Genomic DNA, 109530 nt, shown 5'->3' with positions numbered 1-109530 from the left:
TCCCCGCTCCCCCTCGGCGAGCGCCAGCAGCTGCTGGAGGCCACCGACCCGGCGGAGCGGCTGGTGCTCGTCACCGACCTGCTCCGCTCGGAGCTGCGGGCGATCAACGTGATCACCTCGCTGCCGGCGACCGAGGTCGCGCGGACCCGCTGGTCGCCGAACTAGGGCCGCTCGTCGTCGGTCACGAAACCGGTCCGACGGGTGCGCTCCGCCAGCGTCTCGAGCTCCTGGAAGAAGGTCACCTGCCACCCGGCCGGGCCCTGCACGCGGCCGTTGAGCGAGCGGAACGGCGTCTCGACGGCGGGCGCCAGCAGCGGCCGGCCGGCGTCGGTCGAGGCCGCCAGCGCCGCCGGGGTGTCGTCGACCTCCAGCGCGATGCGCAGGCTCGGCCCGGTCGCGGGCGGCGCTCCCTCGACCTCGTCGATCGCGCGGGCGTGTGCCCGGCTGGCGACCTCGATGGTGGCGAGGCCGGCGTGCAGGATCGCGACCCGGTCCTCACCGGTGGTCGCGAAGGCCGCCTGCTCGGGCATGCCGAGCACGTCGCGGAAGTAGGTCACCGCCTCGTCGAAGTCGTCGGCCTCGATGATCAGGCGGAGCTGGCGGGGCGGGGACATCTCACTCATGGCGCCATGATCCCCCCGCCCTGGTCAGCCCAGCGTCTCCGCGCAGACCCGGCCGACGTCGGCCAGCACCGCGTCGAGCGGCTGGTCCGTGCTCGCCAGCCCGTTGGTCAGGCAGCTGATCACGACCGGCGTGCCGTCCGGGGTCCGGGCGACACCGACGTCGTTGCGGGCCCCGAAGTCGCCCGAGCCGGTCTTCTCCACGATCGTCCAGCCCGGCAGCAGGCCCGCGCGCAGCGCCTTCGCGCCGGTCGTGCTGGCGGCCATCCAGTCGTGCAGGCGCCGGCGGTCCGAGGGCGCCAGCGCGCGGCCGAGGAGCAGCGCGGCGTAGTTGCCGCCCTGGGCCCGCGGCGTCGTGGTGTCCCGGGTGGCACCCGGCACCCACTGGTTGAGGTCGGGCTCCCAGCGGGTCAGCGCGGTCACCGGGTCGCCGAGGTCGCGGGCCAGCCGGATGATCGCGCCCGGCCCGCCGACCAGGCCGAGCAGCCAGTTGCCGGCCGCGTTGTCGCTGGCGACCAGGGCCGCCTCGCAGACCTCCGCGACCAGCGGTCGGTACGCCGCGTCCTGCCACTCCTGCATCCGCGCGGCGTAGCCCGCGCCCGCCACCAGCGAGGGCGGCCAGCTGGCGCGGCGCCGCAGCACCTGGGCGTCCGGGGTCACGAGCCGGCCGTCGAGCACGGCGGCCGCGGCGAGCACCTTGAACGTCGAGCACATCACGAACCGCTCGTCGGGACGATGGTTCAGCTCCCGCCCGGTGCGCAGGTTGCGGGCGTGCAGCCCGATCCGGCGCCCGTGCTCCGCCTCCAGGGCCGCGATCCGGCGGCTCATCGCAGAGCCTCCAGCGCCACCGTGAAGGCCTCCGCGACCGGGGCGTCGAGCCGCTCGGCCGCGGGGTCGTCGGCTCGGGTCAGACAGCTCACCAGCAGCGGTACGCCGGACGGTGACCACGCGATCCCCACGTCGTTGCGCGTGGCGTAGTCGCCCGACCCGGTCTTGTCGGCGATCGTCCAGCCCGCCGGCAGCACCGTCCGGAACGGCGGGTCGGTCCGGTTCTCCCGCAGCCAGCCGAGCAGCCGCTCGCGCTGACGGCAGGCCAGGGTCCGTCCGAGCAGCAGGCTCGCGAAGCTGGTGCCGAGCGAGCGCGGGGTGGCGGTGTCGAGCACCTGCCCGGGCGCGTAGCCGCTCATGTCCGGCTCCCACCGGTCCAGCCGGCTGGTCCGGTCGCCGAGGTCGCGGAACAGCCGGGTCACGACCTCCGGGCCACCGAGCTGCTGGACCACGAGGTTGGCGGCGCCGTTGTCGCTGTCGCGGATCGCCGCCTCGCACACCTCGGCGAACGTCGGCGCGTAGCCCTCGGCCAGCCAGCGCCGGGTCGCGGGCGCCCACAGGTCGCCCCGCACCAGGGAGGGCGGGTAGTACGCCCGGCGGTCGAGCACCTGCGGGTCCGGGGCGACGAGCCGGCCGTCGAGCAGGGCGCCGACGGCGAAGGTCTTGAACGTCGAGCACAGCGCGAACCGCTCGTCGGCGCGGTGCGCGAGCGCCCGGCCGGTGCGCAGGTTGCGGGCGTAGAGGCCGACCCGCCGGTCGTGGCGGGCCTCGATGGCGCGCAGGGCGTCGGTGGCGTCCTGGGCGAGCGCGGCATCGGGACGGCCGAGGACGGTCGCGCCGGTGAGCGCCGCCGCGCCGCCCAGCACCGAGCGGCGGGTGAGCCGGGAGGGAGGGGTCATGGGGCGACGATGACCCGCCCGGGCCGGGCCGGACCAAGACACCCGGACCCCGATTCATGCCGGATCTGTATGTTTCCCGCATGGATCTCGTGGCGTCCCTGCGCACCTTCAGCGCGGTCGCCCACGAGCGCAGCTTCACCCGCGGCGCCGAGCGCTGCGGACAGCCGCAGCCGGTCGCGAGCCGTCGGGTGGCCGCCCTGGAGCGGCACCTGGGCGTCAGCCTGCTGCGCCGCTCCTCGCGCAAGGTCGACCTGACCGCCGAGGGCGAGCGGCTGCTGCCGCTGGCCGACGACGTGCTGTCCGGCGTGGAGCGGATCGAGCGGGCGTTCGGGGACGCCGAGGGGCTCGTGGTCGCCGTACCGGAGGGGGTGGAGGCACGCGCCCGGGCCGCGATCCGGCGCGGGCTCCCGGGCCTGCGGGTCGGCTTCACCGTCGCCGACCCACCCGAGCGGGAGGTGGCGCTGGGCACCGGCACCGCCGCGCTCGCACTGCTCCCCACGGCCCCCGACGCGGGCGAGGTGCTCGTCCCGCTCGGGATCGCGCACGTCGACCGGCGCCCGCCGGCCACCTTCCACCTGGACCGGCTGCGCCGCCCGGTGCGCCAGCGCGACCTGCCCGCCCGGGCCGTGCACCTGCTCGCCGAGGACGACGTGCCGGCGGTCCGGGACCCGTTGCGCACCGCGGCCTTCGCCGCCGGCCTGCGCGCCGACCAGGTCGTCGTCGGCACGCCGCCCGCGGAGGCGTGGACCCGCGTCCACGAGTGGGACGACGTGGTGCTCGCAGGCGCCGCGGAGGCGCGGCGCGAGGGCGTCGCCTGGTCGCCGCTGGCCACTCCCCTGGTCCGCGGCTACCGCCTCGACGGCACCGGGCTCACCCCCGACCAGCACCGTGCGCTGGTCCGCCGGCTCGCCGAGGGCCTCGGTGGGGAGGTGGGCCGCGGTGCGGCCTGAGCACGCGGCGGTCGTCGCCGACGTCCAGCGGGAGTGGACCGCGACCGGGCTCACCGGCTCGTTGCTCGCCCGCCACCTCGGCACCGGCGAGGAGCTGGGCTTCGGCGCCGACGAGCCCTGGCCGCTCGCCTCGGTCGTCAAGCTGCCGGTCGCGCTCGTCGTGCTCGACGCCTTCGCCCGCGGTGAGCTCGACCCCGCCGAGCCCTTCGACCTCGACCCGCGGGCGACCACCAGCGGCCCCACCGGGGTCGCCGCCTTCCGGCATCCCGGCCGGGTCGCCGCCGAGGACCTGCTCCAGCTCGCGCTCGCGGTCAGCGACAACGCCGCGACCGACCTGCTGCTGGACCGGATCGGACGGGACGAGGTGGCCGCCCGGATCGCCGGGCTCGGCTTCCCCGAGATCGTGCTGCGGCACTCGATGCGGGCGATCTACGGCACCTCCGGGACGGTCACCGCGGCCGGGCTCGCGCTCACGGGCGGTGGCCGTACGCCGGGCGGTGGCCACGTCATCGACGAGCTCGACCCGACCCGGGCCAACGTCGGCACCGCCCGGTCGCTGGTCACCCTGCTGGCGCGGGTCTGGGCCGACGAGGTCGGCGCGCCCGGTGTCGCCGGGCGGCTGCGCGCGATGCTCGGGCACCAGCTGGTCCGGCACCGGCTGGCCGTCGAGCTGGTCAGCGACGAGGTGCGGGTGCGCTCCAAGACCGGCACCTTCCTCGACCTGCGCCACGAGGCCGGTGTCGTCGAGCTCGGCGACACCGAGCGGATCGCGGTCGCGGTGCTCACCCGCTCGGCGGTGCCGGCCGCCGTGCAGATGGAGGCGGAGCTCGCGATCGGGCACGCCGCCCGGCTCGCGGTGGAGGCGCTGCGCGGCTGAGCGCGGCGGACGACATGGCGAAGAAGAAGCAGTCCGGCGCGACGCCGGCCACGACCGCGCTGAGCGCCGCCGGGGTGGTGTTCACCGTCCATGCCTACGAGCACGACCCGCGCGCGGCGTCGTACGGCACCGAGGCGGCCGAGGCGCTGGGCATCGACCCGGACCGGGTGTTCAAGACCCTGCTCGCCGACGTGGACGGCACGCTCGTGGTCGGCGTCGTCCCGGTCACCGGACAGCTCGACCTCAAGGCGCTCGCCCGGGCCGTCGGCGGACGCAGGGCCGCCATGGCCGACCCGCGGGCGGCCGAGCGCGCCACCGGCTACGTCCTCGGCGGGATCTCCCCGCTCGGCCAGCGCACCGCGCACCCGACCGTCGTCGACGACTCCGCCCTGGACCGGCCGACGATCTACGTCTCCGCCGGACGACGCGGGCTGGAGGTCGAGCTCAGTCCTGCAGAGCTGGTGCGGCTGACGGCTGCTCGGGTCGCCGCGATTCGGCGGTGATGGAGAGCATCACGACCAGGTAGCCCAGCAGCGCGCCCACCGGCCACGCGAGGTACGGCGTGAAGCCGGCCACCTCCAGATGTCCCGGCAGGACCTTGCCGATCGTCGTCGCGCTGGCCTCGTCCTGCGGGTTGGCCGGGCTCTGCATGACGCCGACCACCACCATCACCGCGGCACCGACCAGGCTCGCGACCACCACGGCACCGAGGCCGACCAGCGCCGTGTGCCGGCACACCCAGCCGGCCACCAGGCCGAGCAGCAGCGCGATCGCGAAGCCCACCACGACATACGTCGCCGTCCCGCTGAAGTCACGGGTGATGCCCGGGTCGAAGGGGTCGGGATACCACTTCGGGCCGCGCGTGGTGTCGTAGATCTTGCCGGACGGCGCCGGCCCCCACCAGGTCCACCACACGAAGCCGCCGACCGCGCCGAGCACCGCCCCGAGGACGGCGCCGACAGCGACCGGGACGGCCGCCTGCCGGGCCGCTGCTGCCGGGCTCATCCGGCCAGGCACCCGGGGCCGAGGAGCTGCTTGAGGTCGGCGAAGAGCGCAGGACTGGGAGTCACCCGGAGATTGTCCCCCAGGCGCATGAGCCGGGTGGAGTCGCGGCTCAGCAGCTGCAGCCGCACCTCGGTCAACCCGGGATGGGTGATCAGCACGTCCCGCAGCTGCTGGACGACCGGGCCGGTGCACCGGGTGGAGGGCAGGCTGATCACGACCGGCCCGTCGCTGCCCTTGTCCAGGTCGGGGACGGTGACCTCCTGGCCGCGCAGCTGGGCGGTGTCCCGCTCGGTGTCGAGCTGGCCACGGACCCGGATGATGGCGTCCTCGACGAGGTAGGGCGCCGCGAGCCGGTAGCTGCTCGGGAACAGCAGCACGTCGATCGAGCCCTCGAGGTCCTCCAGCGTGACGGTGGCCCACGGGTCGCCGTTCTTGGTGATCTTGCGCTGGATCGAGGTGACCAGGCCGGCCACGGTGACGGTGGAGTTGTGCGGCCGGTTCTCGTCGGTGACCAGCTGGCCGATGGTGCAGTCGGTGCCGTTGGAGAGCACGTGCTCCAGGCCGAGCAGCGGGTGGTCGGAGACGTAGAGACCGAGCATCTCCCGCTCGTGGCCGAGCAGGGTCATCTTGTCCCACTCGTCGATGTCCGGGATCGGCACGCTGACCCCGAAGCCGCCCTCGCCGCCGTCGACGTCGTCGAGGCCGGCGAACAGCGAGTCCTGCCCGATCGCCTCGTTGCGCTTGATGTCGACGTACTGGTCGACGGCGGTCTCGTGGATCGCGACCAGGGAACGTCGCAGGTGCTTCATGTCGTCGAACGCGCCGGCCTTGATCAGCGAGTCGATGACCCGCTTGTTGCACACCGTCGCGGGCACCTTGGACAGGAAGTCGTTGAAGTCGGTGAACCGGCCCTGCTCGGTGCGCGCCGCCACGATGCCGTCCACCACGTTGGAGCCGACGTTGCGGATCGCGGTCAGGCCGAAGCGGATGTCGCGGCCGACCGCGGTGAAGTTGTGCGCCGACTCGTTGACATCGGGGGGCAGCACCTGGATCTTCATCCGGCGGCACTCGTTGAGGTAGATCGCCATCTTGTCCTTGTCGTCCTTGACGGACGTCAGGAGCGCGGCCATGTATTCAGTCGGGTAGTTGGCCTTGAGGTAGGCGGTCCAGTAGGTGATGACGCCGTAGGCCGCCGAGTGCGACTTGTTGAAGGCGTAGTCGGAGAACGGGAGCAGGATCTCCCACAGCGTGTCGATGGCCTTCTGCGGGTAGCCCCGCTCCAGCATCCCCGCCTGGAAGCCGGCGTACTGCTTGTCCAGCTCCTCCTTCTTCTTCTTGCCCATCGCGCGACGCAGGTTGTCGGCGGCGCCGAGGGTGAAGCCGGCCAGGACCTGGGCGATCGCCATCACCTGCTCCTGGTAGACGATGAGACCGTAGGTCTCCCCCAGGACCGGCTCCAGCGCCTCGGCGAGGGCGGGGTGGATCGGCTCGATCGGCTCGCGGCCGTTCTTGCGGCGGGCGTACTTGTTGTGCGAGTCGGCACCCATCGGGCCCGGCCGGTAGAGCGCGGAGACGGCCGTGATGTCGGCGAACTGGTCGGGGCGCATCGAGCGCAGCAGGGCGCGCATGCCGCCACCATCGAGCTGGAAGACGCCGAGGGTGTCGCCGCGGCCCATCAGCTCGTAGGTCGCCCGGTCGTCGAACGGGAGCTCCTCGAGCACCACGTCCTCGTCCTTGTTGGCCTTGATGTTGACCAGGGCGTCCTCGAGGATGCGCAGGTTGGACAGGCCGAGGAAGTCCATCTTGACCAGCCCGAGCGACTCGCACATCGGGTAGTCGAACTGGGTGATGACCGCGCCGTCCTGCGGGCGGGCCATGATCGGGACGATGTCGATGAGCGGCTCGCTCGACATGATCACGCCGGCCGCGTGCACGCCCCAGTTGCGGATCTGGCCCTCGAGGCCGAGCGCCGTCTGGTAGATCGTGCGGACGTCGCCGTCCTGCTCGTAGAGCGAGCGGAACTCGCCGCCGTCGTTGTAGCGCTTGTGCTCGGGGTTGAAGATCTCCTTGAGCGGGACGCCCTTGCCCATCACGTCGGGCGGCATCGCCTTGGTGATCTTGTCGCCGATCGCGAAGCCGTGGTCGAGCACGCGGGCGGCGTCCTTGATCGCGGCCTTGGACTTCAGCCGGCCGAAGGTCGCGATCTGCGCGACCCGCTCGGCGCCGTACTTGTCGCTGACGTAGGCGATGACCTCGCCGCGCCGGGCGTCGTCGAAGTCGATGTCGAAGTCGGGCATCGAGGGGCGCTCGGGGTTGAGGAAGCGCTCGAAGAACAGGCCGTGCTCCAGCGGGCACAGGTCGGTGATGCTCAGTGCGTACGCCGCGATCGAGCCCGCACCCGAGCCACGACCCGGGCCGACCCGGATCCCGTTGCGCTTGGACCACTGGATGAAGTCGGCGACCACGAGGTAGTAGCCGCAGTAGCCCTTCTGCGAGACGATCGCGAGCTCCATCTCGACCCGGTCCTTGACCTCCTGGGTCATCCGGTCGCCGGGGTAGCGCGCCTCGATGCCGCGCCAGACCTCCTTGCGGAACCAGGACTCCTCGGTCTCGCCCGCGGGGATGTCGGCACGGGCCATGTAACCGCCCGTGGACTCCTTGAACTCGACCTCGCAGCGCTCCGCGATCGCGACCGTGTTGTCGCACGCCTCGGGCATCCCGAACCGGTCGGCCCACAGCTCGCGCATCTCGGCCGCGGACTTGATGTAGTAGCCGCCGCCGTCGAACTTGAGCCGGTTGGTGTCGGAGAGCCGCTTGCCGGAGGCGACGCAGATGAGCGCGTCGTGGGCGTCGGCGTCCTCGGGGTTGTTGTAGTGGGAGTCGTTGGTCGCGATCGGCGCGATGTTCATCTCCCGGCCCAGCCGGAGCAGGTCGTCGCGGACCCGCTTCTCGATGCTGATGCCGTGGTCCATCAGCTCGAGGAAGACGTTGTCCTTGCCGAAGATGTCCTGCAGCTCGCCGGCCTCGCGCAGCGCCTCGTCCCACTGGCCCAGGCGCAGGCGGGTCTGGATCGCCCCGGAGGGGCAGCCGGTGGAGACGATGAGGCCCTTGCTGTGCTCGGCCAGGATCTCCTTGTCCATCCGCGGCTTGAAGTAGTAGCCCTCGAGGCTGGAGCGCGAGGAGAGCCGGAAGAGGTTGTGCATCCCCTCGGTGCTCTCGGCCCACATCGTCATGTGCGTGTAGGCGCCGCCGCCGGCGACGTCGTTGCCGCCCTCCTCGGCCGCGTCGGGGCCGTTGCTCTGCCCCCAGCGGACCCGGCGGCGCTCGCCGCGCGGGGTCCCCGGCGTCACGTAGGCCTCGATGCCGATGATCGGCTTGACGCCGTGCTTCTTGGCCTTGGAGTAGAAGTCGTAGGCGCCGTGCAGGTTGCCGTGGTCGGTCATCGCGATCGACGACATGCCGAGGTCGTTGACGCGCGTGAACAGCCCGTCGAGCAGCGACGCCCCGTCGAGCATCGAGTACTCGGTGTGGACGTGCAGGTGGACGAAGTCCCCGGCGTCGGCAGCCATGTGTGGTTCGGCACTCCTCAGGAGATCAGGGGTGGGCGCTCGGGGAAGAGCACCAGCGTACGGGACGTGATCGTGCCACCGGGGTCCGACACAGCTCTCAGGGCCAGGTCATCCGGATGTCGGGCGCGCGCTCCTCGTTGGCCGCGCCGTCGGTGCGCTCACGCTCGACCAGCCCCCGGGCGGCGTAGAAGGCCCGGGCGGGCTCGTTGGAGACGAAGACCCAGAGCCCGAAACCGTCGGGGTGGCGAGCCTTGACCAGGTCGAGCAACGCGCTGCCGACGCCCTGGCCGGCGGCGTCCGGGTCGACGTACAGGTCGTCGAGCCAGGTGCGGGTGAACCGGGCGTAGCCGACCACCCGGTCGGTCTCGGCCACCCAGACCTCGTCCCCGCTCGTCAGCCGGGCGGCGAGCCAGGCGCGGACCTCGGCGTCGGCGTGCACCGGTGGCGGCATCGGCGCCGCCGCCCGGGCGCGGAGGTGGACCGCAGCGACCGCGGCGGCGTCGGCCGGGGTGGCCGGGCGGAGCACGAGGTCAGTGGCTGTCACGGATGACGTCGAGGGCCCGGGCCAGGTCGTCGGGGTACGACGACTCGTAGGTGACGTAGCCCCCGTCGGGGTGCTCGAAGCCCAGCTTGACGGCGTGCAGCCACTGCCGCTCCAGGCCGACCCTGCGCGCCAGGACCGGGTCGGCGCCGTAGGTGAGGTCGCCGACGCACGGGTGCTTCAGCGCACTCATGTGCACCCGGATCTGGTGGGTGCGGCCGGTCTCCAGGTGGACCTCGAGCAGGCTGGCGAAGCGGTGGGCCTCCAGCGTCTCGTAGTGCGTGACGCTGTGCCGGCCGTCGTCCATGACCGCGAACTTGTAGTCGTGCTTGGGGTGGCGCCCGATCGGGGCGTCGATGGTGCCCTCCAGCGGGTCCGGGTGGCCCTGGACCAGCGCGTGGTAGGTCTTGTCGACGGTGCGGTGGCGGAAGGCGTTCTTGAGCACGGAGTAGGCGTGCTCGGACTTCGCGATCACCATCACGCCCGACGTGCCGACGTCGAGGCGCTGGACGATGCCCTCGCGCTCCTTGGCCCCGGAGGTCGAGATCCGGAACCCGGCGCCGGCCAGGTGGCCGACGACGGTCGGTCCGCGCCAGCCCGGCGAGGGGTGCACGGCGACGCCGACCGGCTTGTCGATCACCACGATCGCGTCGTCGTCGTGGATGATCTTGATCCCCTCGACGATCTCGGGGACGACCTCCAGCGGGTCGGCCTCGGCGGGGATCGCGACGTCGAGCACCGCACCCGCGAGCACCCGCTCGCTCTTGCCGCCGACCGTGCTGCCGTCGAGCCGGACGTGGCCCTCGGCCACCAGCTCCGCGGCCCGGGTCCGGGAGACGCCGAAGAGCTGGGCGAGGACGATGTCGATCCGCTCCCCCTCCAGGCTGTCCGGGACCGGCAGGGTGCGGTGGTCCACGGCGCTCACGCGTCGTCCTCCACGCTGTCGCCGGGCTCGGCCTTCTCGGCGTCGACCTTGGAGCCGTCGAGGGCGATGCCGCGCAGCACCTGGACCAGGATCATCGCGACCCCGACGTTGATGCACATGTCGGCGATGTTGAAGACCGGCCAGTTCGGCAGCATCAGGAAGTCGACGACGTGCCCGCGCAGCGGACCGGGGTCGCGGAAGAGCCGGTCGGCGAGGTTGCCGGTGATCCCGGCGAACATCAGGCCCAGCGCGACCGCCCACCACCGGCTCCGCACCCGGCGGCTCAGCCACAGCACCACGACGGTGGCGACCGAGGCGAGCACCGCCAGCGCGACGGTGAACCGGGTGCCGAGGCTGAACGCCGCGCCCGGGTTGTAGGTCAGGTGCAGCTGCAGCACCTCGCCCACCAGCTCGACGTCGGGCCGGTCCGTCAGGTGCCGTACGGCGAGCACCTTGGCCACCTGGTCGATGGCCAGCAGGCTCAGCCCGACGCCCGCGAACAGCAGCCAGGTGCGGGGAGCGGCGAGCAGCGAGCTCCGGGTCTCGTCGGGACCGTCGCCGCGGTCTACCGGCGTTCCTCGCGCTGCTTGCATGTCATGCACAGTGTGGCACGGGGGAAGGCCATCAGCCGCATCTTGCCGATGGGGTTGCCGCAGGACTCGCACACGCCGTACGTGCCGTCGTCGATGCGGGCCAGGGCCCGGTCGATCTGGGCGAGCTTCTCCCGCTCGTGGTTGAGCACGGTGAGCTCGTGGTCGCGCTCGAAGCTGGTCGCGCCGAGGTCGGCCTGGTCCTGTCCGGCGCCGTCGCCGGAGTCGCGCAGCAGGCCGGTCAGGTCGGCCTCCTGCTCCTCGAGGATCTCCGAGCTGTGCCGGCGCTGCTCGTGCAGCTCGGCCAGCACCTCGGCCAGCTCCGACTTCGACCAGGCCTCCTCGTGCTCGAGGACGACCAGGCTGCTGGGGGCCGCCTTCTTGGCCGGAGCGGCCTTCTTCGCGGGAGCCGGCGCCTTCTTGGCCGGAGCGGCCTTCTTCGCGGGAGCCGGCGCCTTCTTGGCCGGGGCCGCCTTCTTCGCGGGAGCCGGCGCCTTCTTGGCCGGGGCCGCCTTCTTCGCGGGAGCCGGCGCCTTCTTGGCCGGGGCCGTCTTCTTCGCGGGAGCCGGCGCCTTCTTGGCCGGGGCCGTCTTCTTCGCGGGAGCCGGCGCCTTCTTGGCCGGAGCGGCCTTCTTCGCCGGGGCGGCCTTCTTCGCGGGAGCCGGCGCCTTCTTCGCCGGAGCCGCCTTCTTCGCCGGAGCCGCCTTCTTGGCCGGAGCCGCCTTCTTCGCGGCGGTCTTCTTGGCCGGGGCAGCCTTCGCGACGGGCTCCGCCTTCGCGGCCGTGGCGGCCTTGCGGGGGCGGATCATCTTCCGGGCGGCGGACGTGGCCTTGCCTGCCAACGTCTTCTTCGTGGTGCGGGCCATGAGGACTCCTCAGGAAGGACGGCCTGCGACGGGAGTCGGACAGGCTGCTGCGGAGGGTATCGGCTCCCGGGAGAGCGTCCAAGGAGGCGCACCGTCGTACCGGGACGCGAACGGCCGGCCCGCCAGAGGCGGACCGGCCGTTCGAGGTGCTCAGGTCGGGCGGAGCGGGTGGCTCAGCCCTCTTCCTCACCGAGGATGGAGCGCAGCCGCTTGGGGGCCGGGGCCTCCTCGACCGGGGCGAGGGTGTCGCCCGGGGTCTGCAGCGACTCGAGCTGCTGGGTGAAGTAGCTCTTGAGACGCGAGCGGTACTCGCGCTCGAAGGAGCGCAGCGTCTCGACCTCGGCGGAGAGCTTGTCGCGCTCCTTCTCGAGGTCACCGAAGAGCTGGGTACGACGCTCGGCGGTCTCGCTGTCGAGCATCTCCGCACGGGTGCGGGCGTCGGACTCGAGGCGGTCGGCCTTGACCTTGGCCTCGGACTCCAGGCGCTCGGACTTGGTGCGCGCCTCGCCGACGATCTTGTCGGCCTCGTTCTTCGCGTCCTCGACGAGCTCGTCGGCGTTGCGGGTCGCGATCTCGAGCAGGCGAGCCGCCGCGTTGGAGGCCTCGGGGACCGTCTCGACGCGGATCGTCTCGACACCACCGGTGGCGGCCGGGGCGGGCGCGGCGACCGGAGCCGGAGCGGCGACCACGGGCTCGACCGGAGCCGGCGGCTCGACGGGGGCCGGCGGCTCGGGCGTGGCCTCGGGGACCGGCGCGAGCTGCGTCGGCGCGTCGTACGCCGAGTAGGAGCCGGAGCCGCCGTCGGCCTGCGCAGCGGCCAGCTTCGCGCGGAGGTCGTCGTTCTCCTGGGTCAGGCGGGCGAGCTCCGCCTCCACCTCGTCCAGGAACTGGTCGACCTCGCCCATGTCGTAGCCCTCGCGCAGCCGGACCGGCGTAAAGCGCTTGTTGCTCACGTCCTCAGGCGTCAGCGGCATGACCTCACCTATCTTCGGAAGTACTAAGGACAAACTGTCTCACCGAACCTTAGCGCCTGCTGTCGAGAAGCCCGCATCACCCGCCGTTGCGCCCGTACGGCCGGGGCGTGTCGCGGCCACGAAATGCACCCGAACAGCTCGGGCACCCCGGCTCAGACGAGCAGCACGCTGCGGTTGACCGCGAGCAGGACGTAGGCCAGGACCATCACCAGGAAGAAGCTCAGGTCGAGCGCGAAGTTCCCGATCCGGATCGGCTTGATGACCTTGCGCAGCGCGTTGATCGGCGGGTCGGTCGCGGAGTAGCACAGCTCCAGCACGACCAGCGCCACCCCACGCGGCTCCCAGCTCCGGGCGAACACCTGCACCCAGTCGGTGATGAACCGCACCCACAGGAACCCGAGAAAGGCGAAGAGGATGCCCTCGATGATCCAGCCGGCGACGCTCACGCGCACAACCTATCGGGTGCCCGGATGCCGGGGACGGCGGGACTCCGCCCGGCCCGCGCGCCCGGGCCGCACCTCCTTCTCCCGCGCTCGGCCCGCACCACGTGCGTGCCGAGCACTGAGAACACGCCCACACTCCCGCGCGCCGGCAGTCTTGCCGCCGAGCGGACGCAACCATCTACCGGAGCCGACCGCGAGCGCGGCAGCGCGGCGCGAGGAACGAGCGACGCGCTCGCGCAGATCAGGATTGGTTGAAGAAGTCCCGGTCCGCGATCAGCTGCTTGTCCTCCGCCGCCACCGTGACGTTCGGCGGCGACAGCAGGAAGACCTTGTTGGTGACCCGCTCGATGCTGCCACGGGTGGCGAAGATCAGGCCGGCGGCGAAGTCGACGAGCCGCTTGGCGTCGGCGTCGTCCATCTCGGTGAGGTTCATGATCACCGGGATGCCCTCGCGGTACTGCTCCCCCACGGCGCGCGCGTCGTTGTACGTCGTCGGGTGCAGCGTGGTGATCCGGGACAGCTCGGCCACCTCGGGCTGGGGCGCGACGGCCACGGGCTGCCGGCGGCGCTCGTCGAGGTCGGCGACGGAGCCGGACGGTACGGCGCGGACCGGGCGGGCCTGGCGCTCGCGCGGCTCGCGCGCGGGCTGCTCGACCTGCTCGTCGTCGTACTCGTCATAGCCGGTGTCCTCCAGCAGGCCGAGGTACTCACCGATCCTGCGCATCGCACCGCTCATGACTGTTGCCTCCGTGTTCCTCGGCCCCGAGTCTCGGGAGCCTGTGGTGGTGTTTCGGACATTACTGGACCGACGGCCTCGAACCGAGGACCGCGGACCCGACGCGCACGTGTGTCGCGCCGGCGGCGATGGCGGCCTCCAGGTCGCCGCTCATCCCCGCGGAGAGCCGGGTGGCGTCGGGGTGCTGGGCGAGCAGGTCGCCACGGATGGTGGCGAGCCGCGCGAAGGCGGCGGCCGGGTCCTCGCCGAGCGGGGCGACGGCCATCAGGCCGCGCAGGGACAGGTGCTCGGTGGCGGCGACGGCGTCGGCCAGCGCGAGCAGGTCGGCCGGGTCGGCGCCGGCCCGGTGCTCGTGGCCGGGCGGGTCGAGGCTGACCTGCAGCAGCACCTCGACGGTGCGCCCGCCCTCCCCCGCGCCGCGGTCGAGTCGGCCGACCAGGCTGGTGCGGTCGACGGACTCGACGACGTCGGCGTAGCGGGCGACGGCGGCGGCCTTGTTGGACTGCAGCCCACCGATGAAGTGCCAGCGCAGCCCGAGGTCGGCACACTCGGCGGCCTTGGCCTCCGCCTCCTGGTGGCGGTTCTCGCCGACGTCGGTGACGCCGAGGTCGGCGAGCAGGCGTACGTCGGTGGCGGGGAAGAACTTCGTGACCACGACGAGCGCGACGTCCTCGGGCGCTCGGCCCGCGGCGGTGGCGGCCCGGGCGATCCGTTCGTGGACGGCGGCGAGGCCGTCGCGCAGCTCCTCGGCCCGGCTCATGACAGCCACACCAGCCCGGCGAACCGCCCGGAGGCGGCTCCGTCGCGGCGGTAGGAGTGCAGCCGCGCGTCCTCGCGGGTGCAGCCGGGCACGGTGGTGACCGCGACACCGGCGGCGGAGAGCTGGGCGGCGACGCCGGCCCCGAGGTCGAGGGAGGGGGTGCCCCAGGTCGTCTCGGCGTAGGTCTCCGGCACCCGGGCGGCGACGTCCTCACGCATCACCTCGGGCACCTCGTAGCACCCGCCGCAGATGTGCGGACCGACCCAGGCGGTGACCTCGCGGGCACCGAGGGCGCGCATCCGCTCGACGGTGCGGGTGACCACGTCCAGCTCGACCCCGCGGCGGCCGGCGTGGGCGGCCCCGACCACGCCCCCGGCGGGGTCGGCGAGCAGCACCGGGACGCAGTCGGCGACCCGCACCACCAGCGCCGTACGACGGCGGGTGGTCACCAGCGCGTCCGCCTCCGGCACGGCGGAGCCGGCGTCGGTGACGGTGACGACGTCGTCGCCGTGCACCTGGCTGGCCCGCGCGAGGTCGACGTCGAGGGTCGCGCTCAACGACGCCAGCGTGGCGGCGAGCTCCGGGCCTTCGCGCAGGTCGATCGAGACGTCCGTGAACGCGACCTCGACCCGGGCCCCGTCGAGGGGGTCCGGGTCGAGGTCGGGACGCTCACGGAAGACGAACACGGCTCACTTCAGGAAGTCGGGCACGTCCAGGTCGTCGCCGTCGGCGAGCTGGATCGGCGCCGGGTTGTGCCGGACGCCGACCGGCTGCGGCGCGGCCGGGGCGGGCTGCTCGGCGCGGGCCGGGGCCTGCTGCTCGGAGCGCGCCGGGGTGGCCGGGGCCTGCTGCGCGGGACGGGAGGCGGGCGCCTGCTGCTGCGGGCGGCGTACGGCGGTGTCCTCACGACGCTTGGGCAGGCCGCCGTCGAAGCCGGCGGCGATGACGGTGACCCGCACCTCGTCGCCGAGGGCGTCGTCGATGATGGTGCCGAAGATGATGTTGGCGTCCTCGTGGACGGCGTCGGCCACCATCGCGGCGGCCTCGTTGATCTCGAAGATGCCGAGGTCGGAGCCACCGGCGATGGAGAGCAGCACGCCGTGCGCACCGTCGATGGAGGCCTCGAGCAGCGGGCTGCTGATCGCCATCTCGGCGGCCTGCAGGGCCCGGTCCTCCCCGCGCGCGGAGCCGATGCCCATGAGCGCGGAGCCGGCGTTGCTCATGACCGCCTTGACGTCGGCGAAGTCGACGTTGATCAGGCCGGGGGTGGTGATCAGGTCGGTGATCCCGGAGACGCCCTGGAGCAGCACCTGGTCGGCCTGCTTGAACGCGTCGAGCATCGACACGTTGCGGTCGGAGATCTGCAGCAGCCGGTCGTTCGGGATGACGATGAGGGTGTCGACCTCCTCGCGGAGACGCTCGATGCCCTCGTCGGCGGACTTCTTGCGGCGGGCGCCCTCGAAGGTGAACGGACGGGTCACCACACCGATGGTCAGCGCGCCGAGCGAGCGGGCGATCCGGGCGACGACGGGCGCGCCGCCGGTGCCGGTGCCACCGCCCTCGCCCGCGGTCACGAAGACCATGTCGGCGCCCTTGAGCACCTCCTCGATCTCCTCCGCGTGGTCCTCGGCGGCCTTGCCGCCGACGTCGGGGTTGGCGCCCGCGCCGAGGCCGCGGGTCAGCTCGCGGCCGATGTCGAGCTTGACATCGGCATCGCTCATCAGCAGCGCCTGGGCGTCGGTGTTGATGGCGATGAACTCGACGCCCTTGAGGCCGACCTCGATCATCCGGTTGACGGCGTTGACGCCGCCCCCGCCGATCCCGACGACCTTGATGATGGCCAGGTAGTTCTGTGCAGCTGCCACGGCGGCTCCACCTCTCCGGTATTGTCCGAAAGTCTGAATGTGTCCGTTCACCGACGTCGGCGGCCGGACCGCTTCCCCGTGGCCAGCCGGCGTGTCGACAACTCTTACCCTCAGGTTGAGGGTTATAGTTATGTCAACCTCGTCGTGTTGAAGACGGTAGGGAGATCGGAGACCCGTTCGGCGCAGACACGCCGCGCTCGCCGGCATTTGGTGAAAAGTCAGCGGGTGGTGGGTGCGCCCGGGACCGAGACGTCGTAGACCTGGGCCTTGCGCTTGAGCAGCTGCAGCAGGACGGCGGCCTTGTCGGTGGAGCGGTCCGCACTCCCCCACTCGACCTTCCGGCCGTCGCGCAGGACCAGCACGATCTCGTCGATGGTGCGCACCTCGACGTGGTCGACGAGCCGGGAGACCTCCGGCGCCAGCGCCGCCACCACGGCGGCACCCTCGCGCAGGGCGTCCTTGTCGGCCCCGCTGCCCACCCGGATCCGGGGCAGCCCCTCGCGGGCCCGGGCCGGGGCGGGGAAGGAGGTGCCCTCGGCGTCGAGGGCGACCATCCTCGAGCCGAGGTCGAGCACCGCGATCGGGGTGCGCTCGACGACCTCGATCCGTACGTCGTGCGGCCACTTGCGCGAGACGTCGACCTGCTTGACGGCCGAGAGCGACTTGACCCGCGTCTCGATCGCCGCCAGGTCCACCCTGACCAGCGGACCACCGGTCGGCACCTCGGCCGCGGCGAGCAGCTGCTTGTCGGTGATCATCTCGTTGCCGACGACCTCGACGCCGTCGGTGCGCAGCCAGGAGGAGAAGTAGAGGGCGTAGACGCTGAACCCGACCAGCGCCAGGGCCAGCACCACGGCGAGGACGTAGCGCCAGGTCAGCCAGCGCCGGGCCCGCTGACGCCGGGCGAAGGCCTTGCGGGCGCGGTCCTGCGAGCGGTCGCCACCCGCGGCCCGGCGCGGGAGCCGGAGCCTAGCCACGACCACCGTCCGCCAGCGCGGCCAGCAGCTGGGGCGCGAGCGCGGTGACGTCACCGGCCCCGAGGGTCAGCACGAGGTCGCCGGGACGGGCCACCTCCACCAGTGCCGGCACGACGTCCGCGCGCTCCGGCACGAACCGGACCCGCCCGGCCGGCAGCGGCACCGCGTCGGCCACCAGCGCACCGGTGACCGCGGGGTCGGGGTCCTCGCGGGCGACGTAGACGTCGAGCAGGAGGACCTCGTCGGCGGCGCCGAGCTCGTGGCCCATCGCCGTGCCGAAGATCCGGGTGCGCGAGACCAGGTGCGGCTGGAAGGCGACGATCAGCCGCTGCTCGCCGGTGACCAGGGAACGGGCGGCCTCGAGGTCGCCGCGGATCTCGCTGGGGTGGTGGGCGTAGGAGTCGTAGACCCGCACGCCACCGGCCTCCCCGAGCGGCTCCATCCGGCGCTTGGCGCCCTGGTGGCGGGCCAGCCCGCGCACCAGCGCGGCCGGCTCGGCGCCCAGCTCGAGGCCGACGGCGAGCGCGAGCAGGGCGTCCTGGGCGTAGTGGCGGCCGGGGACGGCCAGCTCGACCTCGCCCAGGTCGGTGCCGCGGGCCTCGACCCGGAACCGGGTGCGCCCGCCCTCGATGACCAGGTCCGTGCCGCGGATCGTGGCGCCGTCGGCGAAGGCGACGGTGACGTCGGCGAGACCAGCGTCCTCGGCGAGCGTCGTGCCGGCCCGCTCGGCGAACTCGGCGAACGCCGCGGCGTACGCCTCCTCGGTGCCCCAGTGGTCGAGGTGGTCGGGGTCGACGTTGGTGATGACCGCCAGCTCGGGGGTGTAGACGAGGAAGGCGCCGTCGGACTCGTCGGCCTCGACGACGGCCACCGGGCCGGTGCCGACCCGGGCGTTGGTGCCGAGCGAGCCGACCTCGGCACCGATCGCGAAGGTCGGGTCGAGACCGGCCTCCTGCAGCGCGACCGTCGTCATCGCGGTGGTGGTCGTCTTGCCGTGGGTGCCGGCGATCGCCACGACGCGACGGCCGAGCAGGACCGACTGCAGGCCGGCCGAGCGCGGCCACAGCCGCAGCCCGCGGGCCTGCGCGGCGACGATCTCGGGGTTGTCCTCGCGGGCCGCGGTCGTGGCGATGACGGTGTCGACGCCGTCGAGGTGGGCGGCGTCGTGGCCGACGTGGACGGTGATGCCCTCGGCGCGCAGCGCCTGCACGACCGCGGAGTCGTTGGCGTCGCTGCCGCTGACGGCCACCCCGGACTGGTGCATCAGCCGGGCGATGCCGGACAGGCCCGCGCCGCCGATGCCGACGAGGTGGACGTGGCCGAGCCGGTCGGCGGGGAGGATCTCGTCGGGGACGGGGATCTTCACCGGGCGACGTCCTGGATGATCCGGGCCAGCCGCTCGTCGGCGTCGCGCGGCACCAGGTGGGCCGCGGCGGCACCCATCGTCGCGAGCCGGCCCGGCTCGGCGAACAGGGTGGGGACGGTCTCGGCGACGTAGTCGGCCGTGAACGCGGCGTCCTCGACGAGCAGTGCTCCCCCGGCCTCGACCACCGGCTTGGCGTTGAGGGCCTGCTCGCCGTTGCCGATGGGCAGCGGCACGAAGACGGCAGGTACGCCGGAGGCGGAGGCCTCCACGACGCTGGACGCGCCGGAGCGGCACACCATCACGTCCGCCGCCGCCAGGGCGAGGTCCATCCGCTCGACGAAGGGCTCCACGACGTAAGGCACCCCGGTGGGCGCGGGCGTGGACCAGCTCGGGTCGCTCGCGCCGTTGGGCCCGACGACGTGCAGCACCTGGACACCGGCCGCGCCGAGCGCCGCGGCGGCACCGCTGACGGCCTGGTTGAGCCGGCGCGCACCCTGGGAGCCACCCGTGACGACCAGGGTCGGCAGGTCCGGGTCGAGACCGAAGAACGCGCGGGCCTCGTCCCGCAGGGCCGGCCGGTCGAGGGTGGAGATCATCCGGCGGATCGGCAGGCCGACGTACTCCGCCTTCTTGAGCGGGGTGTCGGGGAAGCTCACCGCGACCCGGGTCGCGCGCCGGGCGCCGAACTTGTTGGCGATGCCGGGCAGCGCGTTCTGCTCGTGCACGACCAGCGGCAGCTTGCGCCGCCGCGCGGCGACGTAGGCCGGCATGGAGACGTAGCCGCCGTAGCCGACGACCACGTCGGGACGCACCTCGTCGATGACGTCGAGCGCGGCCTTCACCGCGGCCCGCAGCCGGGCCGGCACCAGGGCGAGGTCCTTGCCGGGCTTGCGCGGCAACGGGACCGGCGGCACCAGGCGCAGCGGGTAGCCCGCGGCCGGGACCACCTTGTTCTCCAGCCCGCGCGGGGTGCCCAGGCAGGTCACCTCGACGTCCGGGTCGAGGCGACGCAGCGCATCCGCCGTCGCAAGCAGTGGCGAGGTGTGCCCCGCCGTTCCCCCACCGGCCAACAGAACTCGCACGAGGAAGAACCTACCCGCGGGCGGAGAGCCCGGCCGAACGGGCCCGGCGCCGCTGCTTGAGCGCCCGGGCGGCGGCCGGTTCGCGGCGGGCGAAGCCGATGACGAGGCCGAGCGCGGCCAGCGTGGGCAGCAGGCTGGAGCCGCCGTAGGAGACGAGGGGCAGCGGGATGCCGATGACGGGCAGCAGCGCGAGCACCATGCCGACGTTGATGATCATCTGGCCCAGCAGCCAGACCACGATGCCGAAGGAGCAGTAGCGGACGAAGGGCTCCTTCGTCTCCCGCGCGACCCGGATGCCGGCGTAGGCGAGCACCAGGAAGAGCGCGATGACGAGCAGCGTGCCGACCAGCCCGAGCTCCTCGCCGAGCACCGCGAAGATGAAGTCGGTGTGCGCCTCCGGCAGCTGGCCCCACTTCTGCTGGCTCGCGCCGATGCCCTCCCCGAAGACCCCACCGCTGGCCATGGCGTAGAGGCCGTGCGCTGGTTGCCAGCCCGTCCCGTGGTAGTCCTTGAACGGATCGGCGAAGTTGTAGATGCGCGCCAGCCGCTCGCCGTCGGTCGCGGCCAGGCCCAGCGCGAGCACGCTGACGCCGGAGAAGGCCAGTGCGAAGAGCTTGCCGGGCGCGCCGACCACCCAGAGCATCGAGACGAGCAGCGCGAAGAACACCAGCGCGGTGCCGAGGTCACGGCCGATGACGACCAGCCCGGTCGCCAGCACCATGCCGGGCACCACGGGCACCAGCATCTGGTGCAGGTTGCCCAGGCGGCGCTCCTTGTTGGCGTAGATGTGGCTGGCCCAGATGATCAGCGACAGCTTCGCGATCTCCGAGGGCTGGATCTGCAGCGGGCCGAGCGCGAGCCAGTTCTTGTTGCCGTTGACCTCGACACCGACCTTCGCGGTCAGCGCCAGCAGCAGCAGCGAGAGCGAGAACGCCGGGTAGGTCAGCCCGCGCACCCAGCGCGTCGAGACCCGGGAGGCGAGGAAGGCGCACGGGACGCCCAGCAGCACCCACATCACCTGCCGTCGTACGACGGTGTAGGAGTCGCCGGTCTGCTGGTAGCTGTAGACGCTGGAGGCGCTCAGCACCATGATCACGCCGATGGTCAGCAGCAGCGCGGTGGCACCGAGGAGCAGGTAGTAGGTCGTCAGCGGCCGGTCCAGTGCGTCCTTGAGGGCGCTGGTCCAGCCCGGACGTCGCACCGCGAGGAGGGAACGGAGGCCGAGACGGAGCTTCTCGGGGTTCGCGGTGGTGATGACGTCCCCCGATCCGGCTGGTTCCTGGCTAGTGCTGACCGACGTGCTCCCGCACCGCGGCGGCGAAGGCGTCACCGCGGGCGGCGTAGTCGGCGAACTGGTCCATCGACGCGCACCCCGGCGCCAGCAGCACGGTGTCCCCCGCCTGGGCGACCCCGGCCGCTGCCGCGACGACGCGTGCCATCCGGTCGTCTCCGACAACGTCCCCAGTCTCGGTGCTGTCCACGTCGATCACCGGCACATCCGGAGCGTGTCGCGAAAGCGCCTGCCGGATCACGTCGCGGTCGCGGCCGATCAGGACGACGGCCCGCAGCCGGTCGCCCACCTGGCGCACCAGGTCGTCGAAGCTCGCGCCCTTGGCCAGTCCACCCGCGACCCAGACCACCGGCGCGAAGGCGGCGAGCGAGGAGGCGGCGGCGTGCGGGTTGGTCGCCTTGGAGTCGTCGACCCAGGTGACGCCGTCGCGCTCGGCGACCACCGCGATCCGGTGCCCGTCGGGCTGGAAGGCGCGCAGCCCGTCGCGCACCGCGGCCTGGCTGACGCCGTGGGCGCGGGCCAGGGCGGCCGCGGCCAGGGCGTTGGCGACGAAGTGCGGCGCCCGTGAGGCCAGGTCGTCGAAGGTGCACAGCTCGGCCGCGCTGGTGGAGCGCTCCTCGATGAAGGCCCGGTCGACGAGGATGTCGTCGACGACGCCGACCATCCCCGGCCCCGGCACACCGAGGGTGAAGCCGATCGCGCGGGCTCCCTCGACCACCTCGGCGTCGCGGACCAGCTGCTCGGTGCCGGGGTCGGCGGCGTTGTAGACGCATGCACGCTCGACGCCGGTGTAGATCCGGCCCTTGTCGCGGGCGTAGGCCGCCATGGCGGCGGTGTCGTCCGCGCCGTCGTACCAGTCCAGGTGGTCCTCGGCGACGTTCAGCACCGCGGCGCTCTCGGCGGCCATCGAGTCGGTGTAGTGCAGCTGGAAGCTGGAGACCTCGACCGCGATCACGTCGTACGGCTCGGGGTCCATGACGGCCTCGGTGAGCGGCAGGCCGACGTTGCCGGCGGCGACGCTGCGCAGCCCGGCGGCGCGCAGGATGCTGTCGAGCATCTGCACGGTGGTGGTCTTGCCGTTGGTGCCGGTGATGCACAACCAGGGTGCGGGCCGCGCGGGGTCGCGCAGCCGCCAGGCCAGCTCGACCTCGCCCCAGACCGGGACGCCGCGCTCGCGCGCGGCCACCACGATCGGCGCGTCGGGCCGGAAGCCCGGCGAGACGACCAGCACGTCTGCCTCGGCGGGCAGCTGTGCGGTGGCGCCCTCGTGGACGTCGATCCGCGCGCCCAGCACCTCCAGCAGCTCGGCCCGCTCGAGGATCTTCGGGCTCACCGACTCAGCGACCGCGTGCACGTCGGCACCGAGGTGCAGCAGGTTGTCGACGGCCGCGGCACCGCTGGCGCCGAAGCCGGCCACCACCGCGCGGACGCCGGCCCAGGAGTCCGTGCGGCCCAGGCTGCTCGGATCGGTCACAGCCGCGAGACCCACTCGGCGTAGAAGATGCCCAGGCCGGTCGCCACGCACAGCCCGGTGATGATCCAGAACCGGATGACGACGGTGACCTGCTCCCAGCCGAGCATCTCGAAGTGGTGGTGGATCGGGGCCATCCGGAAGATCCGCTTGCCCTTGGTGAGCTTGAAGTAGCCCACCTGCATCATCACCGAGACGGTCTCCAGCACGAACAGGCCGCCGAGGATCACCAGCAGCAGCTCGGTGCGGGTCAGGATCGCGAAGCCCGCCAGCGCGCTGCCGAGCGCGAGCGAGCCGGTGTCGCCCATGAAGATCTTGGCCGGCGAGGCGTTCCACCACAGGAAGCCGAAGCAGGCCCCGGTGATCGCCGCGGCGATGATGGCCAGGTCGAGCGGGTCCCTGACGTTGTAGCAGGTGGCGCTCGGCTCGTCCTGGCAGAACTGGTTGTTCTGCCAGATGTTCACCAGCATGTAGGCGCCGAAGACCATCACCGAGGCACCGGCCGCGAGGCCGTCGAGCCCGTCGGTGAGGTTGACCGCGTTGCTGAAGCCGGCGACGAACAGCCAGATCAGCAGGATCGCCAGGATCGTCGGCAACACGAACCAGTCCAGCTCGCGCAGGAAGGAGACCTTCTCGCTCGCGGGGGTGCGGCCGTTCTCGTCCTCCAGCCACGGCGAGAGCGCGAGCGCGCCGAAGACCAGCGCGATCACCGTCTGGCCGGCCATCTTGGCCTTGCTGCGCAGGCCGAGGCTGCGCTGCTTGGAGATCTTGATGAAGTCGTCGAGGAAGCCGACCAGGCCCATCCCGACGAACAGGAAGAGCAGCAGCAGTGCCGACGCGCTGGGCGTCGTCATCGTGATCAGCTTGGCGAGGAAGTAGGCGACGACCGCGGCCAGGATGATGACCACACCGCCCATCGTGGGCGTGCCGCGCTTGGTGTGGTGGCTGGTCGGCCCGTCGTCGCGGATCTCCTGGCCGTAGCCCCAGCGGGTGAACAGGGTGATCACGCCGCGGGTGCCGAGCAGCGAGATCAGCAACGCGATGCCGCCCCCGAGCAGGATGGCTCTCATGGCGTCGTCTCCTCCAGCACCTGCTCGGCAATCCACTCCAACGCGGCGCCCCGGGACGCCTTGACGAGGACGACGTCCTCCGGTCCGGCATTCTGCCGCACCCAGGCCGCGGCATCCTCACGGCCCGCCGTGACGATCACCTCACACGTGCCCTGGGTCGCACCGTCGGCGATGCCGCGGGCGGCCTCGCCCACCACCACGACCACGTCGATCCCCAGCCGGGCGGCGTCCGCGCCGACCGCGCGGTGGCCCGCCTCGTGCTCGCTGCCGAGCTCCTTCATCTCCCCCAGCACCGCGACGGTACGACGGCGCGCGGGTCCGCCGATCGCCGCGAGCGCCTCCAGGGCGGCCCGCATCGAGTCCGGGTTGGCGTTGTAGGCGTCGTTGACCACGACCAGCCCGTCGGCACGCTCGGTGACCTCCATCCGCCAGCGGGAGGCGGAACGGGCGCTGCCGAGCGCCGCGGCGACCTCGGCCAGCCCGAAGCCGGCGCCCAGCGCCATCGCGGCGGCCGCGGCGGCGTTGAGCACCTGGTGGGCACCGACCTCCAGCAGCTGGACGGGGTGCTGCTCGTCGCCGTGCGCGAGCAGGAAGCCGGGCCGGCCCAGCGCGTCGAGCCGGGACCCGGTCCAGCGGACGTCGCCGGACTCGCCGAAGGTGAGCACGGGGGCCTGCGTGCGCGGCGCCATCGCGGCGACCAGCACGTCGTCGGCGTTGAGCACGGCGGTGCCCTCGGCGCCCAGCGCCTCGACGATCTCCCCCTTGGCGCGGGCGATCTGCTCACGGCCGCCGAACTCCCCCACGTGCGCGGTGCCGACGTTGAGCACGGCCGCGACGTCGGGCGGCGCGATCTCGCACAGGTAGGAGATGTGCCCGACCCCGCGGGCGCCCATCTCCACCACCAGGAAGCGGGTCGCGGCGGTGGCCCGCAGCACGGTGAGCGGCACGCCGATCTCGTTGTTGTTGTTCGCGTTGGTCGCGACCACGGCGTCCTCACCGGCCAGGGTGCGCAGCACCGCGGCCAGGAAGTCCTTGGTGCCGGTCTTGCCCTGGGAGCCGGTCATCGCCAGCACGGTCGCGTCCAGCCGGTCGACGACGTGGCGGGCCAGGCGGCCCAGCGCCGCGACGGCGTCGGCGACCACGACCGTGGGCGCGCTGGTCGGGCGGCTGCCGAGCACGGCGTGGGCCCCCTCGGCGTGCACGTGGCCGTCGGTGTGCTCGCCGACGATCGCGACGAAGAGCCCGTCGGGGACCGGGGTGCGGCTGTCGACGTAGGCGGGTCCGGAGACGAGGACGTCCTCGCCGTGCACCGTGCCACCGACGACGGCCGCGATCTCGGACAGGCGCAGCGGGATCATCGGGCGAGCACCTCGCGGACGACCGCGCGGTCGTCGAACGGGTGCACCACGCCGGCGACCTCCTGACCGGTCTCGTGGCCCTTGCCCGCGACCACGACCACGTCGCCGGGTCCGGCGCCGTCGATCGCGGCCGCGATCGCGGCCCGCCGGTCGCCGATCTCGACGACCTCGGCCGATCCACCGCGGGTGCCGGCCAGCACCGCCGCGCGGATCGCGGCCGGGTCCTCCGAGCGGGGGTTGTCGTCGGTGACGACGACCAGGTCGGCCAGCCGGGCGGCGATCTCGCCCATGACCGGGCGCTTGCCGGTGTCACGGTCGCCTCCGGCGCCGATCACGACGACCAGGCGGCCGCGGGTGACCGGGCGCAGGGTGTGCAGGACCGCCTCGACGGCGTCCGGCTTGTGGGCGTAGTCGACCACCACGGTCAGGTCGCGGCCGGTCGGCACCCGCTCCAGCCGGCCCGGTACGCCGGCCGAGGCCGCGAGACCGTCGGCGACCGCCTGCGGGTCGAAGCCCGCCTCGGCGGCGGAGGCGATCGCGGCCAGCGCGTTGGCGACGTTGAAGTCCCCCGGCAGCGGCACGGCGGCGCTGATCCGCACGCCGTCCGGCCCGAGCACGGTGAACCGCGACCCGTCGGCACCGAGCTCGACGTCGGCGACCGACCAGTCGGCGGGACCGTTGACGGCGTAGGTGCGGACCGGGATCGGGGCCTCGGCGGCGAGCCGGCGGCCGTGCTCGTCGTCGGTGCAGACCAGCCCGCGGCTGGCGTGCTCGGGGGTGAAGAGGCTCGCCTTGGCCTGGAAGTAGTCCTCCACGTCGCGGTGGAAGTCGAGGTGGTCGCGGCCCAGGTTGGTGAAGACGGCGACGTCGAAGCGGACGCCGTCGACCCGGCCGAGCACCAGCGCGTGGCTGGAGACCTCCATCGCGCACGCGGTGACGTCGAGCTCGCGCATCCGGGCGAAGAGGCCGTGCAGGTCCGGTGCCTCGGGTGTGGTGAGCGCGGTCCTCACCTCCTCGCCGGCGATCCGCGTCCCGACGGTGCCCACGACCGCGCTGCGCACACCGGCGGCGAGCAGGGCGTCGTCGAGCAGGCGGGTCACCGTGGTCTTGCCCTGGGTGCCGGTGACGCCGATCGTGCGCAGGGCCGCGGCCGGGTGGCCGTAGACGAGGGCCGCCACCGTGCCCAGGACCGCCCGCGGGTCGTCGACGACCAGCACCGGCAGCCCGCTCGCACGGGCGTCGGACTCCCCTGCCGGGTCGGTCAGCACCGCGGCCGCCCCGGCGGCGGCCGCCTGCGCGGTGAACGCGGCACCGTGGGCGCGCGCGCCCGCCAGCGCGGCGTAGAGGTCACCGGCCTGCACCCGGCGCGAGTCCAGGGTGACCCCGCGCAGCTCGGTCCCGGGGTCGACAGGGTCCAGGCCCAGCGTCCGCGCGACGTCGTCGAGGGACGTCAGGTTCGGGTGGACGGGCCGGGTCGGCTGGCTCACCACTCGACCGGGGTCTGGTTGGGCTTGGCACCCGTGGGCGGGACGCCGTAGCGGCGCAGCGTGTAGCTCATCAGCTGCGAGAATGCCGGACCGGCGGTCGAACCGCCACCACTGCCCGCACGCGGGTCGTGGACCACGACGTAGATGGTGAACCGCGGGTTGTCCGCCGGGGCGAAGCCGGCGAAGGAGACGGTCGTGCTGCCGTCGTAGCGGCCGTCGACGACGCGCTGCGCCGTGCCGGTCTTGCCGGCGACCCGGTAGCCCGGGACGGCCGCGCCGGGCGCGACACCCGCGTCGGGGTCGACCACGCGCTCCATCATCAGCATCGTCTCGCGGGCCGCGTCGGCGCTGATCACCCGGCGGGTCTTGGCGACGCCGGTGCCCACCTGGACACCCTTGTCGGTGGTCGCCTCGCCCTTGACCAGCGACGGGTCCACCCGGACGCCGCCGTTGGCGATGGTGTTGACGGCGGCGATCATCTGCAGCGCGTTGACCGACAGCGACTGGCCGAAGGCGATCCGGTCGCCGACCTGGGAGGTCCACGCCGCGCCCTGCGGCAGGATGCCGCGGGTCTCACCCTCGAGCCCGACGTTGGTGCGCTCCCCCAGCCCGAAGGCCGTCAGGTAGCGGCGCAGCTGGCCCCGGCCGAACTGGTCGGCGGCGAGGACGGTGCCGATGTTGGAGGACTTGGCGATGATGCCGGCAAGGGTGAGCCGGATCGTGCCGTGGTCCCAGTAGTCGCCGATCGGCCGGTCCTGGCGTTTGAGCTTGCCCGGCACCCGGAACTTCTGCTCCTTGAAGGCCTTGCCGGCGTCGACCAGCGAGCTGATCGTGAGCACCTTCTCGACGGAGCCGGGCTCGTAGGGATCGGTCAGCGTGGCCGACTTGTAGAGGCTCTTGTCGAAGCGGTAGGGGTCCGCGGCGTCGTACGTCGGGAAGTCGGCCAACGCGAGCAGCTCACCGGTGCGGCTGTCCTGCACGATCGCGGTGCCGGACTCACCACCGGCCTTGACCACGGTCTGCTGGAGCACGCGCTGGACGTAGTACTGCAGCTCGCTGTCGATGGTGAGCTGGAGGTCCTTGCCGTCGACGGCGGGCGTCACCGTGTTGTCGCCCAGCGGGATCTGGTTGCCCGCGCCGAGCTCGTAGCGCGCCTCGCCGTCCTTGCCGGAGAGGTACTTGTTGAACGAGGCCTCCAGGCCGGCCAGTGCCTGCGCGGTGCCGTCGTTCTTCGGCGTGCCGAGGAAGCCGAGGAGGTTGGCGGCGACGTCGGCGTCGGGGTAGATCCGCAGCGGGTCGCGCTCGGACGTCAGCCCGCTGAAGGGGCGGTCCTTGTCGTCCTTGAACAGCTGCCTGACGTCGGCGACGAGCTTCTCCGCCTTGCTCGCGGGGACCTGCCGGGCGACGTACTGGAACTGACTGTCCTTCCTGCGCAGCCGGTCGAGCGTGTCGATGTAGTCGACCCCGAGCCGCTGGGCGAGCAGGGTGGCCAGCTGCGGCGCGACCTTCGCGGTGACCGCGGGGTTGGCGATGATCATCCGGCCGTCGACGGTCTGGGCGAGCGGCTGGCCCTTGCGGTCGAGGATCTCGCCGCGGGTGGCGGGCAGCACGATGTCCTTGGAGCCCTCGGCCGCGGCCATCTGCGCGTAGGAGTGCGGGTCGACGCCCTGCAGCTGCAGGAGGCGGCCGGCGAACACCGAGAGCACGATCGCGATGACGACGAAGCCGACCTTCATGCGCAGCTGCGTCGATCCCCGTCGGGGACGGTTGCCCCGGCGGGTGCGGAGGGGATTCGGTCGGCTCAACGCTCTCGTCCTGGTCGCGGGCAGCGGTCGGGTCCTGCGGACGTCACGACCTTACGGGCGCCGGTCACCAATTCCCGCCGGACGCGCCGTCGGCCTTCCCACCCGCGATCTTGAACTCCGACGGGACCGGCGGGGCCGGCATCTTCAGCGGGAGCCGGTCGTTGCCCGAGGCGGGCGCCGGGGCACCGGTGATCTTGCCGGTCCCGAGGTCGATGACGCCGGCCTGCGAGGGGACCACCATGCCCATCTTCTGCGCCAGCGCGGACACCCGGTCCGGCTTGCCGAGGGCCTGGATCTGCAGCTCCAGCGCCTCCTGCTGGGCGCCGAGGTCGGTGGCCTGGTTCTGCAGCGCCGTCGCCCGGAAGGACGCCTGCTGCATGGAGGTGTTGAAGAAGAGCAGCCCGAGCACGCCGGCCAGCAGGATCACGCTCACGAAGGTCACGAAGGGCACCCGCGGGGCGCGCGAGCGCCGGGCACGGGGCACGACGGTGAGCCGCGCACGCTGCAGCGCCGCCTGGGCGATCCGCGGCGCGACGGTCTGGAGGCGGCGGATCTGCGGTGCGGTGCTGCTCATCTCTCGGCTCCCTTGCTGGACCTGCTCGGGTGGGTCGTGCGGATGCGCTCGATGGCGCGGAGTCGGACGGAGGCGGCACGAGGGTTCTCCTCGACCTCCGTGTCGTCGGCCTGCTCGGCGCCCCGCGTCACCAGCCGGTACGACGGCTCGGCGCCCTCGGGCACGAAGGGCAGGTCGTCGGGGACGTCGAGCCGGGTCGCGTCGGCGAAGACGCGCTTGACCAGCCGGTCCTCCAGGGAGTGGTACGACTCGACGACCACCCGGCCGCCGAGCCCGATCGCCTCGACCGCCGCCGGCATGGCGCGGCGCAGCACGCCCAGCTCGTCGTTGACCTCCATGCGCAGGGCCTGGAAGGTCCGCTTGGCGGGGTGACCGCCGGTGCGCCGCGCGGGAGCCGGGATGACGTCGTACAGCAGGGCGACGAGGCGCCCGGAGGTCGAGAACGGCTCGGTGGCGCGCTCACGGACGACGGCGTCGGCGATGCGGCGGGCCATCTTCTCCTCGCCGTACTCCTTGAGGACCCGGGCCAGGTCGCGGGCGCTGTAGGTGTTGAGCACGTCGGCGGCGGTGGGCCCGGTGGAGCCGTCCATCCGCATGTCGAGCGGGGCGTCCACGGCGTAGGCGAAGCCGCGCTCGGGCAGGTCGAGCTGCATCGAGGAGACACCGAGGTCGAAGAGCACGCCGGCGACCTCGTCGAGGCCCTGGCCGGCGAGCACGTCGGGGATCTCGTCGTAGACCGCGTGCACGGCGGTGAACCGCTCGCCGTACGGCGCGAGCCGCTCCCGGCTCATCGCGAGCGCCTGCGGGTCCCGGTCGATGCCGATCACCCGGGCCCGGGGGCAGCGCTCGAGGACCGCCTCGCTGTGGCCGCCGAGGCCGAGGGTGCAGTCGACGAGGACGGCGCCGTCGGCGTCGAGCGCGGGCGCGAGGAGGGAGACGACCCGGTCGAGCAGGACGGGGACGTGACGGGGGCCGGCCATGTCAGCGTCCCGTGGACCCGAGCAGGTGCGGCAGGACGAGCAGGAGGGCGCAGGCGGTGGACGCCGCGGCGGAGAAGGCCATGAGCAGCAGCACCTCGCGTGCCTGCTCCCGCACGCGCGGCTGCGGGGAACGCTCGTGCGTCCGCATCACGCTCATGGCTTCGACCCCTCGACCCGGTGGAACTGCTGGAAATGCTGGAAATCCGGCGGATCCGCAGAGCCAGGTCCCTGCCCGCTCCCGTGCCCGGTGTTCGGGTGCCTTCTGGTGCCGGGGAAGGTGCCCCAGACGGCGGGGTGTCCTCGGTGTCGTCGGGCCGCCTGGTGCCGGGGAAGGTGCCCCAGGAGGGTGGCGACATCGAGGTGTCGGGAGCGGGAGCGGGCTGAGACCTCGTCCTGCGGATCCGCTGTGCTGTTGTCGGTGCTGCTGGTGGTGCGTGGTGGTGCTGCTGCTCAGTCGTCGTCGTCCTCGTCGAGGTCGGCGAACTCCTCCAGGGCCTCGAGCTGGAACTCGCGCCACGCGGCCGGGTTCCAGATCTCCAGGCGGTCCCGGACCCCGATCACGACGACGTCGCGCTCGAGCCCGGCGTAGTCCCGCAGGTGGGCGGGGATGCCGATCCGTCCCTGCTTGTCGGGGGTGCTCTCGTCACCCCCGGCGAACAGCACCCGGGCGTAGCGCCGGGCGGCGCGGTTGGTCATCGGCCGCGCGGATGCCCGCTCGGCCTCGTCGGCGAAGACGTCCGTGGGCCACACGACCAGGCACTTGTCCTGTCCCTGTGTGACCACGAGGCCCTCCGCCAGTCGATCCCTGAACTTCGCCGGGAGGAAGAGGCGGCCCTTCTCGTCGAGCTTGGGGGTGTAGGTGCCCATGAAGAGCATCGGGCCACCCCCAGCCGTCCTTGCAGACTCCGCGTTCCTCCACTTTCCCCCACAGTACTCCACTTTCCCCCACCGTCAACCACCAACGCTCCCCGAATCGCGGCGCGTCGCTCCCCCGCGCCGCGAGAAAGCCCAGGTCAGCGCCGGTCAGCCCGCCGGGGAGCGGGGTGGAGCGGAGTGGAGGGGAAAGTGGGGAACGGTGGAGCGGCCCGCCCCAGCCACCCGCGCCGTAGGGTTGGAGCCCCTGAGGGAGAGCACGACGAGGAGCTGCCGTGGAGACGCCGACCACCCCACCGATGACGCCGCCACCGGGTCCGCCCGCGCCCCCGGTGGGGAGCACCGCGCCCGCTGTCGCCGACGTCGACACCGTCGCGCGGGTCGCCGCGCAGGTCCGGGCCAACGTGGAGAAGGTCATCGAGGGCAAGGGCGAGGTCGTGGGTGCCGCGATCGTCGTGCTGCTCGCCGAGGGACACCTGCTCATCGAGGACGTGCCGGGCGTCGGCAAGACGATGCTCGCCAAGGCCCTGGCGCGCAGCATCGACTCGACCGTGCGGCGGGTGCAGTTCACCCCCGACCTGCTGCCCTCCGACATCACCGGGGTCTCGGTCTTCGACCAGTCGACGCGCACCTTCGAGTTCCGCCCCGGCGGGGTGTTCGCCAACATCGTGATCGGCGACGAGATCAACCGGGCCTCGCCCAAGACCCAGTCCGCGCTGCTGGAGTGCATGGCCGAGCGCCAGGTCACCGTCGACAACGTGACCTACCAGCTGGAGTCGCCCTTCATGGTGATCGCGACCCAGAACCCGGTCGAGATGGAGGGCACCTACCCCCTCCCCGAGGCCCAGCGCGACCGCTTCATGGCCCGGGTCTCCATCGGCTACCCGGTGACGGCCGCCGAGATGGCGATGCTGTCCAACCACGGCACCGTCAACCCGCTCGACGACCTGGAGCCGGTCACCGACAGCGCCGAGATCCGCAAGCTGTGCGCGATCGTCGCGCAGGTGCACGTCTCCGAGGCCGTCCAGCAGTACGCCGTGGCCCTCACCTCCGCCACCCGTCACCACCCCGAGCTGGTGCTGGGCGCCTCCCCCCGCGCCACCCTGCACCTGGTCCGTGCCGCCAAGGCCCGGGCCGCGCTGCACCGCCGCGACTACGTGCTGCCCGACGACGTACGGGCGCTGCTGCCGATGGTGCTGGCCCACCGCCTGCTCCCCAGCGCCGAGGCCGCCGTCGGCGGGCGCGACGCCGCCGGGATCCTGCAGGCGCTCGCCGCACAGGTCCCCGTGCCCGACCGCCCCACCTCCTGACCACGGTCCGGCGATGCTCAGCTCCGCGCTCTCCTCGCTGACCCTGCGCGGGCGCGCCTTCCTCGCGGCCGGGGTGACCGCGATCGCCTGTGCCGTCGTCTTCGGTCAGCCCGCGCTGACCCGGGTCGGCGTGCTCGTGCTCGTCCTCCCGCTCGTCGCCGCCCTCGTCGTCAGCCGCCGGCGCCACGACCCCGTCGTCTCGCGCAGCGTGTGGCCGCGGCTGCTCCGCGCCGGGGAAGCGGCCCGGATCGACCTCGCCGTCGCGAGCGAGCGCCGCCGTGGCGACGGCCCGCTGCTCATCGAGGACGCCCTCCCCTACGCCCTCGGCAGCCGGCCGCGCTTCGTGCTCCAGGGCCTCGACCGGCAGTGGGAGCGCACCGTCACCTACCCGGTGCGCTCCGACATCCGCGGCCGGTTCACCGTCGGTCCGCTCACCGTGCGGACCACCGACCCCTTCGGCCTCGTCGAGCGGCGCCGTGAGGTCGGCGGCACCGCCGAGCTGATCGCCACCCCGCGCGTGCTGCCGCTGCCCGCCATCCCGCTCTCCGGCGGCTGGCAGGGCGCCGGGGAGCACCGGCCGCAGGCCTTCGCGTCCGGCTCGGCCGAGGACGTGAGCGTGCGCGAGTACCGCCGCGGCGACGACCTGCGCCGGGTGCACTGGCGCAGCTCCGCGCGGGTCGGCGACCTGATGGTGCGCCGCGAGGAGCAGCCCTGGGAGGCGCACGCGACCGTCGTCCTCGACAACCGGGTGCAGACCCACCGCGGCCGTGGCCCTGCGTCGAGCTTCGAGTCCGCGATCGTCGCCGCCGCGTCCGTCGTGGTGCACCTGGAGCAGCACGGGTACGCCGTCCAGCTCGCCACCGCCAACGGGGCCGAGGTCGAGGGCGCCGACGAGACGCTGCGCCGCCTCGCCGTGCTCGACCTCACCCAGCGGCCGACCCTCGACACCGGCTGGTCCGGCGACCAGGCCCGCGGCGGGGTCGTGGTCGCCGTCCTCGGCGGCCACGGCTCGGGCGACTCCCCCGCGCTGCGGCGGATCCGGCACGACGCGGGGGCGGCACTCGCCGTCGTGCTCGACGTGGAGCAGTGGAGCACGTCCCGCGGCGACGGCGGGCCGGCCGCCGCGGCGGCCCCGCTGCTCTCCATCGGCTGGCGGGCCGTCGGCGTGGGTCCGCGCGACCGGCTCGACACCGCCTGGCGCGACCTCGGCCGCGCACCCTCGCGACGCGGAGCACCCTCATGAGCGGCCCGCGCACCGCCGCGCCGCCGGCCGCCACCTTCCTGCTCGGACTGGTCGCCGTCGTCACCACCTGGCTGGCGCTGACCGCGTGGCGGGGCTTCCTCAGCGACCCGGACAGCCTGCTCGGGCGTGCCGCCGTCGTCGGCCTCGTCGTCCTGGTCCTCGGCTCCCTGCTGCGCTGGCGCGCGGTCCCCCGCTGGCTGGTCGTCCTCGCCCAGGTCGTCGTCGTGACCGCCGTGGTCTCCTGGCAGATCACCGGCTCACCGGTCCCCAGCGCGCAGATCGGGCAGGCGCTGTCGACCGCGGTCGACACCGCGCGCACCTACAGCGCGCCGGTCGGGCCCCGCGTCCCCGCGCTGTGGCCGCTGCTCCTGGTCTGCGCCGCGGCCTTCCTCGTGCTCGTCGACACCATCGCGTGCACCTTCCGCCGGGTGCCCGCCGCCGGCCTCGCGCTGCTCGCGGTCTACTCCGTCCCCAGCGGGCTGCTCGACCGGGGCCCCGGCTGGATCGGCTTCGCGCTCACCGCCGTCGGCTTCCTCCTCATGCTCCACCTCGACGCGCGCGAGCACCTCTACCGGTGGGGGCGCCCGCTCGGCCCCACCGACCGCACCCCCTGGCACCACGGCCACCCGGTGCGCGAGGCGGTCAAGGCGGGCGCCGCGCCGATCGGGATCACCGCGACCGTGCTCGCGCTCGTCGTCCCCGTCTTCGTGCCCGTGCTCAGCACCGACCTGTTCGACCTCGGCAGCGGCGGGAGCGGCGGCGACATCCGCATCCGCAAGCCGATCGCCGACATGCGCCGCGACCTCGAGCGCGGCGAGGACGTGCCGCTGGTGCGGCTCACCACCGACGACCCGTCGCCGTCGTACCTGCGCATCTCGGTGCTCAACCGCTTCACCGGCCAGGAGTGGAGCAGCGGCGACCGCGACGTGCCGCAGGAGAACACCGCGAGCGGCGCCCTGCCCCGCCCGGCCGGGCTGTCGGAGTCGGTGCCGAGCGAGCAGTACGACTACGACGTCGAGGTCACCTCGGACCTCAACTCCACCTGGCTGCCCACCCAGTTCCCCGCCGCGGCCGTGCGGGCCGACGGCGACTGGCGCTTCGACCCGTCCTCGATGGACTTCCTCGCCGCCGACGACGACCTCGACACCCGCCGGCTGTCGTACTCCATGACCTCGATCGTGCCGCGCTACGGCACCGACGGCCGCTACTTCCGCGACGCGCCCGGCGGCGCCGTCCCCCAGGAGATGCTGGAGCTGCCCTCCGGGATCCCCTCCATCGTGCGCGAGCTCGCCCGCAGCGTCACCGAGCCCGCGGAGAACGACTACGAGCGGGCGCTGATGCTCCAGGCCTTCTTCCGCAGCGAGGGCGGCTTCACCTACGACCTGCGCAAGGCGCCCCCCGGCACCGGCAACGACACCCTGGAGTCCTTCCTGTCCCCCAGCGGCCGGGTCGGCTACTGCGAGCAGTACGCCTCCGCGATGGCCGTGATGGCTCGCGTCCTCGGCATCCCCGCCCGGGTCGCGGTCGGCTTCCTCCAGCCCACCCAGCTCGGGGACGGGCGCTGGGAGTACAGCAGCCACGACCTGCACGCCTGGCCCGAGCTCTACTTCTCCGGCGCCGGCTGGGTGCGCTTCGAGCCCACCCCGGCCGGCCGGGTGCAGGACGTCCCCGACTACTCACGGGTCCCGGTCGACGGCGGCAGGCCCGACCCCGGCACGGCGACCTCGTCGGCGGCGCCCAGCGGCACGGCGACCGTCGCTCCCCGCCCGGCCCCGAACCGTCCCACCGAGGCCCCCGCCGCCGACAGCGGTCAGGGCTCCGGATCCGCCAGCCACACCGGGCGCAACCTCGCCATCGGCGGTGGCGTGCTGGTCGTGCTGCTCCTGGCGGCGCTCCTGCTGCTGGGCCCGCGCTCGGTGCGGCGCACCGCCCGTCGTACCCGGCTCGGGGGCGGGCCCGACGAGCACTGGGCCGAGCTGCACGCGAGCGCCGTCGACCTCGGTGTCCCGTGGCCCGAGGGCCGGTCCCCGCGCGAGGTCGGCACCGTCCTGGTCGACCACCTGGGCGACCCGGACGCCCCGCCCGTCGAGCGCCCGCGCACCGGCCCCGACGTCGCACCGCGGGCGGCCGACGCGCTCGAGCGCCTGGTGGACGCCGTCGAGCGGACCCGGTACGCCCGGCCCGGTGCCGTCGCCACGGCGCTCCGGCCGGCCACGCTCGACGACGTGGAGTGCGTGATCGACGCCCTGGCGGCCGGGGTCACCGTCCGGGACAGGCGACGGGCGCAGTGGCTGCCGCGGTCGGTGTGGCAGGCGCTGCGGCGCAGCTGAGGGCGGGCACCCGGCTGATCCGCGAGGGTCGCTGCACGGTGCGGCGGGACGTCGCGGCGCGCGTCGCGTCCGCCGCCAGCGGTGCGCCTCAGCGGGCAGGCGAGGAGCCCGGTGGCTCCCCGGCGTGCCTCAGAAGCCGCCGCGGTCGCGACGCCGGCGCCAGCGCGCCTGCAGGGTGCCCATGAAGCCGGACGAGCCGCGGCTCGAGCTCCGGCCGGAACGGCGGCCGCTGCGGCCGCCGTCGACGATGCCGAAGCCGGAGGGGTGGGCGGCGATCTGTGCGTCCGTGGCGCCACCGCGCTGGCCCTTGAGGGCGGTCAGGAGCACGGTCGCCGAGCCGAGCATGACGACGAACCCGGCCACGCCGACGGGCCAGTAGCCGCTGACCGCGCCGCCCATCATCACCGCGACGCCGACCGCGAAGACCGCACCGGCGAGGATCGCGCGACGCCGCGCCGCCTGGCGGATCGTCGTGCCGCGCAGGGTCGAGGCGAACTTCGGGTCCTCCTCGCTGAGGGCACGCTCCATCTGCTCGAGCAGACGAAGCTCCTCTTCTGAGAGTGGCACCGGTTCCTCCGACACGTTCGCTGGCTGTCCCCCAAGTGTAGGCAGGCAATTCGCCACCCGGTAGGCCGTCCCCCGAAATTGTGCAGTCGGCCTCACCCGATGACCTGAACGGGCCACCCCGGCGGCCGCGGCGCGGAGTCGCCCGCGGACAGCAGGCTGGCCCGTCGGACGGCCGCCGAGCCGAACCGGGTCGCGGCCCGGTCCACCGCCCGGTCGGCGTCCGGCCAGCCCGGGTCCCGCTCCCCCAGGGCCATCTGCCGGCTGTCCCCGTCGCGGACCCGGCGCAGGCCCTCGACCCGGACACCCACCAGCCGGACCGAGGGCCGGCGTGGGGTCATCGCGTCGAGCAGGGTGTCGAGCAGCGCGACCGCGGTGTCGTAGACCTCCTGGGTGACGTCGGTCGGCTCGGGCAGGGTGCGGGAGCGCGAGACGGTGCTGAAGTCGCTGAACCGCACCGTGATCGCGACCGTGCGCCCCACCCGCTCGGCAGCCCGGACCCGCGCGGTGACCCGCGAGGTCAGCCGCAGCAGCTCACGGTGCAGGCGTGCCCGGTCGGTCAGGTCGACGGCCAGCGTGTGCTGGGCGCCCATGCTGCCCTCCGGCTCGCCCTCGCCGAACCCGAAGACGCCGGCCCCGCCCGGCCGCAGCTCGCTGCGGTCGGTGCCCCACACCAGGGTGTGCAGGTGTCCGCCCAGGTGACCGCCGAGCATCCGGCGCAGCTGGTCGACCTCGACCGCGGCCACGTCGCCGACGGTGACCAGCCCGAGGCGGTGCAGCCGCTGGCGGGTGGCCTCACCGACGCCGTAGAGCACGCCGACGTCGAGCGGGTGCACCTCGGCGACGAACCGCTCCGGCGTGATCACCCGCACGCCGTCCGGCTTGGCCTGCCGGCTGGCGAGCTTGGCGACCGAGATCGTGGCCGCGATGCCGACCGAGCAGGTGATGCCGTGCTCGGCCCGGATCCGTGCGCGCAGCCGCTCGGCGATCGCCTCCGGCGAGCCGAACAGCCGCCCCGCCCCCCGGACGTCGAGGAAGGCCTCGTCGAGCGAGGTCACCTCCACGACCGGGGTGACCGTGCGGAAGGTCTCCATGATCGCCTTCGACACCGGCGTCAGCAGGGCGAAGTCCGGCGGCATCGTCACCGCGTCCGGGCACAGCCGGCGGGCCTCCGTGCCGGACATGCCCGAGCGGACGCCGAAGCGGCGCGCGGGGTAGTTGGCCGAGAGCACCACGCCGCGGTGTCCCCCGCCCACCACGACCGGCACGTCGTGCAGGTCCGGCCGGTCGCGGATCATCACCGAGGCGTAGAAGGCATCCATGTCCACGTGCAGCAGCGGACAGGCGGGCGCCGGCGCCGGGCTCCACGGCGCGGCCGCGCGCGGCGCCTCGGTCATGGGGAGCCCCCGCACGGCTCGACGCGTCCGGGGGTCGCCCACCCAGGGGTGAGGCCGGCGACGGGACGAGGCTCAGGCCCGGGTGGCGAGCACGTGGACCTGGGTCGCGAGCGGGAGGTACTCGGCACGGCCGGCGACCGCGCGCTCCAGCTCCACGAGCGCGGCAGCGGCACCGGGCTCGAGGTCGACGAGGGCGGCCGGGACGAGGTCGGTGAAGACCCGGACGCCGTGCACCGTGGTGGACTCGAAGCCGGCCGCGGTGAGCAGGGACGCGAGCTCGCCGGCCGTGAACCGGCGGCCGGTCCGCGGGTCGAGCGGCTCCTGGCCGTCGAGCAGGCCGCGCGCCTGCTGGAAGTGCCCGGCCATCGCGCGGGCCAGGACCGCGGCGTGCCGCTGGCCGACGACGAGGCTGAGCAGGCCGCCCGGGCGCAGCACCTCGCCGATCCGGGCCAGGGCCTGCGCTGGGTCGACGACCTCGAGCACGCCGTGGCAGAGCACCACGTCGGCGGTGCCGGCGCCGACGACCTCGACCAGGTCGGTGACGTCACCCTGCAGGCCGGTGACGTCGAGGGCCGCCTCCTGGGCACGGCGCGCGAGCGCGGCGAGCGCGTCCGGGCTGGGATCGACGACGCGGACCCGGTGCCCGGACTCGGCGAGCCGCACCGCGAAGCCCCCGGTGCCGCCGCCGAGGTCGACGACGTCGCGCGGGCCGTCGGCCAGCGCCGCCTCGAGGGTGTCCCAGACGACGGCGGTCCGCACCGAACCGCGCTGCTCGCGAGAGGCCATGTCCCGAACACTATCCGCCCTCCCTCCCCGGTCGCCCCGTGACTCGTCCGGGCCGGGTCAGCCGGCCACGCGGACGGCCGCCCGTCCGCCCACCGCGGCGTGGGGAGTCAGGCCCAGCGACTGCTCGACCAGGGCGAGGAACCGGTCGGCGTCACGGACCAGGTCGTCGGCGTCGCGCTCGGAGACCGCCCGGGTGGAGCCCGCCTCCGCCGCGGCCCGCTTGCCGGCACCGGCCGCGAAGAAGGTGGCCCACTCGGCCATCTCCGGCGCCACCTCGGTCAGCAGCACCCATGCGTTCTTCTGCGGACGCTTGCGTGGCCCGACCGGCCGGGCCCGCGCGGAGAGCAGGGCCGCCGCGGCGCGCAGGGCCGCCACGTGGGCGCAGGCGTAGCGGGTGGCCGCGTCGGGGGCCGCGACCGCCTCGCTCAGCGACTCCGCCGCACGGAGCAGGTAGCTGTGCGTGGTCGCAGGCAGGACGTCGGGACCGAAGCCGGACGGCGAGGTGTGCTGCGGGGCGAGCGGCGAGGTGACCACGGGCATCTCCTTCGAGGACTGTTCGAACAGATGTTCGAACGACTCGAAGGTACACCCGCCCCCCGACAGGACGTCAAGCGTCGGTCGGGGACTCCGTCGCCGGGGTCTCGGCGGGCGCCGGCTGCTCGCGCACCCGGCCGCGCTCGTGCACCCACTGCCGCGACTGCGGGTGCCAGACGAAGACCAGCGTGATCGCGCAGACCACGGCCGCGCCGATCGCCGCCCACTCGACCAGCCGCGGCGGGTCGGTGCGCACGGTCGCGACGGTGACCAGGAAGATCCCCACGACGATCGCGGCCAGCGAGTGGCGGGCCCAGTTGTTGCGGCTGCGGAACAGCGCGATGAGGGTGGCGGCGAGGACCGCCGTCACGCCGTACAGGACCAGGATGACGGGCACGAACTCCACCGGCTGGACCGTGCTGTCCCCCACCTGGACCGGCGACCAGACGGCGCCGAGGTCGTCGCGCTGCACGACCACCATCACGCACACCAGGGCGCCCGCGGCCACCAGGAACCAGAGCAGCCAGCACGCGACGGTCACGGCGGGTGGTCGCTTGGTCATCCGTTCCTCCTGCATCGACAGGCCTGGAATAGGGTCTCCCCCATGTCGGCCGAGCATCCCTCGATCACCCGGTTCCGCGCGGAGCACGAGGCCCGCGGCGGAGTGGGCGAGATCGTCATTCTGCCTGACTCGGTCCACACGGCCGCACTGGCCGCCGAGGCGCTCGGCTGCGAGGTCGGGGCGATCGCCAACAGCCTGCTCTTCGACGCCGGCGGTGCGCCGGTCCTCATCCTGACCTCCGGCGCGCACCGCGTCGACACCGCACTGGTCGCCACGACGACCGGCCACGGCCCGCTGCGCCGGGCCTCCCCCGACTTCGTTCGCGAGCACACCGGCCAGGTGATCGGCGGGGTGTCGCCGATCGGTCACCCCGCCCCCGTGCCGACGTACGTCGACCCCTGGCTCGCCCGCCACGAGGTGGTCTGGGCGGCGGCGGGCCACCCGGCGGCGGTCTTCTCCACGACGTACGACGAGCTGCTGGCCCTCACCGGCGCCACCCCGGTCGAGGTCGCCTGATGCGCGTCGTCGTGGTCGGCGGCGGGCTCGGCGGCGCGGGCGCCGCGGCCCGGCTGGCCAAGCAGGGCCACGAGGTGGCGCTGCTGGAGGCCTCGGATCGGATCGGCGGCGCGCTCGCGCCGGTCGAGCACGAGGGCTACCGGTGGGAGGGCGGCCCGGCGAGCACGCTGGTGCCGGCCGCGCTGCGCGACCTGTTCCGCAAGACCGGGCGCCCCCTGGAGACCGAGCTCGGCGGGGAGCTGGAGCCGATGGAGGTGCTGCGCGAGCACCGCTTCGCCGACCGCACCTCGATCCGGCTGCCCGGTGGCTCGCGTGCCGACCAGGTGGCGGCCTTCGACGAGCTCGGCAAGGGCCTGGGCGAGACCTGGGCCAAGCACGTCGACATCTACGAGCCCGTGTGGGGCATCCTGCGCCGGCACTACGTGGAGGCCCCGGCGCGGCCCGCGGACCGCCGTACCCTGCCCAAGGAGCTCGACCAGCTGTTCGCGATCCGCGAGACGCTCTTCAAGCGGCTGCGTCACGACTTCCGCGACGAGCGGCTGGCGCTGGTCGCCGGCCACCTCGCGACCGCGGAGGGCCACGACCTGCGCAACGTGCCGTCGTGGGTGGGCGTGTGGTCCTACCTGGAGCAGAGCTTCGGCGGGTGGCGGGTCCCCGGCGGCATGGCCCGGGTCGCGGAGCTGCTGGAGCAGCGCCTGGCCACCCGCAAGGTGACGGTGCGCACCGGCCTGGAGGTCGGCGACGTGGTGGTCCGCGAGGGCCGCGCGGTCGCGGTGCGCACCAGCGAGGGCGACGCGGACGCCGATGCCGTCGTGGTGGCGGTCGACCCGCGCCGCCTGCCCACCCTGGCGGCGTACGTCGAGAAGACGATGCCCGCCATCCCGCCGGTGGTCGCGCACCTGGGCCTGGTCGGCGACGTCCCCCCGCTGACCCACGAGATCGTCTTCAACGCCGAGCCGACGATCTCGGTGCGTCCCGGCATCTCCGCCCCCGAGGGCGGCACGGCGTGGACCCTGCACGGGCGCGGCAAGATCGCCGAGGACATGGTCGACGCGCTGGTCCGCCACGGCATCGACGTGCGCGAGCAGGTGGTGGCCCGGGTGGACCTCAGCCCGCGCGACCTGGTCGAGCAGTGGCACGGCTCGCCGATGGGCGTGCTGTGGCAGGGCCGCGGCACGGTCCGGTCCCGGCTCGGGCCGGCGACCCCGATCCCCAACCTGTACGTCGCCGGCGCGCACGGCGCACCGGGCGCGGGCGTGCCCTTCGTGGCCCAGTCCGCGGCGCTGGTGGCGGGCCTGGTCGGCCCCGCCTGAGCCCGCGCCGCCCCTCCCACGCCGAGTAGGTACTTTCTCGCGTCGAGTGGGGGGTTTCCGCGCAGGGCGAGGACCCGAAGTGCCCACTCGACGGCATCAAGTGCCCACTCGAGCGGCGCAGGTCCCCGCTCGACGTGGAGCCCCCGAGCCGGCGCTCAGACGGTGATCTGCAGCGCCTCGAAGATCTCCAGCGTCGCCTTGGACCGGTTGAGCGTGTAGAAGTGCAGGCCGGGCGCGCCACCGGCGAGCAGCTCGTCGCACAGCTCGGCGGCGATCCGGATCCCCTCGGCGCGCACCGCGGCCGGGTCGCCGTCGTAGGCGCTGATCCGCTCGACGATCTCGTCCGGAACGCTGGTGCCGATCAGCTCGCCCTGGCGGCGGATGGCGCTGAGGTTCAGGATCGGCATGATGCCCGGCAGGATCGGCATGTCGACGCCGCGCTCACGCACCCGGTCGACGAGCGCGAAGTAGTCGGAGGCGCGGAAGAACATCTGGGTGACGGCGAACTCCGCCCCCGCCTTGGCCTTCTCGACCAGGACGTCGGCGTCGCGGTCGAGCGACTCCGCGGACGGGTGGCCCTCGGGGAAGGCGGCGACGCCGACCCGGAAGCTGCCGCGGGCCTGGGCCATCCGGACCAGCTCGACGGCGTAGTTGAGGCCGCCGTCGGTGGGCGTCCAGTCGGCCCGCGGGCCCTCCTGCGGGTCGCCGCGCAGGGCGAGCACGTGGGCGACGCCCTCGGCGTCGTAGGCGTCGAGGATGCTCTCGAGCTCCTCGCGGGTGTGGCCGACGCAGGTCAGGTGGGCCATCGGGATGAGCGAGGTCTCCCGCGCGATCCGGCCGGTGATCGCGACGGTCTTGTCGCGGGTGCTGCCGCCGGCGCCGTAGGTGACCGAGACGAAGGAGGGCCGGTAGGGCTCGAGCGCGCGGATGGCGTCCCACAGCTGGGCCTCGCCCGCCTCGTCCTTGGGCGGGAAGAACTCGAACGAGAACGAGCGACCGCCCTCGCGGATGATGTCGCCGAGGGAGCGTCCGGCACCGGTAACCATGGGCCGAAGTCTAGGCGGGCGGAGGGCCCCGGGGCCGGGGATCTCGCAAGTGCGGAGGATCACTAGGCTGGCCCGGTGAGTGCGCAGCGCTGGGACCCCACCTCCTTCCGTGCGGAGGTCCAGGCCACGCTCGACGCCTTCCTCGCCGAGCAGACCGACCGGCTGGCACCGCTGGGCGCCGACGCCGCGCGGCTGCTCACCGAGGCCCGGGCGACCGTCTCGGGCGGCAAGCGCTTCCGGGCGGCCTTCTGCCACTGGGGGTACGCCGCCGTGGCCGGCGTACCGACCGGCGACGACGCCCGGGCGGTGGCCCGCGCCGCCGCGTCCCTGGAGCTGCTGCACGCCAGCGCGCTGGTCCACGACGACCTGATGGACGCCTCCGACACCCGTCGCGGCCGGGCGGCCACGCACCGTGGCTTCGAGGCCGAGCACCGCGCCGACGGCTGGCGCGGCGACCCGGTCCAGTACGGCGCCGCGGCGGCCATCCTGCTCGGCGACCTGCTGCTGTCGTGGTCCGACGAGCTGCTGCGCCGCTGCGGCCTGGGCTGGGACCGGGTAGGCCCGGCGCTCGACGTCTTCGACCTGTGCCGCTCGGAGGTGATCGCCGGGCAGTTCCTCGACGTCTCGGTGCAGGCCCGCGGCCGGGCGAGCGTGGCGCAAGCGACGACGGTGCTGCGCTACAAGTCCGCGAAGTACTCCATCGAGCGACCCGTCCACATCGGTGCCGCGCTCGCCGGCGCCGCGCCGGGCACGATCGAGCGGCTCACCGGCTTCGGCCTCCCGCTCGGCGAGGCCTTCCAGCTGCGTGACGACCTGCTCGGCGTCTTCGGCGACCCGGAGACCACCGGCAAGCCCGCCGGCGACGACCTGGTCGAGGGCAAGCGCACGGTGCTGGTCGCGCTGGCCCTGGACGCCGCCTCCCCCGACGACGCCGCCCGGCTGGACGCCGCCCTCGGCACCCCGCTCGACGAGGCCGGGGTGGCCGCGCTGCGCGCGATCATCGACGGCTGCGGCGCGCGGGAGCAGGTGGAGACGCGGATCGACGAGCTCGCCCGCCAGGCGGTCGAGGCGCTGCGCGCCGGCCAGGCCGAGGAGGGCTGGGACGCCGGCGCCTGCCAGGTGCTGGAGCAGCTGGCGACCGCCGCCACGCGGCGCGCCCGCTAGTCCAGCAGCGGTACGACGCCGTCGGGCCCCGGCCCGCGCAGCAGCACCTGCAACGGCCGCTCCCCCGTGGCCGCCTCGCCGAGGACCTCCACGACGACCGCGAACCGCTCCGGCTCGGCGCGCGCGAAGCCGCCCCAGGCGTCCCACAGCAGCACCGTGGGGGCACCCAGGTCGCGCAGGCTGTCGTGCAGGGCGTCCAGGTTGGCGCCGTAGTGGTCACCGAAGGCGAGCGCGTCGCCGATCCCGCGCAGGACGGCGGGGGTGGTGTCGAGGGCCGCGCCGTCGACGTAGCCGAAGGACCAGGAGGCGTGCTCGACGGCCTCACGGACGTCGGCGACGTCGAGCGCGGAGGACCAGCGGTGGACGCCAGGCGTGTGCCGGCCGGCGAGGACGGCGGCGAGACCGCTCATCGGCGGATCCTCTCGAAGGAGTCGTAGTGGTCGGCGGTCCAGTAGAGCTCGCCGCCGTCACCGGCGATGATCCGGCGGGCACCACGGGTCTCGGCGCCGGGCGTGGGCACGGTGTACTCCGCGTAGTAGCCGCGCGGCTGCTTCGGCAGCCGGCCCTCGAAGTTGCCGAAGGTCGAGCCGTCCTTGCCGGGGTACGGGAAGGGTCCACCGGCATCGATCAGGTCGAGCGTCTCGGCGGCCTCGGGCGGCAGGTCGGCGAGGTCGACGGTGGGGAAGCCGGAGGTGTCGGGTCGCTCCGAGGCCGCGGAGGAACGCGGGGCCGAGGGCGTCGAGGACGGCGTCGAGGACGGTGCCGACGAGGGCACCGAGGACGGCACCGAGGACGGCGTGTCCCGCGCGGCGTCCGGCTCCGGGGAGCCGGAGTCGCGCTCCTGCAGCCACCACAACCCGATCAGCAGGACCACGGTGACGATGCTCGTCACCACCTGCGTGGTGCGCCTGGACACGCCCGGACCCGCTAGAAGCCGAGCGCCTGGGCGCGCCGCTTGACCTCGGAGCCGCGGTTCTCGCGCAGCGCGTCGATCGGCCGGCCGGGCAGGTCGGCGTCGAGGAAGATCCACGCGATGCACTCACGGTCGTCGTAGCCGTTGTCGTGCAGGGTGGTCAGCAGCCCGGGCAGGCCCTTGACCGGCTCCGCGCCGTCGAGGAAGAGCGCCGGGATGCCCTGCTTGCGCCCGTCGCCCGGCACCGCGGCGGCGAGCTGGTGCTCGCGGACCATGGTGCGCACCTTGGCGGGCGTGACGCCGATCAGCGCGGCGGCCTGGTCCCAGTCCAGCCACTCCTCGACGAGGGCGGAGAGGTCGTGCTCGGCCAGTGGCATGTCGCTCATGGGCCCATCTTCCACGACCGGCGGGCCGGGATCACACCGGCGTGGCCGCCGGGATGCTGAGGTGCCGCGCCGTACGATGACCTCTCCGGTCACCTTCCCCGGCCGGTCCAGCGGAACATGCACAGGAGGGTCGCTGTGCACGACGACCAGCGCGCCCGCGGCGACGACGCCGCGCGGCCCGGCGACCCCGCAGGACGGACCGAGGACCACCAGTACGGGCGCCTGCTCGACGGTCGCTACCGGATCGGGCCGCGGATCGCGCGCGGCGGGATGGCCAGCGTCTACGAGGCCGTCGACACCCGGCTCGACCGCACCGTCGCGGTCAAGATCATGCATCCCGGGCTGGGCGACGCGACCACCGAGGACGACTCCTTCGCACGGCGCTTCGTGCGCGAGGCCAAGGCCGCGGCACGGCTCTCCCACCCCAACGTCGTGGCGGTCTACGACCAGGGCCGCGACGAGACCGGGGACGGTACGACGTACCTGGTGATGGAGCACGTCCCCGGCCACACCCTGCGCGACACCATCACCAAGGAAGCCCCGATGTCGCCCGAGCGGGCGCTGGCGATCCTCGACCCGGTGCTCTCCGCGCTGGCCTCGGCCCACCGGGCCGGGCTGATCCACCGCGACGTGAAGCCGGAGAACGTGCTCATCGCCGACGACGGCCGGATCAAGGTCGCCGACTTCGGCCTCGCCAAGGCGGTCAGCTCCGAGACCCAGCACACGGCGACCAGCGGCGTGCTGATCGGCACGGTGTCCTACCTCGCGCCCGAGCTGGTCGTGGAGCAGCGCTCCGACGCCCGCGCCGACGTCTACGCGGCCGGCGTGATCCTCTTCGAGCTGCTCACCGGCACCAAGCCGCACACCGGGGAGTCGCCGATCGCGGTGGCCTACCGCCACGTCCACCACGACGTGCCGGCTCCCTCCAGCGTCACGCCCGGCCTGCCGGCGTACGTCGACGCGCTGGTCGCACGCGCCACGACCCGCGACCCGAGCCTGCGCCCCGGCGACGCGACGGTGCTGCTGCACCACGTCCGCCGGGTGGCCCAGGCGCTGCACGAGGGCGTGCGGGAGGACCCCGAGCTGTACGCCGACCTGATGCCGAGCGCCCGCGTGGTCGAGCCGGAGGAGCGCCCGGAGGTCGGCGGCGACACCACGCCGGAGCCGGTGAGCTCGCTGTGGCAGGGCGTGCCGGACCTGCTCCCGGCTCCTCCGCCGCCCGCACGGCAGCCGCAACCCCGCGCCCAGCCGCGCACACCGCGCCCGGCCCCCTCGCGTCCGGTCCCGGTCGACGTCACCCCGCCCCCGGTGCGTGAGCGCCGCGGGCGGCGCGGACTGGTCTGGGCGCTCGTGCTGGTGGTGCTCGTCGCCGCGCTGGCCGCGGGCGGCTACTGGTTCGGCTGGGGCCGCTACACCTCCACCCCCGGCGTGGTCGGCCTCGAGCAGGCCGCCGCGGAGACCAAGCTCGACGACGCCGGGCTCGGCACCGACGTCGAGCAGGTCTACTCCGACAGCGTCGCTCCCGGCGTCGTGGTCTCCACCGACCCCCGCCCGGGCGCGCGGATCCTGCCCGGTGACGACGTGACGCTCACCGTGTCCCGCGGCCCGGAGGTCTACGACGTGCCGGACCTCGCCGGGCTCACCGTCGACGAGGCGGAGGCCAAGCTGGGCGAGGTCAAGATGGTGCTCGGCCGGCAGGTGCCGCGCTACTCCGAGACCGTGCCCCAGGGACAGGTGATCGCCAGCGCCCCGGCGTACGGCAGCGCGGAGGCCAAGGGCCTGCCCGTCGACACCGCCGTCGCGGTCGTCGTCAGCAAGGGCCGCCAGCCGATCAAGGTCGGCAAGTGGGCCGGCCTGGACGCGGAGAAGCTGGAGAAGACCCTGGAGGGCCGCGGGCTGCAGGTGAAGGTCACCGACACCGAGTTCAGCGACACCGTCCCGAAGGGCCGGGTGATCAGCCACACCCCCGCCTCCGGCGTGGTCTACAAGGGTGACGAGATCGGCCTGGTCGTCTCCAAGGGCCCGGAGCTGGTGACCGTGCCGTCGGTGCGCTACTCGAGCACCGACTCCGCGGTGGAGAAGCTGGAGGACCTCGGCTTCAAGGTGAAGAAGGAGCGGGCGAGCATCTACCTCTCCGGCTCGGTCGCCTGGGACACCGACCCCGGTGCGGGCGAGCGGGTGCGCAAGGGCAGCACCGTCGTCCTCTATGTCGTCTGAGCACCCGCGGCGCGACGCCGTGCTGGCGAGCCTCGCCCTGCTCGCGATGACCGCCTGCTGGGGCTCGACGTTCTTCCTCATCAAGGACCTGCTGGAGCGGGTGCCGACGCTCGACTTCCTGGCCGTGCGCTTCCTGGTCGCGGGTGCGGCGATGCTGCTCGTGGCGCCTCGTGCGATCAGCCGTCTCTCCCCCGCCGTACGGCGCCGGGCGGCCGTGCTCGGCTGTCTCTACGGCGTCGCGCAGATCCTGCAGACCGCCGGTCTCGCGCACACCCCGGCCAGCGTGTCCGGCTTCGTCACCGGCCTGTACGTCGTCGCGACCCCGCTCATCGCCGCCGCGATCCTGCGCACCCGGATCACCGCCCTCACCTGGGCCGCGGTGGTGCTCGCGACGGCGGGGCTGGGCGTGCTCACCCTGGACGGCCTCTCGATCGGCTACGGCGAGGCGATCACCCTCGTCGCGGCCCTCCTCTACGCCGCGCACATCGTCGGCCTCGGCGCCTGGTCGACGGCCGGCGACGCCCTGGGCATGTCGATCCTGCAGGTGCTGGTCATCGCGGCCGTCTGCCTGGTCGCGGCGCTCACGACGGGCGAGCCGGGCGTCGTGCTCCCCGAGCGGGGCGCGGACTGGGCGTCCTTGGTCTACATGGCGCTGGTCGCGGGCGCGGCGGCGATGCTGGCACAGACCTGGGCGCAGTCGCACCTGCCCCCGACGCGCACCGCGATCATCATGAGCATGGAGCCGGTGTTCGCGGCCTTCTTCGCGGTGCTGCTCGGCGGGGAGTCGTTCACCGCCCGGATGGTCGCGGGCGGGGTGATGGTGCTCGCCGCCATGCTCGTCGTCGAGCTGGCCCCGCGCCGCAAGATCGAGGGCGAGGTCACCCACCTCGCCGTCTGAGGCCCTGGCGCATCCGCCCCGACGGGCGCACCATGGGGCGTGGGGGGTCAGTTCCCAACAGGAGTCACCATGGCCGGTCACATCATCCACGTCCACGGCACCATCCCCGCCCCGCCCGAGCAGGTCTGGGACGTCATCACCGACATCGCCCACGCCGACACCGTCCTGCGCAGCGTCACCGAGTGCGAGCTGCTGACCGAGGGCGAGTACGCCGTCGGCACGGCCTGGCGCGAGCGGCGCAGCCTCTTCGGCCACCACGGCACCGAGGACCTCCACGTCGTGGAGGCCGACGCCCCGCGGCGCGCCGTCGTCGAGGCGGAGGTCGGCGACGACGTGATCCGCACGGCCTACCGGCTCACCCCCGACCCGGAGGGCCGGCGCACCCGGCTGGCCATGACGACCACGGTCGAGATGAGCCACCGCTCGGCCATGTCCCGGGCGATGTGGGCGGTGTTCGGCGGGTTCAGCTACGACCACAGCCGCCGGGTCCTGGAGCACGACCTGGCGGACATCGAGGCGGAGGCCTGTCGCCGCGCGAGCACGGGCTGAGGTGCGAACGGGGTAGCGTGACCCCGCGATGAGCACCCCGACGTACTGCACCAGCTGCGGGCACGAGCTCGGGGTCGGGCGCTTCTGCACCAACTGCGGGAAGCCGGTGCCCGGCCGCCACCCCGAGGCCGCGCCCGGTACGAGCGCGCCTCCGGCCACCGGTCCGGTCGTGCCGCCACCCGTCGGGCAGCTGCCGCCGTCGGCGCGCTACCCGCTCTTCGCGGACGCCCCGGAGCGCGCGCCGGAGGCCACCGCCACCCGGGTCACCCCGGTCCCGGCGTACCCGCCGCCGCCCGCGCCGCCCTCCTCCGAGCGCCGCCGCCGCGCCTGGCTGCCGTGGGTGGTCGCCGTCGTGCTGCTGGCCCTGGTCGCCGGCGCCGGCGCCGTGCTGCTGACCGGCGGCGGTGACGACGACAAGGCGGCCGACGAGCGGCCGAGCGGCACGACCAGCACGCCCACCGACGCCCCGTCCTCGGGGACCCCGGACCAGCCCGACGCCACCGGCACCGAGGGACCGGTCGAGGCCCCCGACCCGGACGACGTCGTCGACCTGACGCCGGACGCGACGGCGCAGGTGCCCACCGAGGCGCCGCCCAGCCGCGACCGGGCCGGCAAGCAGGTGCGCTTCGTCGCCGCGAACATGTGGGACGGCAAGCCCCGCACCGCCTGGCGGATGCCCGGCGACGGCACCGGGCAGACGCTCACCTTCGACCTGGGCCAGGACGTCGTCATCACCGAGGTCGGGCTGATCAACGGCTACGCGAAGGTCGACGGGTCCGACAACTGGTACCAGGGCAACCGCCGGATCCGGGCCGTGCAGTGGGAGTTCGACGACGGCACCCGGGTCACCCAGGAGCTCGCCGACCGCCGCGAGGTGCAGCGGGCCGAGCTGGGACCGATCGCGACCCGCACCGTCACCGTGCACCTGCTGGTCGTCACCGCGCCCGGCAAGGGCCCGAACAGCCGGGACTTCACCGCGATCAGCGAGCTCCAGCTGCTCGGCGCGCCCGCCTCCTAGCGGCTCAGCGCAGCAGCCCGGCGAGCACCGCCGCGGCCTGCTCGACGTCGGCTCGGGTGACGTCGAGGTGGGTGACCAGGCGGACCGTCCGCGCGCCGACCGCGCCGATCAGCACGCCGTCCTCGCGGGCCCGGGTGACCAGGCCCGGCGCGTCGGCGCAGTCGAAGGCCACGATGTTGGTGTCGACGTCCGCGGGGTCGGTGCCGACCGCCTCGGCCAGCAGCCGTGCGTGGGCGTGGTCCTCGGCGAGCCGCTCCACGTGGTGGTCGAGCGCGTGCAGGCCAGCGGCGGCGAGGACGCCGACCTGGCGCATCCCGGCGCCGAGCCGCTTGCGTCGTACCCGGGCCTCGGTGATCGCGTCCTGGCTGCCGACCACGAGCGAGCCGACCGGGGCGCCGAGGCCCTTGGAGAGGCAGACGGCGAGGACGTCGGCGACGTGGCCGTAGTCGGCGAGCGGGGTGCCGGTCGCGACGTGGGCGTTCCAGATCCGGGCACCGTCGAGGTGGACGGCGACCTGCTGCTCGTCGGCGTAGGCCCGCAGCGCGCGCAGGTCCTCGATCGGCAGGACCGCGCCGCCCGCGAAGTTGTGGGTGTTCTCGACCGAGAGGGCGGCGGTCCGCACGAAGTACGGCCCGAGGTCGGGCGCGAACAGCTCGCCGACCTGCGCGAGGTCGGCCTGGCCGCGCGGGTGCGACCAGGTGCGCATGGTGATCCCGTTGACGGCGCCGTGGGCGCCCAGCTCGGCCCGGGCGATGTGCGCCCGCGCCTCGCAGAGGACCTCCTGGCCGGGCGCGACGACCGAGGCGACCGCGAGCACGTTCGCGAGCGAGCCGGTCGGGGTGAAGAGCGCGGCCTCGTGGCCGAACAGGCCCGCGACCCGCTCCTCCAGGGCGCGGACCGTCGGGTCCTCGCCGTAGACGTCGTCGCCGACCTCGGCCGCGGCCATGGCGGCCCGCATGGCCTCCGTCGGCCGGGTGACGGTGTCGGAGCGAAGGTCGATCACGAGGTGCGCAGCATCGAGGCGACCTGGAACGCCATCTCGAGCGACTGGACCCGGTTGAGCCGCGGGTCGACGACCGACTCGTAGCGGTGGGCCAGGCCCAGCTCGTCGAGCTGCTCGCCGCCGCCGATGATCTCGGTGACGTCGTCGCCGGTGTTCTCCACCAGGATGCCGGCCGGGACCGTGTCCAGCGCGCGGTGGACGTCGAAGAAGCCCTGCACCTCGTCGAGGACGTCCTCGAAGCGGCGGGTCTTGTAGCCGTTGGACGCCTCGAAGGTGTTGCCGTGCATCGCGTCGCACACCCACGCCACGTCGACGCCCTCGGCGGTGACCTTCTCCACCAGCGGCGGCAGGCCGTCGCGGATCTTGCCCGCACCGAAGCGGGTGATGAAGGTGAGCCGGCCCGGCTCGTTGGTCGGGTTGAGCTTGGCGGCCAGGGCGAGCGCGTCGTCGGCGGTCGCGGACGGCCCGAGCTTGCAGCCGATGGGGTTGCTGATGTGGCTGAAGTACTCCACGTGCGCGCCGTCGAGCTGGCGGGTGCGCTCGCCGATCCAGACCATGTGGCCCGAGACGTTGTAGGGCTTCTCGGTGCGGGAGTCGATGCGCGTCATCGCGTGCTCGTACTCCAGCAGCAGTGCCTCGTGCGAGGAGTAGAAGTCGACCCGGTGGAACTCGTCGGGGTCGGCGCCGATCGCCTGCATGAAGGTCAGCGCGCGGTCGATCTCCGCGGCCATCGCCTCGTAGTGCTGGCCGACGGGCGAGTTGCGGACGAACTCGGAGTTCCAGGTGTGCACCTGGCGCAGGTCGGCGTAGCCGCCGGTGGTGAAGGCGCGCACGAGGTTCAGCGTCGAGGCCGACGCGTGGTAGACGTCGAGCAGCCGCTGCGGGTCGGGGCGCCGCGACTCGGGGGTGAACTCGAAGCCGTTGACCGCGTCCCCGCGGTAGGCCGGCAGGGTGATCCCGTCGCGGGTCTCGTCGTTGGAGGAGCGCGGCTTGGCGTACTGCCCCGCCAGGCGGCCCACCTTGACCACCGGCACCGACGCGGCGTAGGTCAGCACGACCGCCATCTGCAGCAGGACCCGCAGCTTGTTGCGGGTGTTGTCGGCGGTGGCGTCGACGAACGTCTCCGCGCAGTCGCCGCCCTGGAGCAGGAAGGCCTCGCCCCGGCTGGCCGCGGCGATCTTGCCCTTCAGCTCGTCACACTCCCCCGCGAAGACCAGCGGAGGAAGCGTCCGCAGCCGGTCGACGACGGCGGCCAGGGCCGCCGGGTCGTCGTACGACGGCTGCTGCTTCGCGCCGATGGCGTGCAACTGCTCGAGGGACGGGAGGGTGCTCACGCTGAGAGTTTACGGCGCGGCCCCGGTGGCCGCCGAGTCGGCGCCGGCCACCATCGAGGTCATCCGCTTCAGCAAGGTCGACTTGCCAGCGCCGTTGGGCCCGGCCAGGACCGTCACCGTGCCAGCATCCAAGATGAAGCTGGTGGGGTGAAGGGCCTGCCGGTCGCCGTACTTCTTGGACAGATCGTGCGCGACGACAATCGCCACTACGGCGCCCCGACCTGAATGGGAGGAGCCCACTGCGGCAATCGCCAGTGCAGGTGCGAATGGCTCGCTGCCCCCGGCACATACTCGCCCCACGTGCCCCTGACGGCGAGATATCCGTGGAGATCTCCCCGGTCGTCGACGACGCAATACTCGACGGCGTCGCCAGCAACGATTGCCGCGACCACGTCGCAGATGTGCTCATCGTCGTCGGTGCCACCCCAGGCCAGCGCCAGTCGCCCAGCCAGGCCCGTTCGGATGATCGCCTCGCCACCGGCGAGGTGCAGGTAGATCGGTACCCCACCCGTGCCCTTGGCAGGAACGATCAAGATGACGATCCGCGGAGAAGCACTGTCCACCTGCTGAACCCGACCGTGGTCTCCGACGACGCCGTCGAGCGCTCGAACCAAGCGGTGAGCTCGGCTGGTCATACGGATCACGGCACCAGACTATCCGCAAGGATTCTTCACACCCTTGGAGTAGTTGTAGCCGTCAGAGGTGATGCTCGCACCCGACTTCGACTTCCCAGTAATCGTCGCCCCTGTGCGGTAGGTGCCCCGCGCGCACCGAATTCCGCCCGTCATGATCGTGAACTTCTTGAACAGTTTCCCGGTGGTCACGGACCGCTTGTTCACCGAGGCGGGGACGGTCTTCCACCCCGCCCACCTTCTTCTGGAGCTAGATCGTCGCGGTGACCGACGCAAGGTCGTTGCGCGCCTCTCCGCGACAGATGACCGTGGCCTTGCCATCGATCATGCCGGGAGTCCCGTTGGACTCATGAGGCCACTGAAGCTGAGAGTCGCAGACGACTGTTCCGAACTTGCCGGTACAGGCGCTTGCGAGCAGGCCGGTGCAGGCCAGGACGACCGCCATGAAGATCCGTGCAGACATCGAAGCCGTGTCGTTCCTATCGCCTTGAGATTGCGGTGACAAGGAAGACTTTGCTCTTCTCGCCGCGCCTGGCGCGCCCGAACTATCAGATAGCGACGGTGCCGCTGAACTTTCAGCGTTCCTCTCGCCTCAGTCGTCGGTGGGGTCGATGTCCATGTGCTCGATGTCGGCGAAGTGACCGCCCTCTGGCTTGAAGAACAGCCGGGTCAGCGCCCAGAGCACGACACCGATCAGGAGCAGCCCGCCGGCGATCTTGTACTGGATCATGTCCGCCTCCAGCCGGGCCCACGGGCCGAGCAGGTAGGCGCAGAACAGCGCGCCGAGCACCGGCACGATCGTCGGCGCCTTGAAGCCGGTGGTGGGGTCGCGGCGCAGCACCAGGCAGGCGATGTTGACGATGGTGAAGACGGCGAGCAGCAGCAGCGACGTCGTGCCGGACAGCGAGCCGACGATGGTGCTCTCCGAGGCCAGCCGGACGTAGATGATCAGGGCGAAGGCGAGCAGCGTGGTGAACGCGATCGCGACGTACGGCGAGCGACGGCGCGGCAGCACCTTGCCGAGCACCGGCGGGAGCACGCGCTGGCGCGCCATCCCGTAGATCAGGCGGCTCGCCATGAGCATGTTGATCAGCGCGGTGTTGGCGACCGCGAAGACGGTCATGAACGGGAAGAAGTCGTCGATCGGCAGGTCCGGCGCCCCGACCCGCACGACGTCGAGCAGGATGCCGGCCTCCTCGTTGGCCGGGTGGCTGATCTGGTCGGCGGGGATCACCGCGATCACCGAGATGGCGACGAGCATGTAGATGATCACCGCGATGCCGAGGCCGGTGAGCATCATCTTCGGGAAGATCCGCTCGGGGTTCTTGGTCTCCTCGACCATGTTGACCGAGTCCTCGAAGCCGACCATCGAGAAGAAGGCGATCGCGGTGGCGATGGTGACGGCCATGAACAGGCCCTTGTCGTCGGGGCTCTCGAAGACGGTGATGCGGTCGAGGTCGCCGTCCCCCTTGCCGATCACCCAGAACCCGATGCCGATCACGATGGCCAGGGCCGCCATCTCGATGATCGTCAGCACGACGTTGAACTTCACGCTCTCCCCCACGCCGCGCAGGTTGACCAGCGCGAGCAGGAGCATGAACCCGAGCGCGACCGCGAGCACCAGCCCGTTGCTCGGGTCGTCCTCGCCGAGCCCGATCAACAGGTTCGAGGCGAGCAGGCCCGAGGACGTCGAGGCACTCGTGATGCCCGAGCAGACGACGGTGAAGGCGACCAGGAAGGTCACGAAGTGCACGCCGAAGGCCTTGTGCGCGTAGAGCGCGGCCCCGGCGGCCTGGGGGTACTTGGTGACCAGCTCCAGGTAGGAGTAGGCCGTCAGCGTCGCGATCGCGAAGGCGACGAGGAAGGGCAGCCAGGCGATGCCGCCGACCTGGCCGGCGAGGCGTCCGGTCACGGCGTACACGCCGGCACCGAGGATGTCGCCGACGATGAAGAGCAGGAGCAGCCCCGGGCCGAGGACCCGCTTCAGCTCGGGCTGGTGGCCCTCGTGGCCGGCGGCCCCTCCGGGCGCGGTCTCAGTGGTCATGGGCCTCTTCCTTCCCCGAGCTGGATGCCGTTCTCGGCATCACCTTCGCGCAGTGCGCGCGGAAAGCGAAGCATTTCGCGCCGCGGCGTGGGTCGCCGGGTCGGGCGCCTCCGCGACGCCGAGCCGTTCGAGCAGCAGGAGGCAGGCCTCGGCGTACGGGTTGCCGGCGGTGCGGACGGCGACCTCGGTCCAGTCCACCTGCTCGCGCACGGCGCGCGCGACCGGCAGCACGGGCGTCAGGTCGCACGCGTGCTCCTCCAGGGCGTTGAGCTTGTCGGCGAGCAGCACGGTGGCCGGGAGCACGGGCATCCGCACCGACTCGACCTCGATCACCTCGGCCGCCTCGAAGCGGTCGCGGGTGATGGTCTCGCCGTCGACGCGGAAGATCACGTCGACCATCGCGCCGTCGATGAAGACCTTGAACAGCCAGTCCTCCGGAGGCTGGACGACGACCAGGTCGCGGGCCGCGAGCAGGTCCCGGACCCGAGCGGCGTCCTCCTCGGCGACCATGAAGTCGACGTCGTGCTCCGGCTCCGGGCCGCCGCGGGCCCACAGGCCGTAGCCGCCGGCGAGGGCGAAGGGTGCCTCCGCCTCCTTGAGCGCGACCCCGACCTCCTTGAGCGCCTCGCGCAGCGCGTCCTGCCCCGTCGGGCCGGCAGGACGCGCTGCGCGGGCCGAGGCGTCGTCGTGCACCATCCGCCATCACCTCGGACCGCGTGGTACCCCGGCGTACGGCGGCTATGCGCACCGACTTCCCGGGTACTGCAGCGCCGATGCGGATCGCGACCTTCAACATCCTCAACGGCCGGAGCCCGCGCGACGTGGACGTCGACCCGGCGGTGCTCGCCGCCGCGGTGCGTGAGCTGGACGCCGACGTGCTCGCGCTGCAGGAGGTGGACCGCAACCAGCAGCGCTCCGGGCACGCCGACCTGACCGCGGTCGCGGCGGAGGCGATGGGTGCGGAGCACCACCGGTTCGTGGCGGCGCTGTCGGGCAGCCCGGGCGCGACCTGGACGGCGGCGACGGGCAGCGAGCAGCCGGAGGACGCGGCGTACGGGATCGCGTTGGTGAGCCGGTGCGAGGTGACCGGCTGGGAGGTGGTGCGGCTGCCGGTGCTGCCCACCCGGGTGCCGGTGCGCTTCGGCGGTCAGTGGCGGCCGACGATGGTCCGCGACGAGCCACGGGTGGCCGTGGCGGCGTCGATCCGTACGCCGGGCGGCGAGCTGACCGTCGCGACCACGCACCTGTCCTTCGTGCGCTGGTGGAACGGGCGTCAGCTCGCGCACCTGACCCGTGCGCTGGGCGGTGCCCGGCGTCCGCTCCTGCTGACCGGCGACCTCAACATGGACCTCGACCGCGCGACCCGCATCACAGGGCTGCACCCGCTCGCCGCGCACCCCACCTTCCCGGTGGACGAGCCGAGCGAGCAGCTCGACCACGTGCTGGCCGACCCGGCGCTGCCCGCGCGCTCGGAGGCACGCGCGATGGCGCTCTCGGACCACCGGGCGCTGGTGGTCGACGTCGAGATGTGACCCGCGGGTCAGCCGAAGAAGACCTGCGCCTCGGCGTACTCCTCGGGGCTGACGACCTTGAGCTGACCGGTGCCCTCCACGAGCGGCACCCGGACGATGTCGGTGCCGCGCAGCGCCACCATGACGCCGTACTCCCCCTCGGCGACGGCGTCGATCGCCTGCAGCCCGAACCGGGTCGCCAGCCACCGGTCGAAGGCCGTGGGCGTGCCGCCCCGCTGCACGTGCCCCAGCACGACGGCGCGGGCCTCCTTGCCCGTGCGCCGCTCGATCTCGGAGGCCAGCCGGTCGCCGATGCCGCCGAGGCGGACGTGGCCGAAGGCGTCCTTCTCCCCGCTGACCAGGGTCATCCCGCTGCCGGGTCCTGAGCCTGTCGAGGGCTCGGCGGGGACGGCGCCCTCGGAGACCACGATGATCGGGGCGTACTCGCTGCGGAAGCGGGTCTCGACGTGCGCGCAGACCGCCTCGATGTCGAAGGGCACCTCGGGGATGAGCACGGCGCTGGCTCCCCCGGCAATGCCGGAGTGCAGCGCGATCCAGCCGGCGTGACGGCCCATCACCTCGACGACGAGCACCCGGTGGTGCGACTCGGCGGTCGTGTGCAGCCGGTCGATGGCCTCGGTGGCGATGTTGACCGCGGTGTCGAAGCCGAAGGTGAAGTCGGTGCCGGACAGGTCGTTGTCGATCGTCTTGGGCACGCCGACGACCCGGACGCCGAGGTCGGCCAGCCTGGTCGCGACCCCGAGGGTGTCCTCACCGCCGATCGCGACGAGCGCGTCGACGCCCGCGTCGGCGAGGTTGGCGCGGATCCGCTCGACGCCGTCCTCGACGGCGAACGGGTTGGTCCGCGAGGAGCCCAGGATCGTGCCGCCACGGGGCAGGATGCCGCGGCACTGCTCGATCCCGAGCGGCACGGTCACCCCCTCCAGCGGGCCCCGCCAGCCGTCGCGGAACCCGACGAGCTCGAAGCCGTGCTCCTTGACGCCCTTGCGGACCACGGCACGGATCACCGCGTTCAGCCCGGGACAGTCCCCTCCACCGGTCAGCACTCCGACGCGCATGTCGTTCAACCTACGTCGGCGGTGGTGCGCCTCTCTAGGGTGAGCCCATGACCTTCTCGATCGTGGCCCGGTCCGCCGACGGCGAGACGTGGGGCGTCGCCGTCGCCTCGAAGTTCCTCGCGGTCGGCTCCGCCGTGCCGGCCGCCGTCGCCGGGGTCGGCGCGCTCGCCACCCAGGCCGACGCCAACGTCGCCTACAAGGGCCTGGCCCTCTCCCACCTCGACGAGGGCGCCACCGCCCCGGTCGCGCTGCAGCGGCTGCTCGACGAGGACGAGGGCCGCAGCCACCGCCAGGTCGGCATCGTCGACCTCGACGGCACGGCCGCCGCGCACACCGGTGTCGACTGCATCCCGTGGGCGGGCGACCGCACCGGCGAGGGGTACGCCGTCCAGGGCAACTGCCTCGCCGGCGAGGAGGTCGTCGAGGAGATGGAGCGCGCCTGGTTGGCGAGCGACGTCGACGCGGCCCTGCAGGACCGCCTGCTCGCCGCCCTGGCCGCCGGTGACGCGGCCGGGGGCGACCGCCGGGGCCGGCAGTCCGCGGCGATGCTGGTGGTCCGCGACGAGGCGGGCTACGGCGGGCTCGACGACGTCGCGGTCGACCTGCGCGTCGACGACCACGTGGCTCCGATCGAGGAGCTGACCCGGCTGCTCGGCCTGCACGACCTCTACCTCACCGCCTCGACCGAGGCGGAGAAGGTCGCGGTCGACGACGCCCTGCGCGCGGACCTGGAGGCCTTCGCGGCCGCGGCCGGGCACCGGGACTTCCGGGCCTGGGTCGGCACCGAGAACTACGAGATGCGGGTCGCCGCCGACCTGGCCTGGATCGACCGGCGGGTGCTGGCGATCGTGCGCGGGGACGGCTAGGCCCTACCCCAGCCGGTCGACCGCGGCCTGCGCCGCGTCCCGCTCCGCCGTGGCGGTGCGCAGCTCGGCGCCGGCGCCGTCGCGCACCTCCTCGGCCTCGGCGAGCTCCTCCTCCAGCCCCTCGGCCTGCTCCTCCAGGTCGGCCAGCCGGCGGCGCAGCTCGTCGATCTCGGCCTGCACCTGGAGCTGGCGCGCCTCCAGCCGGTCGACCTCTCCCGCCGCCTCGTCGTAGGTCTCCTGGGCGGCCGCGTGCTCCTCGTCCGCGGCGGCGAGCCGCTCCTCGGCGGCGGCGCGGGCCTTGGCGGCCCGGTCCGGGTCCGGTACGACGTGCAGGTCCGGCGGCCCCGGGACCGGCGCCTCGCGCGGGGTCGCGCTGAAGCCGAGCGCCTCCGGCAGCGCCACCGCACGGGCGACCTCCCCCTCGTCCAGCGGCTCCACGCCGGTGGTGGCCAGCGTGCTGACGAGCAGCCCGCTGCGCACCGCCCGGCCGCAGCCCTCGTCGACCATCGCGGCGGTGAGCGTCGCCTCGACCTGCTCGGCGACGGCCTCGGTGACCCGGGTGCCCTCCTCGCCGGCGATCCGCCGGGCCTGGGTGGTGACCGCGGCGGTCACCTGGCGGCGCTGCTTGGTGAGCGCGCGCAGCTCGCCGGCCGACATCGCCTGCTGGGCCTCGCGCAGCGCGGCGCCGACGGTGAGCACCTGGTCGACCTGGGCACTCGCGCGTCGTACCAGCAGGTTGAGGACCCAGGCTGCCGTGCTCGGCTTGCGCAGTGCCTTGACCGGGGCCGCGAGGTCGGTGCCCTTGAGCTCCTTGGCCCGGGCGTCGCGGGCGGGGGTGAACTCCGCCAGGGGCAGGGCGTAGAGCTCGTCCGCGATCTCCAGCAGGTCAGCCATCGGAGGAGTCTTTCAGGCCGGCGCCGATCATCGCGACGGTGAGGTCGATCAGCTGCTCCCGGTCGACGCCGTCGGGCCGGCCGATCGCGATCCGCAGGCAGGTCGAGACGAGCACCCCCATCAGCATGAACACCACGCCCTCCAGCCGGTCCGGGTCGAGGCCGGGAAGGTGACGGCGCGGGAGCAGGGTGGCGAGGTGGTGCAGCTGGCCCTCGATCTCGGGCAGCACGTTGGCGTTGTTGCCGGCGGGCAGCTGGCTGACCATCGCGAGGATGACGCCGCGGTGCCGCTCGAAGCCGTCGACGAGGGTGCGCACGACCCGGCGCAGCGCCTCGTCGAGGTCCAGCTCCAGGGCGTCCACGACGGAGACCATGAGGTCGTCGCTGACCGAGCGCACCGCCTCGTCGCGCAGCACGGAGAGCAGCTCGGCGCGGTCGTTGAAGTAGCGGTAGAACGTGCCGCTGCTGACGTGCGCGCGTTCGATCACGGCGGTCGTGGTCAGCCGGTCGATGCCGTCGCGGTCGAGGATGGCGACCGCGGTGTCCAAGAGCTGACGCCGGGTCTGCACGGCCCGCTCCTGGCGGGGCCGGGCCCGCTGACGTTGCGCCATCGCAAGCCTCCACAGAAGTGAATAGAAGGTGAGAGTTTCTCACTTTAGCCTGGTCCCATGGTCACCGAGCAGCTCCCCGTCGCCGTACCGAGCAGCCTGCGCCGGGTCGAGGAGGCCCGCCGCCGGTTCGGCTCGTTCACCGAGGACTACCTGGCCGCGATGTGGCAGGGCGACCCCCTCGCCGACGCCTTCGTCGCCGACTTCCCCACCCTCGGGCACGGCCGGGCGATGCGGATGCTGCGCCAGGCCTGCCGTGAGGGCATCGACGCCGTCGCCGGCGCTCCCGACTCGCTGCGCGCCCTCTTCGCCGCGCTCGACGACGTCCCGGTCTGGCTCGACACCGCGGCGATCGACCGCGACAGCCGCTGGACCTCGCGTTACTCCCGCGCCTCGGGGATCGTGCTCGGTGCGGCCTCGCTGGTGAGTGGCTACGCCAACTCCGCGGCCTCCCGCCCGCTCGAGCTCACCGGCCGGTACGTCGAGAACGCCGGCGCCCGCACCATCGAGGTCGGCTCGTGGCTGCTCGCCGTCAACCAGCCCGGCGGCCTGGAGCGCTTCTCCGACGGCTTCGAGCTGACCGTGCGGGTGCGGGTCATCCACGCCCTCGTCCGCGCCGACCTCGCCCGCCGACCGGAGTGGGACCACGCGGCCTGGGGCGTGCCCATCTGCCAGGCCTACCTCGGCTACACGCTGGTGGAGTTCACCCTGATCCCGCTGCGGGCGATGCGGAAGATCGGCGCGCCGTACCTGCCCCACGAGGACGCGGCGGCCTACGCCCGCTGGCGCTACCTGGGCCACCTGCTCGGGATCGACGAGCGCCTGCTGCCCCGCGACGCGGCCGAGCAGGAGCGGCTGGAGGAGATCTACCTGCTCACCCGGCCCGAGGTGGACGCCTACTGCCGCTCGCTGGTCGCGAGCATCAACCGCGACTTCCTGGTGCCCGAGATCGAGGGCGTGCTGCCGAAGCGGCTGGGCCGCCACGCCCCGCGACTGGTGCACGCCCTGGAGCGGCTGTTCCTCGGCGACGAGATCGCCGACGAGCTGGAGATCCCGCGCACCCGGCTGACGAAGGTCGTCGCCCGCACCGGACCGGTGCTCTCCGCCGTCAACCACGGCCTGGACAAGATCCCGGCGACGCTGCCGCGGCGCACCCGCAAGGGCAAGGCCTACGAGGCCGAGCAGGAGGAGCGGCTGCGCCGGGACTGGGGCGTCCACCACGACCTGGTCGACGCCTCCCCGTCCGGGGGCAGGCGGCACCCGGCGCGCGGCGACTGAGCGGGCTCAGTCCTCGTCGAGACCCTGCTCGATGGCGTAGCGGGTCAGCTCGACCCGGTTGTGCATCTGCAGCTTGCGCAGCGTGTTCTGCACGTGGTTCTGCACGGTGCGGTGCGAGAGCACCAGCCGCTCGGCGATCTGCTTGTACGACATCCCCTTGGCGACCATCTTGAGGATCTCGGTCTCGCGGTCGGTGAGCTTCTCCCCCGGCGGCGTCTCCGGCTGGTTCATCCGCCGGAACTCCCCCAGCACCAGCGCCGCGAGGCCCGGGGTGAACACGCTGTCCCCCGCCGCCACCCGTCGTACGGCGGCCAGCAGCTCCTCCCGCGAGGCGGACTTGACCAGGTAGCCGGTCGCGCCCGCCTTCACCGCCGCCAGCACGTCGTCCTGCTCGCCGGACGCGGACAGGATGAGCACCCGGGACGACGGGTCGTCGGCCAGCACGGTCGCGGTCACCTCGACCCCGCTCGGCGCGGGGATCTGCAGGTCGAGCACGACGACCTGCGGCCGGGTCGCGCGGAACCGGTTGATCGCCTCGGTGCCGGTCGCCGCCACCGCGACGACGTCGAAGCCCGCCGCCAGCAGGTCGCGCTCCACGGCGTCGCGCCACATCGGGTGGTCGTCGACGACCATCACCCGGATCGGGTCCGTCATGGCTCAGGACCCTAGCCGGTGGAAGCGCCCGCGCCGGTGCAGCAGCGGGTCGTCGTCCTCGCCGACGACCGCGTGCTCGACGACCGCGGCGACCTCGACCGACCAGCCGACCTCACGCTCCGACTCCAGCCGCACGTCCGCCCAGGAGCCCGCCGAGGCCAGTCGCGGCCCGTGCGGGGTGTCCACGAACTCCGCCTGCCGGAACAGCCCGCCGGGCGCCGGCGCGGTGCCGGCGAACGCCTCCGCGAGCTGGCGGTCCGGCCACGACAGCAGCTGGACGACGGCCCGCCCGGTGTCCCGCAGCACGTCCACCAGGTCGGAGTCGGGGTCGAGCAGCGCGAGCAGCCGCGGCTCCGGGCCCATCGCGACCAGCAGCGAGGTGACGGTCAGCCCGGCGCGCTCGCCCGCGTCGCCGGCCGTCCAGAGCGTGACCGCGCCGCCCAGGCGGCCCCGGAGGCGTCGTACCGGGTCGGGATCGGGGTCGGCGAACGGGTGGCCGGAGTGGATCGTCACCGGACCACCCGCGGCACCGTGAACGTCCACTCGGTGCCGTAGCCACCGCTGTCGAGGGTGGCCGTGCCGCCGAGGTCACGGACCCGGCCCCGGATCGACTCGGCCACGCCGAGGCGGCCCTCCGCGACGGCGCTCTCCAGCCGGCCGGCGGGGATGCCGGGGCCGTCGTCGCGCACCGACACCTCGACCCGGTCACCGAGGTCCTCCAGCAGCACCCAGGCCGGCGCACCCTCACCGACGTGGCGCGCGACGTTGTCCAAGCAGGCCCGTACGACGGCGACGAGCTCCGTCACCGCAGCGGCCGGCAGCTCGACCGCACCCGCCGGCAGCGCCACCTCGGTGCCCGTCCGGGTGCCCAGCGCGCCCAGCGCCGTGGCCAGGTCCGCGGTGGCGTCAGGGCTGCGCGTGCTGACGGCGTCCTGCGACCGGATCAGCGTGCGCAGCGCCTGCTCCTGCTCGCCGGCCAGCCGGCCCAGCTCCGCCGCCTCGCCGCCGAGCTCGCCGCCGCGGCGCTGGACCAGCGCCAGCACCTGGAGGACGCCGTCGTGCACGACCCGGGCCAGCCGGGCCCGCTCGGCCGCGGCGGCCGCCTCGCGCTGCGCCTCGTCGCGCTGGGCCGCCATCTCCTTCAGGGAGGCACACACGAAGCCGACCATCGAGCCGCCGAGCACGAGCAGGAAGACGTTGCCCCAGTCCTTCTCGTGCACCTCCGCGCGCAGCAGCAGGTCGACGGCGCCGAGGACGGCACCGGCGACGATCCCGCCGCGCCAGCCCCAGCGGACGGCCCAGGCCAGCAGCGCGCCGATGATCCAGTAGCCCGGGACGGTCGCGTGGAACCACTCGCCCTTGGCGATCGGGGTGACCAGCAGCAGACCGACCGCCAGGGCGAGGTCGAGGCCGAGCAGGGCCGGGCTGCGCCGCTCGGGCGCCGCGTAGGCGGCGACGAAGACGAAGGTCGCCACCACCATCACCGCCACGCACGTCCAGCCGAGCGCGGGCCGGTCGTAGTTGTTGCGGTAGATGCTGACGACCACGGTGTAGGCCAGCACCACCACCCGCAGCACGGCGAGCGCGCGGAACATGCGGTCCTCGACCGCGAGCGCCGCCCGCGTCGTGCCGCCGCCCATGCTCAGGAGGCGAGCTTGCGGTGCTCGCCCTCGGCGTTGTCGGCCTTCTTGGACTCGGCCTTGGCGCGCGAGGCGTACATGTCGACGTACTCCTGCTGGGACAGGCGCATGATCTCGTACATGATCTCGTCGGTGATCGAGCGCAGGATGAAGCGGTCGTTCTCCATGCCGGCGTAGCGGGAGAAGTCCAGCGGCTTGCCGAAGCGGACGGTCGGGCGGGTGATCCGGCCGAACTTCTTGCCCGGGGGCGCCACCACGTCGGTGCCGACGACGGCCGTCGGGATCACCGGGACGCCGGTCTCCAGGGCGAGCCGGGCGATGCCGGTCTTGCCGCGGTAGAGCCGGCCGTCGTGGGAGCGGGTGCCCTCGGGGTAGATGCCGAACAGCTCGCCCTCGGCCAGCACCCGCTTGGCGGAGACCAGCGCGCCGGAGGCGGCGTCGCCGCTGGTGCGGTCGATCGGGATGTTGCCGGTGCCGGAGAAGAAGTTCTTCTGCAGCCAGCCCTTGATGCCGGGCGAGGTGAAGTACTCCGCCTTCGCCACGAAGCGCACCATCCGCGGGATCACCAGCGGCATGAACAGCCAGTCGGCGTACGAGAGGTGGTTGCTCGCCAAGATCGCCGGCCCGCTCGACGGGACGTTCTCCAGCCCCTCGGCCCGCGGCCGGAAGACCACCTTGAGCAACGGCCCGAGCGCGATGAACTTCAAGAACCAGTAGAACACCGGAGGACGCACCTTTCCCCAACCAACTCGGCACCCGCCCGATCGGGCACCGCCATGCCTCGCAGCGTAGTGCCTGAGTGCGCACGGGGCGTATCCCGCCCGTCACGTGGGTGCGGCACAATCGCGCCATGTCGTCGCTGACCCAGCCGCTGACCGTCACCGCCCGCCCCGAGCTCACCGGTGGGGTGCGCGTCGGCGTCCTGCTGAGCCACGGCTTCACCGGCTCCCCCGCCTCGATGCGGCCGTGGGGCCAGCACCTCGGCTCGCTCGGGTACGGCGTCCGGGTGCCGCTGCTGCCCGGGCACGGCACCACCTGGCAGGACCTCAACGGCCGCCGCTTCGAGGACTGGTACGGCGCGGTCTCCGACGCCTACGAGGCGCTGCACACCGAGCACGACGTGGTCGTCGCCGGCGGGCTCTCGATGGGCGGCGCGCTGGTGCTCAAGCTGGCCGCCGACCGCGGCGACGCCCTCGCCGGGGTGATGGTCGTCAACCCGGCCGTCGCGACCAAGCGGCTCGACGTCAAGCTGCTGCCGGTGCTGAAGTACGTCGTGCCGTCGTTCCCCGCGATCGCCAACGACATCAAGAAGCCCGGCGTCGACGAGTCGGGCTACGTGCGCACCCCGCTGCGGGCGATCCACTCCTTCATCGGCAGCTGGCCGGGGATCATCGCGGACCTGCCGAAGGTGACCTCGCCGCTGCTCTACTTCCGCTCCCCCGAGGACCACGTCGTCGACGGCTCCTCGGAGCCGATCATCCTCGACCGGGTGTCCTCGACCGACGTCACCCGGGTCGCGCTGCCGGAGAGCTACCACGTCGCGACCCTCGACAACGACGCCCCGACCATCTTCGAGCAGTCGGCGGCGTTCGTCGCGCGGGTGAGCGCGACGTAGGCTGGCTCCGTGCAGCGAGAGCCCGACGAGGACGCCGCCTGGCGGGCCATCGTCGACAACTACGGCGAGCGCGTCCTCGAGGACGAGGACGAGGCCCCCGCCGAGCCGGAGCCCGCGCCGGCCCCGGTCGAGATCGAGGTCGAGGACGACGAGCCGGCCGAGCTCGCCGAGCACGACGAGGACCGCTTCGTGCCGCCCACCCTGGGCCCTTCGCCCCGGCCGCCGGCCGACCGGCTGCTGGCGTGGATCGGCGTCTTCGGGGCGCCCGCGGTGCTGCTCCTCGTGGTCATCACCGGGATCGAGATCCCGCGCCTGCTCGGGTGGGCGCTCGTCGGCGCCTTCCTCGTCGGCTTCGGCTACCTGGTCCTGCGGATGCCGAGCGACCCGCGCGACCCCTGGGACGACGGCGCGGTGTTGTAGGACCCCGGCCGTGGCCGGTCAGGGCCGCCCGTCGCGGGCCAGCAGGGCCGCGCCGATCGCGCCGGCCTCCGGGCCGAGCGCGGCGGGCACGATGTCCGGCACCGGTCGGTACGCCGTGCCCTGGAGCGCGTCGCGCAGGCCGGCCCGGGCGGGAGCGAGCAGCAGCTCGCCGACCGCGGAGACGCCACCGCCCACGACGACGACCTCGGGGTCGTAGGCGGAGACCAGGGCCGCCGTACCGACGCCGAGCCAGGTGCCGATCGAGGCGAACGCCTGGCGGGCCACCTCGTCGCCGGCGAGCGCCATCGCGGCCACCTCCGGCCCGTCGACGTGGCGGCCGAGGGTGACCCGGGTGACCCGTTCGAGGGCGCGGCCGCTGCAGTACTGCTCCCAGCAGCCGGACAGCCCGCACTCGCAGGCGAGCCCGTCGGGCACGGCCTGCATGTGCCCGAACTCCCCCGCCAGGCCGTGCGCCCCGCGCACCAGCCGGCCGCCGAGGACCAGCGCGCCGCCGATGCCGGTGCCGATGGTGACCAGCACGACGGAGCCGAAGCCGCGGGCGGCGCCGGCCAGCAGCTCGGCGTACGCCGCGCAGTTGGCGTCGTTGTCGAGCACGACCCGGTGCCCGGTGCGCTCCTCCAGCCGGGCCCGGACGGGGACGTCACGCCAGGGCAGGTGGGCGCCGAAGAGGTAGCGCTCCCCCGCGGCGTCGACCAGGCCGGCGGCGGAGACCCCGAGCGCGACCGGCGGCCCGTCGCCGGCGACGTCGGCGGCCGCGGCGGCGACGGCCTCCTCGACCGCCTCGCCGGTGGCGGTGCGGCCCGGCATCCGCCGGGTGGCGACCTGCTCGACCGCACCGGACTCCCCGATCCGGACGGCGAGCACCTTGGTGCCGCCCACGTCGACGCCGACCCAGGAGCGGTGCGTCATCGCACTAGCTGCGGGCGAGGTCCGCGGCGCCGATGACGCCGGCTCGGTTGCCCAGCTCGGCGAGCCGGATCTCGGCGGTCGGCCGGTAGCCGCGTCCGCTCAGCTCGTGCTCGAAGGAGGCGCGCAGCGGGTCGATCAGCAGCGCGCCGGCCTCGCTCACCCCGCCGCCGATCACCACGACCGCCGGGTCGAGGACCGCCACCAGGGAGGCGATGCCGTGCCCGAGCCACTGCCCGAGCCGCTCGAACTGCTCGATCGCGAACCGGTCGCCGTCCCGCGCGGCCGCGGTGATCATCGGCCCGGTGATCTTGGCCGGGTCGCCCTCGGCGCGCTGCAGGAGGTCGCGGGCGAGCAGCGAGCTGGCCGCCACCGCCTCACGAGCCGCGCGGACCAGGGCGGTGCCGCTGGCGTACTGCTCCAGGCACCCGTGGTTGCCGCACCCGCACACCCGCCCGTCCGGTACGACGCACAGGTGGCCGATCTCCGCACCCACGCCGTGCGCCCCGCGCAGCAGGGCCCCGTCGATCACGATGCCGCCGCCCACACCGGTGCCGACCGTGACCATGAGCTGGTCGTCGACGTCGGCGCCGCCGCCGTAGCGGAACTCGCCCCAGGCGGCGGCGTTCGCGTCGTTCTCGACCACGACCGGCAGGCCGGTGAGCCGGGCCAGGTCGGCGCCGAGCGGCTCGTTGCGCCAGGCGATGTTGGGGGCGAAGAGCACGGTGGAGCGGTCCGAGGCGACGTAGCCGGCGGCGCCCACGCCCACCGCGGTGATGCCGTGCTCGGCGGCGAAGCCGGCGACCAGGCGGGCCGCCGCCTCCTCCATCGCGGTCGGGTCGGTGGCCGGCGACTCCACCCGGTCCTCGGCGACGACGTTGCCGTCGGGGTCGACGACGGCACCGGCGATCTTGGTGCCGCCGATGTCGATGCCGCAGGTCAGTGTGCTCACGGGCTCTCTCCGGGGTCGTCGGCGTCGAGGTCGAGGTCGATCTTCTCCACCTCGGGACCGCGCGGGTGCCCCGGGGCCTGCTCGCCGGCGCTGCCGGGCGGCGGCGGGAGCGTCTCCATGAAGCCGGCGGCCGCCTGCAGCAGCGAGGACGCCGCGCTCAGCAGGTGGGTGCGCACCTCCGGGGAGGTCTCCCGCACGGCGTGCACCACCCGGCACACCGGGCAGTAGCGGCACTCCGCGCTGCCGGTGGCGATGTGCTCGTTGACGTCGTGGGCCATCGAGGCGGCGTGGCCGGCCAGGTCGCCGAGGCTGCCGGCGGCCTCACCGCCCTGCTGCTTCGCCAGGTCGGCGAGCGCGCCGAAGAGCTTCATCGCCTCCTCACCGACGCTGCCGACCTCCGGCTGGCGGGGCTCGTGCTCGTCGCTCATCGCGCCTCCTTCCCGGTCGCGGCCGGCGCGGGCTCGGCGAAGCGCACCCGCAGCTCGCCGTCGACCACCCGCGCCCCGGCCACGGCGAGCCGGGCCAGTCCGGCGGGCAGCGTCAGCAGGCGGCGGTAGGAGCCGACGGTCATCACCAGCTCGTCGCCGTTGCGCGCCAGGTCGACCTCGGCGCGGGTCACGAACGGCAGCGCCAGGTGCACCACGGCTCCCCCGGCCTCGGGGCGGGTCACCCGGAAGGGCCCGTCACCGAGCGGTGGGGCGAGCGGGTCGGCGCCGTCGTACAGGTCGTGGGCGAGGGCGGCCAGCGCGTCCACCCCGACCGGCTCGGCCGGCTGGTACTCCGAGGTGAAGACCGGCAGCCCGGCGAAGGACTGCGCGACCTCGGCGAGCACCCCCGTCTGGGCCTCCACCCAGGCCGCGCGCCACGGGTCGGCGTCGGAGGCGGGGAAGATCCGGTTGGCGACCACGCCGTCGACGCGGTAGCCGAACAGGCACAGGCTCGTGTAGGCGCGCCGCGCCTCCGCGAGCACCACCTGCTCGGGCGTCAGCACCAGGCGCACGCTCGCGTCCGGGCCGGACAGCAGGGCGTGCACCTCGTCGAGCTCCGTGTGCAGGCGGGTGATCGCGTCGAAGACCGCGTCCCCCGGCATCGGTACGCCGGCCGCGCGGTTCAGCACCGGACGCAGCGCCCGGACCAGGCGACGCTGGATGGGCAGCAACCGCTCGATGTACCAGCCCAGCGCCTCGGGGAGGGCCAGCAGCCGGAGGGTCTCCGCGGTCGGGGCGCAGTCGACCACGATGACGTCCCAGCGCCCGGAGCGGGCGTGCTGGCGCAGCTCCAGCAGGGCCAGCACCTCCTCCGCACCGGGGATGACGGTCATCTCCTCCGCCGCGACCGGGTCCATGCCGGCCGCGTCGAGGACGGACAGCAGGTAGCGCTGGATGTCGGCCCAGGACTGCTCGAAGCGCAGCTGGGCGTCGACCTGCTGCAGGAACAGGTGCGGCGCCACCTCGGTGGGCTCCGCGCCGCCGTTGGTCGAGCCGGCCGGGGCCGCGCCGTAGGCGTCGGCCAGGGAGTGCGCCGCGTCGGTCGAGATCACCAGCGTGCGCAGGCCGCGGGCGGCCGCGAGCGCAGCCGTGCCCGCGGCGACGGTGGACTTGCCGACGCCGCCCTTGCCGGTGAAGAGAACGATCCGCACGGGCCGCTCAGGCGCCGGACTCGACGCGCTTCTTCAGACCCTTGAGCGCGGTGTCGATGAGGATCTTCTCGCCCTTGCGCTTGAGCATGCCGATCAGCGGGATGGAGACGTCGAGGGCCAGGCGGTAAGTCACCTCGGTCGTCGCGGGGCCGGTGGCCCGCAGCACGTAGGCCCCTTCGAGCGCCTTGAGCATCTTGCCCTCGACGAGGGTCCAGGTGACCTGCGCGTCGCCGTCCCAGTCGTAGGCGAGGGTGTACTCGTCCTTGATCGGCGAGACGTCGAGGGCGAAGAAGACCTCGCGGGCGCGGCCGCCCTGCTTCGGGTCGGCTGCGTCGTACGTCGAGCGGACGTCGGCGACGGTGACGCCCTTGGCCCAGGCCGGGTAGGCCGCGAAGTCCGCGATGACGGCCATCACGTCCGCGGCGGGGGCGTCGACAACGATCGACGAAGACGTCTGTTCGGCCATGCCGGAAGGCTACCGGACCCCGCTCCCGCCCGGTCCGGGCCACCGGCGCGACGTGACGCAGAACTCGTCGGGTCGCCGAGCGGTAGCCTGCGAAGGTGCGCGAGTACTCCACCCCGCAGACCGTCACCGTGCCGACGACCGGCAACCTGACCGACGACGTCGTCCGCAACGCCGCCGAGGCCCCGGACAGCGTGCAGTTCAGCCGGCCCGACGGCGACGGCGGCTGGTCCGACGTCACCTGCGCGGACTTCCTGGCCGAGGTCTCCGCGGTCGCCAAGGGCCTGGTCGCGGCCGGCATCGCCCCCGGCGACCGGGTCGCGCTGATCTCGCGCACCCGCTACGAGTGGACCCTGCTCGACTACGCCATCTGGTTCGCCGGTGCGGCCACCGTGCCGATCTACGAGTCCTCCTCGGAGGAGCAGGTCGCCTGGATCCTCTCCGACTCCGGCGCCCGCGCGATCGTCGTGGAGGACGCCACCCACCTCGCCCGCGTCGGCACCGTGCGCGGCGAGCTGCCCGCGCTCGCCCACGTGTGGTCGATCGACGAGGGCGCCGTCGCCGAGCTGACCGCGCTCGGCGCCGAGGTGAGCGACGCCGACCTCGAGACCCGTCGTACGGCGACCGGGCCGGGCGACCTCGCGACGCTGATCTACACCTCCGGCACCACCGGGCGGCCCAAGGGCTGCATGCTCACCCACGACAACTTCCAGCACGAGCTGACGGTCGCGGTCGCCGAGCTGGAGCGGCTCTTCGACACCGAGGGCGCCTCGACGCTGCTCTTCCTGCCTCTGGCCCACGTGTTCGCGCGGATCATCCAGGTGGGCTGCATCAAGGCACGCACCCGGCTGGGCCACAGCGCCGACATCAAGAACCTGCTGCCCCAGCTGGCGACGTTCCAGCCCACCTTCATCCTCGCCGTGCCGCGGGTCTTCGAGAAGGTCTTCAACACCGCCTCCCAGCGCGCCACCGCCGACGGCAAGGGCAAGATCTTCGACCGCGCCGCCGAGGCCGCGATCGCCTGGTCCCGCGCGCTCGACGGCGGCCGGGTGCCGGTGCGGGTCCGCGCCCAGCACGCCCTCTTCTCCCGGCTCGTCTACGGCAAGCTGCGCACCGCGCTCGGCGGGCGCTGCGAGTTCGCGGTCTCCGGCGGAGCCCCGCTGGGCGACCGGCTCGGCCACTTCTACCGCGGGATCGGGGTGACCGTGCTGGAGGGCTACGGCCTCACCGAGACCACCGCGGCGCTCACGGTCAACCTGCCGGACGCCCAGAAGGTCGGCTCCGTCGGGCGGCCGATCCCGGGAACCGCCGTACGGATCGCCGACGACGGGGAGCTGCTCTTCAAGGGCGGCCAGGTGTTCACCGGCTACTGGGACAACCCCGACGCCACCGCGGAGGCCCTGCAGGACGGCTGGTTCCACACCGGCGACGTCGGCGAGGTCGACGACGAGGGATTCGTGCGGATCACCGGACGCAAGAAGGAGATCCTGGTGACCGCGGGTGGCAAGAACGTCGCGCCGGCCGTGCTCGAGGACCGGGTCCGCGCCTCGGCGCTGGTCAGCCAGTGCCTGGTCGTCGGCGACGGCCAGCCCTTCATCGGTGCGCTCGTGACCATCGACGAGGAGGCCTTCCCCGCCTGGGCCGAGCAGCACGGCAAGTCCGGCAAGGTCGCCGACCTGGTCGACGACGAGGACCTGCGCGCTGAGGTCCAGGCCGCCGTCGACGAGGCCAACAAGGCGGTGTCGAAGGCGGAGTCGATCCGCAAGTTCACGATCCTGCCGACCGACTGGACCGAGGAGGCCGGGCAGGTCACGCCCAGCCTGAAGCTCAAGCGGAACGTCGTCCTGCGCGAGTGCCGCGAGGAGATCGCCGCCCTCTACTCCTGAAAATCCTCAGGTCCGCGGGTCACGGCCCGATATCGGATCCAGGGGTTTTTGCGATTTCCGTCACTCCACCCCTCGTCCTTCGCTAGCGTCCCAACAGCGCCGAAGGACGGGAGGCCCGAGGCGCGGGACTCGGATTGGTCGCTGACCGGCGTTTGTCGGAGGGACGTACGTCCGGTCAGCACATGGGGAGCGGGAGGGCTCTGAAGTGGACCGTCGCAGGTTGCTGCTCGTCGTTGCCGCGGTGATCGCCGCACTCGGCGTCGCGCTCGTCTTCGTCTACGCGCACAATGCGGACGCGCGGGCAGCGGACAAGTACGACTCGGTCGAGGTGCTCACCGCCGCGCAGGAGATCGAGCCGGGCGAGAGCCTGGACGACGCGCTCGAGAACGGCAAGGTGCAGCTGACGCACATCGCGAAGGCGCAGCTGCTCGACGGCGCGAGCGAGGACTCGAAGCCGTTGCGCGACAAGGTCGCGCTCACCACGATCTATCCCGGCGAGCAGCTCGTCCCGGTGAAGTTCGGCGCGCTGGAGGACGTCGAGGCGGCCGCCACCTTGCCGATCCCGGAGGGCAAGCTCGCCATCTCGATCCTGGTCAAGGACGACGGCCGGGTCGGCCGGTTCACCCGCGCCGGGGCGGAGATCTCGGTCATCTCCACGGTGCTCGACGACGCCGGTCACCCCGCACTCACCCGGGTCCTGCTCGACCGCGTCACCGTCCTCGCCGACGGCAGCCAGACGGTCAAGAAGGACGACGCCGACACCACCGAGTCCGACTCCGGGGACGCCGAGCTGCAGCGCCTGGTCACGGTCGCCGTCACCCAGAAGCAGGCCGAGAAGGTCCGCTTCGCGGAGAAGAGCGGTGAGCTGAGCATCGCCCTGCTCAACGACAAGAGCGACGTCAAGACCGGCGCGCCGGTCACCAGAGACAACCTCTTCGACTGAGAGGAGCGGACATGCCCGTCATCGTCGAGGCTGATTCCGCCTCCGTGCCCGTGCTCCTGGCGGCCATGCCCACCGGTTCCCACTCGGTGGCGTCTGTCGACCGGATGTACGCCTGGCTCGACCAGCACCCCGACGAGTACGTCGTCGTGCTGGGCCCGTCGCTGTCCCTGGACACCGCCCTGGAGTGCGCGGAGGAGCTGCGGATCAAGCGCCCCACGACCAGCGTCGTGCTCGTCCGCGAGCAGTTCGACACCGACGTGCTGGCCCGCTCCATGCACGCCGGCGTGCGCGACGTCGTCGTCGCGGACTCCGACGACAAGGCGCTCACCAAGGCCGTCGAGCGCGCCCACCAGCTCTACCAAGCGCTGCGCGGACCCGGCGGCGCGCGCCAGCTGGGCCGGATCGTCACCGTGTTCTCCCCCAAGGGCGGTGTCGGCAAGACGACCTCCTCGGTCAACCTGGCGCTGGCGCTGACCGACCGCGGTGCCCGGAAGGTCTGCCTGGTCGACCTGGACCTCGCCTTCGGCGACATCGCGATCACCATGCAGCTGTTCCCGACCCACTCCATCGAGCAGGCCGTCGGCTCCGAGGACTCCGTCGACCTGGCGATGCTGGAGGGCCTGCTCACCCGGCACGAGGACTCGCTGACCGTGCTGGCCGCGCCGGCCCACCCGGACGTGCGGGAGCGGATCACCCCGCTGCTGATCTCCCGGATCCTGCGTGCCCTGCGCGACGGCTTCGACTACATCGTGGTCGACACCTCGCCGTCCTTCGACGACGCGACGCTGACCGCGCTGGACGAGACCGACGAGTGCGTCGTGATCGCCACGCTCGACGTACCGACGCTGAAGAACGTGAAGGTCGCCCTGGAGACCATGGACATGCTGAGCATCGCGCGCGGCCACCGCCACCTGCTGCTCAACCGCGCCGACGACGAGGTCGGCATCAGCGTGGAGAAGGTCGAGAGCATCCTCGGCATGCCGGTCACCTCGCAGGTGGCCACCGCCGTCGACATCGCCGCCGCGACGAACTCCGGCACCCCGATCGTGTCCCACAAGCCGCAGCACCCGGCGAGCCAGGCCTACTTCCACCTGGCCTCCTCGGTCACCGGCGAGCCGGTGTCCGCACCGGGGACCGCCGTGCCCGAGGCCGCGCCCGACACGGCCCGGTCGCGCGGCTTCTTCCGCCGCGGGAGGAACTCATGAGCAGCCTGTCCGAGCGCCTCGCCGCCGCCCGTCGCGAGGCGGCCGCGCAGGGCAAGCACGTCGCCGAGCCCGGCGAGGCCGTCGCCACGGTGGACCCCGCGACACCTGCGACGCCCTCGACGCCGGCCGCGCCCGTCGTACCGGAGCCCGCGGGGAGCACGCCCGCGACCACCGGTCCGCTGTCGGCCCGGGCCGCGGCCGCCAGCGCCGAGAGCCGCCCGGCGTCCCGGCGCTCGATCGCCAACCCCGAGGCGGACCGGATCGAGGAGCTCAAGTCGAGCGTCCACGCCGAGCTCCTCAAGCAGCTCGGCCCCCACCTGTACGACGCCGAGATGGACCAGGACGAGCTGGACCAGACCGTGCGCAGCGTGCTGTCGGAGGTGCTCGGCGCGCAGGACCGTCCGCTCAGCGCGGCCGACCGGGCCCGGGTCACCCAGGAGATCACCGACGACATCCTCGGCTACGGCCCGATCGACCCCTACCTGCGCGACCCCGAGGTCTCCGAGGTGATGGTCAACGGCCACGACGAGGTCTGGCTGGAGCGCGACGGACGGCTGATGAAGGCCGACGCGCACTTCGCGGACGAGGGCCACCTGCGCCGCACGATCGACAAGATCGTCTCCCGGATCGGCCGTCGCGTCGACGAGTCCTCCCCCATGGTCGACGCCCGGCTCCCCGACGGCAGCCGCGTCAACGCCATCGTCCCGCCGCTGGCGATCGACGGCTCCGCGCTGACCATCCGGAAGTTCTCGACCGACCCGCTGACCGTGCAGGACCTGATCAACTTCGGCTCGCTGACGCCGCAGACCGCGGACTTCCTGGACGCCTGCGTGCGTGGCCGGCTGAACGTCATCGTGTCCGGCGGCACGGGCGCGGGGAAGACGACCACGCTGAACGTGCTCTCGTCGTTCATCCCCTCCGACGAGCGGATCGTGACGATCGAGGACGCCGCCGAGCTGCAGCTCAAGCAGGACCACGTGGTGCGCCTGGAGTCCCGCCCGGCGAACATCGAGGGCAAGGGCGCGGTCACCATCCGCGACCTGGTCCGCAACAGCCTGCGCATGCGCCCGGACCGGATCGTCGTCGGCGAGGTCCGCGACGCCTCCGCGCTCGACATGCTGCAGGCGATGAACACCGGCCACGACGGCTCGATCTGCACCCTGCACTCGAACGGCCCGCGCGACACCCTCGCCCGCATGGAGACGATGGTGCTGATGGCCGGCATGGACCTGCCGATCCGGGCGATCCGGGAGCAGGTCGCCTCCGCGGTGGACCTGATCGTGCACCAGACCCGCTTCAAGGACGGCTCGCGCCGGATCACGCACATCACCGAGGTGGAGCGGATGGAGGGCGACATCATCACGCTCCAGGACGTCTTCGTCTTCGACAACAGCGCCGGCTTCGACGAGAACGGCCGGATCCTGGGCCGCCTGCGGACCACCGGGCTGCGCCCGAAGTTCCTGGAGAAGCTCGCCTACGCGAACGTCGCCGTCGATCCCACCATCTTCCGCACGGAGCGGATCTGATGAGCGCGCGCCGGACGCTCGCGCTGCTCGCCGCGCTGCTCGTGGCCCTGCTGCTGCCGGCCGGCGCGGCGTACGCCGAGGACGGCACGATCGCGCACGTCGAGTCCGACGGCAGCAGCCTGAGCGTCCTCGTCAACGTCCCGGAGGGGACCGACGTCGACCTCGCCGGTGTCGAGGCCACCCTGGACGGCGAGAAGCTGACCGCCGCGGCCGCACCGGCCGGTGACGGCTCCGCCATCAAGCGCACGACCGTGCTGGCGATCGACACCAGCGCCTCGATGAACAAGCAGGGCCGCTTCGCCGCCGCCAAGGCGGCCGCGACGACCTTCCTCGACACGGTGCCCGCCGACGTCGAGGTCGGTGTCGTCACCTTCGACAACTCGGTGAGCGTCGCGCTGGAGCCGACGACCGACCGCGAGGCCGCGCGCACCGTCGTCGCCGGGCTGCGGCTGGCTCGCGACACGCTGCTGTACGACGGCGTCGCCGCCGCCGTGGACGCGGCCGGCAAGACGGGCCAACGCACCGTGCTGGTGCTCTCCGACGGCACCGACACCGGTGGCCAGGTCACCCTGGAGGCCCTCGGCACCAAGATCACCGACACCAAGACCCTCGTCGACGTGGTGAGCCTGGGCCAGACCGGGGCCGCGCTGGCCCCGCTGCGCGCGCTGACGGAGGCCGGCAACGGCCGGGTCATCGAGAGCAGCGGCACCGCGCTGGCCACGGCCTTCCGGTCCGAGGCCGACACCCTCGCGAGCCAGGTCCTCGTCACCGCTCCCCTGCCGAGCGGCTTCGACGCCAGCCAGGCGACCGTGGAGGTGGTCCTGCCGACCGCCGGTGACCCGGTCCTGGCCCGGGCCCTGGCCCCGATCCAGAGCGCCTCGGGCGACCGGTCCGCGCCGGCTGAGGAGCCGCCCGCGACCATCAGCTCCCCCGGCGGCTGGAACACCCCCTCCTGGCTGCTGTACGTCGGGCTCGGCGTGCTCGCCCTGGGCCTGGTCACTACTGCCGTGCTGCTCGTGCCCGGGCGCCCGGCGCCGATGAGCATCGCGGAGCGAGTGGAGGCCTACAGCGCCCAGGTCACCCAGCCGGTGGCCAAGGCGCCCAAGGCGCCCAGCGAGCCGGTGCTGGAGCAGGCCAAGGCCGCCGCGGCCGGCGTGCTGGAGCGCAACCGCGGGCTCAACGAGTCGCTGACCCAGCGGCTCGCGGCCGCGGGCAGCGAGTTCAAGCCCTCGGAGTGGCTGCTGCTGCACGTCGGCGTCGTCATCGCCGGCGGACTGGTGGGGCTGCTGCTCGGGCGCGGCAACCTCGTCATCGGCATCGTCTTCCTGCTGATCGCCCTGGCGCTGCCGCCCGTCTACCTGCGGCTGCGCGCCGCGCGCCGGCGTCGTGCCTTCGACGAGGCGCTGCCCGAGGTGCTGCAGCTGATCTCCGGCGCGCTCAGCGCCGGCCTCTCGCTCGCCCAGTCGGTCGACACCGTGGTGCGCGAGGGCCCGGAGCCGATCGCCTCGGAATTCAAGCGGGTGCTGGTGGAGGCCCGGATCGGGATGCCGCTCGAGGACGCCTTCGAGGGCGTCGCCGAGCGCTTCCAGAGCAAGGACTTCGCCTGGTCGGTGATGGCGATCCGGATCCAGCGGCAGGTCGGCGGCAACCTGGCCGAGCTGCTCAACACGGTCGCGGCGACCATGCGCGAGCGGGCCTACCTGCGCCGCCAGGTGCGCACGCTGTCCGCCGAGGGCCGGCTCTCCGCGGTCATCCTGTGCGGCCTGCCGCCGGTGTTCGCGATCTTCCTGATGCTCACCAACCCGACCTTCCTGGACCCGTTGACCTCCGACGCCCGGGGTATCGCCATCAGTGTGTTCGGCGCGGTGTGGCTCTGCATCGGGGTCTTCGCCATGTCGCGGATCGTGAAGGTGGACGTCTGATGCTCCTCATCCTCTCGTTCCTCCTGCTCGTGGGTGCCGCGCTGGCGGTCAGCGTGGCCCTGCCCAGCCGCCAGCCGGACGACGGCCTGAGCCGTGCCCTGCAGGCCCTGGAGCAGCAGGGCCAGCCCGGCAAGGAGCTCGCCGGGGAGGCCGACCGCAGCTTCGCCGAGCGGGTCGTCGACCCGTTGCAGAAGCGGGCCCTCGGCGTCGGCCGCCGGATCACCGGTGCGGACGCCGCCGAGCGGATCCGCCGCAAGCTGGAGCTCGCCGGCAACCCCCGGGAGTGGACCGTCGACCGGATCATCGCGCTGAAGGTGATCGCGGCGGCCGTCGTACCGGCCGTGCTGGTGTTCTACGGCTTCCTCGTCGGCCTGCCGGTCCCGTGGGTGCTGGTCGCGGGCGTGCTCGGCCTGCTGGCCGGCTTCTTCGGCCCCGACCTCTACCTCTACAACGTCGCCCTGCACCGCGCCGACCAGATCAAGCGCACGCTCGCGGACGCGGTCGACCTGCTCACCATCAGCGTGGAGGCGGGCCTCGGCTTCGACGCCGCGCTGCAGCAGGTCGCGCGCAACACCGACGGTCCGCTCGCCGAGGAGTTCTCCCGGGTGCTGCGCGAGATGCAGCTCGGCGTGGGCCGCTCCGAGGCGTTGCGCGCGCTCGGCGAGCGCAGCAACGTCGACGACCTCAAGGCCTTCGCCGGTGCGATGGTCCAGGCCGACGCCTTCGGCATCGCGATCGGGCAGGTGCTGCGCGTGCAGTCGGGTGAGATCCGGGTCAAGCGCCGGCAGTATGCTGAGGAGAAGGCACAGAAGGTGCCCGTCAAGATCATGGTCCCGCTGATCATCTTCATCCTGCCGTGCCTGTTCATCGTGGTGATGGCTCCGGCCGTCCTCCAGGCCATGGATGCCTTCAGCAAGACCGGATAGGCCCCGACCCGTGCCGAGCAGCCAGACCTTCGCCGTCGTCGCCGCCTCTCGCCTGTTCGCGATGCTGGCGATCGGCGGACCCATCCTGTGGCTCCACCAGGAGGAGGGGCTCCTCTCGCTCGCGGCGCTCAGCGCCGTCTGGGTCTACCAGGGCGTCACCGCCACCCGGCGCGAGCTGCAGCTCTCGCTCAGCCCGACCACCGAGGCCGCGACCGTCGGCGTGATCTGCGCGCTCGGGATGACCTCGGCGCCCTCCATCCTGGCGGCCCTCGTCGTGCCCCCGCTCTACGCCACCGCGGTCGCCGGGGTGCGGACCATGGTGCGCACGGTGATCGTCGAGTCGATCACCGTCGTCGCGCTCGGGCTGATGTGGTGGGAGCGGCTCACCTCCGAGCAGGTCATCGCGATCTTCACCTGGGTGATGACCGGCCTCGGCCTGAGCCTGATCGCCAGCGTCACGTTCTCCTCCGACCGCGTCCCGGACCCGCTCGCGCCGTACCGGGACGCCCAGGAGCACCTCAAGCAGCTCCTCGACCTCGCCGGCAGCCTCAGCTCCGGCCTCGACGTCGGCGCGCTCGGCGGCGAGCTGCTCAGCGACGTCAGCGACCGGATCCCCAACCGCGGCCTGGTGCTCTACGTGCCGCGCGGGGAGAACCTCACCCCGGTCGCCTCCACCGTCGACCTGGAGCCGGCCGACCTCGCCGCCTGCGAGACCCTCGCCGGCGACGTGCACCTGCGCGAGCGCGGCCCCGACAGCACCGAGATCGGCCAGGGCTTCGCCTTCCGGGTCAGCGAGCAGGCGATCGTCGCCGGGCTGCGTCCGGTCGACAGCGACGCCGGCCGCAGCCTGATGCTGGGCGAGGTGGCCCACGACCTCGGCGACAACGCGGTCAAGCTCGACGCCGCCCTGCTCTTCGCGCAGTTCCGCGACGCCGCCACCGCCGACGAGCGCAGCCGGCTCGCCCGCGAGATGCACGACGGGGTCGCCCAGGACATCGCCTCGCTGGGCTACATCATCGACGCGCTGGCCGCCCGCCCGGTCGACGAGCAGCAGGCCAAGGCCCTCTCGATGCTGCGGGAGCGGGTCTCCACCGTCGTTGCCGAGGTACGACGCTCGGTGATGAACCTGCGCACCAGCATCGGCGAGGCGGAGAGCCTCGGTGGCGCGATCAGCAGCGTGGCCCGCCACCTCTCGGAGTCCTCCGGCATCCCGATCCGGGTCCGCCTCGATGAGCAGCCGGCGCGGTTGCGGCCCGAGGTCGAGGCCGAGCTGTTCCGGATCGCGCAGGAGGCGATGAACAACGCCGTCAAGCACGCCCGGGCGACCTCGATCGACGTACGGTGCCAGGTCTACGCACCGGACGCCATCATCACCGTGACCGACGACGGGGTGGGCCTGCAGAGCGCCCGCGCCGACTCGCACGGACTGAAGATCATGCGCGAACGTGCGAGACTGATCGGCGCGGAGCTCGTGGTGCGCGACAACGCCAGCCGGGGGCTCACCGTGTCGGTCTCCCTCAAGGTGCCCCGTCACTTCGTCGGCTCCCTCCCCGCTGCAACGACCACCCAGGAGATGTCATGAGCGACACCATCGACGTGCTGCTGATCGACGACCACGAGCTGATCCGCAACGGTCTCGGAGCGGTGCTCGACCTCGAGCCCGACCTCCGGGTGGTCGCCACCGCCGGGTCGGTCGCCGAGGGCATCGCGCGCTACCACGAGGTGATGCCCGACGTCGTCGTCACCGACCTGCAGATGCAGGACGGCACCGGCCTCGACGTCGTCCGCACCCTGCGCAAGGAGAGCGACCGGGTCGGCCTGGTGGTGCTGACCATGCACTCCGGCGACGAGCAGATCTTCGCGGCCATGCAGGCCGGCGCCTCCGGCTTCGTCGGCAAGGACGCCCCCTCCACCGAGGTGATCAAGGCGGCCCGCCACGCCGCCGTCTCCCCCAAGGCCTTCGTGTGCGCCGGCCTCGTGGGCGCGATGATGCGCCGCCAGTCGGCGGAGTCCACCGCGCTGACCGAGCGCGAGCACGACGTCCTGCTGCTGCTCGCCGAGGGCCTCAACGCCGCCGCGATCGGCCAGAAGCTCTACCTCTCGGAGTCCACGACGAAGTCCCACATCGCCCGGATCTACCAGAAGCTCGGGGCCGCCAACCGCGCCCAGGCGCTGGTCACGGCGATGCGGATCGGGCTGCTCTCCACGGTCCAGCCGGCCGCCCGCTGAGGGCCGCTCCCGATCACGCCAGGGCGGTAGTCAGAACTGACTACCGGCAAGAAGACGAACTCCCGATCCACGGGGTCACCGATTCCGGCAGAGTTCTCGTCATCGGGGAAGTCTCCCCGGGGACACCAGCAGAACACTGCAGCACAAAGGGAGAATCCGATGATCCAGTACCTCACCATCCTGTTCCGCGGCCAGCTCGCCAAGTCCGACGAGCGCGGCGCGACCGCCGTCGAGTACGGCCTGCTCGTCGCCCTCATCGCGATGCTGATCGTCGGCGCCGTGTTCGCCCTCGGTGGCAGCCTGACCGACCTGTTCAACGGTGCCGCCGACGAGGTCGCGAACCCGAACGGCAACTGATCGCCGCGTCAGATCGACGTCGAGTCCGATGGCCGGGGACCTGGTGTCCCCGGCCATCGGCATCTCTCGGGCCTGCCCGGGAGCACCGAGGAGGAGAGAGCCGCCATGGACATCGTCACCATGGAGCAGCGGGGCGCCACTGCCGTGGAGTACGCCCTGCTGGTCACCCTGATCGCGATCGCGATCGTCGGCTCCGTCCTCGCGTTCGGCACCGGGCTCGCGGACCTCTTCGCGATCGACCTGTCACCCGGCGGGTGACGAACGGGCCAGCCCGATCCGTTGCAGCACGGTCGGGTGGGAGCCGAACCAGAGCTGCGACCATGCCGGTGGTGTGGGGTCGGCATGGGCGCGCAGGGCGAGACGGCGCTGGAGCGCGACGAAGGCGTGGGGGTCCTTCGTCTGCTCCAGCGCCGTCTGGTCCGCCCGGTTCTCGATCTGCCGGCTGACGCCGTTCTGCAGCGGGGCCGAGAGCACGGTCGCCAGGGCGGCCAGGGCCAGCACCGCCGGCACCATCGCCACCGCCTCCCGGCCGCGCCGCTCGCCCAGCGGGACCAGCAGGCCGAGCAGGCCGATGCCGGCCAGCGCGCCGGCGGCGCCCAGCGCGGTGCCGGTGAGCACGTCGTCGTACTTGGCGTGGGCGAGCTCGTGCGCCACCACCGAGAGCACCTCGGCCCGCGGCGTGCCGTCGACGAGGGTGTCGTAGAGGACCACCCTCCGGGTCTGGCCGAAGCCCGAGACGTAGGCGTTGAGCGCCGTCGTACGACGCGACGCGTCCGCCACCAGCACGTCCTCCACGTGCACGCCCTCCGCGTCGGCGAGGGCCAGCACCTCGGTGCGCAGCGGACCGTCCGGCAGCGGCTCGAAGGAGTTGAACACCGGCTCGACGAGCAGCGGGTAGACGAAGGAGCCGGCCACCACCAGCCCGGCCCCCAGCACACCCGCGACGGCCGGCCAGGCACGTGGCCAGCGGCGGGCGCAGCCCACCAGCACGATCACCGCCACCGAGGTCGACACGATGGTGATCGCCTCGCCCTTGACCACGTCGAGCGCCCAGGCGCCCCAGCTGCCGGCCGCCACCCCCTCGTCGAGCGCGAGCTTGCGCAGCGCGATCCCGAAGGGCAGGGTCACCAGCCGGCCGACGAGCGTCAGCGCGGCGACCACCGCGACGATGCGGACCCACCACCAGCCGGGCACCCGCTCGGCCCAGGCTCGGCCGCGCCGGCCGAAGCCCAGCCAGCAGGCCACCGCGAGCGAGACCGCCAGCGAGGACCAGCTCCACACCCGCCCCCAGCGCGCGTAGTGCTCGGCTCGGTCGATGTCGGCCGCCGAGAAGACCGAGGACGCCGGAACGGGAGCCGACAGGCCGTCCCAGGGCACCCGGAGCAGGGCCAGCACGACGAAACCGGCCGCCCCCACGGCCACCGTGCCCAGCGCCACCCGCCGCGCGGCCGTTCGGGTCTCCACGCGTCTACTCTGGCACGCCCGCAAGGGAGGCCAGCCGGGAGCGCCAGGCCGCCGTCAGGTCGGCCTCGGACCAGCCGAAGCTCGCCCGCAGCGCCGACGCGACCTTCGTGCCGCCCAGGACGCTGCGGTAGAACGCCACCAGCGCGGCCTCGTCGCGGTGCTCGGCCAGGATGACGCAGAGCAGCCAGGCCGCCTCGTAGACCGTGCCCAGGTGGCTCGCCGCGGGGTCGAAGTCGGACTCCGCGGGCAGCCGCTCGGGCACGCCCTCACGCTTGACCTGCGCGATGACCTGCGCCGCGGTCCTGCTGACCGGCAGGTCCACGTCGCGCAGCGCGACGTAGTCGGCGAAGCCCTCCACCAGCCACAGCGGCGCGCCCTGGGCGAGCACCGCCCCGGTGACTGCGTGCACCGCCTCGTGGGTCATCACGACCTGGGCGGCGACCGGGTCGAGGGCGTCGTAGACGGAGCGGTTGACGAACACGTGCACCGGGCTGCCCGCCACCCGGGTGCCGTCGACCGGCGCGGTGACCGCGGCGATCGCCGCGTAGGTCGCCTGGTCGGCGTCCAGCGCCCGGCCGAGCTGGGCCGGGTCGGCCGGCACCTCGACGACGAGCCGCTCGTCGCCGCCGAGCACGCCGCGGGCGGCGGTGACCGCGCGCTGGGCGCGTCGTGCGAACCGGTCGGCGTCGGCCGCCGCCCCGGTGGCGAGCACGAGCACCCCCGCCGAGCGCCGTACGACGACCGGGCCGGTCAGCCACAACGGCAGCCGTCCGGTCTCGCCGCCGATCGCCGCGATCTTCCGTCCGCCGTCGGTGAAGGTGAACGGGACCTCCGCCCGGGAGGAGGCCTCGTCGAAGCCGGAGACCCGCCAGGTGAGCGCCACCAGGCCGTCCCAGGAGTCCGAGCCGGACGTCCGGCCGGTCTCGGTGACGTAGCGCAGGGTGACGTCGCTCAGCCGCAGCTGGGCCACGTTGCGGGCCAGCGCCGCGAGCAGGCTCGCCGCGTCGTCGTCAGCGCCCAGCGCGGCCGCCGCGGCAGGGTCCGCCAGGGCGTCCTGCAACGTGCTGACCGTCGCCCCGGCGATGCCGGAGTCGGCGATCTCGGTGCGCTCGACCGGGGTCGGGGCGACGTAGCCGTCGTCGGAGCATCCTCCGGCGACCAGGGCCGTGACGGCGAGCGCCGCGGCGAGGACCCGACGGGTCACCCAGGCCGGACCGCTCCGGCGTAGGGCATCTCGTCGACGCTCGACACCTTGACGCCGGCACCCGGGTTGGCGGCGTGCACGATCATCCCGTTGCCGAGGTAGATCGCCACGTGGCTGACCGGGCTGTAGTAGAACACCAGGTCACCGGGCTGCAGGTCGCTCTTGGACACCGGGGTGCCCGAGCCCATCTGCGCCCGCGAGGAGTGCGGCAGGCTGACGCCGGCCTGGCCCCAGGCCATCATGGTGAGGCCGGAGCAGTCGAAGGCGTTGGGGCCCGCGGCGCCGTAGACGTAGGCGTCGCCGACCTGGGCGAGGGCGTACTTGATCGCGGCCTGGGCGCGGCCCGAGGCGGGGATCGACGCGGCGTCGGGGGCGCGGTAGCCACCGCGGGAGAGGATCGCCGAGCGCTCCTTCTCCTCGAGCTTGGAGAGCAGCTCCTTGGCCTCGGCGAGCTTGGCGTCGGCGCTCTTCTTCTCCTTGGCCAGGGTCGTCTTGAGGTCGCGGACGTCGTCGCGCCGCTCCTCGGTCTGGTCCCGGCGGATGGTGTAGGCCTTGAGCTCGGCGTCGTAGTCGGAGAGCAGCGAGTCCTGGATGCTGTCGACGGTGGACAGCGTGGTCACCTCGTCGAGGAAGCCCTGCGAGTCGGAGGAGAGCAGCTCGCCCGTCGCGCCGAGGCCGCCGGACTGGTAGCGCTCGATGAGCGCGTCGCGGACGTCGCCCCGCACGCCGTCGAGGACGGTGCCCTGGCGCTTCTCGTCGGCCTCCAGCGAGCTGAGGTCGCGGTTGAGGTCGGTCAGCTCCAGGCGGGCGTCGTTGTAGCGCTCCGAGGCCTGCTCGGCCTGGTGCAGCAGCTTGTCGACGCGCTCGCGCACCGTCTGGATGTCGGGCTCGGCGTTCGCCGGGCCGCCCGGGCCGCTCACGGACAGCGCGAGCGTCCCCGTCAGGGCCAGTGCAGCGAGCGAAGCGGTGGTGCGTGTGCGGCCGTTCAGCACGAGCTGGCGGTCCCCTTCTGCAAGTCGTACGCCTACCGGGTGAGCTGACGGATTCGGGCACGACTCGCCCTACCCGCACTCCCTGCTCCCCCGGCGTCCGGTCCGGACGGTCGAGGTCAGCCCCTCGTGCGGGATTCACCCCAGATGTGGTTGGGTCCCCGGCTCCGGTGCCGCACGCGACGCCGGACTCAGCGCGGTGCCCGCGCGGATCGGTCGATCCACTGCCACGGACACCTGAGCGAGAAGCCTAGACGCGGGTCACGGTGAGGCCAAACCCTCCCGCGCGTGTTGGCCGTGGTTTGCCCGACACGCGGGTCACACGGGCCCCACCGGCCTCTCTTGCCCCAGGAGCCCCGTCCGGCCGAGGGCGGCGGTCATCCGCTCATGCCGACTCCACCTCCGGGGCGCTGACCGGGCGCACCAGCCGCAGCGGGGGCACCAGCCCGCCCTCGGCCAGCGCGTCGAGGGCGCGCAGCTCCTCGTCGTCGATCATCAGCTCGGGCGGGGGCCCCAGCAGCACCGTCACCACGCAGTCGTGGCAGGCGAGCCCCCGCACCACACAGGTGTCGCAGTCGATCCTCGTCGTCATGGGGACCACGGTGCCAAGGGGGTCCGACACAAATGCCCCGAGCGGCCCGGGAGCGGGGCCGGGGCCCTTTCCGGCGGTCCTTCCACGGAGCCGTCCCGGGACGCCTGCGCCATTGCGTCGGAGGTCCGTCCTACCGTCCTCCCATGACCTCGACCGCCCCCTCCGCCGCCCGGTGGGAGGACCAGCGCTCCTTCGAGGAGCTGGGCCGGGCGCTGCGCGAGGTCACCTTCTGCGTGGTCGACCTGGAGACCACCGGCGGCTCGGTGGGCGACGGCGACCGGATCACCGAGATCGGTGCCGTCAAGGTCCGCGGCGGCGAGGTGCTCGGCGAGTTCCAGACGCTGGTCAACCCGCACACCGCGATCCCGGCGTTCATCGCCGTGCTCACCGGGATCACCAACGGCATGGTCGCCGACGCGCCGCCCATCCGTGCCGCGCTCCCCTCGTTCCTGGAGTTCGCCGCCGGCAGCGTCTTGGTGGCCCACAACGCGCGCTTCGACGTGGGCTTCCTCCGGCACTTCTCCAGCGAGCTCGACATCGTCTGGCCCGACTTCGAGGTGCTCGACACGGTCAAGCTCGCCCGCCACGTGGTCAGCCGGGACGAGGCGCCCAACCACAAGTTGTCCTCGCTGGCGCGCCTCTTCCGGGCCTCCACCACACCCAACCACCGCGCGCTCGAGGACGCCCGGGCCACGGTCGACGTCCTGCACGGGCTGATGGAGCGCCTCGGCGGGCTGGGCGTGCACACCCTGGAGGAGCTGCAGGGCTACTCCTCCAAGGTCGCCTCGGCCTCGCGGCGCAAGCGGCACCTCGCCGACACGCTGCCGCACGCGCCGGGGGTCTACCTGTTCCGTGACGAGCGCGAGCGGGTCCTCTACGTCGGCACCTCGCGCGACCTGCGCCGCCGGGTGCGCTCCTACTTCACCGCCTCGGAGAAGCGCACCCGGATCGGCCAGATGGTCCAGCTCGCCGCCTCGGTGACCGGCATCGAGTGCGCCACGCCGCTGGAGGCCGAGGTGCGTGAGCTGCGGCTGATCGCCGAGCACAAGCCGCCCTACAACCGCCGCTCGCGGCACCCGGAGAAGGTCACCTGGCTCAAGCTCACCCGCGAGCCGTGGCCCCGGCTGTCCCTGGTCAAGCGGGTGCTCGACGACGACGCCGACTACGTCGGGCCGTTCTCCTCCCGCGCCAGGGCGGAGAGCTCGCTGGAGGCGCTGCACGAGGTGTTCCCGATCCGTCAGTGCAACGACCGCTTCGGGCGGCGACCATCGCGCTCCCCCTGCGCCCTGGCCGAGATGCACCGCTGCCTGGCGCCCTGCGACGGCAGCGTCGACGCCCAGTCCTACGGCGCGGTGGTCCGCCAGCTCCAGGACACCCTGCTGCGCCGCCCCGACGACGTGGTCGACCTGGTCCAGGCCCGGATGAGCGCGCTGGCCGAGCAGGAGCGCTTCGAGGAGGCCGCGCACCACCGCGACCGGCTCGCCGACTTCATCCGCGGCGCGGCGCGCACCCAGCGGCTGGCCGCGCTGACCGGCTGCCCCGAGGTGATCGCCACCCGGCGCGAGGACGACGGCCGGTGGGCGGTGCACGTGGTGCGCCACGGCCGGCTGGCGGCCGCCGGGCACATCCCGCCCGGCGCGGACGCGCGTGCCTGGGTCGAGGCGCTGCGCGCCTCGGCGGAGACCGTCGTGCCGGCGCTGGGGCCCACGCCCGCCGCGACGGCTGAGGAGACCGAGCGCATCCTGCGCTGGCTGGAGGCGCCCGGCGTGCGCCTGGTCGACGTGGTCGGCGAGTGGACCTGCCCGGTCGGCGGAGCGGCCCGGCACGTGCCGGTGCTCGCGGCGGCGTCGCTCACTAGGGTGGCCCCATGATCACCGCCATCGTGTTCGTCCAGGCCGAGACCGCGCGGATCCCCGAGGTCGCCGCCGCCATCGCCGCGCTCGACGGCGTCAGCGAGGTCTACTCGGTCACCGGCCAGATCGACCTCATCGCGCTGGTCCGGGTCAAGAACCACGAGGACATCGCCACGGTGGTCTCCGACCGGCTCAACAAGGTCGACGGGGTCGTCGACACCGAGACCCACATCGCCTACCGGGCCTACTCCCGCCACGACCTGGAGGCGGCGTTCTCGCTCGGCCTCGACTGAGACCGGGCGGGACCGCCGGGCCGCGCGCTCAGCGCACGACGCCGGTGGCGACCGCCCGCACGACGGTGTTGTAGCCGCTCTTGCGCAGCGTGACCACCAGGGTGACCCGCTTGCCGCGGGCTCGCGCCGGCAGCTTGAGATAGCTGCGGGTGCCGGCCGCGCCGGTGACGTAGGCGGTGCCGATCCGCCAGCGGTAGGAGACGACGACCGGGGACGGACCCCAGCCGCTCACCTGCGCCCGCAGCGTCACGCCGACCCGCGGCGTGCCGTAGATCCGCGCGCTGCCGGTCGTCAGCGTGCCCCGGGCCACGACGCCGGTCGTGGCGACCCGGGTCAGCGGCGAGTAGCCGGTGCGCTGACCGGTCACCCGCAGCACCACCCGTTGGCCGGCCGCGGTCGCCGGGACGACGAAGTAGCGGCTGGACCCGCTCTGCGCGAGCCGGCTGCCGACGTACCACTGGAAGGTGAGGGTGGAGCCGACCGGCGACCAGTCGTCGGCGATGCCGCGCAGCCGGGTGCCGACCTTGGCCGTGCCGGTGATGGTGACCGGGGCGCCGGTCATCGGCTGGCCGAGGGGCACGAGCGCGGCCGAGGTGACCGGCGCCTGGGCGTAGCCGGCCCGGACCCCGGAGACGTCGACGGTGAGCGAGGCGCCGGCGTCGGCGGCCTTGATCGTGTAGCTGCCCGCGACGGCGCCGGAGATGACGACGCCGTTGCGCCGCCACTGATAGCTGTACGACGTGGGCGTGGGCGTCCACGTGCCCGGCGCCACGCCCAGCTCCTCGCCCACCGACGGGCTGCCGTCGGAGGTGATGGTGGGCGTGCCCTTGCCGGCCCAGGTCTCGTAGAGGATCGGCGCGTAGGACTGGCTGTACCAGATCTTCTCGGCGAACTGGTCCCGCTTGGCCGTGGCCCGCACGGTGAGCACCTTGCCGGCCTGCGCCTCCGCGAGGGTGATCGACTGGGCGTTGGCGCCGGGGATGGCGACGCCGTTGCCCGCGGTGCCGGGGTTCTTGGCGAACCACTGCCACTCGTAGGTGTCCTGGCGCGGCACGGTGTTGCCGATCTGCGCGGTCAGGGTCTCCCCGACCGAGGCGGTGCCGTCCTCGGGCCCGCGGATCACCGGCGCCTCGCCCTGCACGAAGGTGCCGAGGTCGATGGCGAGCGTGACGTACCAGGTCGCCGCGTTGTTCGTCGACGGGAAGGTCTCGTAGCGCCGGCCGTCGACCACCCCGGTGACCAGCACGATGAGCACCTTTCCGCGGTCGACCGAGGTCGGCACGTAGGACTGCCGGTCGGCGCCCGGGATGGCGCTCCAGGACTTCATGCTCCCGGTGTTGCGGTACGTCGGTGAGGCCCGGTACCAGCGGAAGCGCAGCTCCACCCGCGAGCCCGAGGGCGAGCGCCAGCCGTTGGCCTCGACGCCCGGGGCGTCGTACATCTCGACGGCCTCGGTGGCCGGGATCGGGTCGTAGACGAGCGCGTTGCCGACGCCGCGGATGCCGCGGATGACGCCGCAGCACGCCGTCGGGGACTCCTGGTTCTCCGGCTTGGGCTCGACCCCGGTGCCGTTGCCGCAGCTCGCGCCGAGCCGGACGTTGTCGAGGAAGGCCACCGAGTCGAGGTCGCCGTTGAGGCTCTCGGGCGCGTCCGTGACGGTGATGACGACCTGCTGGTCGCTCCCGCCGCTGAGCGGGATCCGCGCCGTGTCGCGGGTGGTGAGGTTGTTGAGGCCGGTGACCGCGGGCAGGCGCGGCTCCTCGGCGGTGCCGGGGACCGGGTCCAGCGGGTCGCCGGGCCGGTGCCAGTAGCCGAGCTGGTAGACCTCGTAGTGCGGCGCCGCGTCCTCCGGCCAGTCCGGCGACTTCGTCGTGTCCGGGTCGTCCTGGCTGAAGTAGCCGGCGCCGGCGTTGACGGCGTAGTCGACGCCGTCCTTGACGATGGTCACCTTGTCGTCGGGGGTCCCCGCGGTGTAGCCCAGCTTCTCCTCCGTGCCGAGCGCGAAGTCGACGAACAGGCAGCCCGCGTTGGGCGTGCCGCCGGCGACGGTGAGCGTCACCGACGAGGCGTCCGGCGCGCCGTCGTCACCGAAGTCGGTGCTCAGCTGCGAGGTGGGCACCCCCTCGAAGACCTGCGAGGCGTCACCCGTGGAGAGCATCAGGTAGCTGCTCCCCCTGCTGGGGAAGTCGTTGAACGCGACCGTCGGGTCCAGGGTCGCGTCGGCGACCGCACGACTGCGCGGGTCGCCGGAGGTGGCGGTGACGCTCACCCCCGCCGGCAGGTCCAGCGCGGACCCCGCGGCCGCGGGATCCACGTCGGCGGACGCGGGCGCGGCCGGTGGCAGGGCCACCAGCACCGATCCCCCCACGACCGTCACCACGGTCGACAGCACGGCACGACGCATCCCCACGATCCCTCCCGGAAGACCGGATCAGCTCCGCAACCGAGCGGGGTCCCTCTGACCGGTCCCGGCACGCTAACCGCCGGCGTGGGCACGCCGGGAGCGGTTTCCGGGCACACCCGCTAGTCCTTTCGGACTAGCACCGAGGGGTTCAGGCGGAGGCGGCCTTCACCCAGCGGTCGAGGGTGGCCTGGGCGGCGCCGGAGTCGATCGCCTCGCCCGCCCGCGCGATGCCGGCGGCCAGCGCGTCCGAGACCGGCTCGCCCGGGGCGTCGTAGACCGCGAGCGCGGCGCCGGCGTTGAGGAGCACCGCGTCGCGGACCGGGCCCGTCGCGCCCTCCAGCAGCCGTCGTACGACGCCCGCGTTGTGCTGCGCGTCGCCGCCGCGCAGGTCCTCGGCGCTCGCCGGGGCCAGCCCGAGCGCGGCCGGGTCGACCGTCTCGGTGGTGACCTCGCCGCCGTGGACCACCCACAGCGAGGAGGTGGTCGTCGTCGTCAGCTCGTCGAGGCCGTCGTCGCCGCGGAACACCCACGCGTCGACACCGCGCGCGGCGAAGACACCGGCCATCACCGGCGCCAGCCGCGGGTCGGCGCAGCCGATCGCCTGCGCGGCCGGCTTCGTCGGGTTGGCGAGCGGGCCGAGGACGTTGAAGGCGGTGCCGATGCCCAGCTCGCGGCGCGGCACGGCGGCGTGCCGCAGCGCCGGGTGGAAGGCGGCGGCGAAGCAGAAGGTGATCCCCGCCTCCGCGGCGACCTCGGCGACCCGCTCGGCCGGCAGGTCCAGGCGCACGCCGAGCGCCTCCAGCACGTCGGCGGTGCCGGCCTGCGAGGACGCCGAGCGGTTGCCGTGCTTGACCACGCGCGCGCCGGCACCGGCGGCGACGATGGCCGACATCGTGGAGATGTTGACCGAGAACGAGCGGTCCCCGCCCGTGCCGACCACGTCGAGCAGGCGGCCGGGCACCGAGATCGGCGTCATCACGTCGTACATCGCCGCGACCAGGCCGGTCAGCTCCTCGATCGTCTCACCCTTGGCACGCAGCGCCACCGCGAAGCCGGCGATCTGGGCCGGCGTCGCCTCGCCGGCGAGGACCTCCCCCATCGCCCAGCTCGCCTGGGCAGGCGTCAGGTCCTCCCCGGCGACGAGCGCACCGAGGACGTCGGGCCAGGTGCTCACGCCGGGACGCGGGAGCGCAGCAGCGAGACGACCGCCTCGGCGAGCTGGATCGGGTCCAACGGGTGCGGAACGGCGGCGTCCGCGCGCGACCACGTCGCCAGCCACGCGTCCTGAGGCCGGCCGGTGAGCACCAGCAGCGGCGGGCAGTCGTAGATCTCGTCCTTGAGCTGCTTGGCGATGCCCATCCCGCCGGCCGGCACGGCCTCGCCGTCGAGGATCGCGAGCGCGAGGTAGCCCGCGTCCATGTGCTGGATGACGACCGGCTCGGTGGCCACCTCGACGTACTCCAGCTCCGGCAGGTCCGGGTGCGGGCGACGGCCCAGCGCCAGGATGACCTGCTCGCGGGTGTGCACGTCGTCGCTGTAGACGAGCACCTTCAGAGACTTCGGAGAGCTCACGTCGCGCGATGTTACTCCTGCGGCTGCTCCCGCGCCGCCCGGGCACGCGCCTCCAGCCGGTCGAGCCGCCGGTCCTCGCGCTCGGCCTCCTTCATCGACGAACGCACCCACTGGACGAAGAGGACCACGAAGAAGACGACCCCGACCAGGTCGCCCGCGCCCCACAGGATCCCGCCGGCGAGCTTCTGGTCGTCGTAGGGGTCGGGGAGCCAGGCGCCCATCGGCCCGTCGTGCAGGGCGGGGTACCAGTCCCCGCCGAGCAGGGTCTTCTGCCCCATGATCGTCACGCCCAGGAAGGCGTGGAAGGGCAGCGTCATCACCGTCAGCAGCACCCGGAAGGGGTGCGCGACCCGGCCGGGCAGCGGGTCGACGCCCACGATCGGCCAGAAGAAGAGGGCGCCGACGACGACGAGGTGGACGTGCATCATCTCGTGGACGTACGTCGAGCGCAGCGACGCGTCGTACCAGCCGGAGAAGTAGAGGGCCCAGGGCGAGAGCACGTAGAGCCCGAAAGCGAGCGGCGGGAAGCCCAGCACCTTCGCCAGCCGGGAGTGCAGCAGGGCGAGCAGCCAGCGGCGCGGCGAGCCGGGCAGGGTGCGCAGGGCGAGGGTGACCGGTGCGCCCAGCGCGAGCGAGAGCGGCACGACCATCGACAGCACCATGTGCTGGACCATGTGCACGCTCAGCAGCACCGTGTCGTACGCCGCCAGGCCGGACGAGGTCGCGACGTAGAACGCCAGCATCCCCACGCCCCAGGCGATCGACCGGCCGACCGGCCAGCTGTCGCCGCGGCGGCGCAGCACGACCACGCCGAGCACGTACAGGCCGGTGGCCCACACGGTCGCCACCAGCGGCAGCGGGGCGATCCCCCACTGCGTGAAGAACGCGCCCGCGTCGAAGCGGGGCAGGTTCTCGACCGCGGCCGTCACCACGAGCCCCACCGGCACCTCCTCGACCCGGATCGGACCCGATCCGGACCCGATCGAGCCTAGGTCCCGCCTGGTAGGAGCCCATAACGGGGGGTCGAGATGCCGTCACCGACGGGAACCGCCATAATGGCGACCGTGGCGATCCAAGCTTCGGCATCTCTCCCGGCCTCGCGCCTGCACGGCCAGCACGACCGACCCAGCATGGTCGCCGTCGGCACCATCATCTGGCTGTCCAGCGAGCTCATGTTCTTCGCGGCGCTGTTCGCGTCCTACTTCACGATCCGGTCGGTCTCGCCGGAGATGTGGGCGGAGAACACCGACCTGCTGAACGTCCCGTTCGCGAGCATCAACACCACGATCCTGGTGCTGTCCTCGTTCACCTGCCAGTTCGGCGTGTTCGCGGCCGAGCGCGGCCAGGTCGGTCGCTCCGGCTCGCTGCTGCAGGTCGGCAAGTGGGGCCTGCGCGAGTGGTTCATCCTGACCTACGTCATGGGCGCGATCTTCGTCGGCGGCCAGGCGCTGGAGTACGCCGAGCTGATCCACGAGGGCGTCACCATCCCGCACGACGGCTACGGGACGATGTTCTACCTCACCACCGGCTTCCACGGGATCCACGTGACCGGCGGCCTGATCGCCTTCCTCTTCGTCCTCGGCCGCACCTACGTCGCGCGCCGGTTCACCCACGAACAGGCGGTCAGCGCGATCGTCGTGTCCTACTACTGGCACTTCGTCGACGTGGTCTGGATCGGTCTGTTCGCGACGATCTACCTGATCAAGTGACGAGGCGCGCCATGGGAAATCCGATCCCCCACCCCGCTCCGAACTGTTCCTGCCAGGACCTGAAGGACTGATTGTGCGACTCCTCAACCGCTCCGCCGGTCGCCTCTCGCGGCACCGTCGTGGCCCCGTCGCGGGCCTCGTCGTCCTGCTGCTCGGCCTGCTGCTGACCGGTGGCCTCTACGCCGCCTTCGCGCCGGCCCAGGCCGACTCCAAGGCCGACCAGGAGGAGCTGGTCAAGCAGGGCCGCGAGCTCTTCCTCGTCGGCTGCGCCTTCTGCCACGGCGCCAACGGCCAGGGTGTGCTCACCCAGGGCGGCTCGCAGTACGGCCCCGCGCTGACCGACGTCGGCGAGGCCGCTGTCGACTTCCAGGTCGGCACCGGCCGCATGCCGATGGCGCAGCCCGGCACGCAGGTGCCGCGCAAGGAGGTCGTCTACACCAAGGACGAGATCGCCGCGCTCTCGGCGTACGTCGGCTCGCTGGGCACCGGCCCCGCCATCCCCGACGCCGAGCTCTACGACAGCGAGCGCCCCGGCGACCTCAACGGCGACGGCAAGGAGGACGACCAGGACCGCGAGATCCTGGTGACCCGCGGCGGCCAGATCTTCCTCGCCAACTGCACCGCGTGCCACAACTTCGAGGGCTCCGGCGGCGCCATGCCGCGCGGCGGCTTCGCGCCCAAGATCCGCGGCGTCGACTCGAAGCACATCTATGAGGCCATGCTGACCGGCCCGCAGTCGATGGACACCTTCTCCGACGGCAACATCCCGCCGGAGGACAAGAAGGCCGTCATCGCCTACCTGGAGACCCTCGACAAGGCCCCGAGCTACAGCGGCTTCACGCTGGGCAGCCTGGGCCCCGTCAGTGAGGGCATCATCGCCTGGGTCGGCGGCATCGGCCTCCTGGTGGGCTTCGCGGTCTGGATCGCGGCCCACACGACCCGCTCGAGCAAGAAGAAGGACGAGGCGGCAGCGTGAGCGACGCACACACCCCCGACCCGACCGGGCACGAGCTCGTGCCCGTCGAGCCGATCGCCGACCCGGGCCTCCCGGAGCACCAGTGGCGACCGACCGACGTCGACCCGGCCAAGGAGAAGCGCGCCGAGCGCCAGGTGGCCACCCTGTTCGGCCTCTCGGCCGTCTGCGTGGTCCTGTTCCTGGTCGCCTACTTCACCCTCGACATCGGCGACAACTGGCACGTCGTCTTCGGCTTCGGCGCCTCCACGATGGCGCTCGGCTTCACGCTGGGCCTCGCGCTGCTGCTGATCGGTGTCGGCATCATCCACTGGGCCCGCAAGCTGATGGGCGACCACGAGATCAGCGAGCTGCGCCACCCGGCCCGCTCCTCCGACGAGGACCGCGAGGGCACCCTCCAGGCGCTCTCCGCGGGCCTGGAGGAGTCCGGCATCGGCCGTCGTCCGCTGATCCGCAACTCGCTGCTCGGCGCGGTCGGCCTGCTCGGCCTGCCGGCGGTCGTCATGCTGCGCGACCTCGGCCCGCTGCCGGGCGACAAGCTCTACCACACGATCTGGGGCAAGGGCCTCAAGGACAAGCCGATGCGCATCGTGCGCGACGAGATCTGGACGCCGATCCTGGCCTCCGACCTCGAGATCGGCGACCTGGTCAACTGCCAGCCGGACGCGCTGAAGAACCCCGAGCGCTACGACATCGACCCCACCGAGGTCGAGGGCGTCAACCTCCAGATCCACAAGTCCAAGGCGTCGCTGATCCTGCTGCGGATGAACCCCGGTGACATCAAGCCCGGCAAGGACGCCGAGGGCAAGAGCCGGGAGAACTGGACCGTCGACGGGATCGTCGCCTACTCCAAGATCTGCACCCACGTGGGTTGCCCGATCTCGCTCAACGAGCGGACCACCCACCACCTGCTCTGCCCGTGCCACCAGTCCACCTTCGACCTCGCCGACTCCGGCAAGGTCGTGTTCGGCCCCGCCGGCCGGCCGCTGCCGCAGCTGCCGATCGCCGTGGACGAGCAGGGCTACCTGGTCGCGCAGAGCGACTTCGACGAGCCGGTCGGCCCGAGCTTCTGGGAGCGTGACTACTATGACCGTTGGTGACATGAGCCAGGTCGCCACGACCAACGGCACCACCCCCGCGCCCACCAAGGGCGCGCAGCGGGCCGGCGCCATCGCCAACTGGGCCGACGAGCGCCTGGGCCTCGGCACGGCGATGAAGAAGAACCTGCGCAAGGTCTTCCCGGACCACTGGTCCTTCATGCTCGGCGAGATCGCGCTGTGGTCCTTCGTCGTCCTGCTGCTGACCGGTGTCTTCCTCACGCTCTGGTTCGACCCGAGCATGACCGAGGTCCACTACAACGGCTCCTACGACCCGGCGCGCGGCCGGGAGATGTCCTCGGCGTTCGCCTCGACGATGGAGATCTCCTTCGACGTACGCGGTGGCCTGCTCATGCGGCAGATGCACCACTGGGCCGCCATGATCTTCATCGCCTCGATGATGATCCACATGATGCGCGTCTACTTCACCGGCGCCTTCCGCAAGCCCCGCGAGCTCAACTGGGTCATCGGCTGCCTGCTCCTGCTGCTGGGCACCATCGAGGGCTTCACCGGCTACTCGCTGCCCGACGACCTGCTCTCCGGCACCGGCGTCCGGGCCGCGGACGGCTTCATGAAGGCCTCCCCCGTGGTCGGCAGCTACATGTCGTTCTTCCTCTTCGGCGGCGAGTTCCCGGGTGACGCGATCATCCCGCGGTTCTACGTCATGCACATCCTGCTGATCCCCGGCATCCTGCTCGGCCTGGTCGCCGCCCACATGCTGCTGCTCGTCTACCACAAGCACACGCAGTGGCCTGGGCCCGGCCGCACCGAGGAGAACGTCGTCGGCTACCCGATGCTCCCGGTCTACATGGCCAAGGCCGGTGGCTTCTTCTTCATCGTGTTCGGCGTGATCACCCTGCTGGGTGGCCTGTTCTCGATCAACGCGGTGTGGAAGTACGGCCCCTACGACCCGTCCAAGGTCACCGCGGGCTCCCAGCCCGACTGGTACATGGGCTGGCCCGACGGCCTGCTCCGCATCATCCCGGCCTGGGAGACACACATCTTCGGCATCACCTTGTCGTGGAACGTGATGATCCCGATCCTCGTGATGCCGCCGCTGATGCTGATGATCCTGATCGCGCTGCCGTTCATCGAGTCGTGGATCACCGGGGACAAGCGGGAGCACCACCTGCTCCAGCGTCCCCGCAACGCCCCGACCCGGACGGCCATCATGGTCGCGCTGATGACCTTCTACGGCCTGTCCTGGGCCGCGGGCGGCAACGACATCATCGCGATCAAGCTGCACCTGAGCATCAACCAGATCACCTACTTCATGCGCGGTGCGGTGTTCATCGGACCGGTGATCGCCTTCATCATCACGCGTCGCTGGTGCATCTCGCTGCAGCGTCACGACGAGGAGAAGCTGCTCCACGGCTACGAGTCGGGTGTCTTGGTCCGTTCGCCGGAGGGTGGGTACGCCGAGAAGCACCTGCCCCTCCCCGAGGCCAAGGCCTACACGCTCACCGCCCGCGACCGGGACCCCGAGCCGGAGACGGTCGAGGAGATCGAGGCCTCGGGCCTGGCGGGCCGCCAGGTGCGGGTCCGCAAGCTGCGGGCCAAGCTCCAGGCGCTCTTCTACGCGGACAACGTGCAGAAGCCCACCGCCGAGGAGCTGCACGACGCGCAGCACCACGCCGAGCACGAGCTCCACGAGCTCGAGTCGCAGATCGCCGCCGGCCCGAACCGTCACGGTCCGACCGAGCACTGATCCCGGCAGCCGAAGGGCGCCGCTCCCCCACCGGGAGCGGCGCCCTTCGCATTTCCGGGCGTTGGTGGGCCTCCTGGGTGGGGGCGGAACGCCTCCGGCGCCTCCCGGGACGGCCTCCCGGCGGCTTCGACGGGGACCCCGCCACCGGCGTCCACCCACCTGCGGGACGGGGGACCTGCCGCCCGACGCCGGTGGCACCCCGAGGCGCCGGCGGGAGGCCGTCCCCGTACGGCGCCTGCGGCGCCCCGCCCCCGTCCGCAGGGCGCGGTCGCCCTCGCCGTCTGCCGGGCCGTCTCCGGCGCCGGGCGGTGGGGCCTCTCGCCGGCGCCTCGGGGTGGCGTCGGCGTCGCGAGACGAGAGCCCGTCGCGCGCTCGGGTGGACGCCGACGACGGGGTCCCCGTCGAAGCCGCCGAGGGGCCCCACCGGGGAGGCGCCGGAGACGGCCCGGCAGACCGCTCCAGCGTCCGGGTACCCGAAATACAGGAAGCCCCGCCGGAGCGGGGCTTCCTGTCGCGCTGGTGGGGCTCAGAGAGCCGAGGCCGCCTGGTAGTCGGCCCAGGAGATGTTCCAGTCGCCGTAGCCGTTGTCGGGCTCCATCGGGCGGGTGGTGCCGACGTACTGGACGACGTCGCCGCGGCGGGACATGGAGTAGAGCCAGCCAGCGTTCTCCGTGCTCATGCCGGTGCAGCCGTGGGAGACGTTGGCGACGCCCTGGGAGCCGACCGACCACGGGGCGGCGTGGATGAACTCGCCGGAGCTCGTCAGGCGCATCGCCCAGCGGACGTCGTCGATGTCGTAGGCCTCGGAGGAGCCGCGGGCGATGCCGACGGTCTCGGAGTTCATCCGCTTGGTGGCGAACTTCTCCATGATCACCTTCACGCCGGAGCGGGTGGTGAAGCCCTCCTTGCCGGTGGTGATCGGCAGGGTGCGCAGCAGCTTGCCGTTGGAGAAGACCTTCATCTGGTGGGTCTTGGCGTTGACCTTGTAGATGTGCGCGTCGCCGATCTTGAAGTCGAGCTCGCGGTCCTCCTGGCCGAAGACGCCGTTGCCGGCCGGGACGCTGTTGACGTCGACGGCGACGTGCACCTTGGTGCCGGCCTTCCAGTACGCCTGCGGGCGCCAGTGCGCCTCGTGGTCGCTCACCCAACGCCAGGAGCCGGCCTGGGCGGGCGTGGCGGTGACCTTCATGTTGCGCTCGAACGCCGCCTTGTTGGTGACCGGCACGTCGAAGTGCACGATCACCGGCATGCCGACACCGACGGTCTCGCCCTGCAGCGGGGCGACCGAGGGGTAGGTCTGCTGGTCGAGGCCGAGCGCCTGCGTGGTGAACGGGGTCAGGCTCTCGACGGTGGAGCCGTCCGAGCTCGTGGCGACCGCACGGATCCGGTAGCGGGCACCGGGCTCGAGGCGCGCTCCGGCGACCCAGCGCTCGCCGCCGACGATCCTGCCGGGCACCGCACCGGCCTTGGAGGACACCGTGACCGAGGTCAGCGTGCCGTCGGCGGCCGCGACCTTGAGCACCGTGTTGACCGGTACGCCGGTCGCGCCGGCCGTGACGTTCGCGGTGACCTTGGCCTTGACGACGGCCGCAGCCGTGGTCTCGGGGCTGTCGTCACCACCCCCGCCACCGGGAGTGAAACCGGAGCCGTCGCAGCCGGAGGCTGCCACTGCCAGGACCGAGAGGACAGCGGCGCCACGCACGAGGCGGGAGCGACGGAAGGTGGTGAACACCGACAAATCGTACCTGCCGGCTCCCCAGAAACCTCGCCGGAAGCGCGTCGGCGGTGTCACACCTGTGGTGTGACACCGCCGACAGGCCGGCAGCGTGGCGGAGCCACGCTCGCCGATCAGACCTCAGTGGGCGTAGTCGCCGCGGTAGTACTCGAAGATCCAGCCGGTGACGGCCAGGGCGCCGAGCACGAAGCCGATGATCATCAGCCACCAGGCGAGCACCGCGACGGAGAACACGATGACGCCGAGCGTCAGCGCGCACCACAGCGGCCACCAGGAGTACGGCGGGAAGAAGCCGAGCTCGCCGGCACCCTCCGCGATCTCGCCGTCCTTGCGGTCCTCGGGGCGCAGGTCCATCTTCTGGGCGTGCACGCCGAGGTAGGCGGTGACCATCGCGCAGAGCAGCGTGGTCATGACCAGGGCCGAGGTGCCGGTCCAGTCGGCGCCGGAGTCACCGGCGTCGGTGATGAACCAGTAGGCGGGGCTGACCAGGACCAGGAAGATCGTGGTCACACCGAAGATCCATGCCTCGATCTTCATCAGGCGTCGACCTCCTTGGCACCGGCGCCCGCGGCGACCGGCTCGTCGTACATCTCGATGGCGGCGATCTCCGGGTGGTGGAGGTCGAACGCGGGCGACTCCGAGCGGATGCGCGGGATCGAGTGGAAGTTGTGGCGCGGCGGCGGGCAGCTCGTGGCCCACTCCAGCGACCGGCCCCAGCCCCACGGGTCGTCGGTGTTGACGAGCGGGCCCTTGCGGGAGACGTAGACGTTGTAGAAGAAGGGCAGCAGCGAGGACGCCAGGATGAAGGCGCCGATCGTCGAGACCTGGTTCATGAACTCCCAGTTGTCACCCGGCAGGTAGTCCGCGTAGCGACGCGGCATGCCCTCGATGCCCAGCCAGTGCTGGATGAGGAAGGTGGTGTGGAAGCCGATGAACAGCAGCCAGAAGTGGATCTTGCCGAGCCGCTCGTCGAGCATCCGTCCGGTGAGCTTGGGCCACCAGAAGTAGAAGCCGGCGAACATCGCGAACACCACCGTGCCGAACACCGTGTAGTGGAAGTGCGCCACCACGAAGTAGGAGTCGGAGACGTGGAAGTCGAGCGGCGGGCTGGCCAGGATGATGCCGGTCAGGCCACCGAAGAGGAAGGTGGTGAGGAAGCCGATCGACCAGAGCATGGGTGTGTCCATGCGCACTGATCCGCCCCACATCGTGCCGATCCAGTTGAAGAACTTCACGCCTGTCGGTACGGCGATCAGGAACGTCATGCCGGAGAAGAACGCCAGGTTGACCGCTCCGGTGACGAACATGTGGTGCGCCCACACGGCCACCGAGAGGATCGCGATGCCGAGGGTCGCGCCGACGAGGCCGATGTAGCCGAAGATCGGCTTGCGGCTGAAGACCGGCAGGATCTCGGAGATGATCCCGAAGAACGGCAGGGCGATGATGTAGACCTCGGGGTGCCCGAAGAACCAGAACAGGTGCTGCCACAGGATCGCGCCACCGTGTGAGGTGTCGAAGACGTGGGCGCCCAGTTGTCGGTCGGCCTCGAGCGAGAGCAGTGCGCCGGCGAGGATCGGGAAGGCCACCAGGACCAGGATCGCGGTGATCAGCACGGTCCAGACGAAGATCGGCATCCGGAACATGGTCATGCCGGGGGCACGCATGCAGATGATCGTGGTGATGAAGTTGACCGCACCGAGGATGGTGCCGAGACCACCCATCCACAGGCCCATGATCCACAGGTCGCCACCGACGCCGGGGCTGTTGACCGAGTCCGACAGCGGCGTGTAGGCGAACCAGCCGAACGAGGCCGCACCCTGCGGGGTGAGGAAGCCGGCGCCGGCGATGAGGCCGCCGAACAGGTAGAGCCAGTAGCTGAACATGTTCAGGCGCGGGAACGCCACGTCGGGCGCACCGATCTGCAGCGGCATGATCGCGTTGCCGAAGCCGAAGAACAGCGGCGTCGCGAACAGCAGCAGCATGATCGTGCCGTGCATGGTGAAGAGCTGGTTGTAGAGCTCCTCGTTGACCAGCTGGCTGCCCGGGTAGGCGAGCTCGGAGCGGATCAGCAGGGCCATGATGCCGGCCGCGATGAACCAGGCCATCGCGGTGCCGAAGTACAGGTTGCCGATCAGCTTGTGGTCGGTCGTCGTCATCGCGCGGACGAGGAGCTTGCCGAGAGGCTTGCGCTCCGAGAGGTCCGCGTTGCGAGCGAGCGTGGTCACTCGTGACCCTCCTCGTCGTCGTTGATCAGGTGCTCGGAGTAGCGACCACCCTCGACCGGGCCGTCGGAGACGTGGTCGGGGTCGGCGGCGAGCTTGGCCAGGAAGGCGTCGTAGTCGCTCTGCGAGACGACCTTGACGGTGAAGAGCATCCGCGAGTGGTAGGCACCGCACAGCTCGTAGCACTTGCCGTCGTAGGTGCCGGTCTCGGTCGGCGTGACCTGGTAGGAGTTGTCGTTGCCCGGCACGACGTCCATCCGCATGGCGAACGCCGGGATGCCGAAGTCGTGGATCACGTCGGGGCTGTAGAGGTCGAACTCGATGGTCTGGTCGACCGGCAGCACCAGCTGCGGGATGTCGTCACCGCCGGTGCTGTTGATGTAGATGTTCTTGCCCCCTGCCGCCTCGGAGTCGGGGTAGTTGAAGGTCCACTGCCACTTCTGGCCGACGACCTTGACCACCACGTCCGGGTTGTCCACGTGCTCGAGCGCGATGTTCTGCACCCGCACCGTGTGCGAGAAGAAGGCGACGACCATGATGACCGGGAAGATCGTGTAGAAGATCTCGATCGGCAGGTTGTAGCGCGTCTGCACCGGGACCTCGTCGTCGCTGCGACGACGGAAGTAGATCGGGACGCCGATGATGAGCGCCCACGTGATCACACCGGTGACCAGCGCGGCGATCCAGGCGCCCTGCCACAGGTGCAGGATGTGCATGCCTTGCACGGTCGTGATCTCCGGCATGCCGAACCGCTCCCACTGGGTGTCGGTCGAGCAACCGGACAACGCGGCCGCGAGTACGACGAATCCGGCGAGCGGGATCGTGCGACGGAAACGCCGCTTCGCCCGCGAACGCTCGGGGTGCCACCAGCCCACGAACGAGCCTTCCTCTCGAGGGTCAGAACTACTGCGAACACTAGCGGAGAGCGACCCCGACCGCCGCGCGGGGTCGGTGTTTCGGGCGTACGCCGCCCCGGCCGGCCCGGGCCGTATCGTGCTGGCGTGAGCAGCACCCCCGAGGTCTACCTCGACAGCGCCTCCTCGGCACGCCTCCACCCGGCGGCGCGGGAGACCCTGCTGGCCGCCCTCGACCGGGGGTACGCCGACCCGCGGCGCCTGCACGGCCCCGGCCGCGACGCCCGACTGCTCCTCGACAACGCCCGGGCGGTGGTGGCCGAGGCGCTCGGCGCTCACCCCGACGAGGTGGGCTTCACCTCCTCGGGCACCGAGGCGGTGCACCGGGGCCTGCTGGGCCTCACGGCGGCCACGGGCCGGGACGGGATCGTCCACAGTGCGGTCGAGCACTCCGCGGTGCTGCACGCCGCGCAGTGGCGCGAGTCCCCCGCGCACGCCTCGGTCGCGGTCGACGCCGACGGCGTGGTCGACCTCGCCGCGCTGGCCGCGGCGGCGGCCGACCCGCGGGTGGGCGCGGTGGCGCTCCAGGCCGCCAACCAGGAGGTCGGCACGCGGCAGCCGGTGGACGCCGTCGAGCTGCCGGCCGGCGTACCGCTGCTGGTGGACGCGGCCGCCGCCCTGGGCCACGTGCCGCTCCCCCGCCGCTGGGACGCGCTCACCGCGTCCGCGCACAAGTGGGGCGGGCCGGCCGGCGTCGGCGTGCTCGCGGTGCGCCGCGGGACCCGCTGGACCACCCCGTTCCCCGGCGACGACGGCCTCGACCAGCCCGGCTTCCCCGACGTCCCGGGCGCCCTGGCGGCTGCGGCCGCGCTGCAGGCGGTCCTCGGCGAGCGCGAGCAGGTCGCCGCGCGCCAGCACGCCCAGGTCGAGCGGATCCGGGCGGCCGCGGCGGCGCTGCCCGACGTGGAGGTGGTCGGCCACCCCACCGAGCGGCTCCCCCACCTGGTGACCTTCTCCGCGCTCTACGTCGCCGGGGACGAGATCGTCGCGGCGCTGGCCGCGCGCGGCTTCGGCGTGGCGAGCGGCTCGGCCTGCACGGCCTCCACCCTGGAGCCCAGCCACGTGCTGGCCGCGATGGGGGCGCTCACCCACGGCAACGTGCGGGTCTCGCTGGCCCGCGACACCACCGACTCCCAGGTCGACGCCCTCTGCGCCGCGCTCGGCGCGGTCGTCGGCGAGATCCGGGCGAGGGCCGGACTGTGATCGAGCTCGACTGCCGCGACCTGCCCTGCCCGCGCCCGATCATCGAGCTGGCGAGGGCGCTGCCGGACGTGGCCGTGGGCGACCTCCTCGCGGTGGTCGCCCACGATCCCGCCGCCCGGTACGACGTCCCGGCCTGGTGCCGGATGCGCGGGCAGGAGTACGTCGGGGAGGAGCGCGCCGCGGACGGCGCCCCCCGCTACGTCGTACGGCGGCTGGGCTGAGTCAGCCCAGGTGCTTGGCGATCTCGTCGCCGGCCTCGTCGCCGTAGGAGACCCGGACCCGCTCGACGAACTGCTCGTGGGTGAAGTCGTACTCCTGGGTGCCGACCGTCTCCACGACGTAGGCCGCGAGCACGCAGCCGACCTGGGCGGCCCGCTCCAGCGAGGTGCCCCAGGACAGCGCGGCGAGGAAGCCGCCGCGGAAGGCGTCGCCGACGCCGGTCGGCTCGACGGCCGCGACGTCCTTGGCGGCGGCGACCTCGAAGGAGGTGCCGTCGTTCGAGGTGACCCGGACGCCGTCCTTGCCGAGCGTGGTGACCTGGATGCCGACCTTGGAGAGGACCTCCTCGGCGCTCCAGCCGGTCTTCTTCTCGATGACGTGCGACTCGTACTCGTTGGAGAACAGGATCGCCGCGCCCTCGATCAGGTCGCGGATCAGGTCGCCCTCGGCGAAGGCGAGCTGCTGGGAGCAGTCGGCGATGAAGGCGTAGCCGCGCTGGCGGCACTCCTCGGTGTGCCGCTTCATCGCGTCCGGGTCGTCGGCCCCGATGAGGACGTACGTCGGTGCGCCGACCCGCTCGACGATGGGGGCGAGCTCGATCTGGTTGGCCTCGCTCATCGCGCCCGGGTAGAAGGAGGCGAACTGGGCCATCGTGGTGTCGGTGGTGCACACGAAGCGGGCGGTGTGCTTGGACTCGGAGATGTGCACGGAGTCGCAGTCGACGCCGTTGCGCTCCAGCCAGGAGCGGTAGTCGGCGAAGTCCTCGCCGGCCGCACCGACCAGCACCGGGCGCAGGCCGAGCCGGGCCAGGCCGAAGCACATGTTCGGCGCGACGCCGCCGCGGCGGATCTCGAGGTCGTTGACCAGGAAGGACACCGACAGCTTGTCGAGCTGGTCGACCACCAGGGAGTCGGCGAACTTGCCGCCGAAGGTCATCAGGTGGTCGGTCGCGATCGAGCCGGCGATGAGGAGGGAGCCCGTGGGTGCAGTCACGACACGGAACATTAACCGAGACGACACGGCCTTACTGGCAAGTACGGATGGTTCTACCCCGCGGTAACGCCTAGCGTCGAAGACATGACGCCGTACGAGGAGATCGCCACCCCCCGCGACCTGCACGCCGACTGCGAGGCGGTGAGCCGGCGGCTCGAGCAGGCCGCCGTCCGGGCCACCCGGCCCGCGCCCAGCATCCACTTCGACGACCAGCCCCGGGAGACCGGCAAGCGGGAGATCCAGATCTCCGAGGCTGCGCAGCGGCTGGCCAACGCCCTCCACCTCCACCTCGACTAGGTCGAGTAGGGGTTTTCGGACCCCCGAAATGTCAGGAACGCCCGGGATCTCCCGGGCGTTCCTGACATTTCGGGGGTCCGAAAACCCCTACTCGACGCTCAGTGGAACGAGTCGCCGCACGCGCACGAACCCGTCGCGTTCGGGTTGTCGATGGTGAAGCCCTGCTTCTCGATGGTGTCGACGAAGTCGATGACCGCACCGTTGAGGTAGGGGACGCTCATCCGGTCCACGACGACGCCCACGCCGTCGAAGTCGGTGACGACGTCGCCGTCCAGGGTGCGCTCGTCGAAGAAGAGCTGGTAGCGCAGGCCCGAGCAGCCACCGGGCTGCACCGAGATCCGCAGGGCCAGGTCGTCGCGGCCCTCCTGCTCGAGCAGGCTCTTCACCTTCGTGGCCGCCACCGGGCTCAGGTTGATCTGGTCCTCACGGCGCTCCAGGTCCACCGGCGTCGCGACGGTCGTGGTCGCGCCGGGGGCCTCGTGGCTGTGGCCGCCTCCGCAGCAGCTGTCGCTCATGCTCACTCCAGGTGTGTCAGGTCGGTGTTCGACAGTCCAATGGTCGCACAGACCCGGTTATTCCCCCCAGACGAGCACGGGCTTGACCACGACACCGGCCGCGGCGTCCGCCACGGCGTCGGCGATCCTCTCGAAGGGGTACGTCGTGACGAGGTGGTCCACGTCGAAGCGGCCCGCCTCGCGCAGCGCGACCAGCTCGGGGATGGTGCGCAGCGGGTCGGCCTCCCCCTCGATCGAGGAGCGCACGATCTTGCCGGACTGGAGCAGGTCGATCGCGTCGATGGTGTACTCCGGCGCGCCGAGGCCGAGCGCGACAAGCAGGCCGCGCGCCCGCAGGGAGTGCTGGGCCTGGAGGACCACCGCGGGGATCGCCGTGGTGTCGATGGCGTACGCCGCGCCACCACCGGTGAGCGCCTTGACCCGCTCCTCCACCGAGCCGCCCGACTCGCCCGGGTCGGCGGCGGGATCGAGCACGGCGGCGCCGTACTCCTCGGCGACGGCGCGCCGCGCGGGGACCGGGTCGACGACCACGACCGTCTCCACGCCGGCACCCCGGGCCGCGGCCACCGCGGCCAGACCGACCGCGCCGGCGCCGAAGACCACGATCGGCTCGTCGGCGGCCGGGTCGAGCACGTTGAGGACGGTGCCGGCCCCGGTCTGGAAGCCGCAGGCGAAGGGGGCCAGCCGGGTCAGGTCGAGCCCCTTGTCGACGACCACGCAGTTGTCGGCGTAGGCGAGGGCGTGGCGGGCGAGGCTGGACTGGCCGAAGAAGCTGCCGAAGACGGTCTGGCTCTCCCCATCGTCCCGGCGCCGCTTCATGGTCGTGGAGCCGTCGGCGCGCATGCCCATGTAGTTGAGCAGCAACGACTGCTCGCAGTAGCCCACGTCGCCGGCCTGGCAGGGCCCGCAGGCGCGGCAGGAGCGGAAGGACAGCACGACGTGGTCCCCGACCTCGATGCCGTTGACGTCCGCGCCCACCTGCTCGACGACGCCGGTGCCCTCGTGGCCCACGACGGTCGGCATCATCTCGGCCGGCAGCATGGTCGGGACGGTGAGGTCGGTGTGGCACAGGCCGGTGGCGACGATCCGGACCAGCACCTCGTCGGCGCGCGGCTCGTCGAGCTCGACCTCGGCGAAGGTGAAGTCCGCGCCCGGCTCCTCGACGAGGACGACCGTGGTCCTCATGCCTCGCGCTCCAGCCAGAAGTAGTAGAGGTCGGCGACGCCGAAGGCCGCCTCCAGCTTGCCGTCCATGATCCCCATCAAGGTGTCGCCGTCGACCTTCTTGAAGTGGTCGAGGACCGGCATCCTGTCGTAGACCATCGTCGCGGTGACCTCGCCGCGGAAGCCGACCGGCCACAGCGAGGCCTCTCCCCCGCCACCGGCCTTCAGGTTCGAGTAGAGCGCGCCGTCCTCGTCGCGGCACACCAGCGGTACGGCGGCGAGCGGGCCGTCGAAGCGCTTGCCGTGCCAGCGCACCTTCTCCAGCACCGTGCTGGCCAGGTGGCCGGTGGCGAAGTCGCCGCCGCGCCAGGCGCCCAGGATCTCGTCGACCTCCACGACGGCGAGGTCGGCCCAGAGGGCGTCGAGGTCGGTCGGATCGGCGTGCTCGGCCCGCCGGAGGTCGTCGAAGCGCTGCCTGGTGTCGGTCACGCGGTCAATCTAGAACATGTTCCTGTTCAGTGGGACCAGGTCCGCGCCACCCGGGCCGCCAGCTCGCTCAGCGCGCCGGCCGGGTCGCGGAAGGCGCGCTCCTCGCCGACGGCGTCGACCAGGGAGTACGCCGCGTCCATGCCCAGCGCCCGCATCTCCCGCTGCCCGACGAGCACCTGGCCGGCCAGCGCGACGCACGGGCGCAGCGCGGCCGCGGCGATCGCGGCGACCCCCGCGGGGACCTTGCCCGCGCGGCTGCTGAAGTCGAAGGCGCCCTCGCCGGTGAGCACCAGGTCCGCGGTCGCCGCCTGCCGGGCCAGCCCGACCGCGTCGGCCACCAGCTCGATGCCCGAGACCCGGTGCCCGCCGAGGAGCAGCAGCGCGAAGCCGATCCCGCCCGCGGCGCCGGCGCCGGGCTCCAGGCCCAGCCGCCGGTCGGTCACCGCCGCCCACTGCTCGAGGTAGCCGTCGAGCAGGACCTGCATCTCCTCGTCGAGGCCCTTCTGCGGGCCGAACGTCTTCGTCGCGCCGAACAGCCCGGTCAGCGGGTTGTCCACGTCGGTGGCCGCCACGATCTCCACCCCGTCGACCAGCCCCCGGGCGATGCTCAGGTCGACGTCGGTGACGCCCTCCAGGAAGATCCCGCCGACGTCGAGCGCGACGTCCGCGCTCGCGCCGAGCGCGGCCAGCAGGCCCGCTCCCCCGTCGTTGGTGCCGGACCCGCCCAGCCCGACGACCACCCGCGTGGCGCCGGCGTTGACGGCCTCCAGGAGCAGCTGGCCGACGCCGACCGTCGTGCCGAACTCGCCGAGGGTGGCGTCGGTGAGGTGGATCCCACAGGCCTGCGCGCTCTCGACGTACGCCGTGTCGCCCACCATCAAGATGGTCGCCGGCACCTCGTGGCCCTGGGGCGCCTCGGTGACGACCGCGAGCAGCTCACCGCCCAGCGAGGCGTGCAGCACGTCGACGAAGCCCGGCCCGCCGTCCGACATCGGCGCCAGCACCACCTCGTCGTCGGGCGCCTGGCGCCGCCAGCCCTCGGCGATGGCCTCCGCGGCCTCGACCGCGGTGAGGGTGCCCGCGAACTTGTCGGGGGCCACGAGCACGCGCATGGCGCCATCATGGCGGACGGGACGGCCGCCGTGGCGGGACCGCCGCGCCGTCAGCCCAGCTGCGGGTCGCTCGTGCTCGGCCGGCCCGACTCCAGGTGCCCGGCGAGCGTGCGCACGAAGCCACCCGGGAGGCTGAGCGTCACGTCGTACCAGCCGCCAGTGGCGCGGGTGTCCAGGTCGACCTTGCCGCCGCGCAGGCGCAGCGCGCCGGCGTAGGCGTCGTGGACCTCGGCCCTCGCCGCGCCGTCCACCCGCAGCCGGAGCCTGCCGGAGCCCCGGCCGAGCAGCTCCAGCGCGACCCGCGGCTGCGGGCGGCTCGCGTCGCCGGCGTAGCGCCGGAAGAAGCCGTTCGGGCCGTGCAGGTGCACCTCGTAGGCGCCGGTCACGGGCAGGTCCACGTCGAGGGACTTGCCGGCCTCCACCGTGTAGCTGTGCGGTACGCCGGCCGGCGCGATCAGCCGCGCCTGGACGTGCACGCCCAGCGACCCGCGGTTGACCAGCCGCAGCCGCAGCGGCCCGCCGCCGCGCTCGACGACCGCCAGGTCGTAGCCGAGCGGGCGCGCCGGGCGCACGCCGGGCTCCTGCGTGGGCATGGTGCCGGTGGCCGGCACCGCGGGGACGAACGTCTCGTGCCGCTTGCGGTCGGGAGGCGCCATCGACGCCGTCGAGGGAAGCGGCGGGACGCTCGCCTGACGGCGGGAGAAGTCGAACGCGGAGGTCAGGTCGCCCGCGACGGTGCGGCGCCACGGCGTGACCTGCGGCTCGCGCACCCCGAAGCGCCGCTCCAGGAAGCGCAGCACCGAGGTGTGGTCGAAGGTCTCCGAGCACACCCAGCCGCCGGTGCTCCACGGAGAGACGACGAACATCGGCACCCGCGGGCCCATCCCGTACGGCCCGGGGACGAAGCGCGGGTCCTCGCCGGCGTGGTGCTCGTGCTCGGTCGAGGCGGTCGAGGCGCCGGGCACGACCGGACCGGGCGCCAGCGGCGGGACCAGGTGGTCGAAGAAGCCGTCGTTCTCGTCGTAGGTGATGAACAGCGCCGTCTTGGCCCACACGTCCGGGTTCGAGGTGAGGGTGTCGAGGACCTTCGAGAGGTACCAGGCGCCGAAGTTCGTCGGCCAGTTCGAGTGCTCGGTGAACGCCTCGGGCGCCGAGATCCAGGAGACCTGCGGGAGGCGGTCGGCGGCGACGTCGGCCGCGAGCAGGTCGAAGTAGCCCTGGCCGTCGCGGTTGCGCGTACCGACCCGGGCCTTCTCGTAGAGGGCGTCGCCGGGCCGGGCGTCGCGGTAGGCGTCGAAGTAGAGCAGCGAGGTGTCGCCGTAGTTGCCGATGAAGGCGTCGCTGGTCCAGCCCCAGGAGCCGGCGGCGTCGAGCCCGGTGCCCTCGTCCTGGTAGACCTTCCACGACACCCCGGCCTGCTCCAGCCGCTCGGGGTAGGTCGTCCAGCCGTAGCCCTTCTCGTCGTTGTTGAGGACCGGGCCGCCGTTCCTGCCGTCGTTGCCGGTCCAGCCCGACCACAGGTAGTAGCGGTTCGGGTCGGTGCTGCCGATGAACGAGCAGTGGTAGGCGTCGCAGACGGTGAAGGCGTCGGCCAGCGCGTAGTGGAAGAGCGCGTCCTGCCGCTGCAGGTAGGCCATCGTCGCGGCGCCCTTGGCCGGCACCCACTGGTCGTAGTGGCCGGCGTTGATCGCCCGGTGGCCGTCGGGCCAGCCGTGCGGCAACCCCTGCAGGTAGGCGCCGCCGAGGTCGTCCACGTCGGGGTGGAACGGCAGCAGGTCACCGCCCCCGCCGCCCTTCGGCTGGTGCCAGACCGGCTTGCCCGAGGGCAGCTGGACCGGGTGCGGGTCGCCGAACCCGCGCACGCCGCGCAGTGCACCGAGGTAGTGGTCGAAGGACCGGTTCTCCTGCATCAGGACCACCACGTGCTCGATGTCCCGGATGGTGCCGGTACGACGGGCCGGGGCCACCGCGGCGGCGCGCTCCACGCTGCCGAGCAGGCTCGTGGTCAGGCCGGCGAGCGAGCTCGCCCCGGTGATCTGCAGGAAACGACGGCGGTCGAGGTCAGCCATGGACGTGACGCTCTCGGCGGCCCCGGAACCGCGGAGAATCGGGAGGCGTCCGGCGCGTGAATGTCTAGGGTCGGGCACGTGATCGTGCGACCGATGACCGCCGACGACGTCGAGGCGGCCGAGGAGATCAGCGCCGACGCGTTCCACGCGCTCGACCTGCGGCTGCGCCGCGCCGCCGATCCCGAGCCGGTACGACGCCCCGACGGCTCGGCCTGGATCGCCCGCACCCGCCGGCTGGTGACCACCGACGGCCCGGGCTGCTGGGTGGCCGAGTCCGACGGCGCGGTCGTGGGCATCGCGACGAGCCTCCGCCGCGAGCAGGTCTGGTGCCTGGTCACCTTCGCCGTGCGCCCCGGCCTGCAGGGCGCCGGGACCGGCGCGCGACTGCTGGCCGCCGCCGAGCGGCACGGCGCGGGCTGCCCGCGGGCGATGCTGTCGGCCTCCGCCGACCCGCTGGCGGCCCGGCGCTACCACGCGGCCGGCTTCGCGCTGCACCCCCAGCTGCGCCTGGAGGGGCGCGTCGACCGGTCGGCGCTGCCGGCGGCGACCGGCGTCCGCGAGGGCACCGGCGCCGACCGCGAGTGGCTCGACGACCTCGACCGCCGGCACCGCGGTGGGCCACACGGCCCGGACCACGAGGCGCTCGCCGCCGACGGCACGC

The 109530-nt window shown here is 72.9% G+C and carries 113 protein-coding genes and 1 riboswitch (2 of these 114 cut by a window edge); of the genes, 39 read left to right on the top strand and 74 right to left on the bottom strand.

Annotated elements, in window-relative coordinates; translation table 11 throughout:
- On the top strand, positions 1 to 165 hold the 3' portion of the coding sequence (locus MRBLML1_RS18080) for an LON peptidase substrate-binding domain-containing protein (protein ID WP_364518538.1). The gene continues 501 nt to the left of window position 1, outside the view; only the last 165 of its 666 coding nucleotides appear in the window; its start codon lies off the left edge, out of view; it ends in the stop codon at positions 163 to 165.
- Here MRBLML1_RS18080 and MRBLML1_RS18075 read toward each other — a convergent pair.
- The 3 genes from MRBLML1_RS18075 to bla (MRBLML1_RS18065) are packed head-to-tail and all read right to left on the bottom strand — an operon-like array spanning position 162 to position 2347.
- Positions 162 to 623 carry a VOC family protein gene (locus tag MRBLML1_RS18075; RefSeq protein ID WP_364518536.1) on the bottom strand — a complete coding sequence of 154 codons (462 nt, stop codon included), beginning with the start codon at positions 621 to 623 and terminating at the stop codon, positions 162 to 164. The genes MRBLML1_RS18080 and MRBLML1_RS18075 overlap by 4 nt on opposite strands.
- 24 nt (positions 624 to 647) lie before the next feature.
- Positions 648 to 1448 carry a class A beta-lactamase gene (gene bla, locus MRBLML1_RS18070; protein WP_364518534.1) on the bottom strand — a complete coding sequence of 267 codons (801 nt, stop codon included), beginning with the start codon at positions 1446 to 1448 and terminating at the stop codon, positions 648 to 650.
- Complete coding sequence (bla, locus tag MRBLML1_RS18065; protein ID WP_364518532.1) at positions 1445 to 2347, bottom strand: class A beta-lactamase; 903 nt, start codon at positions 2345 to 2347, stop codon at positions 1445 to 1447. Before bla (MRBLML1_RS18065) ends, bla (MRBLML1_RS18070) begins: the two co-directional genes overlap by 4 nt.
- Before the next feature lie 80 nt (positions 2348 to 2427).
- On the opposite strand from bla (MRBLML1_RS18065), the gene MRBLML1_RS18060 reads away from it, so the two are divergent.
- The 3 genes from MRBLML1_RS18060 to ybaK are packed head-to-tail and all read left to right on the top strand — an operon-like array spanning position 2428 to position 4677.
- Positions 2428 to 3297 (top strand): LysR family transcriptional regulator, encoded by an 870-nt coding sequence (locus tag MRBLML1_RS18060; protein ID WP_364518530.1) that lies wholly within the window; start codon positions 2428 to 2430, stop codon positions 3295 to 3297.
- A complete protein-coding gene (locus tag MRBLML1_RS18055) occupies positions 3287 to 4174 on the top strand; it encodes a serine hydrolase (RefSeq protein WP_364518528.1) in 888 nt (295 codons plus the stop codon). Before MRBLML1_RS18060 ends, MRBLML1_RS18055 begins: the two co-directional genes overlap by 11 nt.
- A gap of 14 nt (positions 4175 to 4188) precedes the next feature.
- Complete coding sequence (gene ybaK / locus MRBLML1_RS18050) at positions 4189 to 4677, top strand: Cys-tRNA(Pro) deacylase (RefSeq protein ID WP_364518526.1); 489 nt, start codon at positions 4189 to 4191, stop codon at positions 4675 to 4677.
- Here the strand turns inward: ybaK and MRBLML1_RS18045 are convergent.
- The 25 genes from MRBLML1_RS18045 to mraZ form a co-directional block, all read right to left on the bottom strand.
- On the bottom strand, positions 4619 to 5179 hold the full coding sequence (locus tag MRBLML1_RS18045) for a hypothetical protein (protein ID WP_364518524.1): 561 nt from the start codon (positions 5177 to 5179) through the stop codon (positions 4619 to 4621). The two genes, ybaK and MRBLML1_RS18045, sit on opposite strands and share 59 nt — an antisense overlap.
- Positions 5176 to 8748: a DNA polymerase III subunit alpha gene (dnaE, locus tag MRBLML1_RS18040; RefSeq protein WP_364518522.1), complete on the bottom strand. Its 3573-nt coding sequence runs from the start codon at positions 8746 to 8748 to the stop codon at positions 5176 to 5178. Before dnaE ends, MRBLML1_RS18045 begins: the two co-directional genes overlap by 4 nt.
- 97 nt (positions 8749 to 8845) lie before the next feature.
- Positions 8846 to 9292, bottom strand: a complete 447-nt coding sequence (locus MRBLML1_RS18035; RefSeq protein WP_364518520.1) for a GNAT family N-acetyltransferase — start codon at positions 9290 to 9292, stop codon at positions 8846 to 8848.
- Positions 9279 to 10205: an RluA family pseudouridine synthase gene (locus MRBLML1_RS18030; RefSeq protein ID WP_364518961.1), complete on the bottom strand. Its 927-nt coding sequence runs from the start codon at positions 10203 to 10205 to the stop codon at positions 9279 to 9281. The genes MRBLML1_RS18035 and MRBLML1_RS18030 overlap by 14 nt, the downstream gene beginning before the upstream one ends.
- Positions 10206 to 10210: 5 nt before the next feature.
- Entirely contained in the window at positions 10211 to 10807 is a 597-nt protein-coding gene (lspA, locus tag MRBLML1_RS18025) for a signal peptidase II (RefSeq protein ID WP_364518518.1), read from the bottom strand.
- A complete protein-coding gene (locus tag MRBLML1_RS18020) occupies positions 10780 to 11670 on the bottom strand; it encodes a TraR/DksA family transcriptional regulator (RefSeq protein WP_364518516.1) in 891 nt (296 codons plus the stop codon). Before MRBLML1_RS18020 ends, lspA begins: the two co-directional genes overlap by 28 nt.
- Before the next feature lie 173 nt (positions 11671 to 11843).
- A complete protein-coding gene (locus tag MRBLML1_RS18015) occupies positions 11844 to 12644 on the bottom strand; it encodes a DivIVA domain-containing protein (RefSeq protein WP_364518514.1) in 801 nt (266 codons plus the stop codon).
- Positions 12645 to 12796: 152 nt separating this feature from the next.
- On the bottom strand, positions 12797 to 13090 hold the full coding sequence (locus tag MRBLML1_RS18010) for a YggT family protein (RefSeq protein ID WP_364518512.1): 294 nt from the start codon (positions 13088 to 13090) through the stop codon (positions 12797 to 12799).
- Positions 13091 to 13328: 238 nt separating this feature from the next.
- Positions 13329 to 13823, bottom strand: a complete 495-nt coding sequence (locus MRBLML1_RS18005; protein ID WP_364518510.1) for a cell division protein SepF — start codon at positions 13821 to 13823, stop codon at positions 13329 to 13331.
- 61 nt (positions 13824 to 13884) lie between these two features.
- Positions 13885 to 14583, bottom strand: a complete 699-nt coding sequence (locus MRBLML1_RS18000; RefSeq protein WP_364518508.1) for a YggS family pyridoxal phosphate-dependent enzyme — start codon at positions 14581 to 14583, stop codon at positions 13885 to 13887.
- Entirely contained in the window at positions 14580 to 15269 is a 690-nt protein-coding gene (gene pgeF, locus MRBLML1_RS17995; protein ID WP_364518506.1) for a peptidoglycan editing factor PgeF, read from the bottom strand. Before pgeF ends, MRBLML1_RS18000 begins: the two co-directional genes overlap by 4 nt.
- A gap of 3 nt (positions 15270 to 15272) precedes the next feature.
- Complete coding sequence (ftsZ, locus tag MRBLML1_RS17990) at positions 15273 to 16448, bottom strand: cell division protein FtsZ (protein WP_364518504.1); 1176 nt, start codon at positions 16446 to 16448, stop codon at positions 15273 to 15275.
- A gap of 218 nt (positions 16449 to 16666) precedes the next feature.
- Complete coding sequence (locus MRBLML1_RS17985; protein ID WP_364518502.1) at positions 16667 to 17425, bottom strand: cell division protein FtsQ/DivIB; 759 nt, start codon at positions 17423 to 17425, stop codon at positions 16667 to 16669.
- Entirely contained in the window at positions 17418 to 18791 is a 1374-nt protein-coding gene (murC, locus tag MRBLML1_RS17980) for a UDP-N-acetylmuramate--L-alanine ligase (protein WP_364518500.1), read from the bottom strand. Before murC ends, MRBLML1_RS17985 begins: the two co-directional genes overlap by 8 nt.
- The gene (gene murG, locus MRBLML1_RS17975; protein ID WP_364518498.1) at positions 18788 to 19873 is read right to left on the bottom strand and encodes an undecaprenyldiphospho-muramoylpentapeptide beta-N-acetylglucosaminyltransferase; all 1086 of its coding nucleotides are present in this window, start codon (positions 19871 to 19873) and stop codon (positions 18788 to 18790) included. The genes murC and murG overlap by 4 nt, the downstream gene beginning before the upstream one ends.
- Before the next feature lie 10 nt (positions 19874 to 19883).
- On the bottom strand, positions 19884 to 21074 hold the full coding sequence (ftsW, locus tag MRBLML1_RS17970) for a putative lipid II flippase FtsW (RefSeq protein WP_364518496.1): 1191 nt from the start codon (positions 21072 to 21074) through the stop codon (positions 19884 to 19886).
- Between the two features lie 82 nt (positions 21075 to 21156).
- Positions 21157 to 22653, bottom strand: a complete 1497-nt coding sequence (gene murD / locus MRBLML1_RS17965) for a UDP-N-acetylmuramoyl-L-alanine--D-glutamate ligase (RefSeq protein WP_414691271.1) — start codon at positions 22651 to 22653, stop codon at positions 21157 to 21159.
- Positions 22635 to 23705: a phospho-N-acetylmuramoyl-pentapeptide-transferase gene (gene mraY / locus MRBLML1_RS17960; protein ID WP_364518491.1), complete on the bottom strand. Its 1071-nt coding sequence runs from the start codon at positions 23703 to 23705 to the stop codon at positions 22635 to 22637. Before mraY ends, murD begins: the two co-directional genes overlap by 19 nt.
- Positions 23702 to 25063, bottom strand: a complete 1362-nt coding sequence (locus MRBLML1_RS17955) for a UDP-N-acetylmuramoyl-tripeptide--D-alanyl-D-alanine ligase (protein WP_364518489.1) — start codon at positions 25061 to 25063, stop codon at positions 23702 to 23704. The genes mraY and MRBLML1_RS17955 overlap by 4 nt, the downstream gene beginning before the upstream one ends.
- Positions 25060 to 26517, bottom strand: a complete 1458-nt coding sequence (locus MRBLML1_RS17950; RefSeq protein WP_414691277.1) for a UDP-N-acetylmuramoyl-L-alanyl-D-glutamate--2,6-diaminopimelate ligase — start codon at positions 26515 to 26517, stop codon at positions 25060 to 25062. The genes MRBLML1_RS17955 and MRBLML1_RS17950 overlap by 4 nt, the downstream gene beginning before the upstream one ends.
- Positions 26518 to 26546: 29 nt before the next feature.
- Entirely contained in the window at positions 26547 to 28286 is a 1740-nt protein-coding gene (locus MRBLML1_RS17945; protein WP_364518487.1) for a peptidoglycan D,D-transpeptidase FtsI family protein, read from the bottom strand.
- Positions 28287 to 28419: 133 nt separating this feature from the next.
- Positions 28420 to 28929 carry a hypothetical protein gene (locus MRBLML1_RS17940; RefSeq protein ID WP_364518485.1) on the bottom strand — a complete coding sequence of 170 codons (510 nt, stop codon included), beginning with the start codon at positions 28927 to 28929 and terminating at the stop codon, positions 28420 to 28422.
- The gene (gene rsmH / locus MRBLML1_RS17935; protein WP_364518483.1) at positions 28926 to 29909 is read right to left on the bottom strand and encodes a 16S rRNA (cytosine(1402)-N(4))-methyltransferase RsmH; all 984 of its coding nucleotides are present in this window, start codon (positions 29907 to 29909) and stop codon (positions 28926 to 28928) included. Before rsmH ends, MRBLML1_RS17940 begins: the two co-directional genes overlap by 4 nt.
- A gap of 1 nt (position 29910) precedes the next feature.
- Positions 29911 to 30066 carry a hypothetical protein gene (locus MRBLML1_RS17930; RefSeq protein ID WP_364518481.1) on the bottom strand — a complete coding sequence of 52 codons (156 nt, stop codon included), beginning with the start codon at positions 30064 to 30066 and terminating at the stop codon, positions 29911 to 29913.
- A gap of 293 nt (positions 30067 to 30359) precedes the next feature.
- A complete protein-coding gene (gene mraZ, locus MRBLML1_RS17925) occupies positions 30360 to 30785 on the bottom strand; it encodes a division/cell wall cluster transcriptional repressor MraZ (protein WP_364518479.1) in 426 nt (141 codons plus the stop codon).
- Positions 30786 to 31081: 296 nt separating this feature from the next.
- Between mraZ and MRBLML1_RS17920 the strand changes: the two genes are divergently transcribed.
- Genes MRBLML1_RS17920 through MRBLML1_RS17910 form a run of 3 tightly spaced genes read left to right on the top strand, consistent with a single transcriptional unit; the run spans position 31082 to position 35665 of the window.
- Positions 31082 to 32092, top strand: a complete 1011-nt coding sequence (locus tag MRBLML1_RS17920; protein ID WP_364518957.1) for an AAA family ATPase — start codon at positions 31082 to 31084, stop codon at positions 32090 to 32092.
- A 13-nt stretch (positions 32093 to 32105) separates the two neighbouring features.
- A complete protein-coding gene (locus tag MRBLML1_RS17915; RefSeq protein ID WP_364518477.1) occupies positions 32106 to 33335 on the top strand; it encodes a DUF58 domain-containing protein in 1230 nt (409 codons plus the stop codon).
- The gene (locus MRBLML1_RS17910; RefSeq protein ID WP_364518475.1) at positions 33332 to 35665 is read left to right on the top strand and encodes a transglutaminaseTgpA domain-containing protein; all 2334 of its coding nucleotides are present in this window, start codon (positions 33332 to 33334) and stop codon (positions 35663 to 35665) included. Before MRBLML1_RS17915 ends, MRBLML1_RS17910 begins: the two co-directional genes overlap by 4 nt.
- Positions 35666 to 35794: 129 nt before the next feature.
- Here the strand turns inward: MRBLML1_RS17910 and MRBLML1_RS17905 are convergent, their stop codons facing one another.
- The 5 genes from MRBLML1_RS17905 to MRBLML1_RS17885 all read right to left on the bottom strand — a co-directional run bounded on the left by MRBLML1_RS17905 (position 35795) and on the right by MRBLML1_RS17885 (position 39508).
- Entirely contained in the window at positions 35795 to 36232 is a 438-nt protein-coding gene (locus MRBLML1_RS17905; protein ID WP_364518473.1) for a DUF3040 domain-containing protein, read from the bottom strand.
- 92 nt (positions 36233 to 36324) lie between these two features.
- Positions 36325 to 37626, bottom strand: coding sequence for a DNA polymerase IV (dinB, locus tag MRBLML1_RS17900; RefSeq protein ID WP_364518471.1), 1302 nt, complete (start codon positions 37624 to 37626; stop codon positions 36325 to 36327).
- A gap of 72 nt (positions 37627 to 37698) precedes the next feature.
- Entirely contained in the window at positions 37699 to 38412 is a 714-nt protein-coding gene (locus MRBLML1_RS17895; RefSeq protein ID WP_364518468.1) for a methyltransferase domain-containing protein, read from the bottom strand.
- Between the two features lie 57 nt (positions 38413 to 38469).
- On the bottom strand, positions 38470 to 38946 hold the full coding sequence (locus MRBLML1_RS17890) for an SAV_6107 family HEPN domain-containing protein (protein WP_364518466.1): 477 nt from the start codon (positions 38944 to 38946) through the stop codon (positions 38470 to 38472).
- A gap of 73 nt (positions 38947 to 39019) precedes the next feature.
- Positions 39020 to 39508 (bottom strand): hypothetical protein, encoded by a 489-nt coding sequence (locus tag MRBLML1_RS17885; protein ID WP_364518464.1) that lies wholly within the window; start codon positions 39506 to 39508, stop codon positions 39020 to 39022.
- A 42-nt stretch (positions 39509 to 39550) separates the two neighbouring features.
- Here MRBLML1_RS17885 and MRBLML1_RS17880 point away from each other — a divergent pair, with 42 nt between their 5' ends.
- Together MRBLML1_RS17880 and MRBLML1_RS17875 are read left to right on the top strand one after the other, a co-directional pair.
- Positions 39551 to 40024, top strand: coding sequence for a YbaK/EbsC family protein (locus MRBLML1_RS17880; protein ID WP_364518462.1), 474 nt, complete (start codon positions 39551 to 39553; stop codon positions 40022 to 40024).
- Positions 40024 to 41337 carry a phytoene desaturase family protein gene (locus MRBLML1_RS17875; RefSeq protein WP_364518460.1) on the top strand — a complete coding sequence of 438 codons (1314 nt, stop codon included), beginning with the start codon at positions 40024 to 40026 and terminating at the stop codon, positions 41335 to 41337. The genes MRBLML1_RS17880 and MRBLML1_RS17875 overlap by 1 nt, the downstream gene beginning before the upstream one ends.
- A gap of 155 nt (positions 41338 to 41492) precedes the next feature.
- On the opposite strand, the gene metF is transcribed toward MRBLML1_RS17875, so the two are convergent.
- Positions 41493 to 42383: a methylenetetrahydrofolate reductase [NAD(P)H] gene (metF, locus tag MRBLML1_RS17870; RefSeq protein ID WP_364518458.1), complete on the bottom strand. Its 891-nt coding sequence runs from the start codon at positions 42381 to 42383 to the stop codon at positions 41493 to 41495.
- A gap of 75 nt (positions 42384 to 42458) precedes the next feature.
- Between metF and MRBLML1_RS17865 the strand changes: the two genes are divergently transcribed.
- On the top strand, positions 42459 to 43547 hold the full coding sequence (locus MRBLML1_RS17865; protein WP_364518456.1) for a polyprenyl synthetase family protein: 1089 nt from the start codon (positions 42459 to 42461) through the stop codon (positions 43545 to 43547).
- Here the strand turns inward: MRBLML1_RS17865 and MRBLML1_RS17860 are convergent.
- The 3 genes from MRBLML1_RS17860 to MRBLML1_RS17850 are packed head-to-tail and all read right to left on the bottom strand — an operon-like array spanning position 43544 to position 44846.
- Complete coding sequence (locus tag MRBLML1_RS17860; RefSeq protein WP_364518454.1) at positions 43544 to 43957, bottom strand: barstar family protein; 414 nt, start codon at positions 43955 to 43957, stop codon at positions 43544 to 43546. The genes MRBLML1_RS17865 and MRBLML1_RS17860 overlap by 4 nt on opposite strands.
- The gene (locus MRBLML1_RS17855) at positions 43954 to 44463 is read right to left on the bottom strand and encodes a ribonuclease domain-containing protein (RefSeq protein ID WP_364518452.1); all 510 of its coding nucleotides are present in this window, start codon (positions 44461 to 44463) and stop codon (positions 43954 to 43956) included. The genes MRBLML1_RS17860 and MRBLML1_RS17855 overlap by 4 nt, the downstream gene beginning before the upstream one ends.
- A gap of 11 nt (positions 44464 to 44474) precedes the next feature.
- On the bottom strand, positions 44475 to 44846 hold the full coding sequence (locus MRBLML1_RS17850) for an Rv2175c family DNA-binding protein (protein WP_364518450.1): 372 nt from the start codon (positions 44844 to 44846) through the stop codon (positions 44475 to 44477).
- Between the two features lie 135 nt (positions 44847 to 44981).
- Here MRBLML1_RS17850 and pknB point away from each other — a divergent pair, with 135 nt between their 5' ends.
- The 4 genes from pknB to MRBLML1_RS17830 all read left to right on the top strand — a co-directional run bounded on the left by pknB (position 44982) and on the right by MRBLML1_RS17830 (position 49528).
- On the top strand, positions 44982 to 47063 hold the full coding sequence (gene pknB, locus MRBLML1_RS17845; RefSeq protein ID WP_364518448.1) for a Stk1 family PASTA domain-containing Ser/Thr kinase: 2082 nt from the start codon (positions 44982 to 44984) through the stop codon (positions 47061 to 47063).
- Positions 47053 to 47961, top strand: coding sequence for a DMT family transporter (locus MRBLML1_RS17840; RefSeq protein WP_364518446.1), 909 nt, complete (start codon positions 47053 to 47055; stop codon positions 47959 to 47961). Before pknB ends, MRBLML1_RS17840 begins: the two co-directional genes overlap by 11 nt.
- A 69-nt stretch (positions 47962 to 48030) precedes the next feature.
- A complete protein-coding gene (locus MRBLML1_RS17835; protein ID WP_364518444.1) occupies positions 48031 to 48510 on the top strand; it encodes an SRPBCC family protein in 480 nt (159 codons plus the stop codon).
- Positions 48511 to 48538: 28 nt separating this feature from the next.
- Complete coding sequence (locus MRBLML1_RS17830) at positions 48539 to 49528, top strand: NADase-type glycan-binding domain-containing protein (protein ID WP_364518442.1); 990 nt, start codon at positions 48539 to 48541, stop codon at positions 49526 to 49528.
- 4 nt (positions 49529 to 49532) lie between these two features.
- On the opposite strand, the gene MRBLML1_RS17825 is transcribed toward MRBLML1_RS17830, so the two are convergent.
- The 7 genes from MRBLML1_RS17825 to MRBLML1_RS17795 all read right to left on the bottom strand — a co-directional run bounded on the left by MRBLML1_RS17825 (position 49533) and on the right by MRBLML1_RS17795 (position 55237).
- Positions 49533 to 50531 carry a threonine aldolase family protein gene (locus tag MRBLML1_RS17825; RefSeq protein WP_364518440.1) on the bottom strand — a complete coding sequence of 333 codons (999 nt, stop codon included), beginning with the start codon at positions 50529 to 50531 and terminating at the stop codon, positions 49533 to 49535.
- Positions 50528 to 51865, bottom strand: a complete 1338-nt coding sequence (locus MRBLML1_RS17820; RefSeq protein WP_364518438.1) for a class II 3-deoxy-7-phosphoheptulonate synthase — start codon at positions 51863 to 51865, stop codon at positions 50528 to 50530. The genes MRBLML1_RS17825 and MRBLML1_RS17820 overlap by 4 nt, the downstream gene beginning before the upstream one ends.
- A gap of 9 nt (positions 51866 to 51874) precedes the next feature.
- Entirely contained in the window at positions 51875 to 52072 is a 198-nt protein-coding gene (locus MRBLML1_RS17815; RefSeq protein ID WP_364518436.1) for an ATP-binding cassette domain-containing protein, read from the bottom strand.
- Complete coding sequence (locus tag MRBLML1_RS17810; protein ID WP_364518434.1) at positions 52072 to 52509, bottom strand: hypothetical protein; 438 nt, start codon at positions 52507 to 52509, stop codon at positions 52072 to 52074. The genes MRBLML1_RS17815 and MRBLML1_RS17810 overlap by 1 nt, the downstream gene beginning before the upstream one ends.
- Positions 52510 to 52747: 238 nt before the next feature.
- Positions 52748 to 52942, bottom strand: coding sequence for a hypothetical protein (locus MRBLML1_RS17805; protein WP_364518432.1), 195 nt, complete (start codon positions 52940 to 52942; stop codon positions 52748 to 52750).
- 147 nt (positions 52943 to 53089) lie between these two features.
- Positions 53090 to 54541: an APC family permease gene (locus MRBLML1_RS17800; RefSeq protein ID WP_364518430.1), complete on the bottom strand. Its 1452-nt coding sequence runs from the start codon at positions 54539 to 54541 to the stop codon at positions 53090 to 53092.
- A 39-nt stretch (positions 54542 to 54580) separates the two neighbouring features.
- Positions 54581 to 55237 (bottom strand): hypothetical protein, encoded by a 657-nt coding sequence (locus tag MRBLML1_RS17795; protein WP_364518426.1) that lies wholly within the window; start codon positions 55235 to 55237, stop codon positions 54581 to 54583.
- Positions 55238 to 55314: 77 nt separating this feature from the next.
- On the opposite strand from MRBLML1_RS17795, the gene MRBLML1_RS17790 reads away from it, so the two are divergent.
- The gene (locus MRBLML1_RS17790; RefSeq protein ID WP_364518424.1) at positions 55315 to 56073 is read left to right on the top strand and encodes an endonuclease/exonuclease/phosphatase family protein; all 759 of its coding nucleotides are present in this window, start codon (positions 55315 to 55317) and stop codon (positions 56071 to 56073) included.
- An 8-nt stretch (positions 56074 to 56081) separates the two neighbouring features.
- On the opposite strand, the gene MRBLML1_RS17785 is transcribed toward MRBLML1_RS17790, so the two are convergent.
- Entirely contained in the window at positions 56082 to 57131 is a 1050-nt protein-coding gene (locus MRBLML1_RS17785) for a 6-phosphofructokinase (RefSeq protein ID WP_364518422.1), read from the bottom strand.
- Positions 57132 to 57178: 47 nt separating this feature from the next.
- Between MRBLML1_RS17785 and MRBLML1_RS17780 the strand changes: the two genes are divergently transcribed.
- Positions 57179 to 57997, top strand: a complete 819-nt coding sequence (locus MRBLML1_RS17780; RefSeq protein ID WP_364518420.1) for a DUF1028 domain-containing protein — start codon at positions 57179 to 57181, stop codon at positions 57995 to 57997.
- A 3-nt stretch (positions 57998 to 58000) separates the two neighbouring features.
- Here MRBLML1_RS17780 and MRBLML1_RS17775 read toward each other — a convergent pair whose 3' ends face one another.
- Together MRBLML1_RS17775 and MRBLML1_RS17770 are read right to left on the bottom strand one after the other, a co-directional pair.
- Positions 58001 to 58891, bottom strand: a complete 891-nt coding sequence (locus MRBLML1_RS17775) for a hypothetical protein (protein ID WP_364518418.1) — start codon at positions 58889 to 58891, stop codon at positions 58001 to 58003.
- A complete protein-coding gene (locus MRBLML1_RS17770; protein ID WP_364518416.1) occupies positions 58884 to 59501 on the bottom strand; it encodes a TetR/AcrR family transcriptional regulator in 618 nt (205 codons plus the stop codon). The genes MRBLML1_RS17775 and MRBLML1_RS17770 overlap by 8 nt, the downstream gene beginning before the upstream one ends.
- 57 nt (positions 59502 to 59558) lie before the next feature.
- On the opposite strand from MRBLML1_RS17770, the gene MRBLML1_RS17765 reads away from it, so the two are divergent.
- Complete coding sequence (locus MRBLML1_RS17765; protein WP_364518414.1) at positions 59559 to 60776, top strand: oxygenase MpaB family protein; 1218 nt, start codon at positions 59559 to 59561, stop codon at positions 60774 to 60776.
- Positions 60777 to 60782: 6 nt separating this feature from the next.
- On the opposite strand, the gene MRBLML1_RS17760 is transcribed toward MRBLML1_RS17765, so the two are convergent.
- The 4 genes from MRBLML1_RS17760 to MRBLML1_RS17745 are packed head-to-tail and all read right to left on the bottom strand — an operon-like array spanning position 60783 to position 63804.
- Positions 60783 to 61430 carry a response regulator transcription factor gene (locus MRBLML1_RS17760; RefSeq protein WP_364518412.1) on the bottom strand — a complete coding sequence of 216 codons (648 nt, stop codon included), beginning with the start codon at positions 61428 to 61430 and terminating at the stop codon, positions 60783 to 60785.
- A 3-nt stretch (positions 61431 to 61433) separates the two neighbouring features.
- Complete coding sequence (locus MRBLML1_RS17755) at positions 61434 to 61943, bottom strand: flavin reductase family protein (protein ID WP_364518409.1); 510 nt, start codon at positions 61941 to 61943, stop codon at positions 61434 to 61436.
- Positions 61940 to 63070, bottom strand: coding sequence for a MacS family sensor histidine kinase (macS, locus tag MRBLML1_RS17750; protein WP_364518407.1), 1131 nt, complete (start codon positions 63068 to 63070; stop codon positions 61940 to 61942). The genes MRBLML1_RS17755 and macS overlap by 4 nt, the downstream gene beginning before the upstream one ends.
- Positions 63071 to 63072: 2 nt before the next feature.
- Complete coding sequence (locus MRBLML1_RS17745) at positions 63073 to 63804, bottom strand: lysophospholipid acyltransferase family protein (RefSeq protein ID WP_364518405.1); 732 nt, start codon at positions 63802 to 63804, stop codon at positions 63073 to 63075.
- 116 nt (positions 63805 to 63920) lie between these two features.
- On the opposite strand from MRBLML1_RS17745, the gene MRBLML1_RS17740 reads away from it, so the two are divergent.
- Positions 63921 to 64685 carry an alpha/beta hydrolase gene (locus MRBLML1_RS17740; protein WP_364518403.1) on the top strand — a complete coding sequence of 255 codons (765 nt, stop codon included), beginning with the start codon at positions 63921 to 63923 and terminating at the stop codon, positions 64683 to 64685.
- Between the two features lie 9 nt (positions 64686 to 64694).
- Entirely contained in the window at positions 64695 to 65105 is a 411-nt protein-coding gene (locus MRBLML1_RS17735; RefSeq protein WP_364518401.1) for a hypothetical protein, read from the top strand.
- Between the two features lie 18 nt (positions 65106 to 65123).
- On the opposite strand, the gene MRBLML1_RS17730 is transcribed toward MRBLML1_RS17735, so the two are convergent.
- From MRBLML1_RS17730 to MRBLML1_RS17710, 5 genes are read right to left on the bottom strand one after another with little or no spacing between them, the layout of a single operon-like run.
- Positions 65124 to 66035 (bottom strand): ROK family protein, encoded by a 912-nt coding sequence (locus MRBLML1_RS17730; protein ID WP_364518399.1) that lies wholly within the window; start codon positions 66033 to 66035, stop codon positions 65124 to 65126.
- 4 nt (positions 66036 to 66039) lie between these two features.
- Entirely contained in the window at positions 66040 to 66984 is a 945-nt protein-coding gene (locus MRBLML1_RS17725) for an ROK family glucokinase (RefSeq protein WP_364518397.1), read from the bottom strand.
- On the bottom strand, positions 66981 to 67412 hold the full coding sequence (locus MRBLML1_RS17720) for a hypothetical protein (RefSeq protein ID WP_364518395.1): 432 nt from the start codon (positions 67410 to 67412) through the stop codon (positions 66981 to 66983). The genes MRBLML1_RS17725 and MRBLML1_RS17720 overlap by 4 nt, the downstream gene beginning before the upstream one ends.
- On the bottom strand, positions 67409 to 68623 hold the full coding sequence (locus MRBLML1_RS17715; protein WP_364518393.1) for an ArsA family ATPase: 1215 nt from the start codon (positions 68621 to 68623) through the stop codon (positions 67409 to 67411). Before MRBLML1_RS17715 ends, MRBLML1_RS17720 begins: the two co-directional genes overlap by 4 nt.
- A 7-nt stretch (positions 68624 to 68630) precedes the next feature.
- Entirely contained in the window at positions 68631 to 69089 is a 459-nt protein-coding gene (locus tag MRBLML1_RS17710; RefSeq protein ID WP_364518391.1) for an SRPBCC family protein, read from the bottom strand.
- A 95-nt stretch (positions 69090 to 69184) separates the two neighbouring features.
- On the opposite strand from MRBLML1_RS17710, the gene MRBLML1_RS17705 reads away from it, so the two are divergent.
- The 10 genes from MRBLML1_RS17705 to MRBLML1_RS17660 all read left to right on the top strand — a co-directional run bounded on the left by MRBLML1_RS17705 (position 69185) and on the right by MRBLML1_RS17660 (position 80338).
- Positions 69185 to 70972 carry an AMP-dependent synthetase/ligase gene (locus tag MRBLML1_RS17705; protein WP_364518389.1) on the top strand — a complete coding sequence of 596 codons (1788 nt, stop codon included), beginning with the start codon at positions 69185 to 69187 and terminating at the stop codon, positions 70970 to 70972.
- 205 nt (positions 70973 to 71177) lie between these two features.
- Positions 71178 to 71915, top strand: a complete 738-nt coding sequence (gene cpaB, locus MRBLML1_RS17700; RefSeq protein ID WP_364518387.1) for a Flp pilus assembly protein CpaB — start codon at positions 71178 to 71180, stop codon at positions 71913 to 71915.
- A gap of 11 nt (positions 71916 to 71926) precedes the next feature.
- Positions 71927 to 73120 carry an AAA family ATPase gene (locus MRBLML1_RS17695; protein WP_364518385.1) on the top strand — a complete coding sequence of 398 codons (1194 nt, stop codon included), beginning with the start codon at positions 71927 to 71929 and terminating at the stop codon, positions 73118 to 73120.
- A complete protein-coding gene (locus MRBLML1_RS17690) occupies positions 73117 to 74646 on the top strand; it encodes a CpaF family protein (RefSeq protein WP_364518383.1) in 1530 nt (509 codons plus the stop codon). Before MRBLML1_RS17695 ends, MRBLML1_RS17690 begins: the two co-directional genes overlap by 4 nt.
- Positions 74646 to 76568 (top strand): type II secretion system F family protein, encoded by a 1923-nt coding sequence (locus tag MRBLML1_RS17685; RefSeq protein WP_364518381.1) that lies wholly within the window; start codon positions 74646 to 74648, stop codon positions 76566 to 76568. The genes MRBLML1_RS17690 and MRBLML1_RS17685 overlap by 1 nt, the downstream gene beginning before the upstream one ends.
- Positions 76568 to 77494: a type II secretion system F family protein gene (locus tag MRBLML1_RS17680; protein WP_364518378.1), complete on the top strand. Its 927-nt coding sequence runs from the start codon at positions 76568 to 76570 to the stop codon at positions 77492 to 77494. The genes MRBLML1_RS17685 and MRBLML1_RS17680 overlap by 1 nt, the downstream gene beginning before the upstream one ends.
- A 10-nt stretch (positions 77495 to 77504) precedes the next feature.
- Entirely contained in the window at positions 77505 to 79076 is a 1572-nt protein-coding gene (locus MRBLML1_RS17675) for a sensor histidine kinase (protein WP_364518376.1), read from the top strand.
- Positions 79073 to 79723, top strand: a complete 651-nt coding sequence (locus MRBLML1_RS17670; protein ID WP_364518374.1) for a response regulator transcription factor — start codon at positions 79073 to 79075, stop codon at positions 79721 to 79723. The genes MRBLML1_RS17675 and MRBLML1_RS17670 overlap by 4 nt, the downstream gene beginning before the upstream one ends.
- Before the next feature lie 159 nt (positions 79724 to 79882).
- A complete protein-coding gene (locus tag MRBLML1_RS17665) occupies positions 79883 to 80080 on the top strand; it encodes a Flp family type IVb pilin (protein WP_364518372.1) in 198 nt (65 codons plus the stop codon).
- A 105-nt stretch (positions 80081 to 80185) separates the two neighbouring features.
- A complete protein-coding gene (locus tag MRBLML1_RS17660; RefSeq protein ID WP_364518370.1) occupies positions 80186 to 80338 on the top strand; it encodes a Flp family type IVb pilin in 153 nt (50 codons plus the stop codon).
- Here MRBLML1_RS17660 and MRBLML1_RS17655 read toward each other — a convergent pair.
- The 4 genes from MRBLML1_RS17655 to MRBLML1_RS17640 all read right to left on the bottom strand — a co-directional run bounded on the left by MRBLML1_RS17655 (position 80324) and on the right by MRBLML1_RS17640 (position 84329).
- Complete coding sequence (locus tag MRBLML1_RS17655) at positions 80324 to 81544, bottom strand: M48 family metalloprotease (RefSeq protein ID WP_364518368.1); 1221 nt, start codon at positions 81542 to 81544, stop codon at positions 80324 to 80326. The two genes, MRBLML1_RS17660 and MRBLML1_RS17655, sit on opposite strands and share 15 nt — an antisense overlap.
- A 4-nt stretch (positions 81545 to 81548) precedes the next feature.
- The gene (locus MRBLML1_RS17650) at positions 81549 to 82748 is read right to left on the bottom strand and encodes a hypothetical protein (RefSeq protein ID WP_364518365.1); all 1200 of its coding nucleotides are present in this window, start codon (positions 82746 to 82748) and stop codon (positions 81549 to 81551) included.
- Positions 82745 to 83668 carry a C40 family peptidase gene (locus tag MRBLML1_RS17645; RefSeq protein WP_364518363.1) on the bottom strand — a complete coding sequence of 308 codons (924 nt, stop codon included), beginning with the start codon at positions 83666 to 83668 and terminating at the stop codon, positions 82745 to 82747. The genes MRBLML1_RS17650 and MRBLML1_RS17645 overlap by 4 nt, the downstream gene beginning before the upstream one ends.
- Positions 83669 to 83753: 85 nt before the next feature.
- Positions 83754 to 83932, bottom strand: a riboswitch (cyclic di-AMP (ydaO/yuaA leader).
- Between the two features lie 190 nt (positions 83933 to 84122).
- The gene (locus MRBLML1_RS17640) at positions 84123 to 84329 is read right to left on the bottom strand and encodes a hypothetical protein (protein ID WP_364518361.1); all 207 of its coding nucleotides are present in this window, start codon (positions 84327 to 84329) and stop codon (positions 84123 to 84125) included.
- Positions 84330 to 84472: 143 nt separating this feature from the next.
- Between MRBLML1_RS17640 and MRBLML1_RS17635 the strand changes: the two genes are divergently transcribed.
- Positions 84473 to 86200: a DEDD exonuclease domain-containing protein gene (locus MRBLML1_RS17635; RefSeq protein WP_364518359.1), complete on the top strand. Its 1728-nt coding sequence runs from the start codon at positions 84473 to 84475 to the stop codon at positions 86198 to 86200.
- Entirely contained in the window at positions 86197 to 86475 is a 279-nt protein-coding gene (locus MRBLML1_RS17630; protein ID WP_056892772.1) for an Lrp/AsnC family transcriptional regulator, read from the top strand. The genes MRBLML1_RS17635 and MRBLML1_RS17630 overlap by 4 nt, the downstream gene beginning before the upstream one ends.
- 28 nt (positions 86476 to 86503) lie before the next feature.
- Here MRBLML1_RS17630 and MRBLML1_RS17625 read toward each other — a convergent pair whose 3' ends face one another.
- The 4 genes from MRBLML1_RS17625 to MRBLML1_RS17610 all read right to left on the bottom strand — a co-directional run bounded on the left by MRBLML1_RS17625 (position 86504) and on the right by MRBLML1_RS17610 (position 91392).
- Entirely contained in the window at positions 86504 to 88879 is a 2376-nt protein-coding gene (locus tag MRBLML1_RS17625; protein ID WP_364518357.1) for a hypothetical protein, read from the bottom strand.
- A gap of 148 nt (positions 88880 to 89027) precedes the next feature.
- Positions 89028 to 90053: an anthranilate phosphoribosyltransferase gene (gene trpD, locus MRBLML1_RS17620; RefSeq protein WP_364518355.1), complete on the bottom strand. Its 1026-nt coding sequence runs from the start codon at positions 90051 to 90053 to the stop codon at positions 89028 to 89030.
- A complete protein-coding gene (locus tag MRBLML1_RS17615; RefSeq protein ID WP_364518353.1) occupies positions 90050 to 90451 on the bottom strand; it encodes a hypothetical protein in 402 nt (133 codons plus the stop codon). The genes trpD and MRBLML1_RS17615 overlap by 4 nt, the downstream gene beginning before the upstream one ends.
- 11 nt (positions 90452 to 90462) lie before the next feature.
- Positions 90463 to 91392, bottom strand: a complete 930-nt coding sequence (locus MRBLML1_RS17610) for a cytochrome c oxidase assembly protein (RefSeq protein WP_364518351.1) — start codon at positions 91390 to 91392, stop codon at positions 90463 to 90465.
- A 162-nt stretch (positions 91393 to 91554) separates the two neighbouring features.
- On the opposite strand from MRBLML1_RS17610, the gene MRBLML1_RS17605 reads away from it, so the two are divergent.
- From MRBLML1_RS17605 to MRBLML1_RS17590, 4 genes are all read left to right on the top strand, one after another.
- On the top strand, positions 91555 to 92160 hold the full coding sequence (locus MRBLML1_RS17605; protein ID WP_364518955.1) for a cytochrome c oxidase subunit 3: 606 nt from the start codon (positions 91555 to 91557) through the stop codon (positions 92158 to 92160).
- A gap of 73 nt (positions 92161 to 92233) precedes the next feature.
- The gene (locus MRBLML1_RS17600; RefSeq protein ID WP_364518349.1) at positions 92234 to 93136 is read left to right on the top strand and encodes a cytochrome c; all 903 of its coding nucleotides are present in this window, start codon (positions 92234 to 92236) and stop codon (positions 93134 to 93136) included.
- Positions 93133 to 94233, top strand: a complete 1101-nt coding sequence (locus MRBLML1_RS17595) for a ubiquinol-cytochrome c reductase iron-sulfur subunit (protein WP_364518347.1) — start codon at positions 93133 to 93135, stop codon at positions 94231 to 94233. The genes MRBLML1_RS17600 and MRBLML1_RS17595 overlap by 4 nt, the downstream gene beginning before the upstream one ends.
- A 1-nt stretch (position 94234) precedes the next feature.
- On the top strand, positions 94235 to 95938 hold the full coding sequence (locus MRBLML1_RS17590) for a cytochrome b (protein ID WP_364518345.1): 1704 nt from the start codon (positions 94235 to 94237) through the stop codon (positions 95936 to 95938).
- Between the two features lie 526 nt (positions 95939 to 96464).
- On the opposite strand, the gene MRBLML1_RS17585 is transcribed toward MRBLML1_RS17590, so the two are convergent.
- The 4 genes from MRBLML1_RS17585 to coxB form a co-directional block, all read right to left on the bottom strand.
- Positions 96465 to 97670, bottom strand: a complete 1206-nt coding sequence (locus tag MRBLML1_RS17585; protein ID WP_364518343.1) for a L,D-transpeptidase — start codon at positions 97668 to 97670, stop codon at positions 96465 to 96467.
- 123 nt (positions 97671 to 97793) lie between these two features.
- Positions 97794 to 98210, bottom strand: coding sequence for a cytochrome c oxidase subunit 4 (locus tag MRBLML1_RS17580; protein WP_364518341.1), 417 nt, complete (start codon positions 98208 to 98210; stop codon positions 97794 to 97796).
- Complete coding sequence (gene ctaD / locus MRBLML1_RS17575; protein ID WP_364518953.1) at positions 98210 to 99829, bottom strand: cytochrome c oxidase subunit I; 1620 nt, start codon at positions 99827 to 99829, stop codon at positions 98210 to 98212. The genes MRBLML1_RS17580 and ctaD overlap by 1 nt, the downstream gene beginning before the upstream one ends.
- A 65-nt stretch (positions 99830 to 99894) precedes the next feature.
- The gene (gene coxB / locus MRBLML1_RS17570) at positions 99895 to 100770 is read right to left on the bottom strand and encodes a cytochrome c oxidase subunit II (protein WP_364518339.1); all 876 of its coding nucleotides are present in this window, start codon (positions 100768 to 100770) and stop codon (positions 99895 to 99897) included.
- 126 nt (positions 100771 to 100896) lie between these two features.
- Here coxB and MRBLML1_RS17565 point away from each other — a divergent pair, with 126 nt between their 5' ends.
- Together MRBLML1_RS17565 and MRBLML1_RS17560 are read left to right on the top strand one after the other, a co-directional pair.
- Positions 100897 to 102012: a cysteine desulfurase family protein gene (locus tag MRBLML1_RS17565; protein ID WP_364518337.1), complete on the top strand. Its 1116-nt coding sequence runs from the start codon at positions 100897 to 100899 to the stop codon at positions 102010 to 102012.
- On the top strand, positions 102009 to 102233 hold the full coding sequence (locus MRBLML1_RS17560) for a sulfurtransferase TusA family protein (RefSeq protein WP_364518335.1): 225 nt from the start codon (positions 102009 to 102011) through the stop codon (positions 102231 to 102233). The genes MRBLML1_RS17565 and MRBLML1_RS17560 overlap by 4 nt, the downstream gene beginning before the upstream one ends.
- A gap of 1 nt (position 102234) precedes the next feature.
- Here the strand turns inward: MRBLML1_RS17560 and MRBLML1_RS17555 are convergent, their stop codons facing one another.
- Positions 102235 to 103167 (bottom strand): carbohydrate kinase family protein, encoded by a 933-nt coding sequence (locus MRBLML1_RS17555; RefSeq protein ID WP_414691276.1) that lies wholly within the window; start codon positions 103165 to 103167, stop codon positions 102235 to 102237.
- Positions 103168 to 103308: 141 nt separating this feature from the next.
- Between MRBLML1_RS17555 and MRBLML1_RS17550 the strand changes: the two genes are divergently transcribed.
- Positions 103309 to 103521 (top strand): hypothetical protein, encoded by a 213-nt coding sequence (locus MRBLML1_RS17550; RefSeq protein ID WP_364518331.1) that lies wholly within the window; start codon positions 103309 to 103311, stop codon positions 103519 to 103521.
- Positions 103522 to 103619: 98 nt separating this feature from the next.
- Here the strand turns inward: MRBLML1_RS17550 and erpA are convergent, their stop codons facing one another.
- The 5 genes from erpA to MRBLML1_RS17525 are packed head-to-tail and all read right to left on the bottom strand — an operon-like array spanning position 103620 to position 108869.
- A complete protein-coding gene (gene erpA, locus MRBLML1_RS17545) occupies positions 103620 to 104036 on the bottom strand; it encodes an iron-sulfur cluster insertion protein ErpA (protein WP_364518329.1) in 417 nt (138 codons plus the stop codon).
- Positions 104037 to 104093: 57 nt separating this feature from the next.
- The gene (locus MRBLML1_RS17540; RefSeq protein WP_364518327.1) at positions 104094 to 105221 is read right to left on the bottom strand and encodes an alcohol dehydrogenase catalytic domain-containing protein; all 1128 of its coding nucleotides are present in this window, start codon (positions 105219 to 105221) and stop codon (positions 104094 to 104096) included.
- On the bottom strand, positions 105218 to 105688 hold the full coding sequence (locus tag MRBLML1_RS17535; protein ID WP_364518325.1) for a DUF4334 domain-containing protein: 471 nt from the start codon (positions 105686 to 105688) through the stop codon (positions 105218 to 105220). Before MRBLML1_RS17535 ends, MRBLML1_RS17540 begins: the two co-directional genes overlap by 4 nt.
- Positions 105689 to 105714: 26 nt before the next feature.
- Positions 105715 to 106800: a glycerate kinase gene (locus MRBLML1_RS17530; RefSeq protein WP_364518323.1), complete on the bottom strand. Its 1086-nt coding sequence runs from the start codon at positions 106798 to 106800 to the stop codon at positions 105715 to 105717.
- Positions 106801 to 106850: 50 nt separating this feature from the next.
- A complete protein-coding gene (locus tag MRBLML1_RS17525) occupies positions 106851 to 108869 on the bottom strand; it encodes a phosphocholine-specific phospholipase C (RefSeq protein WP_364518321.1) in 2019 nt (672 codons plus the stop codon).
- A gap of 78 nt (positions 108870 to 108947) precedes the next feature.
- Between MRBLML1_RS17525 and MRBLML1_RS17520 the strand changes: the two genes are divergently transcribed.
- Positions 108948 to 109530 carry the 5' portion of a GNAT family N-acetyltransferase gene (locus MRBLML1_RS17520; protein WP_364518319.1) on the top strand. 275 nt of this gene lie beyond the right edge of the window, so 583 of the gene's 858 nt are visible here — the first part of the coding sequence; its start codon is at positions 108948 to 108950; its stop codon lies off the right edge, out of view.

This window comes from Nocardioides sp. LML1-1-1.1, from assembly GCF_040676175.1.
Taxonomy (GTDB): Bacteria; Actinomycetota; Actinomycetes; order Propionibacteriales; family Nocardioidaceae; genus Nocardioides.
The sequence above is the reverse complement of the archived record's forward strand: the minus strand, read 5'-3'. Positions and strand labels throughout refer to the sequence as shown.

Excerpts from the sequence above, each read along its gene's own strand:
- MRBLML1_RS18075 (WP_364518536.1), bottom strand. The coding sequence starts at position 623 with ATGAGTGAGATGTCCCCGCCCCGCCAGCTCCGCCTGATCATCGAGGCC.
- bla (WP_364518534.1), bottom strand. The coding sequence starts at position 1,448 with ATGAGCCGCCGGATCGCGGCCCTGGAGGCGGAGCACGGGCGCCGGATC.
- bla (WP_364518532.1), bottom strand. The coding sequence starts at position 2,347 with ATGACCCCTCCCTCCCGGCTCACCCGCCGCTCGGTGCTGGGCGGCGCG.
- MRBLML1_RS18060 (WP_364518530.1), top strand. The coding sequence starts at position 2,428 with ATGGATCTCGTGGCGTCCCTGCGCACCTTCAGCGCGGTCGCCCACGAG.
- ybaK (WP_364518526.1), top strand. The coding sequence starts at position 4,189 with ATGGCGAAGAAGAAGCAGTCCGGCGCGACGCCGGCCACGACCGCGCTG.
- MRBLML1_RS18045 (WP_364518524.1), bottom strand. The coding sequence starts at position 5,179 with ATGAGCCCGGCAGCAGCGGCCCGGCAGGCGGCCGTCCCGGTCGCTGTC.
- dnaE (WP_364518522.1), bottom strand. The coding sequence starts at position 8,748 with ATGGCTGCCGACGCCGGGGACTTCGTCCACCTGCACGTCCACACCGAG.
- lspA (WP_364518518.1), bottom strand. The coding sequence starts at position 10,807 with ATGCAAGCAGCGCGAGGAACGCCGGTAGACCGCGGCGACGGTCCCGAC.
- MRBLML1_RS18020 (WP_364518516.1), bottom strand. The coding sequence starts at position 11,670 with ATGGCCCGCACCACGAAGAAGACGTTGGCAGGCAAGGCCACGTCCGCC.
- MRBLML1_RS18015 (WP_364518514.1), bottom strand. The coding sequence starts at position 12,644 with ATGCCGCTGACGCCTGAGGACGTGAGCAACAAGCGCTTTACGCCGGTC.
- MRBLML1_RS18005 (WP_364518510.1), bottom strand. The coding sequence starts at position 13,823 with ATGAGCGGTGCGATGCGCAGGATCGGTGAGTACCTCGGCCTGCTGGAG.
- MRBLML1_RS18000 (WP_364518508.1), bottom strand. The coding sequence starts at position 14,583 with ATGAGCCGGGCCGAGGAGCTGCGCGACGGCCTCGCCGCCGTCCACGAA.
- mraY (WP_364518491.1), bottom strand. The coding sequence starts at position 23,705 with ATGAGAGCCATCCTGCTCGGGGGCGGCATCGCGTTGCTGATCTCGCTG.
- MRBLML1_RS17955 (WP_364518489.1), bottom strand. The coding sequence starts at position 25,063 with ATGATCCCGCTGCGCCTGTCCGAGATCGCGGCCGTCGTCGGTGGCACG.
- MRBLML1_RS17945 (WP_364518487.1), bottom strand. The coding sequence starts at position 28,286 with ATGAAGGTCGGCTTCGTCGTCATCGCGATCGTGCTCTCGGTGTTCGCC.
- MRBLML1_RS17940 (WP_364518485.1), bottom strand. The coding sequence starts at position 28,929 with ATGAGCAGCACCGCACCGCAGATCCGCCGCCTCCAGACCGTCGCGCCG.
- rsmH (WP_364518483.1), bottom strand. The coding sequence starts at position 29,909 with ATGGCCGGCCCCCGTCACGTCCCCGTCCTGCTCGACCGGGTCGTCTCC.
- MRBLML1_RS17930 (WP_364518481.1), bottom strand. The coding sequence starts at position 30,066 with ATGAGCGTGATGCGGACGCACGAGCGTTCCCCGCAGCCGCGCGTGCGG.
- mraZ (WP_364518479.1), bottom strand. The coding sequence starts at position 30,785 with ATGCTCTTCATGGGCACCTACACCCCCAAGCTCGACGAGAAGGGCCGC.
- MRBLML1_RS17920 (WP_364518957.1), top strand. The coding sequence starts at position 31,082 with ATGACGCCGCCACCGGGTCCGCCCGCGCCCCCGGTGGGGAGCACCGCG.
- MRBLML1_RS17915 (WP_364518477.1), top strand. The coding sequence starts at position 32,106 with ATGCTCAGCTCCGCGCTCTCCTCGCTGACCCTGCGCGGGCGCGCCTTC.
- MRBLML1_RS17910 (WP_364518475.1), top strand. The coding sequence starts at position 33,332 with ATGAGCGGCCCGCGCACCGCCGCGCCGCCGGCCGCCACCTTCCTGCTC.
- dinB (WP_364518471.1), bottom strand. The coding sequence starts at position 37,626 with ATGACCGAGGCGCCGCGCGCGGCCGCGCCGTGGAGCCCGGCGCCGGCG.
- MRBLML1_RS17895 (WP_364518468.1), bottom strand. The coding sequence starts at position 38,412 with ATGGCCTCTCGCGAGCAGCGCGGTTCGGTGCGGACCGCCGTCGTCTGG.
- MRBLML1_RS17885 (WP_364518464.1), bottom strand. The coding sequence starts at position 39,508 with ATGACCAAGCGACCACCCGCCGTGACCGTCGCGTGCTGGCTGCTCTGG.
- MRBLML1_RS17880 (WP_364518462.1), top strand. The coding sequence starts at position 39,551 with ATGTCGGCCGAGCATCCCTCGATCACCCGGTTCCGCGCGGAGCACGAG.
- MRBLML1_RS17875 (WP_364518460.1), top strand. The coding sequence starts at position 40,024 with ATGCGCGTCGTCGTGGTCGGCGGCGGGCTCGGCGGCGCGGGCGCCGCG.
- metF (WP_364518458.1), bottom strand. The coding sequence starts at position 42,383 with ATGGTTACCGGTGCCGGACGCTCCCTCGGCGACATCATCCGCGAGGGC.
- MRBLML1_RS17860 (WP_364518454.1), bottom strand. The coding sequence starts at position 43,957 with ATGAGCGGTCTCGCCGCCGTCCTCGCCGGCCGGCACACGCCTGGCGTC.
- MRBLML1_RS17850 (WP_364518450.1), bottom strand. The coding sequence starts at position 44,846 with ATGAGCGACATGCCACTGGCCGAGCACGACCTCTCCGCCCTCGTCGAG.
- MRBLML1_RS17840 (WP_364518446.1), top strand. The coding sequence starts at position 47,053 with ATGTCGTCTGAGCACCCGCGGCGCGACGCCGTGCTGGCGAGCCTCGCC.
- MRBLML1_RS17835 (WP_364518444.1), top strand. The coding sequence starts at position 48,031 with ATGGCCGGTCACATCATCCACGTCCACGGCACCATCCCCGCCCCGCCC.
- MRBLML1_RS17830 (WP_364518442.1), top strand. The coding sequence starts at position 48,539 with ATGAGCACCCCGACGTACTGCACCAGCTGCGGGCACGAGCTCGGGGTC.
- MRBLML1_RS17805 (WP_364518432.1), bottom strand. The coding sequence starts at position 52,942 with ATGGCGGTCGTCCTGGCCTGCACCGGCCTGCTCGCAAGCGCCTGTACC.
- MRBLML1_RS17800 (WP_364518430.1), bottom strand. The coding sequence starts at position 54,541 with ATGACCACTGAGACCGCGCCCGGAGGGGCCGCCGGCCACGAGGGCCAC.
- MRBLML1_RS17795 (WP_364518426.1), bottom strand. The coding sequence starts at position 55,237 with ATGGTGCACGACGACGCCTCGGCCCGCGCAGCGCGTCCTGCCGGCCCG.
- MRBLML1_RS17790 (WP_364518424.1), top strand. The coding sequence starts at position 55,315 with ATGCGGATCGCGACCTTCAACATCCTCAACGGCCGGAGCCCGCGCGAC.
- MRBLML1_RS17785 (WP_364518422.1), bottom strand. The coding sequence starts at position 57,131 with ATGCGCGTCGGAGTGCTGACCGGTGGAGGGGACTGTCCCGGGCTGAAC.
- MRBLML1_RS17780 (WP_364518420.1), top strand. The coding sequence starts at position 57,179 with ATGACCTTCTCGATCGTGGCCCGGTCCGCCGACGGCGAGACGTGGGGC.
- MRBLML1_RS17775 (WP_364518418.1), bottom strand. The coding sequence starts at position 58,891 with ATGGCTGACCTGCTGGAGATCGCGGACGAGCTCTACGCCCTGCCCCTG.
- MRBLML1_RS17770 (WP_364518416.1), bottom strand. The coding sequence starts at position 59,501 with ATGGCGCAACGTCAGCGGGCCCGGCCCCGCCAGGAGCGGGCCGTGCAG.
- MRBLML1_RS17765 (WP_364518414.1), top strand. The coding sequence starts at position 59,559 with ATGGTCACCGAGCAGCTCCCCGTCGCCGTACCGAGCAGCCTGCGCCGG.
- MRBLML1_RS17760 (WP_364518412.1), bottom strand. The coding sequence starts at position 61,430 with ATGACGGACCCGATCCGGGTGATGGTCGTCGACGACCACCCGATGTGG.
- macS (WP_364518407.1), bottom strand. The coding sequence starts at position 63,070 with ATGGGCGGCGGCACGACGCGGGCGGCGCTCGCGGTCGAGGACCGCATG.
- MRBLML1_RS17740 (WP_364518403.1), top strand. The coding sequence starts at position 63,921 with ATGTCGTCGCTGACCCAGCCGCTGACCGTCACCGCCCGCCCCGAGCTC.
- MRBLML1_RS17730 (WP_364518399.1), bottom strand. The coding sequence starts at position 66,035 with ATGACGCACCGCTCCTGGGTCGGCGTCGACGTGGGCGGCACCAAGGTG.
- MRBLML1_RS17720 (WP_364518395.1), bottom strand. The coding sequence starts at position 67,412 with ATGAGCGACGAGCACGAGCCCCGCCAGCCGGAGGTCGGCAGCGTCGGT.
- MRBLML1_RS17710 (WP_364518391.1), bottom strand. The coding sequence starts at position 69,089 with ATGGCCGAACAGACGTCTTCGTCGATCGTTGTCGACGCCCCCGCCGCG.
- MRBLML1_RS17695 (WP_364518385.1), top strand. The coding sequence starts at position 71,927 with ATGCCCGTCATCGTCGAGGCTGATTCCGCCTCCGTGCCCGTGCTCCTG.
- MRBLML1_RS17690 (WP_364518383.1), top strand. The coding sequence starts at position 73,117 with ATGAGCAGCCTGTCCGAGCGCCTCGCCGCCGCCCGTCGCGAGGCGGCC.
- MRBLML1_RS17685 (WP_364518381.1), top strand. The coding sequence starts at position 74,646 with ATGAGCGCGCGCCGGACGCTCGCGCTGCTCGCCGCGCTGCTCGTGGCC.
- MRBLML1_RS17680 (WP_364518378.1), top strand. The coding sequence starts at position 76,568 with ATGCTCCTCATCCTCTCGTTCCTCCTGCTCGTGGGTGCCGCGCTGGCG.
- MRBLML1_RS17670 (WP_364518374.1), top strand. The coding sequence starts at position 79,073 with ATGAGCGACACCATCGACGTGCTGCTGATCGACGACCACGAGCTGATC.
- MRBLML1_RS17665 (WP_364518372.1), top strand. The coding sequence starts at position 79,883 with ATGATCCAGTACCTCACCATCCTGTTCCGCGGCCAGCTCGCCAAGTCC.
- MRBLML1_RS17660 (WP_364518370.1), top strand. The coding sequence starts at position 80,186 with ATGGACATCGTCACCATGGAGCAGCGGGGCGCCACTGCCGTGGAGTAC.
- MRBLML1_RS17640 (WP_364518361.1), bottom strand. The coding sequence starts at position 84,329 with ATGACGACGAGGATCGACTGCGACACCTGTGTGGTGCGGGGGCTCGCC.
- MRBLML1_RS17635 (WP_364518359.1), top strand. The coding sequence starts at position 84,473 with ATGACCTCGACCGCCCCCTCCGCCGCCCGGTGGGAGGACCAGCGCTCC.
- MRBLML1_RS17630 (WP_056892772.1), top strand. The coding sequence starts at position 86,197 with ATGATCACCGCCATCGTGTTCGTCCAGGCCGAGACCGCGCGGATCCCC.
- MRBLML1_RS17625 (WP_364518357.1), bottom strand. The coding sequence starts at position 88,879 with ATGCGTCGTGCCGTGCTGTCGACCGTGGTGACGGTCGTGGGGGGATCG.
- MRBLML1_RS17590 (WP_364518345.1), top strand. The coding sequence starts at position 94,235 with ATGAGCCAGGTCGCCACGACCAACGGCACCACCCCCGCGCCCACCAAG.
- MRBLML1_RS17580 (WP_364518341.1), bottom strand. The coding sequence starts at position 98,210 with ATGAAGATCGAGGCATGGATCTTCGGTGTGACCACGATCTTCCTGGTC.
- ctaD (WP_364518953.1), bottom strand. The coding sequence starts at position 99,829 with ATGACGACGACCGACCACAAGCTGATCGGCAACCTGTACTTCGGCACC.
- MRBLML1_RS17555 (WP_414691276.1), bottom strand. The coding sequence starts at position 103,167 with ATGACCTTCGGCGGCAAGTTCGCCGACTCCCTGGTGGTCGACCAGCTC.
- MRBLML1_RS17550 (WP_364518331.1), top strand. The coding sequence starts at position 103,309 with ATGACGCCGTACGAGGAGATCGCCACCCCCCGCGACCTGCACGCCGAC.
- erpA (WP_364518329.1), bottom strand. The coding sequence starts at position 104,036 with ATGAGCGACAGCTGCTGCGGAGGCGGCCACAGCCACGAGGCCCCCGGC.
- MRBLML1_RS17540 (WP_364518327.1), bottom strand. The coding sequence starts at position 105,221 with ATGAGGACCACGGTCGTCCTCGTCGAGGAGCCGGGCGCGGACTTCACC.
- MRBLML1_RS17530 (WP_364518323.1), bottom strand. The coding sequence starts at position 106,800 with ATGCGCGTGCTCGTGGCCCCCGACAAGTTCGCGGGCACCCTCACCGCG.
- MRBLML1_RS17525 (WP_364518321.1), bottom strand. The coding sequence starts at position 108,869 with ATGGCTGACCTCGACCGCCGTCGTTTCCTGCAGATCACCGGGGCGAGC.